Source organism: Psychromonas sp. 14N.309.X.WAT.B.A12 (genome assembly GCF_030397575.1).
In the GTDB taxonomy this organism is placed as follows: Bacteria; Pseudomonadota; Gammaproteobacteria; order Enterobacterales; family Psychromonadaceae; genus Psychromonas.
Map to the genome: position 1 here is coordinate 35,501 of NZ_JAPNXS010000010.1, position 115,343 is coordinate 150,843.

The window sequence follows — 115,343 nt, forward strand, 5'->3', positions numbered from 1 at the left end:
CTAAAAAACACAAAAACCAAAATACTGCAGGCTAAAGCCAGCGCCCCTTAAAAGATGTGTCGTAACTTTCGTAAATATCGATAAAGCATAAAGCCAATGTGCGCGTCATCGCATGCGGATATTAATGGCTTTAGAGTTAACGAAGCGACAAGTATTTACAGAATCAAAATACTAAAAAACACAAAAGCAAAACACTGCAGGCTAAAGCCAGCGCCCCTTAAAAGATGTATCGTAACTTTCGTAAATATCGATAAAACATAAAACATAAAACCAAAATACTGCAGGCAAAAGCCCACATATCTTAAAAAATGTGTCGTAACTTTTTAAATATCGATAAAAGTATTAAGTCAAAATAGCTTTCGTATTATCCACCTACAAACGTAAACAAGTCGTATTAGACTGAACGAAGTGGCAAATATTCACAACATTAAAAGCAATACACAAACAAACCTAAAAAAACCAACAGGCATAAAAAAAGAGCTAATTAGCTCTTCTTTTCAACATCATGTTTATTACTGTTAATAGCGGCTATTAGCCTCTATACAAAAAATTAACAACTAACAAGTTAACTTGCGGTTGCGTTCTTTTCTGCTTGAATACGCATGTAGATCTCTTCACGATGTACAGATACATCTTTTGGCGCATTAACACCAACGCGTACTTGGTTACCTTTAACGCCTAATACAGTCACAGTCACGTTGTCACCGATCATTAGTGTTTCGCCAACACGGCGGGTCAAAATTAGCATATTTAAGCTCCTAAATTATTCGATTGAATATAATGATTAATCAGTATGGCTCATAACACAGTAAAAACGCTATTTATTTACTGTGTTATCGCATAGTTTTATTTTTCTTGCTTTGGTTCACTCTCAAGCTCAAATGCTTTGTGTAAAGCACGTACAGCCAATTCTAAGTATTTACTATCTACTAATACTGAGATTTTAATTTCAGAAGTAGCAATTTGATGCATATTGATTCCTTCAGCACCCAATGTTTCAAACATTTTTTGTGCTACACCAGGGTGGTTCCACATACCCACACCAACAATAGACACTTTGGCAATCTCGTTATTACCTTGTACTGAATCGGCACTTAACTTAGTACAAACTTCATTTAATAGCTTAGTTGCTTCAGCATAATCATCACGATGTACAGTAAAAGTAAAATCAGTTTTACCATCACCTAATGTATTTTGCACAATCATATCGATATCGATATTAGCAGCACCAATAGGTGAAAGGATTTGAGCAGCAATGGTTGGTTGATCAGGCACACCAGATAAAGTTAAACGCGCTTCATCACGGTTGAATGCGATGCCAGAGATAACAGGAGATTCCATTTTATTTTCCTCATAACTAATTAACGTACCACCACCATCTTTAAAACTAGAAAGTACACGTAGTGGCACGTTGTATTTTCCTGCAAATTCTACAGAACGAATCTGTAATACCTTAGCACCTAGACTCGCCATTTCTAACATCTCTTCGAAAGTGATGCTATCAAGACGACGTGCATTTGGCTCAACACGAGGGTCAGTAGTATATACACCATCAACATCAGTATAGATCTGACATTCATCGGCTTTTAATGCTGCTGCAATTGCCACGGCTGAAGTATCACTACCCCCACGACCTAATGTTGTGATGTTGTTATCTTCACTACGGCCTTGGAAACCAGCAACCACAACCACCCTACCCGCTTTTAAATGCTTCTGAAGGTTCTCAGTTTCAACATTTAAAATACGTGCTTTAGAGTGACTCGCATCAGTTTTCATGCGAATTTGGTCGCCCGTCATCGACACTGCTTCAACATCTAGGTTATGCAACGCCATTGACAATAATGCAATCGTCGTTTGCTCACCTGTTGTTAATAGCACGTCCATTTCGCGTGCACTTGGTTTCTCAATAAACTCTTTTGCTAAGGCAATTAAACGGTTTGTTTCACCTGACATTGCAGATAAAACAACCACTACATCATGACCCGCTTCTCTTGTTGCTTTGACTTTATCTGCAACCACTTTAATACGCTCAACAGTACCAACTGAAGTACCGCCATATTTTTGAACTATCAGTGCCATCTCATTTCCTTGCTATACTCTCGGGTATAGACCCTTAATTCTTACAAACGTTCGGTTAACCAAGGGTTAACTAACGCTAATGCATCTTTTAAAGCAGCTGGGTTATTTCCGCCAGCCATCGCCATATCAGGACGACCGCCACCTTTACCACCAACAGGAACAGCAACAACATTAACTAATTCACCTGCTTTTACTTTACCAATTAGGTCTTTAGTCACACCAACCACTAGACTAACTTTATCGTCGCCTACGGTGGTAGCTAGGACAACAACACCCGATTGTAACTTGTTCTTCATCTCATCTACGCTAGTGCGTAATGATTTAGGGTCCACCCCTTCCATATGAGCAACAACGACTTTTACACCGTTAACTTCAACAGCTTGGTCTGTTAAATTAGAACCAGCTTCACTAGCAATTTTTGCTTTTAATTGTGCTAACTCTTTTTCTAGTGCTTTATTACGATCTAAAGTGCCCATGATTTTTTCACCTAGCGTGAAACTATCACCTTTTACTAGGTCACATGCTTTGGAGAATTGCTCGCGAAGGTTTTGTAGCACAACACTCGCCGCTTCACCGACAGCGGCTTCAATACGACGTACACCAGCAGCAGTGCCCGCTTCAGATGTGATTAAGAATAACCCCATATCACCGGTACGTTTAGCATGCGTACCGCCACAAAGTTCAACTGAAAAGTCGCCCATTGTCACTACGCGTACCATGTCATCGTACTTTTCACCAAACAGTGCCATTGCCCCGCTTTCTTTCGCTTGCTCAATGTCCATCAATTGCGTCACAACTTCAAAGTTGTTACGAATTGCTTGGTTAACTAAATAAGTGACTTTATTTAATGTGTCATTAGACAAGGCTTCAAAGTGCGAGAAATCAAAACGTAACTTTTCAGCATCACATAATGAACCTTTTTGCGTAACATGATCACCCAAAGTTTCACGTAAGGCTGCGTGTAATAGATGCGTTGCAGAGTGGTGTAAGGCAATTGCTTTACGACGATCTGCTTCTACTTCTGCTTTTACTGTATCGCCAACTGTTAATGTACCAGCGCTTAAGTAACCGACATGTAGGAATGCATCACCTGATTTTTTAGTATCGGTTACAACAAACTTCACTTCGCCGAATGTTAGTACACCAGCATCACCTACTTGACCGCCAGATTCAGCGTAGAATGGTGTTTGCGATAAAATAACTTGAGCGTTATCACCTTCACCTAAGGTTTGTACAAACTCACCTTGTTTAATTAACGAAACCACAGTGCCTTCAGCTTCTAAAGTTTGATAACCCAGGAATTCTGTTTTATCTTCAACTTTTAAAACATCGTTATAATCTTTCCCGAAGTTGTTAGCTTGTTGAGCGCGAGTACGTTGCTCAGTCATCGCTGCATCAAAGCCATCTTGGTCGATAGTTAATTCACGCTCACGTGCAATATCAGCGGTTAAATCAGCAGGGAAACCGTAAGTATCATAAAGCTTAAACACGATATCACCAGGGATCACAGAGCCAGTTAATGCTTCTAACTCATTATCTAAAATTTGTAGGCCTCGCTCCAGTGTTTTACCGAATTGCTCTTCTTCTAAGCGTAATATCTTTTCTACAAATTCACGTTGTTTTTCAAGCTCTGGGTAAGCTTTGCCCATTTGATTAATCAACTCTTCGTACACTTTGTAGAAGAATACACCTTGAGCGCCTAGCTTATGTCCATGGCGAACAGCACGACGAATAATACGACGTAATACATAACCACGACCTTCGTTAGAAGGCATAACACCGTCACAGATTAAGAAACCACATGAACGAATATGATCAGCAACTACGCGTAAAGATTTATCTTCAAGATCTTTTGCACCCGTCACTTCCGCTACTTTCTTGATTAGACCTTGGAAAAGATCGATATCGTAGTTTGAATGGCCGTTTTGAATAATCGCAGAAATACGCTCAAGGCCCATACCTGTATCAACAGACTGCTTTGGCAAGTTTTCCATCGTACCATCGGCAAGACGGTTGTATTGCATGAATACTAGGTTCCAAATTTCAATGAAACGGTCGCCATCTTCTTCAGGTGAACCTGGAGGACCACCCCAAATATGTTCACCATGATCATAAAAAATCTCTGAACAAGGACCACAAGGACCAGTATCCCCCATTGACCAGAAATTATCTGATTCAAATTTTTTCTCAGGAGATTTATCACCGATACGAATAATTTTTTCTTCTGGTACGCCAATTTTATTGGCCCATAATGAAAATGCTTCATCGTCGCTTTCATAAACCGTCACAAGTAATTTTTCTTTTGGAATATTTAAAACTTCAGTAAGGTATTCCCATGAAAATGCGATGGCTTCTTCTTTAAAATAATCACCAAAACTAAAATTACCCAACATTTCAAAGAAAGTATGATGGCGAGCTGTGTAACCCACGTTATCTAAATCGTTATGTTTACCACCAGCACGTACACAGCGTTGGCTTGACGTAGCACGCGTATAAGCTCTTGTTTCAGAACCTAAAAAAGTATCTTTAAATTGGTTCATCCCTGCATTTGTAAATAGCAGTGTCGGGTCATTATCAGGAACAAGCGAGCTACTGCTCACTGTCTGATGCCCTTTTTTACCAAAGAAGTCCATAAATCCTTGGCGAATATCAGATGTCGATTTAGTCATGATATATTCCGTGTAAAAGTGTCGATTTAGGCTTTCTTAAAACAAGGAGGATTTAAGCCCTAAACAGATCAAAAATAAATGGAGGCTAATATATCACGGCACTGAGTGAGGTGAAAGTAGCTATAAATGCAGAGATAACAATAATTTTTTAATCAACTGGGAGTTTTTGAATAAATGAGGAAATGGCTAAGTCGCTTATCCCATTATCAAGAGGCAAAGAGTCTGTATAAACGGAATAACTAAACTGTATTACGAGTAATAATTAAAAGCATAATCTAACCTCAACAGTATAAGGCTAGATTATTGATTATATTAATATTATTCTGCGACTAAAGTCTCTACCCGATAATGACCTTGAGCATCAAGGCCTAAGGTTTCAGCTAAGAAAGGCAAACTTTGTTGCATCTCTCTTAAAAGAGTCCAAGGAGGATTAATCACAATCATACCGCTAGCCGTCATGCCATGCTCTTCAGAATCTGCTGTAATACCCAATTCAAATAATTGAATATTTTTAATTCCAGAAGCTTTTAGCGCACGTTCCATTTTATTGATAACGGCACGTTTTACTACTGGGTACCACAAGGCATAAGTGCCAGTAGCAAAACGACGATGTGCAGCAATTAAGCTTTCAACCACTTCTTCATATTCAGTTTTAATTTCATAAGAGGGATCAATCAACACCAAACCACGGCGCTCTTTAGGCGGCATATTAGCGATTAAACCTTGTAAACCATCAGTATTAGCCATTTTTATACGACGATCACCAGAGAAATTACCACGCATATTAGTAAATTCATTAGGGTGTAATTCAAATAAGAACATACGGTCATCATCGCGACGCATTTGGTTACAGATCATTGGCGATCCAGGGTATGAATTTAATTTATCCATACCATTAAATGCAATTACTTGTTCCATATAACGAGACAAAGGAGCAGGCAGATTTTTTTGTCCCCATAACTTAGCAATCCCATCTTTAAACTCACCTGTTTTTAATGACTGTTCCGAGTTTAATTGATAAGCACCACATCCAGAGTGGGTATCTAGATAACAAAATGGCTTATCTTTTTGTAATAGGTAATCAAGGATAGAAACGACTACAGTATGTTTTAGCACATCTGCATAATTCCCTGCATGGTATGAATGACGATAACTGAGCACAAAAAACTCCAAAATATAAATAAAATAACCCAGCTAGTATAAATAGTTTACCTAGTGATTGCGCTAAAAACATGTACTGAAAGAGAATAAACGCAATGGATTACTTAGCACCTTAATTAACTCACTCAACAAAGTGATTAAATAGTGTCAGAATCAATCTGCTAATTTAGTTTATATACTCTCAGCAAGGTATTATTTGTCATTCTGCTTAAGGGCATTTTATTGTTTGTATTGATCACACTAGGTGGCTCAAGCCCTATAGCTAAGTTTTATGGGGCACTTCACCTTTTAGGTGAATTTTCGGTAGTATTACAGGGGCTTTTTCCTATAAACTAGACGCTAGTAGTAGCTTGTTTTTTATGCCTAGCAGAATTGATACTAATTATGGTTTTTATTTTCTCTTGGTATCTACAACCGCAGTGAACTGACTATTTTCGCTTTTTAATAATGATAAAAAAGTGAAATAAAAAACAGCAGAACATTTGAATTAAATCATCGCTCTTTTCGAACCTTCGAACCAGCGTTAAGTCAGAAATAAAGCTGTTAATAGCCAGGGAAACGCACAGGTTTTTGAACAGCAATGAGCACAACCAATTATAGCGCTTCATGGTATTCATTAAGCGCTAACAATATTTTAAGTAAAGTCGAAATAGCGGAGCAAAAACATGTTTAACCGTAGTGTAAACAAAGTAGTCCTAGTGGGAAACCTAGGTAAAGATCCTGAAATGCGTTATACCCAAAACGGTGGCGCAGTAGCTAACTTTTCAATTGCAACCACTGAAAGTTGGAAAAATAAACAAACAGGTGAATACGAAAATAAATCTGAGTGGCACAACATTGTTGTTTTCGGTAAATTCGGCGAAATGGTAGGTCAGTACCTTAAAAAAGGTGCAAAAGTATATGTTGAAGGTAAATTACAGACTAACAAATGGCAAGGTCAAGATGGCCAAGATCGCTACAAAACAGAGATCATTGCTAACGATATCCAAATGTTAGACGCACGTAATCAAGCACCAGGTCAAGGTCAACCTTATCAAGGTGGTCAACAAGCAGGCGGTTACTCAAACCAAGCGCCACAACAAGCTGCACCTCAACAAGCTTGGGGTAATCAACCTCAACAGCCACCAGCGCAGTCTGCTCCACCACAAATGGCCCCTGCTTACCAACCGCAACAGCCACCTCAACCGACGCCACCACCAGCACCTCGTCCTGCTGCTCCGGCACCGGCGGCAAAACCAGCACCCACTGCTCCAGCAAGTTTTAACGAACCATCAATGGACTTTGACGACGATATTCCGTTTTAGGGTTGAGCCTAGAGTTAACCTCTTAACTTCAAACGCCCTTAAAACAAAAAGGGGACTGCTAAGCAGTCCCCTTTTTATTGCAATACTTTTATGCTTATAAACTTATAAAGCGGTTTCTAAAATTGTACGTGAACGTGCCAAATCAATTGTGCCGTTTTCGCCTAGTTTAGTCATCCCGTGAGCTTCTAAACTTTCCATCGCGGTGTCGACATCAGTTTGCGTTAAGTCGATTTCACTTAAAGAGACAGGTGTATTCATTGCAGAGAAGAATGCTTTTGTTTTCTCAATCGCAGCATCAATACGAGCATCATCAGTACCTTCAGTGATATTCCAGATACGCTCAGCATATTGTAGTAATTTTGCTTTTTTCTCTTCACGGCAAACTTGCATAATAGCAGGCAGAACAATGGTTAAACTACGGCCATGATCAACACCAAAATTACCAGTTAACTCATGACCTATCATATGTGTAGCCCAATCTTGAGGAACACCTACCCCAATTAAACCACTTAATGCTTGAGTCGCGGCCCACATGACATTAGTACGCGCTTCCATATCTTGTAAATCAACAATTAGTTTTGGCCCTTCTTCAACTAGTGTTAACAGAATACCTTCTGCAAAACGATCTTGAATTTTGGCATTAACTGGATACGTTAGATATTGCTCCATAACATGAACAAAAGCATCAACTACACCATTTGATGTTTGACGCTCAGAAAGGCTTAACGTAGTTTGAGGATCAAGAATTGCAAATTGCGGACGCACTAGTGGATTTTGGAATGCTAACTTATTTTTACCACGAGTCACTACAGCACCAACATTCGTTTCAGAACCTGTTGCTGGTAAGGTTAAAATACAGCCCAATGGTAATGCACTCTCTATTTTCCCTTGTTTTGCAAGGATATCCCAAGCTTCTTCACCTTTAAAATCAACAGCTGCAGCAATAAATTTAGTTCCGTCAACAACAGAACCACCGCCTACTGCTAATAAATAATCAAAGCCTTCTGCACGAATGCGTTCAACAGCCTTCATAAGCGTGTCGTACTGTGGATTTGGCTCAATACCTGAAAACTCATCCCAATTATGTTCAGCAAGTGCAGCAACAACTTGATCATAAACACCATTACCCTTGATAGAACCACCACCATAAGTTACTAATATTTTTTTATCTTTAGGAATACTATTAGTAATTGCTGCGATTTGACCTTGACCAAAATGAATCTCTGTGGTGTTTTGGTAACTGAAATTGTTCATCTATCACTCCTATTTAACAACTTAAAACAAAGTTATTTTTAATTACATTTATTCAGATTTAATCGATTACTTTTGTGTTGCACACATTAACCGTAACAATTAACAGGACAAGCAATACGACCAATATTTTAATTACGATCACCTTCATTAAAAATAAATTGCGCGCAACCTAATTGCCAGCAATTATATCTCGCATTAAAACTATAACGCAAGTATATTGTGCACAATCTAATTAACACCACTATTTAAAGGATTGAATATGTCTAATAATAAAATTGATCAGGAAGTAGATAATCAAACCTCCGATCTAGTAATAGAAAAGCAAGTTTGCTTCTCATTATATAGTGCCGCTAACGCCATTATTAGAGCTTATCGACCTATGCTAAAAGCCTTAGATCTCACCTACCCGCAATACCTAGTAATGATTGTGCTTTGGAATGATGATGGGATTAACGTTAAGGAATTAGGCCATAAACTGCATTTAGATTCAGGTACCTTGACACCATTATTAAAGCGCCTTGAAGGTAAGGAGTTATTAACTCGACAACGTGGTTTAGAAGACGAACGAGTACGTGAAATTTTTTTAACAGAGCAAGGAATTCAGTTAAAAAACTTAGCAGAAACGATACCAAATCAAATGTTATGCAAATCAAAATTACCCGTAGAAGAGCTGTTAACATTAAAAGAAAGCTGCGACAAAATGTGTGACAACTTACAAGATGAGTAACCATTTTAAACAAAATGAACAACAAGGAATATAAGATGATTAAACTTCACCACCTAAATAAATCTCGCTCCAAACGTATTATTTGGTTACTTGAAGAACTGGGCGTTGACTACAGTATTATTGCTTATCAAAGAGACAGCCAAACCTTCCTTGCACCACCAGAATTAAAGGCCATTCATCCATTAGGGAAATCACCAGTAATTGAAGATGCAGGTGTAGTGATTACTGAATCAGGCGCAATTACAGAATATCTCATTAATAAATATTCTAATGGGCGTCTAGCACCGAAAAAAGATACAACAGATGACATAGAGTACAGCCAATGGATTCATTTTGCCGAAAGCTCTGCTATTTTACCTTTATTATTAAAGATGTTTGTTAACAAGGATGGCTGTGAAACAAACTTTCTAGGTGACTATGCTGATACAGAAACCTTCAAAGTGCTCAGTTACTTTAATAATTCACTAGCTGGTAAGCGTTATTTAGTGGCAGATAAGTTAACTGGAGCCGATATCATGATGTCTTTTATCGTGGAATTAGTGGCAAATAGCGGTCAACTCGCTAACTTTCCACATATTCAAACCTACGCGAAGCAACTGGCAACTCACAGTGCATTTCATAAAGCAGAAAACATTGAATTAAATCATTAATTAATTGTGTAACTGAGTAATTGAAATACATAAAGATGTAAAGCGCGTAAACCACGTTTTACATCTCGCCTTCTCGAAAGGCTATCCTACAGCGTGATCCCCTATTCCATACACGTATGGTTAATTTAAATTAACAATGACTAAAGCGCCATCGTTGAAGCCACTTCCAAAATTTTTGAATTATTCATCAAATAAAAACCAATCATTTAACAACTAAGTTGTCACATTAACACCATACACTGTTAATTTTAAAATAAGGATAGTTTAATGAAAGGTTCTATTTCTCGCCGTGATTTCCTAATATTAACCGCTAGAGGAGCAGGTGCAGCAGTTGTTTCATACGGTTTAATGGGGTGTGCAACAGATGAAGATGAAGAAGTAGTTAGCAGCGTTAGTTTTAATCATGGTATTGCCAGTGGTGACCCCTTAGCTAATTCAATTATTCTATGGACACGCATCACCCCAGACACTGACGCAGAGCTAACTGTTTCATGGGAAGTATCAAAAGATCAAACTTTTACAGAGCTAGTTAGTACAGGTAATAGCACCACCAGTACCTCAAAAGATTATACAATAAAAGTAGATGTAGTCGGTTTAGAGGCAGATACCACATATTATTATCGCTTTATTAGTCATGGTGTTACTTCAACTATTGGAACGACTAAAACCATAAGTAATGGCTCACCCAATTCAGTTAAATTAGCTGTAATGTCTTGTGCTAACTACCCAGCAGGATATTTTAATGTCTATAACTTAGCAGCCCAACAAGAAGACTTAGATGCGGTATTACACCTAGGCGATTATATCTATGAATATGCACGAGATGAATACGCAAGTGAAAATGCTGAAGCACTCGATCGTGAAGTATTACCTGCCACAGAGCTATTTAGTCTAAGTGATTATCGTACTCGATACGCTCAATATCATAGTGATCCTGACTTACAATTATTACACAGTAAAGTGCCTTTCATTACTGTCTGGGATGATCATGAAATTGCAGATGATACTTGGCAAGATGGCGCAGGAAATCATAACGATGGAGAAGGCAGCTTCGAAGAACGAAAACTAGCAGCCTTACAAGCGTATTTTGAATGGCTTCCGATTCGTCCATGGAGCGAAGGCAATAATGAGGAAATTTATCGCCACTTTGCTTTTGGTGATCTAGTGGATCTTTATATGCTAGACACCCGTGTATTAGCTCGTGATCAACAGCTAGATTATGCTGATTATTTTGATGGTAGCATCTTCTTTGATGAAGAGACATTTAATCAAGATTTATATGAAACTGAACGGAACATGCTAGGAACAGAGCAATTACAATGGCTTGAAGATAGTGTCACAGTCAATACTGGACGATGGCAACTCCTGGGTCAACAGGTCTTAATGGGAGAGATGAAACTACCTGGTGCAATTGCATTAAATACTATGAGTACCAGTGATTATGAAGAGCTAGGTGGATTAGCACTACTTGCCGCTCGCATCGAAGCTAACGACCCTAGCTTAACAACCGCAGAGCAAACTTATTATGCAGAAAATGCAGATAAATTAACAACAGAAGTGTTAAGTCAACTCTCTTTCCCAACACTTCCCTACAATTTAGATGCTTGGGATGGTTATGCAACAGAGCGCGATAAAGTATTAGATATTTTTAATAACAATAATAAAAACTTAGTCGTGGTGGCAGGCGACACACATAATGCTTGGGCGAATAATTTGTCTAATGCAGATGGCACTATCGTAGGTGTAGAGTTCGCAGTATCATCAATTTCATCTCCAGGCCTTGAGTATTATCTAGGCATTAATGATACCGTTGTTGAAGCAACTGAAGATGGCTTTGTTTCACTGGTTGACGGGCTAGAGTACGTTAACGTTAAGGATCGTGGTTTCTTAACACTTACCTTTACTCAAGATAAGGTAGAAAGTGAATGGCACTTTGTTGATACCATTTTATCAGACCAATACCAAGAACTAACGGATCGCTCAACCGTGGCAAGTAGTTTAGCTAATAACCCAACATTGGTTTTAGCAACAGAGTAAGCTCTATAAAACAAGGCCTCATTAATTAGATAATCAATGAGGCCTTTCTCACAACCTTTTATCAAGTTGAAGTCGTTAACTCACCACGTAGGTCTGTAGTTAATAACTCTTTTACCACTTTATGGCTCAGATCTTGGCTTAATAAATAATGCAATTTAGCAATAACCGCCTCAGTAGTCATATCAATACCGCCAATCACGCCTGCTTCGCTCAACGCGTGCCCCGTTGCATAACCGTCCATGTTCACACTGCCTTTTAAGCATTGGCTACAGTTAACAATCAAAATACCGCGCTCGCTTGCTTCTTTTAATGTCTTTAGCAACTCAGGATCTTGCTGTGCATTACCTACGCCATAGGTTAATAATACTAACGCTTGCAATGGACTTTTTAATAAATTATCCAAAACTTGCCAATCTAAACCAGGAAATAGATGCAATATAGCAATCGATTGTTTCTCAATCTGGCCAATCGTTAAGCGCGTATTAACGGTGCGTTGTTTTTTACCTGCGATATTCTTAATATCAATACCCGCTTCCAATAAAACAGGGTAATTCGGTGACACAAATGCGCTAAAACCATCTGCATGTTGTTTAGTCGTTCTGTTACCTCGAAACAATTGATTATTAAAAAATAAACACACTTCATTAATCGGGTGATGTGCAGCAATATATAATGAGTTCAGTAAATTAGCTCGCGCATCTGAACGTAACTGAGATAATGGAATTTGTGAACCAGTAATGATCACAGGTTTACTTAAACTTTCAAAAATAAATGATAGTGCAGATGCCGTGTAAGACATAGTGTCGGTGCCATGCAAAATAATAAACCCATCAAAATCATGGTACTTCTGCTGGATATCATTGGCCAGTATTTGCCATGCTTGCGGGGATATATCGGCAGAATCAATTAATGGATCGTATTCGTGAATTTCAAAGTCTGGCATATCCTCATGGAAAAATTCAGGCATATTTTTAATCGTTTCCGATAAATAACCAGCCACTGGAATATAGCCATTTTTTGATGGTTTCATACCGATCGTGCCACCAGTGTAAGCAATGTAAATACGTTTTTTCTCAGCCATTAACTTCTCATTTTTGTTTCATAAAAAATAACCATCCAATAATACCTACTAACAATCAATACTAAGGATGAATTCAACACCTGAGTAGCATACTACTTATTTTTAACCTCATTATATACGCGATAACGACACAGTTAATAACACCGGAATTTACTCATAAACTCAACAGAATTAATCAGTGACCTGATAATAAAAATAAAAATAGATAAAGGAATAGCACTCAGGGCTACAAGATACACATATTTTGTCAAACACCCCAGCCTTTGCAATAGGTTAACCGAAAAATAGTACGACTAATTACCCTGCTACCCAACACTGACTTAAAATATATTTAGAAACTTACTTAACTAATGTAAAAGCTATTAGCGATGAAAAAAGAAATAACAGGTCAAATTTTAGTCAATATTATGAAAGGTTTTAAAAATTGTTGAATTACAAAAAACTAACAAAAAGTGATCAATAAGGCTTTTTTCAATGAGTTTGAAGTAAAAATTATTCACAATTGTTAATGGGATATTTCCAGACTTGTTAATACTTATTTACATGATAAAAATTCAACATTTTCAAGCATTTTGAATGCATTGACCAAGATCACATTTAGTATTAATTTGTTTATAGAATGACTTTTAACCTACTGAGAGAGATGCCATGTCAAACTTTGAATTGCTACACCAAAAGCCTAGTAAATTGTCTGAATCTATCGCTTACAAAATAACTCAGATATTGAAATTCACACTTAACCTTTTTTACGGCACTAAATATGCAAAAAGAGCCGTTATATTAGAAACGATTGCCGCAGTACCGGGTATGGTAGCAGGCATGTTTAATCACTTAAAAGCACTTCGTCGTATGCGCGATGATCAAGGCTGGGTTCGAGAGTTATTAGACGAAGCTGAGAATGAACGTATGCATTTAATGATTTTTTTAGATATTGCCAAACCTACTTGGATTGAGCGTACCTTGGTCTTATTAGGGCAAGGGGCTTTCTTATTTGTGTACACCTTCTTATACCTTTTATCCTCTAAAACAGCTCATAGAGTAGTGGGCTACTTTGAGGAAGAAGCATGCAAAAGCTATACAGAGTTTTTAGAGAAAATAGACGAAGGTGTTGTTGAAAATGTACCTGCACCTCGCATCGCTAAAGATTATTATAATTTACCAGAAGAAGCGTTATTACGTGACGTAGTACTGTGTATACGCGATGATGAAGCAAAACATCGCGACCGTAACCATGAGTTTGCTGATTCATTTGAAAACAACAATTTACCATCACATCAACGATAATCTATTAATCATAATATAAAATGAGAAGGGGCGGTAACTCCCCCCTTTTCATATCAATATTTTACTCAAAGTAGCACACACCTAACCTTCCTCTATTCTAGCGCTTCACTTATTTACGTATAATACCTCCCCCGTTAATTAAATGATCTATTTAAGTATAGATAAAATGGATGAAAGCAAGGCATTGATTACAGTAACCAGTAACTCTAATTGCAAAATCAATAACCAAACTAATATTCATTTTAACAAGTATAAATGAGTAGATAATTAGCGGAATTGGTATAATCATAACTCAATCATTAAAGAGCCAATTATGCGTATCCATGCTATTCACAAATTATACGACTTTCGATTAAGCCAAAGTACACGCCCTTTTCTTGCAAGAGGAGGAAGTATTAATCGCTGCAAACATTGCATGTTATTGCCCTATCTTTGCCTTTGCAGTATTAAACAACCAGTACTTAGCAACAGTGGCTTTTTGCTATTAATGTACGATGATGAAATATTAAAGCCTAGTAACACAGGCCGACTAATTGCTGATCTAATTATTGATACTCATGCCTATATTTGGTCTCGCACAGAACCAAACTCAGCAATGTTAAAGGTATTACAAGACACTCGTTGGTACCCTATTGTTGTATTCCCATCGGAATATGCACAAGTGGAAAGAGAAGTAATAAAGCAACATACTTTACCAAACCTCATACAAGACAAGCGCCCTCTCTTTATTTTATTAGACGGGACTTGGGCACAAGCGAAGAAAATGTTTCGTAAAAGCCCTTACTTGAATAATTTCCCAGTATTATCTTTTGCACCAGAAAAACTGTCTGAATATTTAGTACGCAAAGCAACGAAAGATAATCAATTAGCCACAGCTGAAGTAGCAGGGTTGGTCTTGGAAAGCCTAGGTGAAACTAATAACGCTAAAATCATGCACCTGTTATTTAATGCGTTTAAAGAAAACTATTTATTAGGGAAAAGCCGCCAACCACTTCCAGAGAATAATCAGCAGACACTCTTGTCATTAGCATTAAATGAATTAACATAACCACCACTTGCGTCTAGTGAGGTGTTTTTTACCCCTTAACCCTCTCATTCTATTATCTCTTTATACCCAACAAGAAAGGATTCTATGAACTACTTACATGAATTTTTAATGTTAACGCTCATTCATTTTCTCGCTGTAATCAGCCCAGGGCCTGATTTTGCTATTGTACTGAGACAAAGTATTAGCTTTGGCAGAAAAACCGCTGTTATTACAAGTTTAGGGATAGGGGCCGGTATTGCAATTCATGTTATTTACACTTTATTAGGCATAGGTTTACTCATATCACAATCAACCTATTTAATGTTATCAGCCAAAGTACTAGGAGCACTCTACCTAACCTACCTAGGTATTAACCTGTTAAGTAGTAAAGCAGCAACAAACCAATCCAGCTTAGTCGAAGCAGACAACAATAAAGAAGATCAAAAGAAAGCATTTATGATTGGGTTCATGACCAATGTATTTAATCCTAAAGCAACATTATTTTTCCTGGCTATTTTCAGCACGATAGTTAACCCTCACACGCCAATTGCTATTCAATCAATATATGGAGTATGGATTGTAGTAACAACAGCAGCGTGGTTTAGCTTAGTTTCTTTTCTATTTTCTAAAGAGAGCGTCCGTCAACGCTTCGTAAAGCAAGGACATTGGTTTGAGAGAGCAATGGGAGGGATTTTATTAATCTTTGCAGGAAAGTTATTCCTAAGCCTCATATAAAGAATATGTCGTTAGCAATTTACTCAGTAAAGCCATCTACACTTAACTTTACTGAGTATAAATAAACCACTTAACAATTAAGGAACAGGTTGCCCTTTAGACGCCACTAAAATACGGTACCATTGTTCAGTATTCATATTTAGTCTTAAGGCAGCCACAGGATCTTGTACTCGCTTAATTTTTCCTGAACCAATTAAAGCAACGGGTTTAGAAGGATGTTTTAAAATCCAAGCAAAAATAACCTGAGTAATAGAAGTTGCACCAATCTCCTTCGCAACTTCTTCTAAGGTAGTTCGTAAGCGGGCAATACGCACATTAGTTTTATTAAATACAGCACCGCCAGCTAAACATGACCAAGCCATAGGTCTAACCCTATCTTTTTGCAATTGCTCCAATACACCATTCTCAAGGCTATCAAGATTGATTGGATTGAGCTCAACTTGATTAGTAATTAAAGGGCGACTCAAACGAGATTGCAATAAATCAAATTGCATAGGTGTGAAATTTGAAACACCAAAATGAGCTACTTTTCCAGAATTTTCAAGCTCAGTAAAAGCTGCTTGAACTTGGTCGGCCACCATTAAAAAATCAGGTCTATGTATTAACAATGCATCTAATTGCTCCACGCCTAATTGACGTAAAGAATTATCAACAGAAGTCAGTATTGCAGACTTACTAGAATCATAATGTGAAACACGCTTTTCAGACGGAGAGTCAGGGATACTATTAATGCCAAATTTAGAAATTATCTGAATTTTATCTCGTATTCCTGGATCTAACTTGAGAGCCTCACCAAGCAACGTTTCACTATTTTTATATATAGCTGCCGTATCTATTGTAGTAATACCAAGCTCAACATGTTGCTTCATAAACGTTAAACGAGCTTGTTTTGACATTCCCCAACTGTCTAAACGCCAATATCCTTGTATTAACTTAGAAAAAGAAGGTCCTTCCGGTGCCATCACTACCTTTTCTACGAAACTCATAAAATACTCCGTTACTAATATGGTTGAATCCCTTTAAAGGGATATCCGATCAAATTGATCTATCCAAGGTTTTTAAAATGAAAAAGTGAGAACTACAAAATAAGCATTTAATTATCATATTTTAATAAAAATATTTATATCACGTTCTTCAAAGTATATCTAATTGAGTAGGGAGCTAAATGTTAAAAGTGAGGGCTTTATACACATAAAAAGAAAAGAAGGGGTAATCATCTTTTCTAGTATTAACCAAAGAATATTAATTCTTTACTAGTTGTTCTTTTTACAAAATTTACAATGAAAAAGTAAGCTATTTTAACAAATACATAGACCAGTTAATTAATATTGCTAATGCTAGCTTAAAGCTGAATCCAATAATGGGTTGTTGGTATTTATATAATCATAAGGCATAAAAAAACTGCTTACCTGTTTTCACAAATAAGCAGTTTTATTGTTTATTAAAATACCAGTATTAATTTTGTCTATAACAAAAAGAGGACTGTATTTAATAAAGCTAAATTAGAATGTTACAGCCATACCAGCACCGTAACCTAATTCTGAATCGTCAGAATCATCGCCACCAAGTTCAGCGTAAACAGTTACATTGCTGTTAAATGCGTATGCAGCATTTACAAAGTATGTATTTAATTTATCTTCATCACCGTCAACATCTAGAAGAGAATAACCACCAGAGTATGTTACTTTGTCAACTGTGTATGCAGCAGCTAAACCGAATGCAGTGCTGTCTTCAGCAGAAGTGTACCCATCAAGGCTACTTACAGATGCTGCAAGTGCTAAATCATCCATTGTGTAACGTGCTTCTAAAAGAACAGAAGTAGCGCTTGCATCAGCATCATCAGCTTTACCTAAGTAAGCAGTTAAGTCTAATTCGTCAATACGTACGCCTAATCGAGCATCAATAGACTCTACATCATCAGAAGCTGCATTCTCATTTAATAGGTAAGAAATACCAAAGTAGTAATTACCGTTATCAACAACGTATTTCACTACTTGCTTACCATCTGTTGCAACACCAGCGTAACCGCTGTTGATACCAAATGCGTAATCGTTAGCAATACCGATATCATCAGCAATAGTGTATTGTTGACCGATAGTTACTGTACCAAACTGTGTAAAGCTTAAACCAACAAACGCTTCATCAAGATCGATGTTGTTTGTAGATCCAGTTTCATCTTCACCAGTTACAGAGATTTTAGCAATCGCAGATAAACTATCGCTAAGTACGTAACCAGCTTGAACACCGAAATCTGCATCATCAAGATGAATCATTTTAGGTGCGTCATCTTCAGTACCTTTGTTAGCCTGAATTTCTACATCACCAAAAAGATCTAAAGTTACGCCGTCAGCTTCATAAACTGTTGCACTGTGTGCTGCTGTTGCTGCGAATAGAGAAGTCAGCATTGTTGCTAAGATTGTTTTTTTCATTTTCCATCACCTTGTGGCTATTAATTTAATTGAGTCCTTTGAATACTTAAGTCGTGTAATGTTAACAACGTATTACAGTTCTTTAAGCGCAAAATAAAATTACCACACAATTCTCAAGGCTGAAATAGCAAACACACTTATATGACGAGACGTCACAAATAAATTGATAAAAAAGAAAGTTAATGTGATGAAGATCTCATAAATTTACAAAATTGAAATGCTAAATAAGTGTTAAATCCTTCATTTTTCCGTTTTTTACAAAAAAAAACAGATTAAATATTGAACTTTTTAAGATTTTTAATATCTCTGTTTTTTAAATCAAAGCAAATAAGTAAAACTTAACTCAGCTTTTCACCTAATCAGCGCTCAATCATAAATAATATTAAAAGTATTCACAGGGTTAAGTAAAACCAAATCGCACCTCGAGTTTATTCGTTTAGACTAATTTAGTATTAACCTTGTGTTGGTATTGAACCGTCAAAACAAGAATAAATCGACGACACAATCTTTGGCAGTAGTAAAATTTTCTAATTAATCAAACGTACTTACTAAGTATTATCCTCTTTTTATTTAGCAGGTGGGAGTAAAGGGAGTGGTCGATTTAAAAATGAAGATGGAATTATAAAAATGAAACTATACAGTGAAGGGTTATCGGGAAAAGAAATATCTATTATCTAATCCCAATTTATACAATAAATATTTAATAATAATTAAAAACCGTAGCGCACGCCTAAAGCGACATCGACACCAAATTCAAAATCGTCATCGTTATTATGTTTATCTTGAAAAGCGAGGTCAGGTGCAACTTGACCATAAACATCCCAATTTTTTGCAAAAGGAATTGATGCACCTAGCGGCACTCGAACAGCATAAGAGTTGTCATAATCATGATGATGATCATCCCAGTTAATGGCACCACCGACACCAACATACCAATTAACAGGAACATCGGAGTTAAATGTTCCTTGCTTCAAGAGATAATCTGCAGACACCCCATCATTACCTATGAAGGCATTAATTGTGTTATTAAATTGCGCCGTCACACCGAAACCTTGATCAAAAGCGACACCAGCTTTGATACTTCCAGGGGCCGCTAATGCAGGGCTAAATAAAGTTGCAATTAACAGGGAACCGGCGAACGTTTTAGCTGTTTTATTCATTTTTTTACCTTAATTATTTCTTATATTGATCAATTTTTTTAAAAGTAATATCTCAATGAATGAATACTAATTTAGCATTTCCTTCATTTACATCTATCAAGACTTATATAGATACCTTCTAATCAAAATAGTTCATTGAAAATAAAAGCTAAAACGTTTGTGATGGAAGAAAGACTAAGTAAAGTGGCTTAAAATCTAGCGCGTTTGAAATTATCTTGCCTATTAAATATTTATCCAATATGACGAACTTTCTAATATGGTTGGTAATAGATGGAGCAGCAAAAAAGCGAGGCTTTATGCCTGAGCAGTCTGTTTGCCGGCAGCTTAGTGTCAGAGCGATCCTTTAAGGTCAAACCATTGATAGAAACCTTATATCCCTAAAATGCAAAAAGCCTGTAACACAATCAAGTATTACAGGCTTTTCTAATGTGGTCGGCGATAGAGGAGCGAACAAGCGACAGCTTGGGGACTGAGCGATCGTTTAAGGTCAAACCATTGATAGAAACCTTATATCCCTAAAATGCAAAAAGCCTGTAACACAATCATGTATTACAGGCTTTTCTAATGTGGTCGGCGATAGAGGAGCGAACAAGCGGCAGCTTGGGGACTGAGCGATCGTTTAAGGTCAAACCATTGATAGAAACCTTATATCCCTAAAATGCAAAAAGCCTGTAACACAATCAAGTATTACAGGCTTTTCTAGTGTGGTCGGTGATAGAGGATTCGAACCTCTGACCCTCTGGTCCCAAACCAGATGCGCTACCAAGCTGCGCTAATCACCGAGTATCTGTTTTACATCAAGAAAAGATGGGGCGAATGACGGGGTTTGAACCCGCGACAACCGGAATCACAATCCGGGGCTCTACCAACTGAGCTACATCCGCCACTAATAACCTAAAGACTTTATTTACTTCCGAGCTTTCTTTTAAAACAATTGCTCTCGAAGTAATGGCGCACCCGACAGGAGTCGAACCTGTGGCCTTTGCCTCCGGAGGGCAACGCTCTATCCAGCTGAGCTACGGATGCTCACGTCTTTAGCGTGGCGCGGATAATACTGAACCCAACAAAAGCTGTCTAGTCTTTTTTATAGTTTTTTTAATAAAATAGGTTTACTTGCTCAATAGATGTACAATTCGTTTGAAAAACAAAAAAATCAGCCTTTTCTTCATTAATTCAAAGCTTTTATCAATTTTCAGATATACTTTCACTAATTGCCTTACAAAGAGTTTCATATATGACATTAGACCCAAATTTAGATCGCGAATCACAAACTTACGAACATCCCGTACCTAGCCGTGAATTCATTTTACAATTTATCGAAAAACATGGAAAACCAATCACACGTGATGCTTTATTCAAAGCATTCTCATTATCAAGTGATGAAGAAGCGGAAGGATTACGTCGCCGCTTAAAAGCAATGGAACGAGATGGCCAGTTAGTTTGGTGTCGAAATGCGACCTATGGGTTACCGGACAAATTAGACCTGTCAACAGGAGTCGTTATTGGCCATAAAGATGGCTTCGGTTTTCTAAAAACCGCAGATGACGGCAAAGACCTGTTTTTACCTAATCACCAAATGCGTTTTTTATTCCACGGAGATACTATTTTAGCGCAGCCTGTCAAAGTAGATTCACGTGGCCGCACTGAAGCACGCTTTGTACGTTTACTAGAAGCTCGCAAAGAAACTATCGTTGGCCGCTATTTTGTTGAAGATGGTATGGGGTCAGTGGTACCTGACGATTCTCGTATTAATCAAGAGATCTTAATCAGCAAAGAAAACAATGGCGGAGCAAGACACGGGCAAATAGTTGTTGTTGAAATAGTACAACGCCCTAAAGCTCGCTTTTTAGCAACAGGTAAAATCACTGAAGTACTTGGTCAAGATATGGAACCAGGGATGGAAGTTGAAATTGCACTACGCACTCATGATATTCCACACGAATGGCCAGCTGGGTTAGATAAAGAAATTGCTCACTATGGTGAATTTGTCCCTGAAGAAGCTAAGAAAGGACGTGTAGACTTACGAGATTTACCTTTAGTCACCATTGATGGTGAAGATGCTCGCGACTTCGATGATGCTGTATTTTGTCAAAAAGAGCCTAATGGCGGCTGGCGCTTATGGGTTGCAATTGCCGATGTAAGTTATTACGTTCGTAAAGACACTATATTAGATAAAGAAGCGGTTAATCGTGGTAACTCAGTTTACTTCCCAGACCAAGTGATCCCAATGTTACCGGAAGTATTGTCTAACGGCTTATGTTCCCTAAACCCAAAAGTAGATCGCCTGTGTATGGTCAGTGAAATGGTTATCTCTAAAGATGGGCATTTAACAGACTATAAATTCTATGAAGCAGTGATGAATTCACATGCACGTTTCACCTATACTAAAGTCGCTTCTATTTTAGAAGGTGATCAAGACTTACGTGAGCAGTACAAACCATTAGTGCCACACTTAGAAGAGCTTGAGAACCTATATAAAGCCTTTAAAAAAGCGCGCCATATACGTGGTGGTATGGAGTTTGAAACATTAGAAGTACGCTTTTTATTCAACGAAGCGCGTAAAATTGATTCAATTGTACCGTTAGTCCGTAACGATGCACATAAAATCATTGAAGAATGTATGATTCAAGCTAACGTTGCTTCAGCTCGTTTCATTGGTTCTGCCGATGCTGCTGCTTTATTCCGTGTTCATGAAACACCAAGCGAAGAAAAGCTAGCTAACTTTCGTTCATTTTTAGGTGAATTAGGCTTAACCTTACAAGGCGGTGAAAAACCTGCTCCACGTGATTATGCCAACTTAGCAGAGAGCTTTGCCGAGCGTGATGATAAAGAATTACTGCAGACGATGTTACTTCGTTCAATGAAACAAGCTGTCTACCAAGGCGATAATTTAGGGCACTTTGGTTTAGCATTAGAAGAGTACGCGCATTTCACCTCTCCTATTCGTCGTTACCCTGACCTTATCCTACACCGTGCGATCAAATACTTAGTGGCACACCAAGAAAATAATCAATTAAAAGCAAAATGGACTGAAACCGGTGGTTACAACTATCAATATGATGAAGTAAGCCAACTAGGTGAACATTGTTCGATGACAGAACGTCGCGCTGATGATGCAACACGTGATGTAGCCGACGCATTGAAATGTGAATACATGCAAGACCATATTGGCGATAAGATGGTAGGTACCATTGCCGCCGTTACTAACTTTGGTTTCTTTGTTCGCTTAAATGATATCCACATTGACGGACTAGTACATGTCACAGGGTTAATTTCCGATTACTACCAATTTGATGCAGGCAAACAAACCTTAACCGGTGAACGTACCGGCAGAGTCTACCGTATCGGTGATGTATTAGAAGTTAAAGTATTATCAGTTAACCTTGATGATAAAAAGATTGATTTTGAACTAGCCGATGAAGCGTTAGCGGGCCAACGTACGCGTGGACGTAAACCTTCAACAAAAAAATCATCAGACCGCCCTATTGATAAAAGAGCGCGCAGCAAAGCAGCACCTTCTAGTGGTAAGAAAACACCGCCACTTAGTGAACGTGAAAAGCTACAAGAGGGAGCGATAGACACTAAGAAACCTGCCGCTAAAAAAACAACGCCTAAAAAGAAACGCCCTGTGAAGCAAGGTGTAAAAAATACGTTATCTTCTAAAAAGAAAAAAACGACTAGCACTAAAAAAAGTCGCCCTGGTCGCGCAGAACGTGCACGTAACAAAGCTAAAAAATCCGATTAGACTTTTAAGACCTAATCCGTGATCAAACATATTAAATATTAGAGAAAGCAAATGAGTAAAAGTGAAATTATTTACGGTATGCATGCCGTTGATGCCTTATTAGAAAAGCAACCAGAGCGTGTTATTGAGATTTACGCATTAAAAGGACGTGATGATGAACGTTTAAATGATGTACTTAATAAAGCGAAAGAGTGGGGAGTGTCTGTTCAATTCATGCAACGTAAAGCATTAGATGAAAAATCTGATGGAGAGCAACACCAAGGTATCATGGCTAGAGTAAAAGCGATGAAAGTGCTAACAGATAACGATTTAGAGCCTATTTTAGCGAACTTGGATGTGCCACCATTTCTATTAATTTTAGATGGTGTCACCGACCCTCATAATCTAGGTGCTTGTTTACGAAGTGCAGAAGCCGCTGGTGTGCATGCCGTAATAATACCTAAAGATAACTCAGCCAGCTTAACGCCTGTTGTACGTAAAGTCGCTTGTGGTGCAGCAGAATCAATCCCATTAATCCACGTAACTAACCTAGCCCGTGCAATGCGTAACTTGCAAGATAAAGGTATTTGGATCTATGGGACGGCTGGTGAAGCTGAGCAAAGCCTTTACGATTGCAAATTAGAAAGTGGAATGGCCTTAGCAATGGGTGCAGAAGGTAAAGGCTTACGCCGTCTAACTCGTGAACATTGTGATGAGTTAATAAAACTACCCATGGCAGGTGCTGTATCGAGCCTAAACGTATCGGTAGCGACAGGCATCTGTTTATTTGAAGTGGTCCGTCAACGCCGCTAATCATCTGCATTGAAATAAACTAAAAAGGCCTAGTAATATTGTTACTTGATATTACTAGGCCTTTTTTATTACAGCCTCTTAGAACGCATATTGTAAGTTAAAACCGGTGGATAACTCGTCATTTTCAGTATCATCGGGTACGTTTTGATTATATTTATAGTTAATATCAAAGATTAAATACAATTCCTGATAGATTCTATTTTGTACTTTAAACTCACTTTCATACACACTATTTTTATGGCCTAGCTCAAAGGTCCCTTCTAAGGTTACTTGTAAGTTTTCAGTGACGATCCTTTCATAATTTAATTTAGTTCGGACAATGAATTCATTATAAGAGACTGCATCTTCACCGTCGTTTGGCTCGGCCTGCTTGTAACCAGGACCAATCTCTGTGTTAAATTTATGATTATTTTCATTAAAGAAAACATGACCATGGCCAACTGTAAAAGTATCCTCTTTTTGATAAGAAGCAGATTGACTACGCTGAATATCACTACGTAAGAACAAAGAATTAACCGGATCTAAACTATAGTTTCCTTGTAGCTGCCAACGCCAATCGTTATCAGTATCTTCATCTTCTTCATCTTCGAACTCAAATTGAATATCATTATTGATGTTGTAATCATCAGTCACGTTATAATCTAAAATTAATCGCCCTTCCGCACTTTTAGTGACATCGTTCTCTTGTTCATAATTGAAACCAAACTCCACCGCACCACTAAAACGTTTTTCCTCTTCAGTCTCAGGTTCATTACCATCAACAACATCGGTTTTAATTTTATTGGTTTGTATCGCTACATCAATATATTCGGCATCGGATATCGCATCTTTACCATTAGCCATCTTTTTAGTTTTTAATAGATCAGGCTGTTGATCAATTGAAGTTTTAATATTATCAATAGGTGAACTGGTAATACTGGCTTTCTGCAATAACTGTTTTTGTAATTGATCATTTAAACGCTGCTCTCGTTTTAAACTTTCAGCAAGATGAGATTCTTGAATGTTAACTTGATTGTCTAAGGTAGAGATTTTATCAAACAGACGCTCATTTTCAGATTGTAGATAACTTAGTTTATTTTGTTGAATTTGTTGTGCTTCTAACGCCTGTTGATTTTTTAATTTTTCAGCTTGTAATTGAGCTTTTAATGCATCAATCTCCTTTTTAGCTTGCGCTTGCGCAGCGGTTAATAATAAAGATTCAGGCTCACTTGGGGGAAGGGGCGTTTGTTGTAACACAACCACCTCAGGCTCAGCAGAAACAGGCTGTTTTTCTACTAGCTCTTCGGTATTGGGCTCGGTGTCATCTTCTTGTTCCGAGTCCAATGAAAACCACGCATCGGCACTTACTGCCATTAAGCTAGCGATTAATATGTAAATAGGTAGAGAATTCAAATAAATCGACTCTTTGATAAGTATAGAAGTTGTTATTTTAGCTTGCTTAGCTATAGATACAAACGAATACGAAAAGTTCAGCGATAAAGATTAAAATATATTAGCTTTATTGCTTGCGCAGTTTGATTGCAGAATGTACAATTTGCCGCCTTAAATCAGCCACCCTTTTTGTTCCTTGCTTCTATTTGGTACGGCTGAGCCAACTTATGAAGCTACTAACCCGTAAGGAGCGATTTTTATATGCGTCATTATGAAATCGTATTTATGGTTCACCCAGATCAGAGTGAACAAGTTAATGGTATGATCGAGCGTTACACTACTTCTATCACAGAAGCAGCTGGTACTGTTCATCGTCTAGAAGACTGGGGCCGTCGTCAACTGGCTTACCCAATCAACAAACTACACAAAGCACACTACGTTCTTATGAACATTGAAGCTGAGCAAAAAGTAATCGACGATTTGGAAACTGCTTTCCGTTTCAACGATGCTGTGATCCGCAACATGATCATGCGTACTAAAACTGCTGTAACTGAAGCATCTGTAGTAGCAAAAGCAAAAGAAGAACGTGTTGAACGTGCTCCTCGTGCTCCGCGCCCAGAAGCAGAAGCTGCACCAGCTGAAGCTGAAGCATAAGAAACTGAGTGACTGATAACTTTTTGCAACTTACAGGTATTGTGACCGAAAGTCCGATACACAAAACAAGCCCAAGTGGCGTGGAACACTGTAATCTGACGATAGAACATCGTTCAGTGCAAGAAGAAGCTGGATTGCCACGAAATGCAATGTGCTATATGCCGATTGTCACAAGTGGACCATTAGCAAGTCAGTTGAAAAATAAATTATCGAAAGGCATGAAAATTAAAGTAAGTGGTTTTATTACTTACCACCAAAACAAGAGCAATCTTGGTAAATTGGTATTACATGCTCAGTACATAGAACAAATTTAAGGAACTACCATGGCTCGTTACTTCCGCCGTCGTAAATTCTGTCGATTCACAGCAGAAAATGTTGTTGAGATTGATTACAAAGACGTTGTTACATTAAAAAACTACATCACTGAAAGTGGTAAAATCGTACCTAGCCGTATTACTGGCACAAGTGCAAAATACCAACGCCAATTAGCGCGCGCAATCAAACGTGCACGTTACTTGTCACTTTTACCATACACAGATTTACACAAGTAAATAGGAGCTATAGATTATGGAAATTATCCTACAAGATACAGTTGCTAACCTTGGTAAACTTGGCGATAAAGTAAATGTTAAAGCAGGTTACGCACGTAACTTCCTTTTCCCACAGCAAAAAGCTGTACCAGCAAACAAAGCTAACTTAGAAGCTTTTGAAGCACGTCGTGCTGATCTAGAAGCTAAGCAAGCTGCTAACCTAGCTGCTGCTCAAGCACGTGGTGAAGCACTTACTGCATTAGAAGCGGTTGTTATCACTTCTAAAGCTGGTGATGCTGGTAAACTGTTCGGTTCAATCGGTACACGTGATATTGCTGATGCAATCACTGCTGCTGGTGTAGAAGTTGCTAAAAGTGAAGTTCGTCTTCCTGAAGGCGCTTTACGTTTAACTGGTTCTTACGAGATTACTGTTACAGTACACTCTGACGTAACTGCAGTTATCAACCTTGAAGTTGTTGAAGCTGAGTAATCAGTAAAAACACTTTAATGTTATAAAAATACCCGCCTTCGTGCGGGTATTTTTTTATCTTATGATATTTATAATTAGTTAATATCAATTCAGGTTAACGCATAAACCTGTATAAATAGCGGTGTCGGCTCGCTTTTCTTGCCTGTTAGTCAGGTAAAACTAAACGGTACCCTGCTCCATACACCGACTGAATCAAATCCTCACCCAGAGTAATATCAATCAACTTCTTTCTTAATTTCTTAATATGGCTATCGATTGTACGGTTATTTACAATACGATCATCTGAATACATATTCTGCATTAACTGCTCACGAGTAAAAATGCGATTCGGTTTATTTGCCAAACGTTTAATTAATTGAAATTCAACAGAGGTTAACGACGTTTCTATGCCATTAAAAACAGCAACAAGACGGTTTTCATCAAGAGAGAAGCCAGGAGAAGCAAGCGTATGATGACTTTGTACTCTTCTCATGACCGTTTTAACTCGAGCCACTACTTCCCTTGGACTGAAAGGCTTACAGATATAATCATCGGCACCTAACTCTAAACCGAGCAGTCGATCCAATTCATCCACTTTCGCCGTCACCATTAAAATTGGCACATCAGAGAAAGCTCTGATCGCTTTACATAGTGTGATTCCGTCTGTTCCGGGTAACATAAGATCTAATAAGATAACGCTAGGCTGATGGGCTTTGACCCACTCAACAACTTGATTACCATCGTGAATAAGATGTGGTACATACTCAGTCAATTTAAAGTAGTCACCGAGTAAATTAGCTAACTTTATTTCATCTTCCACAATCAAAATTGAACTTGCCACTGGTAACTCCTTTAAATAACCTCAATCTAATATAACCCTAACTCTAAGTAAGTAAAATTAGGGTTAAATAAGTAGAAATAGATATCAAATAATACAAGATTAACCTGAGTGCCAAACAAGTATTCTTCCTCTTATATTATTCCAAGGGCAACTCGATAATAACAGCCAAACCACCTAGTTTTGCTTTAGCGGCCTTAATTCTCCCCTGATGTGCACTAACAATATGCGCACAAATCGATAAACCTAATCCAGATCCACCCGTTTGTCGGTTTCTCGAATTTTCAACACGGTATAAAGATTCAAAAAGATGCATTAAGTGATGTTCAGCTACACCAACACCATTATCTTCGACTTTGATACGCATATGATTTTGTTGTTCATCAGTTATCACCTCCCATGATAACCTGACTAAACTAGCCATCGAGTACTTAATACAATTGCACATGATATTTTCAAACAGTTGGCATAAACGAGTGGTATCCACAAACGCTAAGTACTCTCCAGACTGTTTCTCGACTTCTAGTTTAATATTGGCATCTGCAAGATAACTGGTATATTTAGGCACTTCAGATTCTAACCAAAGACCAATATCGAGGCTTTGTTTACGGTAATGCATACCGCCGATGTCAGCGCTGGTTAACAGGTGTAGGTCATCAATCAAATGCTGTAAGTGTTTTACCTCATCATTTGCTGATTCTATATTTTGTTTTTCTAACGCTCTCACCCCATCTAAGATCGCTTCTAACTCACCTCTTAAAATAGCAACAGGTGTGCGTAATTCATGTGAAATATTTGCTAGCCAACGCTTACGAGCACTTTCATTTTCATAAAGTGTGAGTGCTAGTTCATTAAAATCTCGGCCCAGTTCACCTAGCTCATCTTTTCTTTTGACATCGATATTCTGCTGATAATTACCTTGGGTAAGTTTATGCATACCTAAAATAATTTTTTTGATAGGCTCAGCTAAATGCCTCGCTAATGGCTGCGTAATCAAAATAACCAATACCATGGTAATTAATGCAATCAACCATAAATAACTTTGCTGTTGCTCGAAAAAGTCTAATTCGAAGCCATCAGTTAGCTGTTTACGTTTAGGGATCATTAACCAACCAATATTAACCTGGTCAACAACAATAGCCATTCGATTGTAATCTATGCCTTCAATATAGTGCCCAACAATAATAACGTCATTAGCATCGAACAGTGCATAACCTTCATTCAAATCGACTGGAGGGGGACGCCTTCTTTCTGAAGGAGACACAAACTTATCTGCTCTTGGTAATCTGGTATTGTTTTTTGGTTCATAAAGAGGAGGTTGAATTTGTGGCTCTAGCCCTTGAGAATATAAAAATAATAGATGTCCAAAATATCTATTTCTGCCCTGTATGCCATTCCAATTATTATTTTTTTGATATTCATTTTGAAGCTCAGTAATCAAGGGCTTTAATGACTCAACCTCCTTGCTATTAACATACTCAACAATCCCCTTACCAATACTCCATTGTATTAATAAAACTAACGCAGTTACCAGCACAAGACTAAAGCCGAAAAAAACGAGGAATAATTTATTATGTATTTTCATGGAGGTATCTCATGCTTGTGTAACAGGTATTAAATTCATTGCGTTAATAACAAATAGGACCAATATTTTAATAACATACAGAATGATAGAGCAGAGGGCGAGAGAAACTAGAGTCGATGTTACCTATTGTACAAAAAACTAAACCCGTTAGCTTATTGATACACTAACGGGTTTATAGAATGATTTATACTACCTGTATCAAAATAATATAGATCAAATTACCCACTTTAAATCCCATTTATATAAGCTAATATAAATATTTACGACTAGCTTACTTTACATGACGAGGATCTTATGTCCCTTGGCCACATAAATGGGTTATTATTATTATTGCTTTCCGTTAAGGTCGAAATGGAAAGTACCTTTATTCCTAAGCTTAGAAAAATCTATGTTTAGAAAAACTGTTGCTGAGATAACGAATCGATATGCACTAACGTCATAAATAGAATGCTCGCTATATCATTTATTTTAAGCTTACTGACGAGGTGGTTTAAAACTAGTAAACTCATTTTCACTCACTACGCCGTTACCATCTGAATCCATGTCATCAAATACAGTTTGGTGATCACCATGGGGAATTTCTTGAGCAGAAAACTCTTCAAAAGTAAGCTCACCATCACCATTAGTATCAACAGAAGAAAATTGTGGCGGACCACCTTGAGGACCGCCTTCAGGTCGACCTTGATCAGAATCGGCAGCGTAACTTTGACTCATAACACCCACAGACATTACTAAAGCCAGTAATATGTTTGAACTATTTTTCATTTCAAAAAATCCTATAAGGTTTAAATTTCGTCAGAACAATAACAACAGAATGTGCAAATACTGTGCAAAAAATAAAATAATTTAAAAAAACAGTAAATTCTCTTAACTATCTATTTTATTTAAGAGAATAAAGCCTGATACTGAGTAAATAATCTCAACCGATATAGCAGGTATAAATGAAAACATTAGCTGATTACCATTCATTAACAAAACAAGCCGTTGCGCTAATTGAAGATGAAAAAGATCTGATCGCCAATCTATCTAATTTAAGTGCGCTACTGAACAGCAGCTTAGACAATATTAACTGGGTAGGGTTTTACCTCTACAAAGAGCAACAACTCGTACTAGGCCCTTTTCAGGGGAATGTAGCTTGTGTACGTATTGAATTAGATAAAGGAGTTTGTGGTAAAGCATTCAGCACTAATACCACACAGCGCATAGCAGATGTGCATGAATTTCCAGGGCATATTGCCTGTGACGCAGCAAGCCAATCTGAAATTGTAGTGCCGATTAACAACCAAGGTAAAACAATCGCTGTATTAGACATTGATAGCCCTGTAACAGACCGTTTTAACGAAGTCGATGAAGCAGGGTTAATTCATTTTGTAGAGCAAATACAAGATAAACTTATATTTTAAGAAAATTAACAGACACGAGCATGAAGGCATCACTTTATGCTCTTTTTAATGGAAGGTATTTATCCCTCTTTATACTCTAATAGCGTATTTAATTGTGCTACCCACTGCTCAACTGTAATAGTAAATGAACCTGTTACATCTAACTCACGGTCTTCCAATACATCAACATCAGGATTGTTTACTTGCCTTAATGCAATGACTTTATCTCTGTGTCTTAATAACGCCACAATATAAGGCCTGAATAATACAAACATAGCCGTTAACCATTGGTTCACCACCAAGTTAGGGTAAGCATGATCAATATAAAACCGATCTAATAGCGCAATCGTATCTTCAGCTGAATACCATGTTTGTGCACAGACCCAACGGTTGATAGCAAATAAACCTATTGGTAAACCTTCATCATCCATTGAAATACAAACAAAATGAGCAAGCGCATTCTCACCCGATGGCCAAGGCTCAGATTGCATCAACCCACTCATTGGTTTTATCGACTCAGGAATACCAGGAGAGCGTATAAAGGTATGAAAATGACCGTGTTCCCCTTCTACGCCTCTATGATTATGATAATAATACTGACAATGAGATTCATCATCATAAACATCTTGTTCAGGGTAGTGATTTAACTGATAAAAAGTGCCCTGCCCTTTAAGTAATTCACTTACTACATTAATGCCTGCTTTATCTAATAAACGCTGGCACTCTTTTATGGTTTGAGCAGCATTGAGCATCTCATCTACATTATCAATATGCTCAAGTAAAGGCATCTCAAGTGGGATATCTGCTTCACAGGTAAAACAACTTAGCGTATTTGACATATAGGCCTCACCTTATAAATAAAAATATAATGGTGTAAAAGTAATACACCATTATTTAATACCGCTTACCAATCGTTACAACGCATAACGCTTATTTTGCTGCACATGGATTTTTCGCTGCGCAAGGGTTAGTTGCGGCACACGGGTTTTTCGCTGTGCAAGGATTAGCTGCGGCACACGGGTTTTTCGCTGCGCAAGGATTAGCTGCGGCACATGGGTTAACGACTTTTGTGGATTTAGCTTTACATGGAGAGCAAAACACATCACAAGAAGCACCGCATGAAGCTACAGCAGGGTTAATAGATAAAACAGCGCCTACAATACCAGCAGCGATAACAGCAGGTTTATTTTTTAGTATCTTTTTCATTTTTAATATCCTTAGAGTTAATTTAAAAATTATTCACAATAACTGCCGCACCTTGCTGGTATGCGTTATTGTCCTCTAAAAGACCTATGGCTATATTTAAAAATTTCAGAAAAAGTCATCACAAATTCAAACTTATCAAGTTGTTATCAAATACTTTAGATATCACATACAAAAAACAAATGTAGTTGATTTATAAACAATATTACTAATATTTTTCATTTGAGCTTTTCAACTTCATTAAATCAATACAATAGCGCTAGACTAACTACATAAATATCAATAAATGATCATAGTAAAAAGTTAAAGTAATTGATGAGCCATAAATATAGTGACTTAGGTCACAACTAATTTTCATTGCAAATAAATAGACATTATTTTTAACTTTATTGCGAATAATGGCCATCTGATATAAATCAGTTATGGTGGGGAGAAAACAGGGGAGCTTGTATTGATAAATAAGTATTAATAGATAGCCCAATCGCTAATAGCCAAAAGGAAACTCAGACAACGCTAAAATAATACCAACTCCGTGAATTAGATGAGTAGATAATTAACAGAACTGATATAACAATCGATACGTAACTAATACAATTATCATAGGCACAAAAAAGCCCCGTATCAACGAGGCTTAAATACTCAATAAAAGCGATTAACGCTTATATTATTTAGCTTGTGGACGCATATGTGGGAATAGCAATACATCACGGATGGTATGGCTATCTGTAAACAGCATCACTAAACGGTCGATACCAATACCTTCACCCGCTGTTGGTGGTAAACCATGCTCTAGAGCAGTAATGTAATCAGCATCGTAGAACATCGCTTCATCATCACCTGATTCTTTTTGTGCAACTTGATCCATGAAACGCTGTGCTTGATCTTGTGCATCATTTAGCTCAGAGAAACCATTTGCTAGTTCACGACCGCCGACGAAAAATTCAAAGCGGTCTGTTACATCTGGGTTATCATCGTTACGACGTGCTAACGGTGAAACCTCTGCAGGGTAAGCAGTAATGAAAGTAGGCTGCATTAATTTGTGCTCAGCCGTCTCTTCAAAGATCTCTGTTAAGACTTTACCTTCGCCCCAGCTATCTTTGATATGAATATCTAAGCGTTTCGCTAATGCTTTTAAGCCTTCCATGCTATCTAACTCAGCAGCTTCAATCCCTTCGTTATATTCTAAGATTGACTCTTTCATGGTTAAACGTACAAATGGCTTGCCAAAATCAAACTCTTCTTCACCGTATTTAACGATACTTGAACCTAATACGTTTTCAGTAATAGTACGTAACATATCTTCAGTTAAGTTCATTAGGTCAATGTAATCAGCGTATGCTTGGTAGAACTCGATCATTGTGAATTCTGGATTATGACGTGTTGAAACACCTTCATTACGGAAGCTACGATTAATTTCAAATACACGCTCAAAACCACCAACCACTAAACGCTTAAGATTTAATTCTGGTGCAATACGTAAGTACATAGGTAAGTCTAACGCATTGTGGAATGTTTCAAATGGACGTGCCGTTGCTCCACCAGGAATCGCTTGTAGCATAGGTGTTTCTACTTCCATAAACTGACGGTCGTTTAGGTAAGTACGAATCGCATTAACTATCTTATTACGTAAAATAAATGTTTTACGAGATTCTTCATTAGCAATTAAGTCAAGGTAACGCTGACGGTAACACGCTTCAGTATCTGACAAACCGTGGAACTTGTCTGGTAGTGGACGTAACGCTTTAGTTAGGATACGAATTTCAGACACTTTAATACTTAATTCATCTGTTTGTGTTTTAAATAAAACACCTTTCGCACCCACGATATCGCCTAAATCCCATTTTTTGAATTCAGTATTGTAAAAACCTTCTGCCAAGTTATCACGTGCAACATAAACTTGTACTTGACCGCCCATATCTTGGATAGTCGCAAAACTTGCTTTACCCATAATACGACGTGTCATCATACGTCCAGCAACACTTACTTCAACTGCTAGCTCTTCTAACTCTTCTTTACTTTTTGCATCATATAGCTTATGTAGATCGTCAGAGATATTTTCACGACGGAAATCATTTGGGAAAGCTTGTCCCTTTTCACGCATTGCATCTAATTTAGTTAGACGTTGCGCAAGAATTTCGCTTAACTCGACCTGTGGTGCTTCTGCTTTGTTTTGCTCTGACATGATAGTTCCTATCTTTTACTTCAATTTTTAAAATGATTGTTATTGCAAACCTGACTTAAAATCACAAACCTGATTTTAAGCTGGCTTCAATAAATTTATTTAAATCACCGTCTAACACCACTTGCGTATTACGGTTTTCAACACCAGTACGTAAATCTTTGATACGAGAATCATCTAATACGTAAGAACGAATTTGACTTCCCCATCCGATATCTGACTTACCATCTTCGTTAATCTGTTTTTCTGCGTTCTGCAACTGCAACTCATGCTCATAGAGTTTAGCGCGAAGCTGCTTCATCGCTTGATCTTTATTTTTATGTTGTGAGCGGTCATTTTGACATTGTACAACAATATTCGTTGGCGTATGGGTAATACGCACCGCTGATTCTGTTGTATTAACGTGCTGACCACCCGCTCCCGACGCTCGATATACATCAATACGTAGATCTGCTGGGTTAATCTGAATATCAATATTATCGTCAATTTCAGGGTAGATAAAAGCAGAAGCAAATGAAGTATGACGTTTGCCAGATGAATCAAAAGGTGATTTTCGTACTAAACGATGAACGCCGGTTTCAGTACGTAACCAACCATATGCATATTCACCGCTAAAACGGATCGTCGCACCTTTAATACCAGCAACATCACCAGGCGTAGCTTCCATTAACTCAGTTTTATACCCGTTAGCTTCGCCCCAACGTAAATACATACGCAGTAACATGTTTGCCCAATCCTGTGCTTCTGTACCGCCAGAGCCTGATTGAATATCAAGGTAACAAGAGCACGCATCCTGCTTGCCAGAGAACATACGACGAAACTCAAGTACTTCTAATTGCTTTTCTAGGTCGTTTGCTTCTTTAATTGCTTCATCAAAAGTATCTTGATCATTTTCCTCAACAGCCATCTCAACTAACATTTCAATGTCGTCAGTGCCGGCAGTTAAGGCATCAATGGTTTTAACCACTAACTCAAGACTACTACGCTCTTTACCTAAAGCTTGAGCATAATCTGGATCATTCCATACTTCAGATGATTCTAACTCGCGACTTACTTCTTCTAAACGCTCTAGTTTAGCGTCGTAGTCAAAGGTACCCCCTAAGCATTTCAGCACGCTCAGTTAGGTCTTTAAGTTGATTAAGAATTGGGTTTACTTCAAACATCAATACTCGCTATTTGTTTTATTAATAAAAAGAGCCGAATTTTAACCAATTATTACGTAAATAAATAGAGAACAATGAGAATTTGTAAGGAGTTCACGACAACAATTTTTATTAACAACCAATAAAGCCAATATAAAGCCTTAGTCTGTTGCAGTAATACGCTTAAAACAGTGAATTAGATTACAAAAAAACATCAACCTAGCAAAACAATCAGTAAGCGAAAAATATATCAATCCTAAAATTTATTAATAAAAACTGGATAGACCACAAATAAGTCAATAAAAAAGGCTAATAAATAGCAATTATAGGATGCATTTTAATTTGATTAACGTAAAGTTAGAGCTTCATTAACGTCACGTTAGTGATTCATTTACACAAGGTTCGCTTCTACCCGATACAGGTAGAAAACGACGCAATTAACCGATTGTATAAGGATACAACTCATGGAAATGCTCTCAGGCGCAGAAATGGTAGTGCGCTCTTTACAGGATGAAGGTATAGAACATATCTTTGGCTACCCTGGCGGTTCAGTATTAGATATATACGACGCAATCTTTCAATCTGATGAAATCGAACACTTTTTAGTACGTCATGAACAAGCTGCTGTACACATGGCAGATGCTTATTCACGCTCAACTGGTAAAGTTGGCTGTGTATTAGTAACAGCAGGACCAGGCGCTACAAACTGTATTACCGGTATTGCAACCGCTTATATGGACTCTATTCCATTAGTTGTTTTATCAGGTCAAGTACCGACTTTTTGGATTGGTGATGATGCCTTCCAAGAAACAGATATGATTGGTGTTTCTCGCCCAGTTGTAAAACACAGTTTCTCTTGTCGTACTGCGGAAGATATTCCAAAGGCGATCAAAAAAGCGTTTTATATTGCATCGACAGGCCGACCTGGCCCGGTAGTTATTGACCTACCAAAAGATGTACAAAACCCACTTAACAAATTCCCTTATGAATATCCTGAAAGTGTTAGCTTACGCTCATACAACCCAACACTAAGCGGCCATAAAGGACAAATCAAACGTGCTGTTGCAGCATTAGTAAGTGCTAAAAAACCTGTTTTATACGTAGGTGGTGGTGCAATCATTGCCAATGCCTCAAAACAAGTATTACAACTTGCTGAAAAACTAAACTTACCAGTTACCAATACCCTAATGGGCCTTGGCGCATTCCCTGGTGAGCACGAGCAATTTATCGGTATGTTAGGTATGCACGGTACTTATGAAGCGAACCGTTCAATGCATAATGCAGATTTAATCTTTGCATGTGGTGCACGCTTTGATGACCGAGTAACTAATAACGTAGATAAATTCTGTCCAAACGCAAAGATCATGCACATTGATATCGACCCAACATCTATTTCAAAAAATATCCATGCTGACTTACCGATTGTAGGTAGTGTTGAAGTGGTATTACAACAGATGTTAGATCTGATTGATGAAACTAAAGCATCTAATGACAGCAAAGACATTGCAGCTTGGTGGGATCAAATCAATGAATGGCGCGCTAAAGACTGCCTTGCTTACCAAACGTCAGATACACATATCAAACCACAACAAGTGATTGAATGTTTATACAAGGTAACAAAAGGTGATGCCATTGTGACATCGGATGTTGGTCAACATCAAATGGTTGCAGCACAATATTACCCATTCAAAGAACCTCGCCAATGGATCAACTCTGGTGGTGCAGGCACAATGGGTTTCGGTTTACCAGCAGCAATGGGTTGTAAAATTGCATTCCCAGATCGTCCGGTAGTTTGTGTTACAGGCGATGGCTCTATTCAAATGAATATTCAAGAGTTATCTACTTGTATGCAATACAATATTCCAGTTGTTATCTTATTATTAAATAACCGTTCATTAGGTATGGTAAAACAGTGGCAAAAAATGTTTTACGGTGGCCGTCAATCTCACTCTTACATGGATAGTGTGCCTGATTTCGTTAAATTATCAGAAGCTTATAACCATATTGGTATTAAAGTAGATACCATTGATGAGCTTGAGCCTGCACTCACACGTGCATTTGAATTGAAAGATCGTGTGGTGTTTGTCGATGTTGCAATTGACCCTGAAGAGCACGTTTATCCAATGCAAGTTAAATTCGGCAGCATGGAAGACATGTACCTAAGCAAAACGGAGCAAACTGATGCGTAGAATTATTTCTGTATTAATTGAGAATGAATCAGGCTCACTTGCACGTGTTGTAGGTTTATTCGCACAACGTGGTTATAACATTGAGTCATTAACCGTATCCCCAACCAACGATAATACTTTGTCACGTATGACTATCACCACTGATGTGGTTGATAACGCAACGCTTGAGCAAATGATGAAACAATTACACAAATTAGTTGATGTATTACGCGTTTCAGAGTTGACACAAACACCGCATGTTGAACGTGAATTGTTACTACTTAAAGTACGTACCCTTGGTAGTGAAGCGCGTGAAGAAGTGAAACGCACAAGTGATATTTATCGTGGTCAAATAGTTGATATTACACAAAACTTATACACGATTCAGTTAACTGGTGCAGGTGCAAAACTAGATGCATTTGTAGCAACAATGGATGAATCAAGCGAAATAGTTGAAATGGTTCGTTCAGGTGTGTGTGGTATTGCTCGTGGCGATAAGTCTTTACGAGCTTAATACAACAGATTAGCTTAGATAAACTCGCTAAGTAATTTAAGTTAATATCAGTATAATTAATGCAAAGTACAGTCACTGTACTTTGCATTTTTTGTATATGCCGAGCTAAATCAATCAACAGCAATATATGAAATGGTCTATTCACTATTATAGGAGATTCAAATGTTTGAGCTTTTTGCACTACTCATGTCCGCATTTGTACTTTTTATGTTTGGCATATCTGTACTAAGCTTAGCCGTCATTGCGGTTATTATGATTGCCTGCTTTATATTAGTTGGCGCACTTTCTTTCTTATTTAAATTTGGTATTTGGATACTACTCGGCTATCTTATTTATTATTACTTCTTTAAACATGACAAGGAAAAACCATGAGTCGTTTCGTTTTAGTTGCTTGCTCACTCTTGTTTTCACTAAATAGCTTTGCAGCAGCGTTAATGGTAAGTGAGCAATATGTTAGAGCGACTCCACCACATGTTAAAAATAGCGCCGCTTTTCTTACAATAGAAAACCAAAGCGAAGAAACTGTTAAATTAGTCTCTGTCAGTAGTGATATAGCAGATCGTGTTGAGCTACATACACACATTAGTGAAGATGGTTTGATGAAAATGCGCCAAGTTGAGTCTATACTCATAAAGGGGCATAATAGCGTACAGTTACAACCTGGTGGTTACCATGTCATGTTTTTAGGTTTAAAGAATGATTTGGTTGCCGGTGACAGTGTTGATATTACACTCTATTTTGATAATGGAGATGTAATCGAAACCACTTCACCAATACAAAAAATTACAATGTCTCACAAAAAATCAGATACTAAGCACCAATAATAATTGAGATCACAAAGGAATTTCCTATTATGAAAAAACAAATTTTAGCCGCTGCGGTAGCAGCTACAATGAGCATGCCAGCAATGGCTGATTTCTTAGGTGTTTATGCAGGTATTGATTACAATACTAACGAAACAACATACCAAGGCCAATCGGACCGTTCAAATAACATCTCTGGTTACATTGCATTTGAACATTTCATTCCACTTATCCCAAACGGTAAAATTAAGTTTTCTGATTTACAAAACGATGACTTTACCACTGAAGATAGCCAAGCAAAAAATGCGATCTTATACTACGAAATTTTAGATAATGACCTAGTAGAAGTTGACTTAGGTGTCGCTTACACAGATGCAGATGGTTTTAATGAAAGCGCTTCAATTGCACAAGCTTACGGTGCTGCTAAATTACACGTACCAGGTGTCAGCATGCATGCCTTTGCTGAAGTAATTGCAGGCTCAGTAACTAGCGATGATTACTTAGATACTGAAATTGGCTTGGCTTATACATTTAACCCAAACTCACCATTTATTAATGTATCAGCACGTGCCGGTTACAAACTACAAGAGTTAGACCTTAACCACACTAACAGTACACAAGAGGTAAAAGGTTTATTTGCAGGTGTAGAAATACACTTCTAATGACTCGCTTACACTACTCTATTTAGGTTTTGTTAAAGCCACTAACTGTTTCTTTTAGTGGCTTTTTAATTATCTCTACAAAGCGAGACCTAAACTCTCCCCTTCTTAACTTACTCCCTTAATTATATTATTCCCGCTTAAAAAAGCCTTTAAATGATAATGATTATTAACCCTACACTTTAAATGCCATTTAGTTATAAAAGAGTAACTTTTATTCTTTTGTCCTCTCAATAACCTCGCGTAAACTCCGCTTATCTTAATGTAATAGTGGAAATTACTTCATGGCACTTAACAATTTATCGGCTTTAACATCGCCTTTATCTGAGTCACAATTGACTCAGTTGCAACAAGCAACAGCAGGCTTAGATGCAGTACAAACTGCATGGGTTAGTGGTTACCTAGCAGGCGTAAGCCAAGGTCCAGTAACTGCTTCAGCTCCTACACAAAGTGCAGGTCAAACGCTAACTATCCTTTACGCATCACAAACGGGTAATGCGAAAGGTGTAGCGAGTCAACTTGCTGAAAGCGCAAAAGCAGCGGGCCTTACTGTGGTCCTTAAAAACACTGCTGACTACAAAGCAAAAGCATTAAAAAATGAAACTCATTTATTAATTGTTGCTAGTACTAATGGTGAAGGTGAAGCGCCAGATGATGCGATTGAGTTCCACGAATTCTTATTAGGTAAAAAAGCACCTAAATTACCTGAACTAAAATACAGCGTATTAGCATTGGGTGACAGCAGTTACGAATTTTTCTGTCAAACAGGTAAAGACTTTGATGAACGCTTAAAAGCGTTAGGCGCTAGTCAATTAGCACCTCGTGTTGACTGTGATGTCGATTATGAGAGCGAAAGTGAAGCTTGGATCTCAAATGTCGTGACAACCTTAAAAGGTGAAATGGCACAAGTAACAACAGCGGTACCAGTTACAGGTATTGCAACAGCAAGCACAGTGAGTCAGTACTCTAAACAGAACCCATATGCTGCGGAATTTGCGTTAAGCCAAAAAATTACCGGCCGCGATTCAGCAAAAGACGTTCGCCACATAGAGATTGATTTAGGTGAGTCTGGTTTAACTTATCAAACAGGTGATGCTTTAGGTGTCTGGTTTGAAAACGATGAAGCACTGGTTGACGAGCTAATTACTGAATTAGGTTACAGCGCTGATGACAAAGTAAGTTTAACCATTTCTGGTGAGGATACAGAGTTTAGCGTAAAAGAAGCGCTATTAACGCAACTAGAAATCACCCAAACAGCACCTTCATTTATTGAGTTTTGGGCCGAGAAGTCTGGTGACGACAAACTAAAAGCTATCGCAAATGATAAAAACGCTGCGCGTGAGTTTTCAGGTAACCATCAAATTATCGATGTTGTGAATCAAGCTAAAGCAGATGTTGATGCACAAACTTTCGTTGACGCATTACGTAAAATCACACCTCGTCTATACTCTATCGCTTCTGCACAAGCTGAAGTAGAAGAAGAAGTTCACTTAACTGTAGGTGTGGTGAGCTATGATGCTAACGATAAAACACGTACAGGTGGCGCTTCTGGTTTCTTAGCGAATCGCTTAGAAGAAGGCCAAAAAGTACGCGTTTTTGTTGAGCATAACGATAACTTCCGCCTACCTGCATCAGATGATACTCCTGTTATTATGATCGGCCCAGGTACAGGTGTTGCGCCATTTAGAGCGTTCATGCAAGAGCGTGAAGCACGTGATGCAACAGGTGATAACTGGATGTTCTTTGGTGATCAAACCTTCACACAAGACTTCTTATATCAAGTTGAATGGCAGAATTACTTAAAATCGGGTTTGTTAACGAAAATGGACGTTGCTTTCTCTCGCGACCAAGCTGAAAAAATTTACGTACAAGACCGTTTAAAAGAAAACGCTAGCGAAGTATTCGCATGGTTAGAACGCGGCGCACACTTATACATATGTGGCGATGCTAACCGCATGGCAAAAGATGTTCACCAAACCTTGTTAGACATCATTGCAGAGCACGGCCAATTAAGCATTGAACAAGCAGAAGATTACTTAAAATCACTTAGATCTAACAAGCGTTACCAGAAGGATGTTTACTAATGAGCAACGATTTACCAAAAGTTGAAAACCCTGTACTGATTGTTGAAGGTAAACACGCCGACAATGAACGTTTAAAAGCTGAGAGTGATTTTCTTCGCGGTACTATCTTAGAAGATCTTCAAGATCGCATGACCGGTGGTTTTACTCCAGATAATTTCCAATTGATACGTACCCACGGTATGTATCAACAAGATGATCGCGATATTCGTGCTGAGCGTCAAAAGCAAAAACTTGAGCCATTACACAACGTAATGCTTAGAGCACGTTTACCTGGCGGTATTATTAATACTGAGCAATGGTTAGCCATTGATAAATTTGCTGATGATTATACATCTTACGGCAGCATTCGTTTAACGACGCGTCAAACGTTTCAATTTCACGGCGTACTAAAGCCAAACATTAAATTAATGCACCAAACACTTAATAGTGTAGGTCTTGATTCAATTGCAACGGCTGGCGATGTTAACCGTAACGTACTTTGTACCTCTAACCCAGTTGAGTCTGAGCTACATCAAGAAGCTTACGAGTGGGCGACTAAACTGAGTGAACATTTGCTACCAAAGACTCGTGCTTACGCTGAAATTTGGTTAGATGAAGAACGCGTTGAAACAACAGAAGATGACGTTATTGAGCCAATTTTAGGTAGTAATTACTTACCACGTAAATTTAAAACAACGGTTGTTATTCCACCTAATAACGACATCGATGTTCATGCAAATGACTTAAACTTTGTTGCAATTAGTGAAGACGGTAAATTAATTGGCTTTAACGTGCTTGTGGGTGGTGGCTTAGCCATGACACATGGCGACAACTCAACATACCCTCGTTGTGCTGATGATTTTGGATTTATTCCAAAAGAAAAAGCATTAGATATTGCTGCCGCTGTTGTAACCACACAACGTGACTGGGGTAACCGTGTTAACCGTAAAAATGCTAAAACTAAATACACATTAGACCGTGTAGGAGCGCATGCATTCCGAGAAGAAGTTGAAGCGCGTGCAGGTATTAAATTTGAAGATTCTCGTCCGTATAAATTTACACACCGTGGTGATAGCTTTGGTTGGGTAAAAGGGATTGATGGTAAAGAACACTTAACTTTATTTATCGAAAACGGCCGTATTCTTGACTTCCCAGCAGATCAATTTGAAGGTAAGCAGTTAAAAACAGGTATGCGAGAAATCGCTAAAATTCACGAAGGTGATTTCCGTTTAACAGCAAACCAAAACTTAATTATTGCTGGCGTTGATCCTAAGAACAAAGCGAAGATAGAAAAAATCGCACGTGAACATGGTTTAATCAGCGATAAAGTATCAAACCAACGTATGAGCTCAATGGCTTGTGTTGCTTTTCCTACTTGCCCATTAGCAATGGCTGAAGCAGAGCGTTACTTACCTGGTCTTGTTGATGATGTTGAAGCGATTCTAGAAAAGAACAACTTAGCAGGCGAAAGCATCATCCTACGTGTTACTGGTTGTCCAAACGGTTGTGGTCGTGCAATGCTTGCTGAAATCGGTTTAGTCGGTAAAGGTCCGGGTAAATACAACATGTACCTAGGTGCAGATTTAGCAGGTACTCGAGTGCCTAAAATCTATAAAGAAAATGTTGATGAAGCAACAATATTAGCTGAAATAGATGCATTAAGTGCTCGTTGGTCTGCAGAGCGCAACGAAGGTGAAGCTTTCGGTGATTTTGTTATCCGCGCAGGTATTGTCGCTGAAGTCGTCATTTCAGCTAGGGATTTCCATGCCTAATACGTTAGATCTTGCCCATCTACTAACATTATCTAAAGCCGAGCAGACCACTGCTCTGGCTGAAGTTAATCAGTTATTAGAAAAACAGACCGCTCAACAGCGCGTTCAATGGGCGATCGACAATTTAGAAAGTGAATTTGTTTTATCATCAAGCTTTGGTATACAAGCAGCCGTCTGTTTACACATGGTAACCAGCGTAAAAGCCGACACACCAATTATATTGACTGATACAGGCTACTTATTTCCTGAAACTTATCGATTTATTGATGATTTAACAGAAAAGCTAAACTTAAATTTAAAGATATATAAAGCTGAGCATGGTCCAGCGTGGCAAGAAGCACGTTATGGAAAACTTTGGGATCAAGGTATTGATGGGTTAACCAAATACAACCAGATCAACAAAGTAGAACCAATGAAGCGGGCCTTGAAAGAGCTCAACGCTAAAACTTGGTTCTCAGGCTTACGTCGCTCACAATCTTCAAGCCGCGAAGATTTAGCAGTACTAAGCATTCAGAATAATTGCTTTAAGTTTTTACCGATTATCGATTGGACAAATAAAGAGGTTCATTATTATCTACAAGAGAATAACCTAAGCTACCACCCGTTATGGGAACAAGGTTATGTATCAGTAGGTGACGTACAAACATCTCGTCCACTAGAACTAGGCATGACAGAAGAAGAAACACGCTTCTTTGGCCTAAAACGAGAATGTGGATTACACGAAGATCCTATCGAAGAACAAGGCAGTGGGATTTAACTCCCCTCTTTCTATCTTTACTCTAAAAAACCTCTACTTAGCTTAGAGGTTTTTTTATGCTACAGAAAAAATAAAACCTGCCGATAAGTTAATATTCACGTTGATAATTTACTTGGTATAAATATTTTATGATAAAAACAGTCGCAAGGTCGTTACTCATATTCAGCTTATTTTCTAGCCACCTTTCCAGTGCGCAAGACTATGAGGTGATTCAAGTTTATACACAAGATGAATTAAATGCCTTAGTCAGAGAAAATAAACACCTGCAACGGGTCAAAGCTGACGATTGCCAATTAGTGCAGGATATTGAAGCTCACGCCTTAAAAATACAAGAACCATCATACGTATACCTATGGGGCGATATGCTCGCCTGGGGCGTCTGTGTTGACCGTGATGCCATATTAGGCATGTACTATATACATGAAGCAGCCAATAAAGGCTTACTAGCCGCGATTGAACAATTAGGCCGTTACTACAACAATGGTACCTTAGTTATCCAAGACAAAGAGAAAGCTATCCGTTACTTCAGAGAGGCAGCCTTACTGGGCCACCTAAACGCAAAAATAAACTACATCAAATTACTCAACCAAGGTTACGGCAGCCCATACGATTACGAAGAAGCCTACCATGCGCTATATAACACAGTATTCGAAAACAAAAAGGTCAAAGCAGATGCCAAGCAACAACTGGCAAAACTAGCCACAAAAATGCCAGAATATGCCATCAAAAGCGCCCAACGCAGTGAACAGTTTTAACCGGCTATTCGCTAAAATAAAACAAATAAAAGATACAGGTTAATATTCAAAAAATACTAGTCAATGGCAACAGCCATTAGACGAATCTTGGTATCAGGGAGCGCTGAGCGAAGCGAACTAATACGCCATTCACATAAAACCCAAATATGCTCATACTATTCATAAATAAAACCTAATTAGTAGCGACAGCTATCAAGCAAAGCTTGATATTCGGGGCGCAGGCTTCAGCTTGCAGATATTTGTGTTTGGATAAACGAATGCTATCAAGCGAAGTCTAATATTCGGGGTGCATGCATCAGCCTGCAGATATTTTTATCTCAATTTTAAAGTTTTTTGTATCGTTTTTCTTACAAAATAGTAAATCAAAGCATAACCCGAGAACACCTTAACTCTTATCCTTAGGTGTCTAATTCTCATATCTATCAAAGACCAAAGTCAACACACAAAACACTGCAGGCTAAAGCCAGCGCCCCGTACAAGATGTGCCGTAACTTGCATTGATAACCGTAAAGCATCAAAAGATGTACCGTAATATTCATTGATAACATAAATCACAAAGCCAAGAATGCTTCGTTATATCCACAAAAAAAACCAAGCGACTAGCAGCAGCTATCAAGCGAAGCTTGATATTCGCGGCGCAGGCATCAGCTTGCAGATATTTGTGTGTTGGATAAACGAATGCTATCAAGCGAAGTCTAATATTAGGGGCGCTGGCTTTAGCTTGCAGATCTTTGTGTGTTGGATAAACGAAAGCTTATCAAGCGAAGCTTGATATTCGGGGCGCAGGCTTTCGCTTGCAGATATTTTTATCTCAATTTTAAAGTTTTTTGTATCGTTTTTCTTACAAAATAGTAAATCAAAGCATAACCCGAGAACACCTTAACTCTTATCCTTAGGTGTCTAATTCTCATATCTATCAAAGACCAAAGTCAACACACAAAACACTGCAGGCTAAAGCCAGCGCCCCGTACAAGATGTGCCGTAACTTGCATTGATAACCGTAAAACATCAAAAGATGTATCGTAATATTCATTGATAACATAAATCACAAAGCCAAGAATGCTTCGTTATATCCACAAAAAAAACCAAGCGACTAGCAGCAGCTATCAAGCAAAGCTTGATATTCGGGGCGCAGGCTTCAGCCTGCAGATCTTTGTGTGTTGGATAAACGAAAGCTTATCAAGCGAAGTCTAATATTAGGTGCGCAGGCTTCTGCCTGCAGATCTTTGTGTGTTGGATAAACGAATTCTATCAAGCGAAGTCTAATATTAGGGGCGCATGCTTTAGCCTGCAGATCTTTGTATCTCAATTTTAAAGTTTTTATATCGCTTTTCTTACAAAATAGTAAATCAAAGCATAATCCGAGAACACCTTAACTCTTATCCTTAGGTGTCTAATTCGCATATCTATCAAAGACCAAAGTCAACACACAAAACACTGCAGGCTAAAGCCAGCGCCCCGTACAAGATGTGCCGTAACTTGCATTGATAACCGTAAAACATCAAAAGATGTATCGTAATATTCATTGATAACATAAATCACAAAGCCAAGAATGCTTCGTTATATCCACAAACAAAACCAAGCGACTAGCAGCAGCTATCAAGCAAAGCTTGATATTCGGGGCGCAGGCTTCAGCCTGCAGATCTTTGTGTGTTGGATAAACGAATGCTATCAAGCGATAGTCTAATATTAGGGGCGCTGGCTTTAGCCTGCAGATCTTTTTGTGTCGATTTTAAAGTTTCTATATCGCTTTTTTTACAAAGCAGTAAATAAAAACATACCGCAGAACGCCTTAACACTGCCACTTAGAAACCTAATTCACCTATCTATCAAAGACCAAACTCAACACACAAACCCCTGCAGGCTAAAGCCAGCGCCCCTTAAAAGATGTATCACAACTTTGGTAGAGCTTCGATAATTATAAAATGAAAAAATGTGTCGTTATTAACGATAAAGTACGGAACATTCTGTAGTTTTCTCTATCTTTTAGCATCGTACAAATATTTTCTTTCGCGTATAAAAAAAGAGAGCCTAAGCTCTCTTTTTTAAATGTAGTTTAAAAACTATAAAGAGTAATTATTACTCGATGATTATAGAAACAAGCACCTACGTCTTTACAGGTATAGCGCCACTTTCACGTATAGCGAAACATGATACGTAAAAGATTTTAATAAATAACACTTTATTTAACCCATAAAAAAAGAGAGCCTAAGCTCTCTTTTTTAAATGTAGTTTAAAAACTATAAAGAGTAATTATTACTCGATGATTATAGAAACAAGCACCTACGTCTTTACAGGTATAGCGCCACTTTCACGTATAGCGAAACATGATACCTAAAAGATTTTAATAAATAACACTTTCTTTAACCCATAAAAAAAGAGAGCCTAAGCTCTCTTTTTTAAATGTAGTTTAAAAACTATAAAGAGTAATTATTACTCGATGATAGTAGAAACAACACCAGCACCTACAGTACGGCCACCTTCACGGATAGCGAAACGTAGACCTTCATCCATAGCGATTGGACCAATTAGTTCAACAACGAACTTAAGGTTATCACCAGGCATTACCATTTCTACACCTTCTGGAAGCTCAACAGCACCAGTGATGTCAGTTGTACGGAAGTAGAACTGTGGACGGTAACCTTTGAAGAATGGAGTGTGACGACCACCTTCATCTTTACTTAGTACGTATACTTCAGATTCGAACTTAGTGTGTGGCTTGATAGAACCAGGCTTAGCTAGTACTTGACCACGTTCAACGTCTTCACGCTTAGTACCACGTAGAAGAACACCAACGTTCTCACCAGCACGACCTTCGTCAAGAAGTTTACGGAACATCTCAACACCAGTACATGTAGTAGTAACAGTATCTTTAAGACCAACGATTTCTACAGACTCACCAACTTTGATGATACCGCGCTCAACACGACCAGTAACAACAGTACCACGACCAGCGATTGAGAATACATCTTCAATAGGAAGGATGAATGGCTTATCGATGTCACGCTCTGGCTCAGGGATGTAAGAATCTAGTGCGTCAGCAAGTTCAACGATCTTGTCTTCCCACTCAGCTTCACCTTCAAGAGCTTTAAGAGCAGAACCAAGGATAACTGGTAGGTCATCACCTGGGAAGTCGTATTCAGAAAGAAGTTCACGAACTTCCATTTCTACTAATTCTAGTAGCTCTTCATCATCAACCATGTCACATTTGTTTAAGAAAACAACTAAGTGTGGAACACCAACTTGACGAGAAAGTAGGATGTGCTCACGAGTTTGTGGCATAGGACCATCTGTAGCAGCAACAACTAAGATACCACCATCCATTTGAGCAGCACCAGTGATCATGTTTTTAACGTAATCGGCGTGTCCAGGACAGTCTACGTGTGCGTAGTGACGAGTTTCTGTATCGTATTCGATGTGAGAAGTATTGATTGTAATACCACGTTCACGCTCTTCTGGAGCATTATCGATAGAAGAGAAATCTTTAGTGTCGCCACCAAATTTCTTAGTTAATACAGCAGAGATTGCAGCTGTTAAAGTAGTTTTACCATGGTCAACGTGGCCGATTGTACCTACGTTTACATGTGGTTTATTACGTTCAAATTTTTCTTTAGACACAGTGTGTACCTTCTTTATCAGTAAATACCTCTCCACATGCCATCACATGGAAAGGCGTTAGTTTAATTTATTTTTTATTTCGCTTCAATAATTGCGTTAGCAATTTTTTTAGGCGCATCGGCATATTCTAAAAATTCCATCGAATAAGATGCACGACCCTGCGTTGCTGAGCGAACTGCGGTAGCATAACCGAACATTTCAGACAGCGGTACCTTAGCATGAACGATTTTAACGCCACCAGGGCCATCGTCCATTCCTTCAATAATACCTCGACGACCATTAAGATCCCCGACTACAGTGCCCATCCATTCTTCTGGAGTAGTTACTTCCACTTTCATCAGAGGCTCAAGGATTGTAGCATCAGCTTTTAATGCCCCATCTCTGAAACCCATCATGGCAGCAATTTTAAAGGCCATTTCGCTAGAGTCAACCTCATGGTAAGAACCATTTAATAAAGTTACTCGAACGTCAAGCATTGGGAAGCCAGCAAGTACACCTTGGTTCATTTGTTCTTCACAGCCTTTGCTCACTGCTGGAATGTATTCTTTAGGAATTACATTGTCAGCCATTTTGTTCACAAATTCAAAACCAGCACCACTATCAAGTGGTTCTAATTTTAATTGGACGTGGCCATAGTGGCTCGGTCCTTCGCCTTGACGAATAAATTTACCTTCGATTTCAACCGATTTACGGATGGTTTCACGGTAAGCTACTTGTGGGTTACCCACGTTACAGTTCACGGAGAACTCGCGACGCATACGGTCAACAATGATATCAAGGTGAAGCTCACCCATACCAGAGATCAGTATTTGTCCAGACTCTTCATTCGTTTCAACACGGAATGAAGGATCCTCAGCAGAAAGTTTATCTAATGCTAGCGTTAATTTATCTTGGTCAGCCTTAGTTTTAGGCTCAACCGCAATTTGAATCACCGGTTCAGGGAAATCCATACGCTCAAGTATAATATTCTGTCCAGCAACACAAAGCGTGTCTCCCGTAGTGACGTCTTTAAGGCCAACCGCAGCGGCGATATCACCAGCGCGAACCTCTTTGACTTCCTTACGTTCGTTAGCGTGCATCTGTACGATACGCCCTAAACGCTCTTTCTTGCCTTTAATAGGATTATAAACTTGGTCACCAGACTTAACTACGCCTGAGTACACACGCATAAACGTTAACGTTCCCACAAATGGGTCTGTTGCAATTTTAAATGCGAGTGCGGCAAATGGTGCGTCATCAGAAGCAGGACATTCAATCTCTTTATCATTGTGGGCATTGATAGCTTTAATCGCTTCAACTTCCACTGGAGAAGGTAAATAATCAACAACCGCATCAAGTACTGCTTGAACACCTTTATTTTTAAAGGCGCTGCCACAAGTCGCTAATACAATTTCATTATTTAACGTACGAATACGTAAACCTGCTTTGATTTCTTCTTCTGAAAGCTCACCTTCTTCAAGGTATTTTTCCATCAGTTCATCATTTGCTTCTGCAGCTGTATCTACTAGCTCTTCGTGCAAAGCTTGCGCGTGCTCTAGTAGATCAGCAGGGATATCATTATATTCAAATGTCATCCCTTGATCTGCATCGTTCCAATTAATTGCTTTCATTTTAATGAGGTCAATAACCCCTTCGAACTCTTCTTCTGCACCAATATTCAAATGAATAGGTACACAAGTAGCGCCAAGGCGATTACGAATTTGCTCAAGCACAGCCTCAAAGTCAGCCCCTGTTCTGTCCATCTTGTTAACAAATACAACACGTGGAACGTGGTATTTATTAGCTTGACGCCAAACAGTCTCTGATTGTGGTTCTACACCTGATGTGCCACAGAATACAACTACAGCGCCATCTAACACACGTAAAGAACGTTCAACTTCAATAGTGAAGTCAACATGCCCAGGTGTATCGATGATATTAATGCGGTGCTGTTCATACTGGTTTTGCATGCCCTGCCAGAAAGTAGTAGTGGCAGCAGATGTGATAGTGATACCACGCTCCTGCTCTTGCTCCATCCAGTCCATTGTTGCTGCACCGTCGTGAACTTCACCAATACGGTGAGATACGCCAGTGTAGAACAATACACGCTCTGTAGTAGTAGTTTTACCTGCATCAACATGAGCTACAATACCGATATTACGGTAACGCTCAATTGGAGTAGTACGTGACAATGCAATGTCCTTTTTAAATAAAGCTTTGTGCAAATAGAAACGAAAAAGCACAGGCTAAAGCCTGTGCTAAATACTTTCTACCAACGGTAGTGAGCAAACGCTTTGTTTGCATCAGCCATACGGTGAACGTCTTCACGTTTCTTAACCGCAGAACCTTTGTTATCTGCTGCATCTACTAGCTCACCAGCTAGACGTAATGCCATTGATTTTTCACCACGCTTACGAGAAGCTTCAACTAACCAACGCATTGCAAGAGCATTACGACGAGAAGGACGAACTTCTACAGGAACTTGGTATGTTGAACCACCAACACGACGAGATTTAACCTCTACGCTTGGGCGGATGTTTTCTAGAGCTACTTCAAAAAGTTCCATTGGATCTTTGCTGCTTTTTTCAGCTGCAGTTTCCAATGCACCGTAAACGATTTTTTCTGAAATAGATTTTTTTCCGTCAACCATTACTACGTTAACGAATTTTGTTAGGATTTCTGATCCAAACTTAGGATCTGGTAGTACTTTACGAGTAGCTACGACGCGTCTTCTTGGCATCTTATTATCTCCGTGCGCTTCAGGATTTTACCCAAAACATATTAAAATTAAATAGTGTTTGTTTGGCCTTACTTACGGAAAGTATTAAGATTTAGGCTTTTTAGCACCGTATTTAGAACGACCGTTACGACGTGCTGCAACACCTGAAGTATCAAGTGCACCACGAATTGTATGGTAACGAACACCCGGTAAATCTTTTACACGACCGCCGCGGATCAAGATTACACTATGCTCTTGCAAGTTATGGCCTTCACCACCGATGTACGAAGTTACTTCGAAACCGTTAGTTAGACGTACACGAGCAACTTTACGCATTGCCGAGTTAGGTTTTTTTGGTGTAGTAGTATATACACGAGTACATACACCACGTTTTTGTGGACACGCTTCTAGCGCAGGAACGTTAGTTTTTTGAACTTTGTCCTTACGCGGTTTGCGTACCAATTGTGAAATTGTTGCCATTGTTAAATAGCTCCTAAGTGTGTGTGAAAAATCAAGCCCTATAAATTAGGGTCGCAAGAGTTTACGCTGAATAGAATGGCGAGTCAATAATTAGGCAATTGTGTTTTTGCTCACACAATAAAAAAATAAGAAGGTATAAAAGAAAAAATCTATAATTAGCGAATAAAGCATTAGTAAATCAACAAGATAACTAAGGTTTTAGGTAAATTCAAGACCAACTTAATTGGCTTTTACATTGCACCGTTAATGCAACAAATTCACTGTAATCGATTAGTTTACCGCATTTTGCTTCAATAGCACGCGCATCGACATCAGGCTTTAACAAAAATAAACGTTTACTTTCATGCAGTTGTAACAATTCACCCTGTATATCTGTATTGGCAGCACTCGCAATCACCGCATCGTTAAGCAGCAACACAAGGTCATCATCTCCTAACTGCTTAACACAGTCAGATAATGCAAAAGAACTGAAGGGTGAACGACTAACCGTATGTAATATCATTTAAAAACTCATTAATTGATCTTGTTCAGCGAGATGCTGCTTAATCTCATCAGTACTTAGCAACTCAGTTTTAATAACCAATTGTTCTACTGAAATATTACGTAGAGCAAGCGAACTAGCACAAACATAAACCTGTTCAATATCGTATAGGTCAAACATCTTCAACATAGGCTGAAAATCTTTTTGTAAAATACTGTCTGCTTGATGCTTTTTTAATAACTGATAAACCCCATCACCTATAAAAAAAACACTAAGCGACTCATTATAGGCCGATAATGCTAAGGTTAAATCCAACGCTTCACGGGCATCGCTGCGGCCATGTGGTGCTTGTCGATTAACAATACCAATTTTCTTTTCCATGAAACTCCCCTTAAAACTGTATTAATCGGTCACAACGAGCAGATAATTCGGCCAACTGCCCTAATCCACTCAATACAAACGGTGTTTTAAGGTTGTAATGCTGTAAATCTAAATGCTTCGCTTCTATTTCATTAACGATACCACGACGTAAAGACGCAGAGACACAAACCTCTAAAGGAAAGTGATGTTGAATTGCTAAAGCAGCCCAGCGATCAGGTAAATTCACCTCATCGCTGGCAGGACTAATTAAATGACTTGCTGTTAACACACCATCAAGATAGAAAAACACACCTGAGATGTGATGTCCGGCAGCCAAAGCCGCCTCGCAAAACTGTAACGCCGTCGATGCACTTTGATCGCTCGCCGGATTACCCGTTACCAACAAAGAAAATTTAATCACCTGAGAATCAGACATAATTAGCCTTTAAGCCGTGTAAGCAACAGCTTCAACTTCAACTAATACATCTTTTGGTAAACGTGCTACTTCAACACATGAACGAGCAGGCGCTAATTCAGCAAAGTATTTAGCGTACACTTCATTAAATGCAACAAAGTCATTCATATCTTTAATGAAACAAGTCGTTTTAACAACAGTACTTGCAGAAGCACCAGCTTCTTCCAATACAGCCATTAAGTTTTGCATTACTTGCTCAGCTTGCTCAGCAACACCACCAGCAACCACTTCCATTGAAACAGGATCTAATGGGATTTGACCAGAAGTGAAGACTAAATTACCTAATTGATTAGCTTGTGAATAAGGACCAATTGCTGCAGGCGCTTTTTCAGTATTAATAATTGTTTTAGTTGTCATGGGATACTTCCTTTATGAATGAAATTTCGTGCCAGTATATTGAAGTAGAAGCACAATAAAAACAAGACAAAAGGACCGCTATTTATCATCATTCTAATGCCAATTAGAGAAATCAATTAACACCTACATATAAAACCAAAAGAAGCAGGCTGAAGCCAGCGCCCCAAGGTCAAAACATGCTTCGTAACTTTTATAGATAATATAAATAATAAAACTACAATTGTTTCGTTAAATTAAGAAACAAACACAAATGAGAAGCGACAGCGATTAGACGAAGCTTGATATGAGGGGCGCATGCTTCAGCTTGCAGATCTTTTGTGTTAATGATTAAAGTTTCTATACCGGTTTCTTACAAACCAATAAACCAAATCAACACACAAACACCGCAGGCTGAAGCCAGCGCCCCTTAAAAGATGTGTCGTAGCTTTCATTGATGTCGATAAAAAGCCAGAAGGTGTTGCGTATGATTCATAGATAAACGCTAATTAGTAGCGTTTATCTATCAAGCGAAGCCTGATATTAGGGGCGCATGCTTTAGCCTGCCAGTATGCGAGTTATCGCATACAACTATTAGCCACGTTGAGCGAAGCGAACTAATGCACAATTCAAAACGCTAAAATTCAACACACAAAACACTGCAGGCTAAAGCCAGCGCCCCGAAAAGATGTATCGTAGTTTTCATAGAGTTAATAACAAAGCCAAAATATATTTTGTCATATCTACAAAAAACACAAATGAGAAGCGGCAGCTATCAGACAAAGTCTGATATTAGGGGCGCATGCTTCAGCTTGCAGATCTTTATGTGTTGGATAAACGAAAAAAGTAGCGATAACTATCAAGCGAAGCTTGATATTAGGGGCGCTGGCTTTCATTAATAACGATAAAACCAAAACACTGCAGGCTAAAAAAAGGAATCGCAGAGCTCTTCCGCTCATAATACTAGGCTGTCACCTAACTCGCCCAGCGCCCCTTAAAAGATGTGTCGTAGCTTTCATTAATCACGATAAAACCAAAGCTTTACAACCCCTCGTATACTGTAATAGCTTCTTGCAGATTATCATAAAAAACCAGTTCGCCTTGATGTAAAATAATGGCGCTATCGCAGAACTCTTCTATCTCTTTGAGATCGTGGCTAACCATAATCACATTGGCGGTTTTACGTTTATCTAACAACGCTTGGCGGGCTTTTTTACGGAATTTTTGATCGCCTACAGAAGTAGCTTCATCGATAAGATACACTTCAAAGTCAATGGCAATACAACAACCAAAAGCTAAACGAGAACGCATACCGCTTGAATAACTTTTCACAGGTAAATCGTATTTAATACCTAACTCAGCGAACTGTTTTACCTTCTCTTCATATTCATCTAAATTCTCAACACCATTTACACGGCCAATAAAACGAGTATTTTCACGTCCTGTCATTTGAGGATGAATACCAGATGCTAACGCCACCGGCCATGAAATAGCCTTATCAGTTACCACCTTGCCTTTATTAGGATACTCACTCCCCGCTAGAATGCGGAACAGAGTTGACTTACCCGCACCATTCGACCCTAAGATCCCAATATTGTGACCATCAGGAATAGTAAAATTAATATTCTTAAAAATATATTGAGGGCCTAAATCGGAAGGATAATACTTAGTGAGGTTGTGTAATTTAATCATAGGTTGGCATAAAACTTTGTTATAAAGTGGATGGTTAGCTTATCGTTATTAACAAACAGGGGCAAGATAACGATAAGCAAAACACAACAATCATATTAAAAGCATGCACTAAACCAGCGCACCACGCTAACCAACAAGTCTAACGTTCAAACACGAATTTAGAGACATTCTCTTGCAGTTTTTTAGCAATAGTAATTTGCGAAATAGCCTCATGTTTCGCAGATTCCGCTTTACTGTTCGTCTCATTCGCTAACATTGCAATCTTATTAATATTTTTATCTAACTCGGCGACAGTCACTGCTTGCTCTTCAGTTGCAGTAGAGATTAAATAACTCAAATCCTGTACTTCAGACATTTTACTTTCAAAGCTAGCAATAATTTCATCAGCTAATTTAGCTTGCTTAAGACTCTCATTAACCAGTCCTTCACTCTTAGTAGTCGCTTCAACGGTTAACTTAGAATCTAAAGTCATTGCTGATATTTTTTGTTGAATCTCTAAAGTCGACACCTGAGTACGTGTTGCTAACGTACGCACCTCATCCGCCACGACAGAGAAACCTCTACCCTGCTCTCCGGCACGCGCAGCTTCAATTGCTGCATTCAAAGCTAACAAGTTAGTTTGATCGGCAATTTCAGTAATAGTATCAACAATATCTTCAATGCTTTTTACGCCATTGTGCAAATCATTAATCGCAGATAACGTCACTTTAGTTTGCGAAGCAACTTGCTCAATACTCTTATGGTTATCTAATACACGTTGACGACCACTCTTAGATAACTCAACCGCATTAATAACCGCTTCGTGCGTTTTCTCAGTATGCTGAGCTACTTCATTGGCAGTTGAACTCATCTCTACCAGCGCCGTCGCGACCATGTTTAATTCATCTTTTTGCTGATTAACAATTTCTAAAGTGCCCGTTGAACTATCAACAACAGAATCAACAGAGGCTTCCACTTGTTTAGAAGAATCTTCAATATTCAACACAGTTTGTTTTAAGTTATTAATCACCTTACTCAAATAATTATTAAGCTGTCCAAATTCATCATTAGATTTAGACGGAGGGATATTGCGTAATACACCTTGTGATAACGCATCAAGTTCGCCCATGAACTGTTTAATTGATTGGCGAATCAAACGTGTCATCGCAATAGATAACAAAACAATACCGATTAAAATGGAAATCCCCACAATAATACTTAAGTTGTTTTGGCTTTCCGTACTGCTGTTAATCTCACTCGCTAACTTACGGTTTTGAGCAAAAGACTTATCTAACAATAAGCCCGTTAATATACTGGCATTATTTGTTTCTGCCTGTAACGTCGCAAAATCTGCTTGCTGCTGTTTTATCAAAGCAAGTCGTTGCTCTTGAATAGCTAACAACCCAGTATCACCTTCAATGGCATCCAATAAAGACAGCGTTAACTCAGATAATTGGCGAACAAAGCTTTGATAAAAAGCATCATTTGACGCAAAAATCAGAGAAGGTAGTAGCGTTGAATGTTGATTCTGCCAGCCGACAAACTGTCCTCGGCTAACCGTTAAATCTTCTAATGAGGTCGCATTGGCAGTTTTTTCAATAATCAAGATCCCAGCAATCACCGACCCATTAACTTCATTCACAATAGAAATCGTCGCTTCATCTTCAAGCTCAATTAACGTATCTGATAAAAGGGGAGCGATTTTCTCTAACAATGCATCAAGCGTCATCGTTATATCATGAGCCTTTTCAATGGCATCAACTACTTTGGCTTGTTTATCAATGAGTAAAGTAGATTGCGTATTAACGGTTTGCATATTGCTATTAAGTTGCGACAAGGCATCGTCAACAATGCCAGAAAATTCACTGCTTAATTGCAGCTCACCAAACTCTTTAAGCGTTGTTGCAATCAACTGATTATTTGCACTTAGCTGACTAGCCGTTTCTTTATATTCATTTGGCGTATGGCTAGATAGTAACTTGAGGATCAATGGTTCAGTCGCATTCACTAACTCATTGGTCTTTGAGGAGTAATTAATAACAGGAGCAGATTCGTTGTTAATCAGGGTTAAACCTGCGATAACTTGCTTACCATTAATAAAGCTAAACAACACCATACCAATAAAAAGCACACCAATTAATGTAAAGCTTAAAATGATTTTAGTGGAGAGGTTAATATTAAAAATTTTCATAAATCCGTTTCACCTGCTAGTAGTATCCATTTCCATTATAGACACTTTTTAATGATACTATTGGACTACATTTTTTACATTTTGTAAATTCAAACATCACAAAACTATAACCAATTGATTAGTATATGTAATCGTGGGTATTATACTAAAACTCTGAATAAGAAGCTGTGAATAAACACACGTTGCGCTATTTTTAAGCTTTGAATTTACAATAGCAGTGCTATTATTTTGTTAATTGAACAAACTATCCACCTTAGTTTGTGCATAACACTTCCAGGATGGAAACATAATGAAAAAAACCTCTACCTTTATACTTAGCCTTTTAGCCATGGGGTTCAGTGCCAATGTATTATCAGTCGACCTAAATATCGCTACGGTAAATAACGCCCATATGATGGAGATGAAAGCCCTCACTCCAGAGTTTGAAAAAAATAACCCAGACATCAAACTAAAATGGCATATCTACAATGAAGGTAGTTTACGCATGCGTGCCATTGCCGATATCGCGTCGGCTGGCGGCCATTATGATGTAGTAACTATCGGTCTATACGAAGCACCCATTTGGGCACAACGTAACTGGTTAATTCCGCTAAAACCAGAAGCAAGTTACGATGAGAACGATCTACTACCTGCAATCAAATCTGGCCTATCTTATCAAGGCGAACTTTACGCAGCCCCGTTCTACGGCGAAAGCTCAATGTTGATGTACCGTAAAGACATTCTGAAAAAAGCGAATATTGAATTTAAAAGCAGACCAAATTGGACTGACATTGAAAAAGCAGCCAAAGCCGTACACGATCCAGATAACGACATGTATGGAATCTGTTTACGAGGTAAACCAGGATGGGGCGATAATATGGCCTTAGTCTCGACCATCGCTAATAGTTTTGGTGGACGTTGGTTTGACATGGATTGGCAACCAGAAATTAACAGCCCAGCGTGGAACAGAGCAGTGAGCTTCTATGTTGATTTACTTAACAACTACGGGCCACCGAATCCAGATCAAAATAGCTTTACTGAAATACTCTCATTATCTCGCGATGGTAAATGTGCCATGTGGGTAGATGCATCAATTGCAGCCTCTTTTTTAATGGACGAAAAACAAAGTAAATACTCTGAGTTATGGTCTTATACCGAAGCGCCATACCAAGTGACTACTCGTGGAGCTAGCTGGTTATGGTCTTGGTCATTAGCAATCCCTAAAGCCTCTAACAACGTTGATGCCGCGAAGAAGTTTATTAGCTGGGCAACTTCTAAAGAATATATTAAGAAAGTTGCAGATAAAAATGGCTGGGCAAACATCCCAACTGGCACCCGTTCTTCAACCTACAAGAACTCAAGTTACATTAACGCCGTTGGCGATTTTGCTAAAGCCGAGTTAGCCGCATTAAACGGCATCGACCCGAACAACAACACCCTCTACCCATCACCATACTCAAGCGTACAATTTGTACCTATCCCTGAGTTTGTATCGATAGCAGGTTTCGCCGGACAAAAAATCACCGAAGCACTACAAGGCAAAATCAGCGTAGAACAAGCTCTAGACAGCAGCCAAAAAATCGCCCTACGCGAAATGCGCCGAGCCGGCTACTAACCACCAGCAACAATCAGAAAGCATGGCGTCAAATACAACACCATGCTTTTCACACAACCACACTTGAAAACAACTAAACTATTAGTAAAAACACTTCGTAATACCCACAAATAAACACAAGCAAGCAGCGACAGCTATTAGACGATGTCTGATATTAGCGGCGCTGGCTTTAGCCTGCCAGTATGCGAGTCATCGCATACAACGATTAAGCACAATGAGCAAAGCGAACCAACATGCATTTCACAACATAAAACATTAAAATCAAAACAAGCAGGCTAAAGCCAGCGCCCCAGGGTCAATACATGTTTAGTCACTTTTATAGATAACATAAATAATAAAACTACAATTGTTTCGTTGAATTAAGAAATAAACACAAATGAGAAGCGATAGCTATCATACGAAGTCTGATATCCGGGCCGCTGGCTTTAGCCTGCCAGTATGCGAGTCATCGCATACAACGATTAAGCACAATGAGCAAAGCGAACCAACATGCATTTCACAACATAAAACATTAAAGTCAAAACAAGCAGGCTAAAGCCAGCGCCCCAGGGTCAATACATGTTTAGTCACTTTTATAGATAACATAAATAATAAAGCTACAATTGTTTCGTTGAATTAAAAAACAAACACAAATGAGAAGCGGCAGCTATCAAGCAAAGCTTGATTTCGGGGCGCTGGCTTTAGCCTGCAGATCTTTTTGTGTTGGTTTTTAGGTTTTTTCTATCTTTTCAATTACAAAGCAATAACCCCAAATTCAACACACGCAAAATAAAACACTGCAGACTAAAGTCAGCGCCCCGAAAAGATGTGTCGTAGTTTTCATTGATATCGATAGTCCTCAAAAGATGTCCCGCAATAACCACAAAAAACACAGGAAAGTAGCTATAGCTATCGTACGAAGTCTGATATCCGGGCCGGTGGCTTTAGCCTGCCATATGCGAGTCATCGCATACAACGATTAAGCACAATGAGCAAAGCCAACCAACATGCATTTCACAACATAAAACATTAAAATCAAAACACTGCAGGCTAAAGCCAGCGCCCCAGGGTCAATACATGTTTAGTCACTTTTATAGATAACATAAATAATAAAGCTACAATTGTTTCGTTGAATTAAGAAATAAACACAAATGAGAAGCGGCAGCTATCAAGCAAAGCTTGATTTCGGGGCGCTGGCTTCAGCCTGCAGATCTTTTTGTGTTAATGGTTAAAGTTTCTATATCGCTTTCCTATAAAACAATAAACCAAGATCAACACACAAAATAAAACACTGCAGACTAAAATCAGCGCCCCAGGGTCAATACATGTTTAGTCACTTTTATAGATAACATAAATAATAAAGCTACAATTGTTTCGTTGAATTAAAAAACAAACACAAATGAGAAGCGGCAGCTATCAAGCAAAACTTGATTTCGGGGCGCATGCTTTAGCTTGCAGATCTTTTGTGTTAATGGTTAAAGTTTCTATATCGCTTTCCTATAAAACAATAAACCAAGATCAACACACAAAATAAAACACTGCAGACTAAAGTCAGCGCCCCAGGGTCAAAACCAACACACACAAAACACTGCAGACTAAAGTCACCACTCCAGGGTCAAAACCAACACACACAAAACACTGCAGACTAAAGTCAGCGCCCCGAAAGATGCATAGCCCCCCCCATCACGGAATAACCACAACCATCTCATCATCTAACTCATGCAACTTGGCTTTCAATGCCTGCTTTGCTTCATCATCACCATGCACTATTACTACTTTTGCAGGGCCTTTACGTATACGTTTAATGAAATTAACAAGGTTAGATTGATCTGCGTGTGCTGAATAGCCTGATATCGTATGCACGCCTGCTTTTATATCTCGCTTATCGCCATCAATAAACGCATAACCACCTCTTGGTCCGTATTGCTGAATCTGACGCCCTAACGTTCCTTGTGCTTGATACCCTACAAACAACACATCGGCGGTTGGCTCACCAATAAAGCGTTTCAAATAATTTACCACCCTGCCACCGCTACACATACCACTAGCCGCAATCACTATTGCTGGTTTATTACGATTTGCCAAATACTCAACCACTTGCATATGCTCTTGGTGCGAATCCACCGTATACAAAGCATCAAAATTAAGCGGTTGCCTTCCCTGCTTCACTCGTCTTTTCGCTTCTGCATCCCACAACGTTTGAAAAGCTTTATAATGCTCAGTGAACCTAGCTGCCATCGGCGAATCCACGATCACCTCAATATCCGCTAGCTTCTTAAACTTAGCCCTAGCCGTAATCTGCTCTAATTCATAAAGCAACTCTTGAGTACGACCAATACTAAAAGCAGGAATAATCACCACTCCATTATCACTAATCGCCTTAATTAACACCTTCTCTAAACTCTTAGCACGATCTCGACGCCCTTGATGATTTTTATCACCATAAGTACTTTCAATCACCACAAGATCCGCTTTATAAGGACTTCTAGGAGACGCTAACAAAGGCGAATAAGTTGCCCCTAAATCTCCAGAAAAAACAACACGACTAGATACTTCAGCGACAGGTTTAACATCCACTTCGATATAAGCAGAGCCAAGAATATGCCCCGCAGGTTGAAACTTTACTTTAGCCCGAGAATCCCCTTGCAACCCCAACACAAACCACTGTTTATAAGGCACTGCAACCAACTGAGCTTGCAAACGCGACAAACAAGCCTTAATGATCGATTGATTACGCGTCACACCTACTTTCAATGCATCTTCAATCACCATAGGCAACAACGCAGCCGTCGCTTCCGTGGCAACAATAGGCCCACTAAAACCAGCCGCTAGCAAATAAGGCAAACGTCCAACATGGTCAATATGGCAATGCGTCACCAACAAAGCTTGCACCGTACTAATATCAAACTCAATAGATAAAAGGTCATCGTCACCTCGCCCGGAGGTTTCAGCACCTTGGAACAAACCACAATCCACCAACACACTATTACGTTCGTCAATCATCAACTGATGACAAGACCCCGTTACACTATTTACCGCACCATGATGACGTATCTGCATATCCCTTCCTCACTTAGCTAGTCCAGCTAAAAAGTATGGTCGAAGACAACATAAAGACAAAAAAAGAGGTAATAAAATGAGAAGTTAAACAAAGGAGGTCAACAACCAGCCCCATAAAGGTAAGGCTGATTGTTAAAATAGACGGTTAAAATAGATTGTGAAAATAAAGCCAGATAATAAAGAAGCTACTTTTTAATCACCAAAGGCTTAAAGGTCAATTGCTGACCAGTTTCCTTGGCAAACACCTCAACCTTATCGCCTTTTTTACAATGCTTAGCTAGAGAACGACGTATACCTATATAACGTTCCCGCGGGAAGTTTACTTTAGCAAAGGCATCATAAAACCTATCAGCAACAATAGTTTCAATCACTTCACCATTAAGCATAACTTCGATCTCAACAGGTTTTTCAGAGTGACTATAATAAGCACAGCCGATTAACACATTATTAGGGTTAACCTTAAAGTGACTATACACCCACTGTTTATTTTCTTGAGTTAAAGCAATACGTTGTTTATGTAGAAAATTAACCTCTTTCACACACTCAATATCTTGTTTATTCTGCTCAATAATCTGCTTTTTCAAAGAGGCTGATATGCCCTCTTTCTTAATCGTTTTTTTGCGATTAACGTTAACGCTTTTAATATCAAGATCAATGCAATAATAACCATTGATCAAAGCAAGACTCTCATCATAACGATCTGTTAAACCGACATAACCAATCAAGCTAATCGGTATTGGTTTTAAATTATTACGCTGAAAGTTAGAAGCAGATGGACGTTTTAAAAATTGTTCTATGGTTCCTTTAAAACCATGATGTGTAACTGCGTGATTAAAATGTGAAATGACCTGCTCAACAGGCTCTCGAACAAAAGTAACAATATGACGAACAGAGACTAAATCCGAATACTTTATAGAGCCAACATGCCCTGATATCCAAGTATTCTGTATCGACTTCATTTGCTTTTTCAATGCTAAAGGCGACTTCTCTTGATAAATCACCTGTTTTATCAGTGATGCCGTATGCTTAGTATTTTCACCATAATCACCAAGTACAGTAAACTTGTCTTCCAATGCTTTTCTAAAACTAGTGCCTGCCGTTTTAGGAATATGAATGAAGAAAAAATTTTTATTTAACTCTACATCGCTAAAGTCTCGTGCTTGTGATATTGAAAATCGATTAAGCTTTTTCCCCTTAAAAACACTATTAATAGCATCAATAAAAGGCGCTTTATCTTGCTCAGTTTGCCATGGATAGATATAACCTTGCTTAGATTTTAAAGATTTTTTAAGCGCCTGATTACGCTGGATATCATCTTCACTTTTATGTGTAGGTGCATCTTCTGAAAGTAAACCAATATTGATACAAGGAAAACTAGCATCGTTATGTGTTAAACCATTAAATCCTTGAGCAATAAAGCGTTGAGTCCACTCTACATGGCCACACCCATAACCTTGAAAAATAGGATTTAAATACCCTACCTTTTTAAAAGCTTCTAAGCTCGTCGCAGTACACTGCCCAGTAACCGCCTTAGAGATAAAAGGAGAATAGATTTCCCCCCGCCCTTTAATCAATTTAGACGTATCAATAACCCGTTTATGAGCAAAATTAACATGTCCCCAAGCCAAGGCTGTTAACGCCCACTTAGCATCCCAATATTGCTCAATGGGTCTACAATCATCTTCCAGTAAAATACTCACATCACACTGTTCAATTTCATGTAGGTAATACAAGGCACGATTTTTATTAGCGACAACCCCTGCGTTATCATGACTAATACAAGCAACTGAATTTTCATCACACCAATCTTTAGTGCCGTCTTGGCTACCATCATCAGCAACCACTACTAAAGTGTTTTTATTAGAAAAAGCGTGAATATTCTTAATATTACCTTGCAGCCGTTTGAGACGATTATAAGTAATAACCGCCACACCAATTTTAACACTAGCTAACACCGATTCTTCTAATGCAGATAGGTCAATAAAATCAATAGATGTAGAAGGCTGAAAATAACGATATAAAGTAAACAATTGATAAGCTTGTACAGGGTAATTAGACTCAATAGCCTGTACTAAAGCTTGCAGATACTCTGCTTGCTCAGTGGTTAAGTCAGAACAGCGTCTAAACCAGACTAAATTTTCTTTCACACTTTCCAATGATATTTTGTCTGAATCAATATACCCCTTGGTTTGATAATCACTAAACACCTTAGGCGTACTAATCCCTTGTACACTGCTCTGTATTTTATCTACAATTTTTCTTAACATGATTGATTATCACCAAAAATAAATTTAATTTTTCTAGTCCAATATTTCACTATAGAAGTCTTCTTATTTAACTCTGATTTAGCATAAACATTAGTAGGATCAATTTTTAACGCCGCTAATAACAAAGATTCGCAGACACTACTCTCATCATTTTTAAAATACCAGGCAGCATCTAGTATGTGACTTAAATGCTCCTTTGTTTTAGGTAATTTTTTACTCGGCGATTTATGTACATGGGGTAGGCTTAACTTAGTTAATGGAACACCCGACTTTTGTAAAAAAAGGCCTAACTCATCAGGCTGAGAAGTTGCTAAATCTAAATGAATAAAATGTGCATCAGGATGCTCTGAAAAATAACTCAGCACATTAGCGACATGTTCCTGGTATTGCTTACGCCAAACTTCAATAATATCTGCTTTAGGTTTATCTAAAATACAACGATAGCGATCTAAATAACTCCCTCCGCCGTGCATTAATCGACTGTTTATCCAAACATCAACAGGGCGAGTATTTAAAATAAAAATAGCATCAGGATAAGAGCGATGTAATGCTTTGAACAGATCATTAGCAACATATTGAAAACCATCGGCAGTTAATGACTCCATATCAGAAAAAGCATCGTACTCATCTAATCCCGTTAATAAGTCACATCCATTTTCATGGTTCTCAAAAATAATATTAGCTAACTCGCCCTTTAGATAGTGCACAGAGCGAATACCATTTTCTACTAAAAAGTCATGGATACTTAATGTGCCACACTTATTAAAACCAATTTGGAAAATTTTAATACTCATCTTAAACTGAAATCTTCTCTATCTAAAGTTAGCCATTCACTATAACACGGGTCATTTAATAACTGTTTTCCCCATGTCTTTTGCATATAGTGAACCTCACTAGCAAAGCGAGCTTTTTTCTCAGGTGTATCTTCAGCACCACGGCTAATCGACTCATGATGAACCATTTCAATATGGGGCGACCATAGATTTCTGTAACCAGCTTTTTGTACTTTTAAGCAAAAATCTACATCATTAAAAGCAATGGTTAAATCCTGCTCATTTAAGCCACCGACTTGTTCAAATACGGCTTTGCGTACCGCTAAACAGGCAGCTGTCACAGCTGATAAATTTTGCGTCACTTGTAAACGCTTAAAATACCCAGAATCTTCTTTATAAAAATGCTTATGAGAATGCCCTGCTACGCCACCTAACCCGGTAATAACGCCAGCATGTTGTATTCTCCCATTAGGGTAATATAACTTAGCGCCTACACAACCAATATCAGGTCGACTGACATTAGCAACCATATCCGTTAGCCAAGACTCAGACAAAATCTCAATGTCATTATTCATGAACACCAAAAAATCACCCTTTGCTTGTGTTACCGCATAATTGTTAATTGCTGAATAGTTAAAAGGCGCATCATAGGTGATCACCCTAACTTTTCCTGCTGCTTCAAGCTGCTTAAAATAATCAATAGCATCAGATTCATCAGATTGATTATCCACCAGCAAAATCTCAAAATGTGAATAACTGGTTTTCTTATAAATTGAATCAATACACTGCTTAACGAGCTGCTTAGCATTTTTGGTAGGAATAATAATAGAAACTAGAGGAGCAGATTCAGGAACAGGCCAATTTACTTTATAAGTATTAGGTAACTTACCAAGCTCAACCTTACAATCAACCAAATGCTCCTGTAACGCTGCTAAGCCCGCTTCCAAAGAATAACCTTTCTCAGATTCAGCTAAAGCAGTAGAGCCTCTTATTGCACGCCAATGGTATAACACATAAGGTATATGGATAATTTGAGCATCACTACATTGCTCAACACAACGCAACAACAAATCGTAATCTTGACTACCTTCAACCCCTAACTTAAAACCACCAATAGTATCAACCGTCGACTTTTTATAAACCCCTAAATGAGAGATATAATTCATCGAATAAAGTAAATCTCTGTTCCATTGAGGTTTAAAGTGTGGCGCGGCACGTTCACCTTTCGCAGTAAGCTTATCTTCATCACTATATAAAATAGTCGCATCAGGGTTCTTTTCAATATAATGAGCAACGGTTTTCAATGCTTCTTTATGCAATAGATCATCATGATCCAACAAGACAATATAGTTACCATTAGCAACCGCTAATCCAAGGTTTGATGCAGCAGAAATATGAACATTATCTTTACTCCTAACTACAGTTACTCTCGTATCTAGCGCCGCTAACCCAGACAAATAAACAGACAGAGCCTGATCCTCAGATGCATCATCAACCAGAATCAACTGCCAATGTGAGTAAGTTTGCGTTAATACAGAAGAAACCATCCCTTTAAATAATTCAAGATCAGGTTTATAGACAGGCACTAAGATAGAAAAAGACACTAAATTTGAACGTACTTTTAACTTTGAAAGTAGCTTCCCTTGCACTTTAGCCACTTCAGTATAGTCAGCATCAACAGGAAAGGTCATAAAATAACGACGATACACACTCGTTAACACTTTACTTTTTTTAGCTTGATTACGAAGTTTTGTGAAAAACAGTTTTAACATCAGTGACCTTAAAAATAATAAGAAGCTGGATATTCATAATTACTTAGTTAACAATCAATTTAAATCTGCTTCATAAGCATTTTCAATATCCATTGATAGACCACAAAATGTCAAAACTTAAAGTTACGAATATACAAAAAGTTATTCCTGCTTTAATTTACCTTGGTAAGCTGAAACCTTGTGTTTAATATACAAACCATTAGGTCTAAATTGTAAAGCCAACTGCATTAACTCTAAAGAAATTAACATATTATACGACTCTAACATGAGCGCAGTATCCCTTAATTTATCGATAGAGGCCTTCTTTAAAGTAGTTATTTTCATACTTGTGATCCTATTATGCAAAGTAGGAAAAACAGAAGTACCTTTAAGTACCTTATAGTAAACATCTACATCTTTTAAAAGATCTTCATCACTAATATTAAGTATTTCTTGGGAGTTACTTACTATCTCATTTCTTATACCTGTAAGGGTATCTGTCAATGCACAATTCACTATAAAATTATCGAGGCTTCTATAATAAGCATCTAAATCTTCAGTATTTACTTCGAGTGCAAACAACTTAGTTCTCTGAATAATGCCATCTCTATTATCTTTCACTCTTAATGTCGAACTAGGTCTTTTCCTTAACAGTAATGCTAAATACTCCGTTTCTGAACGAATCATTCTATGCAGAATAAAAGCCTTTTGATCTTTATTGAAGTTAGACTCAGAAATTTCTCTATGTTTGCCTTTTTTAAATATATTACCGCTTGCATCGATATGCCGTGATTTATCACTTATCTTCAATAAAGGTACATGAAGTGTAAATTTTCTAAGGTTATCAAAAGCCTCTCTAGACATTATTGTTTTAACTTGAGGGGTCGTATAATATTTCTTATTCTCAAAAGGGGCTGAAAAAGCACGTCCATCAACTTCTTGGCAAGCCCAGTGAATTGAAAGCCTGCTGTTGTAGGGCATAGAGTTAATAAAGTGAGAAACATCCTGCTTGAAGTCGGTTGGATAAAAAAACTCATCAGCATCAACACTCAAACAATGAGAAACATTCGGATCCCTAAAAGCCTCATTAGCAAGAAAACTAAAAGATAATCTCTGCATACTAGGGTTAATACCGCTTTTATCCGCATCCTTATCAATCCAATCCATCACAAAGTATTTTACATTACTATATTGAGAACAGATTAAATCCAAAACCTCGGTCGTTCTATCAGTCGTTCTATTAATGCCTAAATAAATATGCTTAAAACCAAAATAAAGGTAATGATGGATCCATTCATGTATATAAGCTGATTCATCTTTAATCACTGCAATAACAGCAACATCTTGGCATGAATTAGACTGAAGAGCGTTACTAACCATACTTACACCTTCACTTAACTTCTTACTTATCATAAATCACTCACTTCTTTAATAAGACTTTAAGGATTGTAGTAATAGCATGATTAGCTAATTCCTCAGTCCATTCATCAGAAGAATTTTCTTGATAGACACTAAAGTCATTAGCAAATATATCTTCATTTTCATCACTAATATTGAATCGTCGGTTAAGCGCTATATTGGAGTCTTTAAATTTAGAATAAAAGTTAACGGCCTCTTGACGAGAAGGCAACATAACGTGTGACTCACCTAACTCCTTTATAATCTCTTGAAAGACTGGGTCATGTCGCTTTATCCCCATATCTCGGAGAATATGTGCCACTTTAACATTTAACAAACCAAGGCTAGTATTTGCATCTTTAACATTTACATTTTTCTTCGTAAAAGGAACAGCTAAGAAGTCCAGAAAATCACTAACGGCACAGTTATTTTTAAGTAACGCTCTATCAAACACCTTAAAAGTAACACTATCATCGCCGAACACATCACCCCACATAGCAAAGTGATTATAATAATCCAAATATGACTGAGCATTATTATCTAACGTAGGAAAAGACTTGTTATCACCACTAAAATACAAACCTTCAGCTTCCCAACTTTTTGCTCGCTGTTGATAGTGAGACAAAGCTTGACGATCTTGTCGGCGAATATAAATAAGAATTTTAATACTTGAGAAATGTGGTTGTAGCGCCGCCTTTAGCTTAACTAACTCATCACTATCATGAATCCATGAAAAACATTCAGAAGACATAACAACATGCTTGTCATTGCATTTCTTTAAATTAACTGCAAGGTTTGGGTCAATAGTAACAATACCTTGTTTAATTTTTGAATGATTAAAATAATAGGTTTGATTCACTTGAACTGTGTTTTTACCATTTTCAATAAAAAATGGAGTTACGCCATTCTTTTTAAGAAAATGTCTGTGGTTGTACATCCAATTTTGAATAGTAGATGTACCCGTTTTATGCGCGCCTATATGTAGCGTTAATTCCCGCATTGTATTTTCTCCAAAACCTTTCATCCCAAAGGACTTAAATAATAAATTCAAAACTTTACAAAATAGCAGCTAAGCGTTTATTCAAATTATCAATGGATACTTTCCACTCAATTGAATTACTTTTTTGAACTATATTATTAGCAGAAGTGTTGTAACCGAAGGTTTGATGACCACAAATTAAATCAGTATTAACCTGGTGATTAATACCAGGATTAATCTTCATTATTGGCAAACAAGTTATACCTAATGTCTTGGCAGGGTTAGGAATAAAAAATGAGTTTTGCAAACCAGAACCAGGGTTTCCAGCAATAAAGTTAGTAGTAGAAAGCACTTTTTGCATTTCAACTTGAGAGAGATCCTCTGGTACAACAATATCAAAACCAGATGAACGGAAGTACGCCTCAACTTCTTCTTCATTAAGTAATACACGTCCTTGAATAGGAGCTTTAACAGCACGTCTACTTAAATAAATACGTTTATCATTAACCAAATCGTTTTTATTATCATAACCCGCCATAAGTTTATTTAAATGTAACCAAACTTGACGAGATTCATCAGCAAAATAACAATTTCCATCACTAATAGAGATAACAGATTCAGGCACAATAAGATGCTCAAAAGTGGTTGGTTTTTTCACAAATACAATATTGTTTTTGGTAATACCCAATACCGCAAGATATTCCATCATATTAGAGTTTAAGAATTTATTTTCCTGCTCTTTATTAAAATTCTCAAACACATGGTAAACAAACTTAGTTTTTTTATTAATTAAGTTCGGTTTGTTTAATGCCAACCAAAAACGTGTTACACCTTCTTGAATAAAGTGCCCGTAATGAGGATTTAACATCCCCATATAATAATACTCACCCTTCATATACTCAGCAGGTAAGTTTGCTCGGAACGGATAAACAGGTAACTCAGAATGGTCTCTGTACCCTTTTAATACCGGTTTATAATGATCAGCAATTAAAATTGGATTTAAATGTTTATCATAGGCCCAATGTTCAAAGAAATAGCTTTTAGGAATGTGATGCGTTTCTTTATAAGGTAAAAGCAGTGCGCCATCTTCAATACAATAAGTTGGCTTGAACTTGGTAAACTCTGAACGATATAAACGAGTATCTGAAATATTAGATCCACATATAAATTTAATATGTTTCTTTAATGGCAAGCTATATTCCATACGCTCGTTAATACGTTTTTTAACAGGATCCCAATAAGAGTTATTCTTCATACATTAAATCCATGTGTATCTAGCTGAAAGGCGCTCTTTGTCATGCGTAAAAGCATTGCGTACTATTTTATTATCTATTCGCTGCTTAACATTTTTTGAATGTTGCTCTTTATAATCAAGCGAATTTAAGAATTTAATAAAATCAGGGCGCTGCTGCTTGTTTGAAGTGACGCGGTCAAAGTGACGCAACATAGGGGCTATTTCAAGTCTGATTGATTCATTGACCTTATTCTCTTTCTTATCGCCAGAATCAACGTCTAGATCAATAGTTTTGAAAAACAGATTAACAAAGCCTTTTTTATCTTTATCGTAATCCATTAAAAAGACATTCTCATCACCGATGTGCTTAGCCCAATAATCCACTAAAAGAGGCATTCTCACTTGTGCTAATTCTCTTTCACAAAACATAAAAATATTTTCGTTATCAGGAATCCCCCAATTTACTTTTACGGCTTGTAAAAAAGCAGAAATAAGGTAATCAGTATAATTCCTAACAGCAACAATCACCTTTACATTAAGCCCTTTCTCTTTAGCTTGTGTCAGCATCAAAGCAATATGTTTAGGATTATCTCGAATTAAAAATTCACTCGAAATCACAGTGCTACTTTCTCTGCTGGCCGCAAAAGTTAACAGCGCATCCCATTGCTCTGTGAACTTCGTCATTGAAAACTCAGGGTGGTTTGATGCAAAGTAGTTACTTGCACCACCAAAAAAACCGTAAGGTGAAAAGCAAGCTTCTTCACTTTTATTTGAAGGCAGTTTAAAACCAATATTTTGAATAGCGCTGGTAGCCGTTTTACCGATACCAGGATGAAATATAAGAGTTTTAGGTTGATTTAAATTAATATCCATACTGTTTAATTACTCGCCTAAGAATGGGAAACGACCGAATTTACTGATCAATGGCCCCCATTTTAAAATGTGTTGTTCGTTTAATTCATTGCCACCTGCAAATGGGTTATCCCATCCTGCGGCTTGCCATTTATCCATTGGGTTTAAAATATGCAAGTTAGCTAAGCCAAAATCGCCAGGGATTTGAGCATCGGCAACAGCGTTGTCTCCAACATGCACAAACGATCCCTTATCCGCTAAATGCTCTTTCATAAAGGCCCACATAGTACCACTATCTTTACGCAAGCCTAACTCAGAGGAAACAAATAATTGATAGCCATTTGTCACACCAGCTTTTCTTAACATCAATACAATTTGATGCTCAGAATAGTAAGTATCGGAAATAATATAAACCGTCTTTCTTTGACCAATTAAAGCATTCAGAATATCAACGACTTCATCTTTGCTTTCGATCATATCGAGATCATAAGCAAACTCCATATCAGCATAATGAAGCGACTTGGCTTGATCCCATCCTAACTCCTTCCCTAACTGTTGGTAACTCTCAACTAAGCTAACATCTCCTTTAAATTGCTTCTGCTTACGCACAGTAAATTCTGCATTATTTCTTAACTTAACAAAATCATGTGCATCCTTTACTTCACCTTGCTCAACCAAATATTGCCCTAATTTAAGCTTGGCATAATCAGGGACAAAATGAGTACGACGCACTAAAGTATCAAATACATCAAAGGAGATAATATCGAAGGGTTGAATTTTATGAAGCAACTGCTCTTGGCTACTCACATAATTTGCAAAGATATGACTTTTATCTTGAGTAAAACGTCCTAATTCAGGGTAATAAAATAGCTGCTTATAACCATTACGTTCAGCTAATAGTCCAATACATCGCTCTAAAGCATGTAACTCAGAGCCATCATTAGGTAAAGGCTCTGCAGGAAAGTCTTCATATTTATACTCTTTATCAAGCAACTGCTTTAATGCCGCTGGTTTAGCCCAAAACATACCGCCAACAGGATAAGCAATAAAGTCAGAGTGGTCTGTGATATTCCACTCATCAAAAAACTTGCTTTTAAAGGGTTTGTTCTTCAACCAATGGTTTACCCAGTCCGGCATCATCATAAACGAAGTGGGGTAATACACGCCGCATTCATCATCTTTAGCCATGTGCGTAATCGCTTTCGCAATCACATTGGCATCATTCAATAAAAACTCGCCAAGGTAATCAGCCCATTGTGTTTGCGGACGACCTGAATATAAAGACTTCTTAGAATGCAGGTGGCAGAACAAATCATAATCTAATAATTTTTGACCATACTCCACTAACATAGGCCCAAAGTTTCGACCGCGATTAGGGACAGCAACCACTTCAATATTATTCACGGTACTCAAATCGCCTAATTTCTCAATGGCCACGGCTTTTAAAGCAACATCACTTACCGATACAAACACATCTACATTCACAGGGAAGTGCTCTAAACATTGACGGTAATAATCTAAAAAATCCGCATAAAACACATGTAAACAAACCGCCACTTTCTGTGTTTTATTCAATGCTTCATCAATGTCAGTGGCTAATTTATCACTTGGTTCCCAGCGCGGTGCAAAAGGGGTATTAATACGGCCTTCTTTAATACCTGCTGAAATATAATGCTCAAGAGGACTTTGCCCAAAGTGGTAAACATCTAAATTATTTTTATGGTAGTTCCAGTTATTAAATGCAGGACTTGGGCTAACACTTGAGAAGCGACTTTTCATTAGGTAATCGTTAAACGCAGAGGTTTCTGAATCGAATGATTTATCTTGTACATCACAATACCAAGTAAAATCAAACAAACCATGCTGCTTCGCTTCTGCTAGTAAAGCAGGATTATGCCCTATAGCCGCGGGAACACTAACCCTATGACGAGGATCAGTTCTTCTCAATAATTTACCTTCGATACGTATAGCTGCTTGCATCAATTTAGGATTATTTCTAATAATACTGTTTATGATAGGAATACGTTTAACAATGGCTCTGTAATTCATATTTTTAATCCAAAAAAGTCTAATCCGTTCACTGTACCTTCGCTAGCAATATCATCATCAATAGTAAATAGCGGCCAGCTATGCGTTGGTAACATGCCTTTCTTTGTGACATACGTGGTATAAAGCGTTTCCACCTCTTCAGCAGAAAAGCTCACACCAGCTTTAATATATTGATTCATTTGTTTCAATGCACCTTGGCATACCTGCGCTAACAAATGGAACTGATGCTGAGAAGTGACTTTACGACCATAATAAGTATCAAATGTTTCATCTGGCAATGGACTTAGTCGAATATCTTGGAATTGGCCAACCGGTGCGGTTAATAAAGACTCTAAAAACATCGAACGATCTAACGGCGTATAACCGCCGCCCATTTTCACGCCTCCTTTTAAATAACCCACCATTTCCATTGTCTGCTTCTCAACCCTTTTCTTGCCTGGGTTTGAAGCGATCAAATAATGCCCTTTTGTGTCTTTCTTAAACAAAATAGTTAACAGCGTTTGAATCGTACCGCTATAACCAAGATCAACCAGGTTGACTGTTTCTACATCAAAGAAACCAATAGAAGTTAAATATTGATGATAAGCAGAGCTTGACGGTTCGATGATAGGTTTTAATTTTGCTTGTTTTTGAACTAGGAGGGAGGAAACGGTTTTAAGGTCATCCGGCAATGAAAAGGTTTGCTGAAGTTGCTTATCACTAAACACCTTTTTTAAACTAGTATCGCTTAACATAAAGCGAGAACACATCAATTCATATAAGCTCCCTTCAAACTTAAAGTTTAAGGAAAGTGGAAAGGTGTTAGATTCAGTTAAACCAATTTTGAAAAGAAACGCCCTAGAAACCAACATATACTGGCTATTATCAACACGACCAACCGTCTCACAATATTCAGAATAAGCACGGCTCAACCAGTACCCTTCTCTTGCTAAGAAAAAGATCCCTTCTTTTTCATTCACATTTTTAACTAACGTTTGATTGTAAAAGGTGAACATGGGCGAAATAAGCGTCGCCCCTAATTGCTGCAAAGATGTAATGGACATTTGACTACTCTTTAATAAATAGATGATATTAATAATAAAAATAGTTTTATAAAAAATACAGAATATACATTATATTTCGCATTATAAATTATATTGTTATAGACACACTAAATAAGAAATCGTTTGATTTAGCTTAAACATAAATCATTATTAGTGGTATTTTATATTCTGTTACATAACTTTTTTATAATATCCTTGATTCATTTAATATTTTTAAGAAAAACATTACAAAGGCTGAAAGTTAATTAATAATATCTATCTGGACAATACCTTAACCCGATAAACTAATCAAAAAAGTATAAAATATGAAAATTATTATTGTTGGAACATCAAATTCTGTAATGGGAAATAAAGGTTTTATTGAGTCTTTGAGGATTGATAATGAAGTCATACAATTATCATCAGGAAGGACGCCATTTCTATGCACATTAAAAACAATCATGCTTAATCAAAAACTTATTGAAAGTAGTGATATATTAATAATAGACCATTACATCAATGATATTAACTTTTACGTTTTAGAAAAGGGTCCTGATTATATAAAAATGGTAAAAGATTTTTACATATATCTTTCTTCGCTGAACGTTAATGTTTTAAATTTAATGTTTCCGATATTAGGGCTAAAATCCAGAAAAGCCTATAATTTTATGAAAAAATTGTTGAATACTCAAACCAATTTAATATATCCCTATTGGATTTAAACAAAGAAGAAATTCCTCGTAATTTTTTTAAAGACCACATTCATTTAAATCATAATGTATCGTATGCTCTAGGGTTATCATTAAGAAAAGCTTTATCAGAAATCAATTGGGAAAAACCCTACGGGGGTACTTGTAACTCAAATCCATTTTCCATATTAACAGCAAAAGATATAGCAAATACTGATAATGGGCTATCAAATTTCAGCAATTCATTGATTTCATTAACTTTTTTAAAGTTTCAAAAAACGATAACTTTACAAAGAAACGAAAATGACTCATTAATTTGTATTGGATATTTGTCAGATAAACGAATCAGCGGTCGTTCAGGTGTTACAATTAATGAATATGAATATGCTTTTAGCGGACCAGGCTATTATATGGAAACTATTGATAATGAGATAAAGGGAAACGTTACACTATCTCCTATATCTGGCCATAAAACTGTACCGAACCTTATGGGTAGAGGCATATCTAAAGGTAATTTTAATTATTGCTATATCTCGGAATTAGTTTTTTATAATCATAATACAAACATCGATGTAACACCTTCAATTAAAAAAGAGAATAGAAAGATACAAGTAAATGATTTTATAAGCATTGCAAGAAGAATAAATACTAAGGATCACAATTCAAATATAGACATGCAAATATCCCCTAAATCCTTAGATAAGCTAATTGATATCGCTGTTTCATTTGAGAAGGAGGATTTAAAGTTAGCAAAAAACTTGATGTATATGGCTAATTTATTACGACCAAATGGAACAGTAATCAAGAAAAAGCTTTTACAGTATGAAAATAATGACAAACCTTAACTCTCTGAGTTTACGCAAAACAAAAGAAATCTATGAACAATAATAATAGATTTCTTTTCCGAGGCTAATTAAAAAACTCACATTACAATTATAAAAATCAGTCACTTAGGAGTTATTTTTTTAATTTCTCTTTGATATTGATTAACTTTACTCTTAATTACAACTCCATCAGGCCTATGCTTTGCAGCTAACTGCATTAAATCTAATGCAAAATATATATCACTTCCTTCATGTGATATTGCAGTCTCTCGTAGCTTATCGATCACTTCATGCTTAGAAAGTTTTCTACCCAACTCACTGCTAACACTTCGTTTCCACTCATATTGAAGGTTTAACTCAAATAAGTTTAAATCGATGTTTAAATGCTTAAAAATAAAATCAAAGTTAATTATCATAGAACTATCTAATACTGAAGTAATTAAACTATGTTTAGTTTCCATTACTTCATCTATTTTTAGATAATTTCCATTTAAACCTAAAGAGTTTCTAGAAAAAATAGTAACATCTATACAGACATCAGAGCATAAAATTATTGTATGGAAAGCTGAACCTTCTATACCAGCAATTTTTTTAGCCGATGCAAACATTTCTGCTTGCTCCTGAATAGACAATAAGGTTGGGTCTATTATTAACCACCCATGATTCTTTAGAGTACATTCTATAAGCCATTCATTAGAAAAAGTTTTAAAGCCAGCTCTAGAGATCCAAATTTTTTTATTAAAAAACGGTGATTCTACATTCTTCTTCACTACTCTTAGGAATTTTGAATGTTCTTTGAGGAAAGTATCCCATATGATGTAACCACGTTCGATAACTTCTAAATCAGTAAAAGTAGTATCGCTATTCAAAAATATATGTTTTTTTTCTAGCAAGCCAAAAATACTTAGAATTTCTTTTTGGTATTGAGTAAATTGAGGCCCCCCTCCTAACCAAACTATGGGTTTATCTCCCTTATATTTATAAAGCCTAGATAAACTTTCTAACAAAAAATGCCCAAAATGGTCATACTTGACTCCTGCATAAAAACAAGGCTCACTTATAGACTTTACTTCACCAGTCATTCGAGACTGAATTGCTTTAATGTCTTTTTCAATAAAGTCTTCTTTACCATCCCTTATTCTGGTATAAGAAGGAGGCATTAACTCACCATTTTTATAAATATCACAAGAGTTATTAATAAAATATTTACTCATATAAAACCTTTAAATTGATTCAGTGTATAGAGAAAAATCTTCAGCATATAAGGTTTTAATTAATAAGTGCTGAGAGGGCGTGACAAATTGACTGTAATCTAATAATTCGTCATTGACTTCTAAAGGTGTTTTTTCTGATAACTCACCAACATAAGTAGCCTCGTTGTATGTTAGTCCAACTGATGAATTTTCTTTCTTTGGCTTTTTAGCGAATAACAACTCTTTTCCCATTAAAAAGGATGCGACATTTTCTTGCTTAACTTTAAAATCTAAATCGACACCACGAAGAAAATCAATTTGAGGTCTCCAATGTTCGTTTGAAGAGAAATGAGGGTTATTAGTTATATAATTTAAGAACTCAGAAAAGCTTACAGATCTTTTTTGATAATCCCCTTTTATATCAAAATAACAGTAAATGTTCTTTATTATGTTGAGAATATAAGGTTCGTAATCCTTATCATTAACACACGGTAGATAAAACTTATCTATGTAGCAACTAACTAACCTATCTATAGGGTTCCTTAAGACTGCAAATTTCAAATTTGAACTTTTTGCAGAATCAATATATTGAGACATATTCATCCCATATGAATCCTGTATCGTTTCATGAAACTTATTTTTATCATAACTAAATATTTCTTGTTCATTCAGTGACGCAAAATTCTTTTTAAGGAATGTACAAGCATTTTTAGGAATCCAATGGTAATCAATCCCTATTGAATTAAATCTACACAGATATGATATAGGATTAACGCTACGACCATAAAAGCCCAACCCTCCTAACTCGTCCACTTTTAATAAATAAGACTTCAAACCATCCTTATATTTATCTCTAATAATCGAGTTAATAGAGGTGTTACTAATATCTCTTAACATTGATAAGAAGTAATCAATTCTTGGTATCAAAACACCCAGTGGCATACCTAAATCCTTCAGATTTCGAGGCTCTTCTTGTGCTAAAAACTTAATTGTATTTATTTCTAATTCATTCATTTGTATAGGCCTTTTAATTCTAATACCTGCTCACATACCATACGTATATTAACTTGCTCTACTTTAGCTTTAAACTTTTTTGGAGTGTTATCGATTACTCTAATCGCTTGAGAAAGATTTAATACATTAGGCTCTATTATTAAGCCTGTTTTATCATCAACGACATCCTCTCCTATACCACCTAGATTACTTGCAACCACCCAACAACCACAAGCAGCAGCTTCTCTAGTCACTAGACCATAACTTTCTGGCCACATAGATGGTGCAAACAAGACATCTAACTGTTGGTAAAGCGAGGTAACCCCTATTTGACTAACACGTCCGATAAAAGTAACTGGTACTTTACCCCAATAGGTTTTATTTTCGTAACCTTCGGGCTTTGAATGATCAACAATCAGCATTTCAATGTTTTTAGGTTGCTCTTTTTCGATCGCCTCTTTGAGCAAGAAGTAACCTTTATGATTTGCCATACCACCAATATGCGCACATACAATTTTATCAGTAAAGTCTGTGTTCTTAGGTAACCATTCTACTGTTGAGCTGATACCGTTTTTGTTCACTTGAATATCTGGGTAACCATTTTTACTGTAAATATCAGCAAAACTTTGTGATACAGTAAGAAGCTCTTTCGCTCCATATAAAAGCGATTGATAATAATTAATACGTTCAATAGAATCGCTCAAGGATACGTTGTTAGGCAGCACCCTAGGAGCAAACATATCAGGATGTCCATCAGGATATACCGTATCATTTTGATCAATAAGAAACTGATGATCCGAAATCCACCACGCATCATGTGCGGTAATAATATAAGGTACGTTATTGTCTTTTGTTGCTTCAACGATGGAGGCCGTTAAACGTTGCACACAATGAAAGTGCACTAAATCAGGTTTTTCAAGATCTAAAAACTGCTTAAACAGGTCGTACATATTGTCATCTTTAGGATGCCAATCCATATTCTCTCTAAACAGAATAGTAGAGCGGTAAACCGTCACTCCTTGATGTTGATATGTCTCTAACTTATAAGGTGTAGTACAACGTTCATCAGAAGTGAATACCACTAACTCATAGTCATCACCGTATTTCTTTTGCAGGACATCAAAGTTATCAGACACAACACGAGTTGCACCGCCAATTGACTGTGGAGGAAAAAACACATTAACAATGGCAATTTTTTTCTTTATTTTTTGAGTTTCATTTTCAACAGGTTTAACCACTTGTTGAATATCATCCACTAATTTTTTGCCAAGCGTTTCTAAACTATATTCTGTTTTTACCCGTTGTAATGCCTTATCTGAAATTTTATGACGCAACGCAGCATCGTCGACTAATGAGCTGAGTGCCGCAGTCCATTCGCTTGGAGTTGAAGCTAAAAGAGCATCTTCGCCATCATTAATAACATCTCTATAATTGGCTGTGCTACTCAATACAGAAGGTACATTCAAACAAGCCGCTTCAAACCATTTTAATTCACTCTTACAGCCATTAGTTTCATCATCAACTAAAATAGCTAAGTTAATATCAGCTTGCTCAAGAAGGTTCCAATAAGCTCTCACGCTTTTTACCGGTGGCATCATAGATAGCTGAGAAGCAAACATGGTTTTAAAGTGATTAGGAAGCTCTAGATAACCGGCGATAATTAAGCGCGTGTTTGAATATTTACTTAATACTTTTTCAAGAGCAGGCAATGCTAACTCAATAAAGTCGCTATTATGGGCTTGTGTACCACTGCCGTAAAATATATCAATGGTTGGCTTGTCTATTTTTTTGTTACCTGAGAAGTAATTTAAGCTATCTAATCCATTTCGATGTAATAAACAAATACTCGATTTTACTAATTTTGCTAACTTATCTCGTAACAATTCTGTTGATGCGATACCGAAACGACATTTTTTGGCTAATGCAGAGAAGTTACCCGGTGCTTTGCGAAGTTCAATATGTGTATTGATATCAACATAACCTCCAAAGCTTTCAATTGGCGCTGGATAAGACTCTTCAAACAGTAAATCATCAATTTCAAAGAACGAGGCTTTACCATTTGCATTAACTTGCGCTAACGCTTTGATAACCGTTGGCACTGAAGGGACTCGGTAGAAAATAACAATATCATGTAACGAAATTTCATTTGAGTGTAGAGTTAATTCAGTCCAGTCCACTGTTTTAACAGTTTTGCCTTGTGACTCTAATTGCTCTACTTTTTGGTCAATACGGTAACGAATACATTGAGGAATATGGTAATCACCAACAATCAATACTTTTTCTGTATTTAAGTTTGATTTAAGTGTTGTTGTATTATCTGTTGAATAATATTGATAATAAGCGTTATAAATATTATCTGTGTATCTTTCCGCACAAGCTATCAATTCTTTCCGTTTATCTAGGTTACTTAATACTTGTATCTCACCTAGGTTATCTTCATATAGTTTTTGACTAAAATGATCTATCGACTCTAAAACAATAGTTTGCTCTGGATTATCTCTATTGTATTGCGTTAATAGTGTTAAGGCTCCTGTAATGTCAGCGAGTTTTTCGTAACACTGCAATAAAGACCCCAGTGCACCAAAGCTAATTTTATTATTAAGTTTATAACCATTTTCATAGGCCTTTTGGGCCGTTCTAAAATCACTTTGTTCAAAAAAAGTACCCGCAATAATTTCCATTATTTCATTTGAAGGTAGGAAATAACAAGAAATGCGCCATGCACTTCTCGCATTATGAAGCTTGGCATGATCGTTTGAGCTTTTAAATTGATTATATAATCCTAGCCCTAGCCCACGATAGAAACGCGCATTACTTTCTTTAGTACTTCCAACCTTAATAGGTTTACTCATTGACCCTTGCGCTAAATCTAAATAATCTTGAAGTGTTACCGATAATTCAACATTTCTTTCTAAAACATCGACAAAACCATAATCTAAAGGGTTAAATAGAAGGCCTGTGTGAATTTGTTTTTCCACCCAGTCTTCTAATTGCTTAATACGACCTTCCTGCTTACCATGAGCATACCAATGAAACTTAGCATCTATTTCATTATCTATACCCGCAATTAATAAGTCTGGATAGAAATGTTGATAAAATACATAATCAAAGTCAAACTGCATTTCTAAGGATTTAGCCACGAACGCAGCTTTGTTTTGGTAACGATTTTCTTCTTTGCCATTGTTTAACCAATGCTGTTTTAATTGCTCTGATGTTAATTTCGCTAAGTCAGGGTAATGGCTTTTATAAAACTCAATATCTAACTGAGTATCAATATCTTTATAAACAACAGCCTCTTTTAACTGCTCAATATTCACATCAAACGTTGCTGATTCTATTAACTTCTTGTCATCAGAGAAGAAATTAATTTTGATGCTTAACAGAGGTAATTCTAACCACTCTTTTTTAATATCTTTCTTACTTAGAGCGTAAGAGAAACTTGCATTAGGGTTAGTTAAAATTGTGCTGAGATCGGCTCTATATTCTTTACATGAGATTTCTACAATTTTGTTGGCTTCAATGAATATAACAACTGTATCGGCTTGTTTTGCCCACCCCTGAATAGAGTCTCCGACTAAACCATCAATAAAGGTATCTGGAATTTTTACAGACGTTTGAATAGATGCTGGGTTCATTACATTGTTATTAGCTTCAGATGTATTATCTGGCACAATTCCTTTTTCTGACGCAGTCATTTTTTTTGTTACTGCTGCATTTTCCATTTTATTTTTAGCCATTATTACTTCCCTTCCAACAAAGGAGTCCACCAATCTTCTTTTCCTAAGTACCATTCAACCGTTTTTTTAATCCCTGTTTCAAAGGACTCAACTGGCTTGTAACCTAATTCATTATTGGTTTTCGTTGCATCAATCGCATAACGCCAATCATGACCAGCGCGATCTTCTACAAAGGTGATAAGTGAAGCGGCTTCGCCTACTAGCACGGCTTTCGCCTTCGGGAAGCGAGATGTGAGATCCGGATCATTAGCAAAAAACTCATCCATAAGCTTACAAACTAATTTTACAATATCGATATTCGCCCATTCGTTATGCCCGCCGATATTGTAGTTTTCACCTAAACGGCCCTTGTTTAATACTAGCTCGATACCACGCGCGTGATCTTCTACGTATAACCAATCACGAATTTGCTGACCATCACCGTAAACAGGTAGTGGTTTATCATGTAAAATATTGGTAATGATTAACGGGATCAGTTTTTCTGGGAAGTGATACGGGCCATAGTTATTTGAACAGTTTGAAGTAGTCACTTCTAACCCATAAGTATGGTGGTAAGCGCGTACTAAGTGGTCACTTGCTGCTTTTGATGCTGAGTAAGGTGAGTTTGGTGCGTACGCAGTGTCTTCAGTGAAGGCTGGATCATGAGGACCTAATTCACCGTATACTTCATCGGTTGATACATGATGGAAACGGTGTTTAAGTGGAGCTTCGCCTTTCGCTTTAGGTTCATCAATCCATACTTTTTTGGCTGCTTTTAATAGGCTGTATGTACCAATAATATTAGTTTCAATAAACGCATCTGGCCCAGTGATTGAACGGTCAACGTGAGACTCTGCTGCAAAGTGAACTAAAGTATCAATGCTATGTTCTTTTAGTAAGCTTTCCACTAACGCAGTATCGCAAATATCACCATGAGCAAATACAAAATTTGGATTATCTTCAACAGAGGCTAAGCTCTCACGATTTCCCGCGTAGGTTAAGGCATCTAACACCACTACTTTATCTTGAGGGTTGTTTGCTAACCAATATAAAACGTAGTTTGCGCCAATAAAACCGGCGCCGCCTGTTACTAATAAGTTTCGTTTTTCCATATATTGTTACTACCTTTTAAACTTAAAATTATGTTCTTTGTGTGAAGGCTAAGGGGGCAGCCTTAAGGGACAAGAGGAAAGGCTCAAGGAGCAAGATGAAAGCCTCAGAGGCAAGATAAACTGTTCTTGCCTTGAAGCGAATCACCCTTGTAGCTCTAATCTTGTACCTTAAAGCAAAGCACCCTTTTAGCTTGTACCTTTAACCTTGTTCCTTGAAGCAAAGCGCTCTGTCGCTTTAACCTCGTACCTTGAAGCAAAGCACCCTTGCCGCTTTAACCTTGTTCCTTGTACCTTTAACCTTTAACCTGAACCTTTTACCTTCACATCCCTTTTCTTACTGCCATTAAACTAGCTATCATTCTTGATATTTCTTCTGCTTCTTTTACCCAAAGCATACCTGTTTCTTTTTCTATATAGTTAATTTCAATGCCAATATAAATTTGAGTTCTTAGCTCACCGCATGAACCTTTGGCATACGACAGAAAGTTAATAAACTCTTTATTACTTTTTCTCTCATAGCCCTCTGCAACATTAGATGGAACTGAAAGTGAGGAGCGTGTAATTTGATCTTTAAAGCCAAAGTCTCTTGAAGTTTGGAAGTATTTATATATTTCAGCAGATAACCTTGCAGAACGTTTCCACACATCTAAATCTTCAAATCGCATAAGCCCTCCTGTACCTTGCCCCTTTACCCTCGCACCTCTAACCTTGCACCTTTAACCTTGTCCTTTGAATCTTTAACCTTGAGCCTTGAACCTCGCTCCTTAAACCTTCTACCTCTCGCCTTCGGCGAGTTCATCCATCATTGCCGATAATTGTTTACGCCAATGAATAGTTTCAACACCGCTTGCTTGTTCAGCAGTGCTTTTATCAATCACACTAAAGCTGGGTCTTGTCGCTGGTGTTGGGTAAGCGCTCGCAGGAATTGGACGTACTGGGATTGCCTTTTCTAACATCCCTTTCTCAATTGCTAATTCTTGAATGGCTACCGCGAAGTCATACCATGAACACACGCCGGCATCAGTCCAATGTAATTTTAGTGCATCACCTATTGGTGGGTTTTGGTCGCTGGCGATTAACGCCCAAATCATTTCTGCTAAACCTTTTGCCCAGGTTGGCGTGCCTACTTGGTCATAAACGATACCTAACTGATCTTTTTCAGCCATTAAGCGTAGCATGGTTTTTACGAAGTTATTGCCATTGACGGAATAGACCCAAGCGGTGCGAATGATGGTGGCTTGCTCGCGAAGAATCTCGTTGATTTTTATATCGCCAGCTAGCTTTGATGCACCATAAACATTGATAGGATTAGTAATATCATTAGTTTGATAAGGAGTGGTTTTGGTACCATCGAACACAAAATCGGTAGAAACGTGGATCAGCTTTGCCGACACTTTTTTACAAGCGTTAGCGATATATTCGCTACCTAAATCATTAACTGCGTAAGCGGTTTCTGTATCACTTTCAGCTTTATCGACGGCTGTATAAGCAGCAGCATTAATAACAACGTCAGGTTGAAATTGCGTGATGGTTTGATCCACTTGCTCTGCATTGGTGATATCGAGCTCTTCTACTGAGCAACTAAGTAATTGTATGCCTTGTGGCGCGAGCTTTTCTAATTCCCACGCGAGCTGACCGCCCTTCCCTGTAATTAATACTTTCATAGCAACCTTACTTGTTTTCAATTGTTTGTTTTTGTTACGTTTGTTTTTTACTATCCAAAAGTGATACTAAAAGCGCTACTTTACCGAAAAAATGAGATCGAGTCACTTTCCCTTTACAAAAATAAGACATTTTTTTGCACAAAGTCGCGTCATTGAGACTACTTAAAATAGCGAGGGTTTCATTCTCACTTAATTTATTTTTTTGTTCGAACTGTTTAAAGGCAATAGCTTGATTAATAATGCCTTGTTGGCTTTTTTTAAATTGGCGTAAATGGTGAGTAAATTTAAAAAACAAAGAGCACACACTACGTTCACGTGCACCAATGGTGTTGTGATGGTGTTGACGATATTGGATCAATGCTTTGTCTATAAACACTATCTCTCCACAACGATGCGCCACCAGTGCTAACCACCAATCGTGCATGTAAGCTTGCTCTGGTATTGGTAAGGCTTTTTCCATTAATGCGCGATTAAATAAGGTGGTGCAGCCAGAGACTACGTTCTGTTGGCATAGTTGTTTAAATGTGCGATGCCAATCTTTGCTGATGTTCTTTAAGCTAAAGTAGCTATGGCAAATGAGTTGCAGCTCTTCATCTACAATTTGTTTATCGCTGAAGACTAATATTGGCGTTTGAGGTGAGAACCTACTTTCTGCTTGTTTTAAGTGCTGTATCGAAAGGCTGATTTTTTCAGGGAACCAAATATCATCTTGGTCGCACAGCATGAGGTAGTTCGCCGAGGTTTTAGTTAACCCGTAAGCAAAATTATGACTCGGCCCGTGTAAACCACTTTCGTTGAGGTGTAGCTCTATTCGATGATCTTGTTTAGCAAGGTCTTGAATAAGACAAATGGTATTATCCGTTGAGCCATCATCCACAATAATTAAACGAGAGACTAAAGCATGATAGTCGACACAGGCTTGAATTGATCGCACCTGCTCTTCTAAAAATCGCTCACCGTTGTAGGTCGCTAATACAATATCAATCATTTTTTATATCTGTTTTGATATTCAAGACGCGAAGTTAATGCGGTTTCTTGTTTTTTAGAGAAGGAGTATTTGAAAACGCTTTGTACATGCCAAAAGAAATACTTGCTCATAAATTGTTTGCTAGCACAGCGTCTAAAATGCACGGCTTTAACTTGCTCTAAGTATTGTAATGGATAACCTGCTTTATTGGCTCTGAAGCTAAAGTCGATATCTTCACAATACATGTAATAACGTTCGTCTAAGCCGTTGAGTTGATTGTAAACATCTGCTTTTACCACTAGAAAGGCACAGCTTGCCCAATACTGTTTATTCTTAGCTAACCCTTTACGACGATTCACCATGGTTGACCGGTCGTTAAGTAAATAGGTTTTAACGAAGCTAGAGAATTTAGGATAAAGGCGAATGTTGTCGTCATGCACCATCTCTTCTCTATCTAAGTACAGGTTCGCAACACCTAGGTTAATATCACCATGCTTTAAGGCAGCGATTAACTGCAGTATGTTTCGTTTGGTAATGAAGACATCTGGGTTGAGTAGTAGAAAATAATCATCTTCTGTCATGCCTAGCTCAAACTTACAATACATGTAATTAGCATTGTTGTTAGCAGAGAAGCCTTGTTCATGACCATTGGCTAAGTAATGAGCATTGTATTTATCACAGTACCTTTTTAGCTTGCCAACGGGATCATTGTCTCGACATACGACGGTTATTTCATCGTATTTCGAGAGAGCTTTAATAGTGCCTAGGTTAATGATCACATCATGATGGCGGTGAGACACTATTGAGATGAAAATGCGCATTAATTAAAACTTTGGTGCATCAGTAAAACTTAAACCTGCTTCATCTTTGGCAGAGAGTAATGGTTTTTTATCTGCCGCGATTGGCCAATCAATGTTAAGTGATGGATCGTCCCATTTTAGGGAGACTTCTGCATTTGGGTTGTAAATATCCGTGCATTTGTAAACGAATTCAGCTTCGTCAGTTGTGACGTAAAACCCGTGTGCAAAGCCTTCTGGCACCCACAGTTGACGTTTGTTTTCAGCTGAGAGTAATACACCAGCCCATTGGCCGAATGTTGGAGAGTCTTTACGCATATCAACGGCAACATCAAATACTTCACCTTTGGTGACACGCACTAACTTACCTTGAGTGTTTTCAGTTTGGTAATGCAAACCACGTAGGATACCGTGACTAGATTTGCTGTGGTTTTCTTGTACAAACTCACGCTCAGCACAGTGTTCGTTAAATAATGATGTACGGAATGTTTCCATAAAGAAACCACGTTCATCACCAAATACTTGTGGTTCAATAATTTTCACATCAGGAATATTCGTTTCAATAAATTTCATAAATACACTCAGTTATAAGTTGAAAGTTACAAGTTATAAGTTATAAGTTATAAGTTATAAGTTACAAGTTAAAAGGCTAAAGTTAAAAGTTAACAGTCAAAATCAACACACTAAGATCAAAGTCAACACACAAAAAACACTGCAGGCTGAAGCCAGCGCCCCTTAAAGATGTTTCGTAACTTACTATATTATTCGTCAATTTTATTGCATCAAAGCTCAACACTTTCGCTCATCGCATAACAGTGCGATAGCTATCAAGCAAAACTTGATACTTGGGGCGCTGGCTTTAGCCTGCAGATCTTTTGTGTTGGCTTTTGAAGTTTTTATATCGTTTTATTACAAAGTACTAAATCAAAATCAACACACTAAGGTCACAGTCAACACACAAAAAAAAACACTGCAGGCTGAAGCCAGCGCCCCTGAAGATGTTTCGTCACTTACGTCACATCAACACACTAAAACCAAAGTCAAAGTCAACACACAAAAAAACACTGCAGGCTGAAGCCAGCGCCCCTAAAGATGTTTCGTCACTTACGTCACATCAACACACTAAGGTCAAAGTCAACACACAAAAAACAAAACACTGCAGGCTGAAGCCAGCACCCCTGAAGATGTTTCGTAACTTACGTCACATCAACACACTAAAACCAAAGTCAAAAGGCTAAGATCAAAGTCAACACACTAAAACCAAAGCCTGAAAAAAGGAATCGCAGAGCTCTTCCGCTCAGCGGCCTTAAAGATGTTACGTGCTTGGCAGTATTCTTACTTCTAGTAGGCTTAGTAAATATTCACCGTAACCTGACTTCTTTAATGGCGCGGCTAGTTCTTTGATGCCGTCTGCGTCTATGTATCCCATGCGGAATGCTATTTCGCCTGGGCAGCATACTTTTAAGCCTTGACGCTTTTCGATGGCACGGATGTATAGTGCTGCATCTAGTAAGTCATCTAATGTGCCTGTATCTAACCATGCGGTACCGCGGCCCATTACTTCTACTTTTAATGTTTTATTATCAAGGTATTGTGAAATAACATCTGTTATTTCTAACTCGCCACGCGGTGACGGTTTAACATTTTTTGCGAATTCAACAACGTCTGCATCGAAGAAATATAACCCAGGGACCGCGTAAGATGATTTCGGTTTTTCTGGTTTTTCTTCAATTGAAATTGCTTGGCCTGCTTCATCAAATTCAACTACGCCGTAAGAAGTTGGGTTTGCAACGTAGTAACCGAAAACTGTTGCCCCTTTCTCTTGTTTGTTAGCTTTTTGCAGCGATTTAGCTAAATCATGTCCGTAGAATAGGTTATCACCCAGGATCAATGCAGCTGGAGAGCCATCTAAAAATTCTTCTGCTAGTAGGAAGGCCTGTGCTAAACCATCTGGACTAGGTTGCACTACATATTCAATACTCACGCCCCATTGTGAACCATCTTTTAACAATTCTTGAAAACGTGGTAGTTCTAATGGCGTAGAGATGATTAATATTTCAGTAATCCCAGCCATAAATAAGTTTGATAACGGATAGTAGATCATTGGTTTATCATAAACAGGCATTAGTTGTTTACTCACCACTTTAGTCAGTGGGTAAAGTCGTGTACCTGAACCACCAGCTAAGATAATCCCTTTGCGGTTTAATGGGTTATTATTCATTTTCATTCCTTTCCGTTTGTTTGAGAATTGAAATAATAAAAACTATTTCAATTCTTTAATTGTGCTAATAATTATTTTACCGATACCAAATGCAAGGCTTAACAACAGTAAAAACAATGAGATATTATAAATCACATCAGGATATTTACTGTCCTCACTCAAAGTTGCTTTTTCAACGGTAATTAAGTATTTCAATTGGCGATAAGCCTCTATGCGAGACTTCTCTAATGAAATTTGCGATGACGTATAAGCTTGCAACGCTAAATCCATTTTGATTTTATAGTCAGTGAATCGAGAGAGAAGTTCACTGACTGGCACTTCATCTAACCCAGTTTGTGACAACTTATCTCTTTCTACTTCTAACTGTGCATTTAATGCGGATAATTCATTTTTTAAGCCTTGCACTTGTGGTGAGCTGTCGCTCATGATCGCTTTTAGGGTTTTTATCTCGGTTTGCTTAGTGGCGATTTGGCTTTCAATGGTATTGGTAATAGTTTGTTTTGCTGTGCCTTCTGCCGTTGGATCGAGTAGATTATATTTTTGCTGAAAAACCAGTAAGTCTTTCTGTGCAGCAGTAAAGCGCTCTTCAATGCGTTTATGTTCACCTTGCATAAAGCTAAGCTGTGCATTGGCGAGTTGATGCCCTATAGAGTTGATAAACCATTCTGCTCTTTCTACTATGGTGTTGGTGAGTAACTGTGCGTATTCACTATCGAAGCCTTGTGCAGCAATGGTAATGACTCCAGAAGCATCATCTAAGACAACATCAACATGCTCTTGGTAGTATTGATTTAATGTTTCTTTAGAGTCATCGCCGTGAATACGGCTAAAGAAGTCTATGTTAGATTGCGAGTAATGCTCTCTTAAGGCTATTTTGTTATTTAAATACTCAATCATGTCGTTAGAGTAGATATAGGCTTTGACTAGTTCCGCGTCATTACCGCCACTTGATCCCGTTAAGCCGGTTAACAACGCCATACTTGAATCCATTGTTGAGGCACTGTCAGGCTGTTGGACGATCACTTTGGCTTGGCTTTCGTAACGTTCTGTAGCCCAAAGTAGTTGATATGCGGCAAAAATGAGTGTTGGTAACACCACAAAAACAAGAAAAGGCGAACGCTTTAGTTTATCTCGTTTTGATTGGGGTTTAGCAGTGACTTTCATTTTTTGAACAGGAGCATTCTGTTTTGACTTCTCTTGCTTTTTAACCTGTGATTTTAACTTTTTCACACGAATTAAAATACGATCTGATAATTCAGGATCTGTTGCTTTTAATGACTCAGCTTTTTTTTGTAAAAATTCAATGTTATTAAACTCTGCTGGTTTGATTGAATCTTTAAACTCATTAAATCGTTTTTCTAACATAAATAACTATAAAGGCTATAGGTGATAACACCTAAAGGCTTGAAAATTAATAAAAGCTTTAAATTTAATCCTTAAAGCCTGAAAAATGAGCCGTTATCTGTTTATTATTAGATTAACGGCTTATCGCTTGTTTCCAACCTACGTGGTAACAGGCTAACGCAAAAAACACACTGATTAACACACACATGTCTAAAAAGAAATAACTCACCCCTTCATGGCCATAGCTTGGATAAGCCGCATAACGGGTTAGCTCTACGGCATGTAATAAGGGGTTCCAATCTAGGTAGTGCCAATATTCTCTTGGGATATCTTGCAAACTAAAAAAGATACCAGAGATAAAAAATAGTGGGCGGGTGAGTAACTGTTGTACTTTTTTAAGTTCCGGAATAAAGCAATATGATAAGCCAAAGACGGTGCCTAGACTTATCGCCATTAACCAAACTTTAAAGAAGTTGGTAATCACTGAAATAGCATCGTGTACGACAATATCTATATGTAAAACAAAGCAAAGTAATACAATGACAAATACAACGGCTATTTTGATTAGCAACTCAAAAACACCAATAGCGATAATTGAGCTAATGGGTTGCACTTGTCTAAAAGCATATAAAGGTTTGTTTTTTTGGACTGCACCACTGGCTTTACTTAGCACACTTAAAAAGAACTGAATCAAAATCATGCCGTAAACCATAAAAAACATAGTTGGCATGCCATGCGTATCACCACCGCCAGACAGTAAAGTACGCATTGCAGTCATACCTGCAATCATGATCAAAGGAGACACGACAGTCCAAATCAAACCGATTTTATCGGTCGATTGGCTTTTAATTTCACGTAAAAAAATCGCAAATATAACGTCACCCCAAATTTTTAGGGTTGAACGTTTTTGAACTAAAGCCATTAGCTTAGCCCTATCTGTGCTGTGAATATTGGCGTATTAAAGCGGTACATTAGTTAATAGCCACATTCGCTGCAACAGCAATTTGATAGATGATTTGCGTGATGTCTTTCACCGCTTGTACGACTTTGGTATCTACTTTCGGTAAGACTAGAATTTGGTCACCGCGTTGGATTTTTGCGTCTTTTGCAAAAACTACCATGCCATTAGCGCGGACAATCGATACACGTTCGTCGTCAGCTCTATCGGTAAACCCACCAGCCCACGCTACGTAATCGTCTAGTGTTGCCTCGGGGTTAAATACTATCGCTTGTGGGATCAATACTTCGCCACCCACATTGATTAAATCGGTGTAGTTAGGAATAACAATTTGGTCGCCCTGCTCTAATAAGATGTTGGCGGTTATACCGTTATCAGATACAACAACTTTACCGAGTGGTTTAACTTGTCGTGCTTTTTCAACAAACTGCATCACTAGCTCGGCTTCTTTTGCACGAATTGATGCTTCACCGTCGGATGAGGCTGGTGCTGTAAATACGCTTCGCTCAAGTTTATCTAATGAGTCATCTAATATTTGCTTTTGACGTTCGGCAACGCTCTTTCTTAGAATATAGATAGATTGGTTGTCTGTTAGTTCAGGCACAATTGGAATCGCATTCAGTACGTCATGTAGATGGGTGCTTTTCTTCACGGCAAAATAAGATGGGCCTAGGTAGCTGCCTGATACTTGTACATCAATAACTTGTGCGTGATTATCGTCGTTAAATACTAAACTATCGCCATCTTGCAGTGTGTAGTTTAAGAAGTCTTTGTAAGTCAAGTAAACAGAGAACGGCCCACTTGCACGTGTACCAAATACTCCAACATGACTTATTTTCACGAGTGGTTTCGCGTATTCAGCTAGTTCACTGCCTTTAGTTTGTTTTTTCTTTAGCTCGAAGCGGAATGGGTTTTTAACACCACCAGAAACATTCACTGCGGATTTTTGTGGTTTAACTAATATGACATCTTTATCTTTAAAGGTGATGCTTGGTAATTGACCAGTTTGCACGAAGTAATACAGGTCGACCTCTTGTAAAATTTTATTATCTCGAATAATTTGGATGCTGCGGTAACTACCACGTTCTGTGTCTATTCCACCTGCTCGTTTCAAGTAATACAAGACGCTGTCTGAAGCCATACCTGCATATTGCCCTGGTCGAACAATCGCACCAGAAAGGTAAATACTCACAGGGGTTGCCGTTAACAAGTTAACGTAGACTTCAACGTTATTGGTATAAGTTTCTTTGATTTTTGATTGTACTAGTTGGTTAACATCACTGGCTGGTACGTCTAATACATTGATTGGCCCGATATTAGGTATGAAGATGTTACCTTGGTTGTCGACGGTTACTACACTGCTATAGGAAACTGCGCCCCATATCCAGATATTAATTTGGTCGCCTGCTGCTATCAAATAGTTTTCATTTAAGCCATCAACACGTTCTGTTTCATAACCACCGGCAAATAAGTTAGCGCCATAGGGTGGTGGATTGTCTTCGCCCGATGAAGGTAATAGCTCACGTACATCAACTTCACCCGGGAGCAAGATACCTGAACGAGCTTGGCTTTGATAAGAGCCAATACTGTTGCTTGCTGCATCGTCATTGGCTTCTACTTGTGGAATACCTGAACTTGTGCTGTTTTGTAGATCAATAGAACTTGGCTCAAAGGCTGCATAGGCGTTTGGCATGATCAACGCACTGCTAAGTAACCAAACTGTGATTTTTTTAAGAATATTCATATTAGGCTCAACGTCATTAATAAGTGTTTCATGCTATAAGTCGATATTATTATCAGCTTCGGTAATTGCGTGCTCTAAAAACCAAGATTTCATCAGCTTATCGTTCTCTTTGTAAGGGATTTCGCAGGCGATCCTTGTTTTCGATGCTTGGTTTGATTCGTTAAATATCATTTGACGGCATGAGTAACTTAATGCTGAAACATAAGTTGGGGCGATGGTAATGCTGTATTGTTTGTAAGTTAATGCGGTTGAAGCAGGGTTATTTAGCGCAGAAACAAAAGTAGGTGGTAGTGCTTGTTTGTTTGGTTTTACATCACTAGCGGTTACTAACGGAATAGTCGCGTAAACTTCTCTTGGTTTGCTGGTACAAGCAGCGAGTGTTAGCACCATTGGGACCAGTAGAAACCGACTGTGTTGTAAAGATAAAAAATTAATCATAGCACCTACTTTAGGTAAATCTAACCAAAGAAATTTTTGATAAAAAAACTAAGTTACAATAGCAAAAACAAAAATTTAGAGCAATCTATAAGCTATTGATTTATACATCAACTTTTTCATAATCAAATTCATATCAAGTAACTTTATAACAAAAGCAACATTTATGCTCGTCTATTATAACGATTAATGTTTGTAAATACCTACTTCGCACATAAGCGCTTAACATTAAACTCTGTGACAGGCTGAGGCCATTACTATAAAATAAGTTTTAGTATTAACAGGTTTTGCTAAGAAAATGTTAGCAAACACTATAAAATGCTTATTTTGTCATTTCTATTCACTTTCAAAAAGCTAACTTTCTATGATTAAACGCACTTTTACTTCCCCTTGGGATGACTATGAATTAATCGATGCTGGTAATAACCAAAAACTCGAACGCTGGGGAGATGTTTATACTATTCGCCCAGAGATGAATGCTTACTTTGAACCCGTTTTATCTAAAAAAGAGTGGTTAGCTAAAGCTCACTTCGAATTTATTGAAAGCAGCAGTAATGCCGGAGAATGGCGTTCGCTACAAGGTGATTTGGAGCATGATTGGCAAATAAAGTTCAATAACATCACTATTAATTTGCACCTGACTAAGTTTAAGCATGTTGGGTTATTTCCTGAACAGCGTGCAAATTGGGATTTTATTGCTGATAACCTGAAAGCAGGCGATCGCTTTCTTAATTTATTTGCTTATACAGGGGTTGCGTCATTAGTTGCACGCGCTCAGGGTGCTGAGGTATTGCATTGTGATTCAGTGAAGCAAATCATCAAATGGGGCAAAGACAATATGGAGTCTTCTGGCCTAACCGATGTGCACTGGGTATTAGAAGATGCATTGAAATTTGCTCAACGTGAGATTAAACGCGGCAAGCAATATCAGGGGCTGATTATGGATCCCCCTGCTTTTGGTATTGGCGCAAAGAAAGAACGTTGGAAGATTGAAAATAAGTTTCCAGAGTTGATTGAAGCAGCATTAGCTCTGCGCGCCAAAGGTGGCTTTATCATCGCGAATACTTACTCACCACGTTTAGATGCAGAACGCATCCGCCAAATAACCAGCGAACTATGCACTAACGAGAAAGTACAAGTCACCACGCTAAGTGTAAAAACCCGCACCGGAAAGATTTTGGACTATGGACTGAGAACGGTTATTACTGGGTAGTTTTATTATTGATACCTAAAATCACCAAAACCTACGAAGCATTTTTTGACTTTGGGGCGCTGGGCGAATTAGCCGACAGGCTATAGCTATAAGCGGAAGAGCTCTGCGATTCCTTTTTTAGCTTGTAGTGTTTTGATCTTGGGGCGCTGACTTTAGTCTGCAGTGGGTTTATGTGTTGATTTTGGTTTACTACTTTTTAAGAAAACGATAAAAACTTTAAAAAAACACAAAAAAGATCTGCAAGCTGAAGCATGCGCCCCGAACATTAGACTTCGTCTAATCGCCGTCGCTGCTCAAATTTGTTTATAACCATAATATTACGAAACATCTTTTGACCTTGGGCGCTGACTTTAGTCTGCAGTGGGTTTATGTGTCGATTTTACTTATGTACTAATAATTTCATTATTTACTAACTAAAACTATGACATATCTTCAATGAGACACTGACTTTAGCCACTAATCATTCACTTTCATACATCCCATAAAACCGTTTACTTGCATCTTTTATATTTGCTTTGTATGCATTATTTTTAATGTATTGATAAGTCATTTGAAACTGCTTTTCACTACGAATAACTTTATCGTAATAGCTTTTCTCCCATAACCTTTTGGGGTCGGCTCGATATTTATTAATAATAAACGCACTACCTCCTTTAAGGTTCTGCATGATAGTACTTAATGGCTGCAACTGTTGAAAAAGTAAATGAACATGATTAGGCATAATGGATACAGCAAATAAATGATAGTAAATTCCATTTTTAGACTTAAACAATGAAATCAATAATGAAATAATTTCATTATTCAATACCGCACCAGCTCTATTCACATCTAAAAACTGATCTAATTCATATTGTTGTTTGGGCTTATTTTCGATTACTTCCTTGTTATGTTTTTTGAGGTAATAAGCAACACTTTCATATGTTCGGAATGTAACGAATTGAACAGCATTTTTTTGATTGATATGAAATAAATTAGTTCCCATTTTCACCTCTTAATCACAACAGCGCTTAACTTTAGAATTTGAAGTTTAGTTTGCAATCAAATTTTTGTGTAAATGAAGAGTAATTAAATTTATGTATTTAAAGATCAACACAGAAAAGATCTGCAAGCTGAAGCATGCGCCCCTCATATCAAAAGCTACGACACATCTTTCTGGGGCGCTGGCTTTAGCCTGCCTTTTTTGATTTTAGTGCTTTAAAAGATTGAATTGCTTATTGGTTCGCTACGCTCATCGAGGCTAATACTCGCATGCGATGACTCGCATACTGGCAGGCTGAAGCCAGCGCCCCTAATATCAAGCTTTGCTTGATAGCTGTTGCTACACAATTATGTTTATCATCGTAATATTACGACACATCTTTTTAGATACCCCTTTTCAAGGAACTAGTAAAATTACGAAACATGTTTTGACCTTGGGGCGCTGACTTTAGTCTGCAGTGGGGTTGTGTGTTGACTTTGGTAGGCTTTGACTTTGATTTACTGCTTTGTAAAAAAAACAATAAAAACTAACACAAAAAAATCTGCAAGCTGAAGCATGCTCCCCGAATATTAGACTTCGTCTAATCGCTGTCGCTACTCAATAATTTTTTGCCATCGTGATATTACAAAACATCTTTTTGATTTTGCCCCTGGGGCGCTGACTTTAGTCTGCAGTGGGGTTGTATGTTGACTTTGGTTAGGTGTTTATTTACTAACGAAAACTATGAAATATTTTCGAAGAAGTATTTACTTCAAGGCCTAATCATTCACTTTCATAAAGACCGTAAAACCGTTTACTTGCATCTTTTAAATTTGCTTTGTATGCATTATTTTTAATGTATTGATAAGTCATTTGAAACTGCTTTTCACTACGAATAACTTTATCATAATAACTTTTTTCCCATAGACTTTTGGAATCAGATCTATATTTATTAATTATAAATGCACTGCCCCCTTTAAGGCTTTGCATAATGATACTTAATGGCTGCAATTGTTGAAAAAGTAGATGAACATGGTTAGGCATAATAGATACTGCGTATAAATGGTAATAAGTTTTATCTTTAGACTTAATGAATGAAATCAATAATGAAATAATTTCACTATTTAATACCGAACCTGCCCTGCTTACATCTAAAAATTGATCTAATTCATGCTGTTGCTGAGGCTTGCTTTCGATTATTTGCTTATTATGTTTTTTAAGATAATAAGCAACACTTTCATGTGTTCGGAATGTAACGAATTGAACAGCATTTTTTTGATTGATATGAAATAAATTAGTTCCCATTTTCACCTCTTAATCACAACAGCGCTTAACTTTAGAAGTTGAAGTTTAGTTTGCAATCAAATTTTTGTGTAAATGAAGAGTAATTAAATTTATGTATTTAAAAACCAACACACAAAAGATCTGCAGGCTGAAGCCAGCGCCCCGAATATTAGACTTCGTCTAATCGCTGTCGCAGCTCAATTTTTTTATTATTGATATCAAAAATCACCAAAAGTGACGACACATATTTCGACCTTGGGGCGCGGACTTCAGTCTGCAGTGGGGTTATGTGTTGACTTTGGTAGGCTTTGACTTTGATTTACTACTTTGTAAAAACAATAAAACTAACACAAAAAAATCTGCAAGCTGAAAACAGGGTGCGCAGAGCTTACCGCTCATGAGACCAACCTGTCGGTTGATTCGCCATGCGCCCGAGTATCAAGCTATCGCTGTTCACTACAATTAAGTAGACTTCTCGCTATTAAAAACTATCTCTTAACATGATGAAGAGTTGTGTTGCGCTGATGCCCATGAAGATGAAGGCTAGCCATTGCCAGAATTTTACTGGGTCTCTTTCTAGGAGCGACTTTTTCGGGGCTTTGGCTATTTGTCTTTGTTGTACTTTGGTGAGATCGCCGACGAATTCGCTCATGCTGCTGTAGCGTTGACTTGGTTTTGCGTTGAGTGCTTTTTGTAACACCTTGTCTAAGCGAGATGATAGCTCAGGTCGTAAAGGCGAAATAGGTGCATATTCCCAGGTGTATTGCCTTGCTCTGTCTAATGATTGTGCTTGGTTATCAGGGTACGGTAACTGTCCTGTTAACATTTCATAGGTGATCACAGCGATGGAGAATAGATCAGACAACACGCTGCTTTCACCTTCGTTTAGGTATTCTGGTGCAATATAGTCGACTGCGCCTAAAGGCTCTTCTTGCTGCTCTTTTACTATTTCTTCAAACCCGTTAACTCTAACAGTTCCGAAGTCTAATATTTTTATGTTTCCACCTGGGGTAAGCATGATATTTTCTGGTTTCAGGTCTCTGTGCACCATACCCGCGCGCTGTAAGACTCTTACTGCATTAACGACTTTGTTGATGATGCTATTAACTTGTTGTAGTTCAGGATGAGGATTGTCTAGCATCCATTGTCGCAGCGAGATGCCTTCTACGTACTCACAAATATGATATAAAAATACTGAGTTTTTAATATTATTAGCTATCGACATAATACTTGGGTTATTAATCGATTGCCCTACCCACTGCTCTTTGTAAAAACCCAGCAGATAGTTTAAGTCTTCTTCAAAGTTCAAGGATGGCATTTTTAATACCACTTTGTTTTGGTTGCTTTTGTCTGTGGCAAGATAAACATGGCTTCTTGCACCTTCATGTAAGACTTTTTCTATTCTAAAACAATCAATTTCATTGCCTGCTTGTAATGCAGGTGGAATGACTAATGTACTTAAATGCGTAAATAACTCAGATAGATCAGCTTTAGGCAGGCTATTAATTTTAACGATTAAACAACTGATGTTATCACTACTTCCCTGAGCTAGTGCTTGATCACAAATTGCTTTAGCGACTTGCTCGTATTGCTGTGTTGTTGCTTTTTCAGTTAGCGTCTGTAAATGCTCGGTGATTTCGGTTTTATCTAGGTAATCATGCACGCCATCACTGGTTAACATGAACAGATCATCCATTTGCAGTGAAACGGTCTGATAATCAATATCGAGATGACAATCCATACCTAATGCACGTGTTAATACTGAGTTTTTAGTGTGCGTTGTACGACTGTGATCATGGGAAAGTTGCGTTAATGTTTGTTCGCGGTAACGATAGATACGACTGTCACCGATGTGTATAAGATGCGCTGTAGTAGATTTAAAAATAACACTACTAAAGGTCGTGATTAGACCATTATGTCGTAGGTCGTTTTGGTTATGTTGATATAACCAAGTATTAAGGGAGTTTAATACTTTGCTTGCGGATTGCTTAACGTCCCAACTGTTGTTAGTACTGTAATAATCTGCAATGAATTGAGTGACACTAGTATGACTGGCTTGTTGCCCATTATCACTGCAGCTTACGCCATCAGCAACACAGGCAACGATACCTTTAATACGTTTTTCTGAATCTGAATAAGGGTCCTTTAGCGCAAAAGCATCTTGGTTAACTTCTCGATTACCCGCTGTGGAGTAACCACCCATTGATACTGTTAGCTTAGCTTTAGGACGCTTATCCATTCAGTTTACTACCTTCTATTAGTGGCTACTTACGTCAATCATAGTCACACTACCATCTTCATTTACTTCGGCGATTTTACCTTTTGGTTCAGCCATAAATAATAGCGTGATTAAGCCAACAAAGGCTGTACAAGCAATCACATAGAAGAAGGTTTGGTAACTTACAAACGATAACACAGTTAAGTAAACTACTGCACCAACATTACCATAAGCACCTGTCATACCTGCAATTTGACCTGTCATACGACGTTTGATTAATGGTACTGTCGCAAATACTGCACCTTCACCCGCTTGCACGAAGAAAGAACATAACATTGCTGCTGCAACGGCAATCCATAGTGTCCAGCTAGATTCAATTTGTGCCATTAGTAAGTAACCTAATGCTAACCCTGCTGTTAAGATAATCAACGTAGATTTACGACCAAATTTATCAGACAACCAACCGCCACCTGGACGTGATGCTAAATTCATAAAGGCGTAAGCCGACGCAACCATACCAGCGATAACCGGCGTTAATTCAAAGGTTTCTAGGAAGAATAACGGCAGCATTGATACTACCGCTAACTCTGAACCAAAAGTTGCAAAGTAAAGAATGTTTAATACTGCCACTTGCTTAAATTTGTACTGATGAATTTCAGGTACGGGTGTTGTGAAGATTGATTTATTCACTTTCCAGACTTGTGACCATTCGTATAAGTATAAAGCAAATAGGAATGCATAAATCGCATAACAAACACCATCGGAAATCATACCAACATTATCTGGCGATAGTTTCCATGCTAACAAGGCTAATGCCGCATACATTGGCACTTTCATTATTAATAGTAAGAAGAAATCACCTTTTGATGTGACTTCCATCGCTGTTAGGTTTTTCGGCTTAAAATAAGTCGCGCCTTTTGGTGTATCTGTAATGTTTGTGTAGAAGATAAAACCAAAGACTAAACTCAGTAGACCCGTTACTACCATAGCGTAGCGCCAGCCATCATCTCCACCGAACATCAGTGCTACTGTTGGTAAAGTGAATGCCGCTGCAGCACTACCAAAGTTACCCCAACCGCCGTAAATACCTTCGGCTGTTCCTAGTTCATTATGCGGGAACCATTCAGATACCAAACGAATACCGATAACAAAACCAGCACCAATGAAACCTAGTGCAAAACGCGAAATAGCCGCTTGCATAAAGTTATCTGAAAAAGCAAACGTGAAACAAGGAATTGAACATAGGACCAATAGTGCAGAGTAAACTAATCGCGGGCCATATTTGTCTGTTAGCGAGCCGATAATGACACGTGCAGGAATGGTAATGGCAACATTTAGAATTAATAGGGTTTTAACTTCTTCGGTCGTTAAGCCTAGAGTTTCTTTTACTGATTGTAATAATGGCGCAAAGTTAAACCACACAGCAAAGGTAATAAAAAATGCCATCCAGCTTAGGTGTAATGTTTTCATTTTTCCTTGGAAGGAAAATATATTAAATGAACTGTTACTCATAGATATCCTGTCTATTAATTTTGGGAGTTAATGCCAATTTCACTGTTTAAAATGTAGATTCACTTTCAGAGTCATAGGCTAAACCAACCCGTTATTTTTATGAGAAGCTAAACGCTTCATTAAAATAACGGGTTAGGTATAGGTTGATTTAATGATCTAATTAAGATGCTTCTTTTAACTGAACTTGATCATTTTCAATGCGTACGTTGAAGGTTTTCAATTTATGCTCTGCTGAATCTAAACACTCACCAGTTGATAAATTAAAACGCTGCTTGTACAGAGGAGAGGCAACGTAGGTAATATCTTGTGTAGAGCCAATAATACCGCGTGACAATACATTTGCTTTTCCGAATGGGTCGTAATTAGCAATTGCGTAAACGCTGTTACTTTGTTTGCATAAGAAAATAGCAACTTGTTGCTCATTGTATAGTGCACAAATACCTGCATTAGGTGTTAAGTCGCTTGCTGGACAGATATCTGTCCAAGTTGTGTTAGCCGTTGTGTTCATTTTGTATCCCTATTAAACTAATTCTGTTATTTCAATTTCTTTTGCTAAAGGGAAGCGTTGTCCCCTTACCACTTTGAAGGCAAGACCAGAATCTTCTTCTTTACTATTAATAAAGTGGTTGAAGCGTTTCAGTTTTTCAGGATTTTCAATGGTTGTTTTCCATTCACATTGATAATTTGCAATATTATTTTCCATTTCTGATTCTAACTCTGCATTAATATTCAGCGAGTCGTCTATTACTACTTTACGTAAGTACTCAATACCACCTTCTAAATTCTCTAACCACACTGATGTACGTTGTAAACGATCTGCAGTGCGGATATAAAACATGTAAATACGGTCAATATAAGTACGCACTTGTTCATCAGTTAAATCAGAAGCAAATAAATCACCATGGCGAGGACGCATACCACCATTGCCACCAAAGTATAAATTCCATCCACCATCTGTCGCGATTAAGCCAAAGTCTTTACCTTGTGCTTCTGCACATTCACGCGTACATCCAGATACACCAAATTTCACTTTATGTGGTGAACGTAAACCTTTGTAACGGTTCTCAAGCTCTATTGCGAAACCAATACTGTTTTTAACCCCGTAACGGCACCAAGTATCACCAACACAAGATTTAACGGTACGCAGTGATTTTCCGTAGGCGTGTCCCGTTTCAAAGCCAGCATCAACTAGCTTTTTCCAAATCGCCGGTAGTTGATGTAACTGTGCACCAAAAAGATCCACACGAGCTCCGCCCGTTACCTTGGTATAAAGGTTAAATTCTTTAGCTACTTGACCGATAACAATTAAACCATCAGGAGTAACTTCACCACCAGGCATACGAGGAACCACTGAATAAGTACCATCTTTTTGCATGTTGCCTAGGTAATTGTCATTGGTGTCTTGTAGCCCAACATGCTCATCTTCTAGTACATATTCGTTCCAGTAAGCAGCAAGAATATTAGCAACGGCTGGCTTACAAATTTCACAACCTAAACCCGAACCACATTCACTTAGTAATGCAGAAAACGTTTTAATTTTCTTCACTCGAACGATATCTGCTAGCTCTTGACGAGAGTAAGCAAAATGTTCACAAATATCTGTGTTTACTTCAAAACCAAGACTTGCTAATTCACTGTCTAATACTTGTTTTGCTAATGCAGAACAACCACCACAACCGGTTGCGGCTTTAGTCGACTCTTTAAGGTCTCCCATGCTACAACAACCTGCAGCAACAGCTTCCTTGATATCACCTTTTGATACATCAAAACATGAACAAATAGCAGCAGTATCAGGTAAGGCATCCACGCCCATTCCGGCCGCTTCTTCACCATCAGCAGATGGTAGAATTAATACACTTGGATTCGCAGGTAAATCCATATCGTTTAATTTTAATTGCAGTAATGTACCGTAAGCTTCTACATCACCAACGAGTACTGCACCGACCATTTTTTTGCCATCAGCCGATACGATTAAACGTTTATAAACTTGTTCAATTTCATCATGGTAAGTGTAAGATTGCGCACCTGGAGTTTGCCCGTGAACTTCTCCAATACTCGCTACATCTACACCCAGTAGTTTCAACTTAGTACTCATATCAGCACCAGTAAACTCTGTTTCTTTATCACCTTGCATATGTGCCGCTGCGACTTTCGCCATTTGATAACCAGGAGCAACTAAACCAAAGATGAAGTTTTCCCACAATGCACATTCACCAATCGCATAAACGTCATCAATGTTAGTTTGACAGTGGTTATTAATGACAATACCGCCACGCTCACCAATCGCGATACCACTGGTACGTGCTAATTCATCTTGAGGACGAATACCTGCAGAGAAGATGATCATATCGGTTTCTAAGAATGAGCCATCTGCAAAGTTCATGCGGTAACGACATTGCTCACCCGCCACTATTTCAGTGGTTGCTTTTTGTGTGTGTACTTGCACACCTAGTTCTTCTATTTTACGTTTTAGTAACGCACCGCCGCCATCATCTAACTGCACAGCCATTAAGCGTGGAGCGAACTCGACAATATGCGTTTCTACTCCTAAATTAACCAGCGCATTACCTGCCTCTAGGCCTAATAAACCACCACCGATCACGACACCGACTTTACTTGATTTGCCTGATTCTGTGATTTTTTCTAGATCGTCAATGGTACGGTAAACATGGCAATGTTCTTGGTCGTTACCTGGAATTGGGGGAACAAAAGGGAAAGAGCCCGTTGCAAGCACCAGTTTGTCGTAGCTTTCTACGCGGCCGCTTGCAGTAATAACGTTTTTGTTTGGGAAATCTAAATCAACTACTTTGTCATTTAAAACAAATTTAATTCCATTTTCTTCGTAATACGCAGCATCTGTTAATGCGAGATCATCTGCTGTTTTACCTGAAAAGAAGTAACTTAATTGTACTCGATCGTAAGCTAGGCGGGATTCTTCAGAGAAAGTGATCACCTCAAAGTTATGGTTATCACTACCAATAATAGTATCGATAAACTTATGTCCTACCATGCCGTTACCGACGACAATAACACGTTGCTTGCTCATAGCTTTTTACATCCTTTTAACATTATATTGTTACTTTCGCTTATTTGCCCGAATAAGCGCCTTAAAAATAACGTTGCAAAGAAAACGCCAAAAAAACATTAAAACACAACAAAAATAATAACTTATAATATTCAACACTTTAGAGCTGACCACTTGAACAGGACTAATATCAAGATGCACACCTCTGCATTATTTTGTTAAATAAATGTAAAATAGAGGTGCACTAGGCACCAATATGGTGCGATATTTCTTTTATTATTAATTCATTTAATTTTTCTCTTCTTTATGTAGCTGTTTTAAGTTGAAGTTTAGCTATTGATTTTAAAAGATATTTTAGATTCTTTTTCAATATAAGCAAAAACCCTCACTATTTGGTCTGCTCTTTGCTGTAAAAGTACTGTAACTATTTTAAATAGCTATTAACTGGACATTCATAACAATTGAATTCGTGTGTAATTGTTATCAAAGAGAGACAAAATGACTCAAAGTAAAGATTTATGGACTAAATCAACCTGTGCGTATTGTGGAGTAGGATGTGGTATTGAAGCGCAATTACAAGCTTCAGGAGAATTAACAATACGTGGGGATAAATCTCACCCCGCCAATTACGGTGACCTATGCTCTAAAGGATTAGCATTAGGTGAAACGGTTACCCATGAAGGACGTTTGCTGCACCCTTCCATCGATGGAGCCGAAAGCGATTGGCCAACCGCTTTACAACATGTCGCCGATCAGTTTTCACAAACTATTGCCGAACATGGGCCAGATTCAGTAGCATTTTATGTATCAGGACAGTTGTTAACAGAAGATTATTACGTGGCAAATAAGCTGATGAAGGGCTTTATCGGTAGCGGTAATATTGATACTAATTCACGCTTATGCATGTCTTCTACCGTAGCGGGACACAAACGTGGTTTTGGTAGTGATACGGTACCAGGTTGTTATGAAGATCTTGATACTGCAGAGTTAGTGGTAATTACAGGCTCTAACTTAGCTTGGTGTCATCCAGTTTTATTTCAACGTTTGAAAAAACAGAAAGCACAGCGCGATAACCTGTTTATTGTGGTGATTGACCCTCGTGAGACAGATACTTGTTCCATTGCAGATTTACATTTAGCAATTCAGCCAGAGACAGATGTTGCATTATTTAATGGGCTACTCTCTTATCTAGTTACTCATAATAAAATAGATAAAGAGTATATTGATAATTACAGTGAGGGTTTTGAGGCTGCATTAAGTAGTGCTCAGCAAGATGCACAATGCATCCAAGTATTAGCTGAAACATTAGAAGTTAATGAGCAACATATTTCGCTATTTTTTGAGCAATTTGCAAACACAGAAAAAGCGATCACTATCTTTTCACAGGGTGTAAATCAATCAACACAAGGCAGTAATAAGGTAAACAGTATTATTAATTGCCATATTGCAACTGGCCGTATTGGTAAGCCTGGCATGGGCCCTTTCTCTGTCACTGGACAACCGAATGCTATGGGTGGACGTGAAGTCGGTGGTTTATCCAATACACTTGCTGCGCATATGGAATTTGGTGACGATCATGCTAATCAGATGATTAGTAACTTCTGGCAAACTGATACCCTAGCGACACAACCTGGTTTAAAAGCCGTTGATCTATTTGATGCGATGCACCAAGGCAAGATTAAAGCAGTTTGGATCATGGCAACTAACCCTGTAGTGAGTATTCCTAATAGTAATAAAGTGAGAGAGGCCTTAGAGAAGTGTCCTTTTGTGGTGGTTTCTGACTGTATTGCGGACACCGCAACTACTGAATATGCTGATGTGCTTTTACCGGCGCAAGGCTGGAGCGAAAAATCAGGTACTGTGACCAACTCAGAACGACGTATCTCAAGACAAAGACGTTTATTATCTAGCCCTGGTGTCGCGAAGCCAGATTGGTGGATCATGAGCGAAGTCGCAAAGCGTATGGGATTTACTGAGGCCTTTAACTTTTTACATGAAGGTGAAGTGTTTGCTGAATTTGCAAAAATGACCACTTTAGATAATGAAGATGGCCGTACCCGAGATTTAAACTTGATTGGCTTAACACAACTTGATGCTAAAGGTTACAGCCAGTTAACACCGCAGCAATGGCCGGTTACAGAGCTACAAACAGAGATTGTTCAACAGCGCTTATTTGCAGATAAACAGTTCTTTACGGCCTCTAAAAAAGCGCAGTTTATTGCTGTTTCATCAAAACCTAAACTTGCGACTACAACCCAATCATTGATTAAATACCCGTTAATTGTGAATAGTGGGCGTATTCGTGACCAGTGGCATACCATGACGCGAACAGGATTATCGAGTCGATTAGCTGCGCATATTACTGAGCCTTTTGTTGCAATCCACCCTGACGATGCAGCTCCCTTATCTATTGAAGATAATAATTTAGTGGCGATAAATAGTCCGCAAGGTGCGATGTTAGTTAGAGCATTAATAACTAAGCAACAGAAAGTTGGTCAAATTTTCACGCCGATCCACTGGAATAGACAAACGGCTAAAACAGCTAATGTTTGTAACTTAGTTAATGATGATACCGACCCAGTTTCTGGTCAGCCTGCTTTGAAATCAACACAGGCAAATATTAAACATTGGCAATATCAAAGTGAAGCGATGTTACTGACTCGTACACAGCTTGATTTGGACCAGTTTGATTATTGGGTGAAGCAAAAAGTTGAGCAAGGTTATTTATATCGTATTGCAGATGAATGTATCCCTTCTGAACTGGCTGCCTCACTTGAAGCATTATTATGTAATGAATCAGGTAAAACCTTGCAGTTTGCTAGTACAGATAGCACACAGCAGATGTTATACCGCTATGCTTTCATTCAAGGGAATCAATTAAACAATGCTTACATAGTGTCAGATAAGCTAACTAACCACTCTTTAGATTGGTTACAGAGCGTATTAGATATGCCTTTAGATGGCAGTATCGAACAAACGCTTATTTCTGGTGTGGTTGAAGGTAAACTCGCTCAAGGTAAGATTATTTGCGCCTGTAAACAAGTGGGCATCAATACCATTACTGATGCGATTGTCGAGCAAGGTTGTTTGACCCTGGATAGTATCAAAGAATGCACCAGCGCCGGCACCGGCTGTGGCAGCTGTTTACCGGAAGTACAAAGCATTTTGGATGAGAAACAAGAAACCATTACACAACGTATTGATATAGAAGAGTTTGTGGCATAAGGTTTTGGTGAGCTTAATCACTGACGCTATTCATCACCATTAAGCAATGATATGCAGTAAAACATGACGTAGCTTTATCTATCGAAGCTACGTCATGTTTTGACTTTGTTATCACGAAGAATCTATTAAAGTTCGAAATATCTTTTGACCTCGCTATAACGAATAATCTATTAAAGTTGCAAAGCATCTTTTATGGGGCGCTGACTTTAGTCTGCAGTGGGGTAATGTGTTGGATTTGGTTTATTGTTTTGTAAAAGCAGTATAGAAACTTAAAAATCAACACAAAAAAGCCCTGCAAGCTGAAAAAAGGGTGCACAGAGCTTACCCGCTCATGAGACCAACCTGACGGTTGATTCGCCATGCGCCCCTAATATCAAGCTATACTTACCACCTACCGCAACGTAATTGTATTTATCTACAAAATAATACACACCATCACCAATCGAAGCTAACACTCGTATGCGATGGCTCGCATACTGGCAGGCTAAAGCCAACGCCCCTAATATCAAGCTACGCTTGACAGCTATCGCTACTTGCTTATGGTTATTTATTGGTTTTACGAAGCATCTTCTGACTTCGTTCCTTATGTTATCTATCAATATTACGAAACATTGTTTGACCTTGGGGCGCTGGCTTCAGCCTGCTTCTTTTGACCTTGAATTTTAGTGTTTTGATGTTGTGAGTTAGTTCGCTTCGCTCATCGAAGATAACACTCGTATGCGATGACTCGCATACTGGCAGGCTAAAGCCAGCGCCCCTTAAATTAGACTTCGTCTAATCGCTGTCGCTACTTGCTTATGGTTATTTATTGGTTTTACGAAGCATCTTCTGACTTCGTTCCTTATGTTATCTATGAATATTACGAAACATGTCTTAACCTTGGGGCGCTGGCTTCAGCCTGCTTCTTTTGACCTTGAATTTTAGTGTTTTGATGTTGTGAGTTAGTTCGCTTCGCTCATCGAAGATAACACTCGTATGCGATGGCTCGCATACTGGCAGGCTAAAGCTTGCGCCCCTAATATCAAGCTACGCTTGACAGCTGTCGCTACTTGCTTATTGTTATTTATTGGTTTTACGAAGCATTTTCTGACTTCGTTACTTATGTTATCTATGAATATTACGAAACATGTCTTGACCTTGGGGCGCTGAGCGAATTAGCCGACAGGCTAGGGTATTGAGCGGATGAGCTCTGCGATTCCTTTTTTAGTCTGCAGGGTTTTGACTTATATGTGTTGCGTTTTCTACTCAAATTTTAGGCATAAAAAAAGGTGCCGAAGCACCTTTTTTAAACAATATAATAAATTATATTGACTGATTACTCACCAAAATCAACGGCGTTTAGTAAGTCAGCTAAGTTTTGCTCAGCTGCTTCAACATCAATGATTGGCTCTTCTACTACTGGCTCAAGCTCTTTCGCTTTAGCAGCAGCACGAGTACGGTGATGTGCAAAACCAGTACCAGCTGGAATCAAGCGACCTACGATTACATTCTCTTTCAAGCCATGTAATTGGTCACATTTACCTGCAACAGCAGCTTCCGTAAGAACACGTGTTGTTTCTTGGAAAGATGCAGCTGAAATAAATGATTCAGTTGCTAGTGATGCTTTAGTAATACCTAGTAACTGGTATTCAAACTTAGCAACGATTTTACCTTCAGCTTCAAGTTTACGGTTTTCAATGATAACGCGTGCAACTTCCGCTTGCTCACCCACTAGGAACTGAGTGTCACCAGCATCGGTGATGATACATTTACGTAGCATTTGGTTAACGATAACTTCGATGTGCTTATCATTAATTTTTACGCCTTGTAAACGGTATACTTCTTGTACTTCGTTTGTGATGTAGTTAGCCACTGGGCTAATACCACGTAGACGAAGAATGTCATGAGGAGACTCAGGACCATCAGAAATAACCTCACCTTTTTCAATCTTCTCACCTTCGAAGATGTTTAGGTGACGCCATTTAGGGATCATCTCTTCGTATACATCACCGTCAGGTTTAGTAATCACTAAACGACGTTTACCTTTGGTTTCTTTACCAAATGATAATGTACCAGATACTTCCGCTAAGATAGCAGCATCTTTAGGCGTACGTGCTTCGAATAAATCGGCTACGCGAGGTAGACCACCCGTGATATCACGAGTTTTCGAGCTTTCTTGTGGGATACGTGCAACCGCGTCACCAACTCGTACTTTAGCACCATCTTCTAGACTAACGATCGCTTTTGCAGGTAATGCGTATTGCGCAGCAACATCAGTACCAGGAATGAATAAATCATTACCTTTAGCATCAACAAGTTTAGTCATTGGACGCATTTCTTTACCAGCACTTGGACGTTGTGCAGGGTCAATAACAACAATACTAGATAGACCAGTTAGTTCATCTGTTTGTTTGTCAATTGTTACGCCTTCAATGAAGTCTAGGAACTCGATAGTACCTTCCACCTCAGTGATGATTGGATGCGTATGCGGGTCCCAGTTAGCGATGATTTCGCCAGCTGTGATAGCTTCGCCATCTGCTTTTTCAAGTACAGCACCGTAAGGAAGACGATGGTTTTCTTTCGTACGACCTAGTTCATCGATTACTGTTAATTCAGTAGAACGAGATGTGATAACGACTTTGTTATCTGAGTTAGTTACAAACTTAGCGTTATGTAATTTAACTTTACCTGTGTTCTTAACTTGAATACTGTTTTCAGATGCAGCTCGAGATGCGGCACCACCGATATGGAACGTACGCATCGTTAACTGTGTACCCGGTTCACCGATTGATTGTGCAGCCATAACACCAACAGCTTCACCTTGACCAACCATGTGTCCACGAGCCAAGTCACGGCCATAACATTGTGCACAAGCACCGAAGTCAGTGTTACAAGTAATTACTGAGCGAACCCATACTTGGTCAACAGATGCTTCTTCGATTAAGTCACAGTATTTTTCGTCTAGTAATACGTTACGTGCGATTAATACTTCGTTATCTGTACCTGGTTTGATGATGTCACGAGCAACAACACGACCTAGTACACGTTCACGAAGTGGTTCAACAACGTCACCACCTTGGATTAACGGCGTTACTAATAGACCTTCTTCACTACCACAATCTTCTTCTGTGATAACTAAATCTTGTGCAATATCAACAAGACGACGAGTTAGGTAACCCGAGTTTGCTGTTTTAAGTGCGGTATCGGCTAGACCTTTACGTGCACCATGCGTCGAGATAAAGTACTGAAGTACGTTTAGACCTTCACGGAAGTTAGCTACGATAGGTGTTTCGATGATTGAACCATCCGGTTTAGCCATCAGACCACGCATACCAGCTAGCTGACGAATCTGAGCGGCACTACCACGTGCGCCCGAGTCGGCCATCATATAAACGCTGTTAAACGAATCTTGCTGAACTTCTTCACCTTTCGCTGTTAAGACTGTGTCTTTAGAAAGGTTTTCCATCATCGCTTTAGCAACTTGCTCATTAGCACTTGCCCAGATATCGATAACTTTGTTGTAACGCTCACCCGCAGTAACAAGACCAGCTTGGAATTGCTCTTGGATTTCTAGTACTTCCGCTTCAGCTTCTTCAACTAATGTTTTCTTAGCGTCTGGAATAACCATATCGTTGATACCAACAGAGGCACCAGATAGTGTTGCGTACTCAAAACCTGTGTACATTAATTGGTCTGCAAAGATAACTGTATCTTTAATACCTAGTAGACGGTAACAAGCATTCAATACGTTAGAGATTGCTTTTTTGCCCATGTTCAAATCAACATGCTCGAATGGTAAACCTTCAGGCATGATTAACGATAAGATGGCACGACCAATCGTTGTTTCAACTAAACCAGTAGTTGATGTACGAGATTTGTCTTCAGCAATGTGTACTTGCGTCATACGAACTTTAACAATTGCTTGTAAGTCTACAACACCAGCACGGTATGCTTTTTCAGCTTCTTTTGCGTTTTGGAAGTACATACCTTCACCACGTGCATTAATGCGCGTACGAGTCATGTAGTACAAACCAAGTACAACGTCTTGAGAAGGTACGATAATCGGCTCACCATTTGCAGGTGATAGGATGTTATTCGTAGACATCATCAAGGTACGAGCTTCAAGCTGCGCTTCAATTGTTAACGGTACGTGTACCGCCATTTGGTCACCATCGAAGTCGGCGTTGTATGCCGCACAAACTAATGGGTGTAATTGAATTGCTTTACCTTCAATTAATACAGGTTCAAACGCTTGGATACCTAGTCTGTGAAGTGTTGGTGCACGGTTAAGTAGCACTGGATGTTCACGGATAACACCTTCTAGGATGTCCCAAACTTCACCACCTTCACGGTCAACTAATTTCTTAGCCGCTTTGATAGTAGTAGCAAGACCTAATGCTTCTAACTTACCGTATACGAATGGTTTGAATAGCTCTAATGCCATCTTCTTCGGAAGACCACATTGGTGTAAACGTAGAGATGGACCAACTGTGATTACAGAACGGCCAGAGTAATCTACACGTTTACCTAGTAAGTTTTGACGGAAACGACCTTGCTTACCTTTGATCATATCTGCAAGCGATTTTAGAGGACGTTTGTTAGAGCCAGTGATAGCTCGGCCACGACGACCATTATCTAATAACGCATCAACAGATTCTTGTAACATACGTTTTTCGTTACGTACGATGATATCCGGTGCAGCTAGTTCTAAAAGACGTTTTAGACGGTTATTACGGTTAATAACACGACGGTATAGGTCATTTAGATCAGAAGTAGCGAAACGTCCGCCATCTAGTGGTACTAGAGGACGTAAATCAGGTGGAAGTACTGGAAGTACTGTTAAGATCATCCACTCTGGTTTGTTTGAAGACTGGTGGAAAGATTCAACCAATTTCAGACGTTTAGTCAGTTTCTTACGACGTGTTTCTGAATTAGTCGATTCTAATTCTTCACGCATACCTTTGATTTCATGCTCAAGGTCAAGGTCTTTAAGTAGTGCAAATACGGCTTCAGCGCCCATCATTGCGTCAAACTCATCGCCCCATTGCTCTAGGTTATCTAGGTATTCTTCTTCAAGCAGGATTTGACCACGCTCAAGATCAGTCATACCTGGTTCAACAACCACGAATGATTCAAAATATAAGATACGTTCGATATCACGTAACGTCATATCTAGCATTAAGCCGATACGAGACGGAAGTGATTTAAGGAACCAAATGTGTGCAACAGGTGATGCTAATTCGATGTGTCCCATACGGTCACGACGAACTTTAGCTTGAGTAACCTCAACACCACATTTTTCACAAATAACACCACGATGTTTAAGGCGTTTGTATTTACCACATAAACATTCGTAATCTTTGATTGGACCAAAGATACGCGCACAGAATAAACCTTCACGTTCTGGTTTAAAGGTACGGTAGTTAATTGTTTCAGGTTTTTTAACTTCACCAAAAGACCATGAACGGATCATTTCTGGTGATGCTAAACCGATTTTAATACCATCGAATTCTTTGGTTTTATTTTGTTGCTTTAAAAACTTGAGTAAGTCTTTCACGCTACTCTCCCATTAGGAGTTAAAACTAGGTGCCTCAACAAACAAGGCACCACATATGTACTTCAGCCGACTGCTAATGCTTAGCCGTTTTCTTCATCTAACTCGATGTTGATGCTTAATGAACGGATCTCTTTCAACAATACGTTGAATGACTCAGGCATGCCTGGTTCCATTCTATGGTCACCGTCAACGATGTTTTTATACATCTTAGTACGACCATTCACATCATCCGATTTAACCGTTAGCATTTCTTGAAGAGTGTAAGCAGCACCGTAAGCTTCTAGTGCCCATACTTCCATCTCACCGAAACGCTGGCCACCGAACTGAGCTTTACCACCAAGTGGCTGCTGAGTAACCAAGCTGTAAGAACCTGTTGAACGTGCATGCATTTTATCATCAACCAAGTGGTTAAGTTTTAACATGTACATGTAACCAACGGTTACTGGACGCTCAAATGGGATCCCCGTACGGCCATCAGTTAGTTGTAATTGACCAGATTCTGGTAAATCAGCTAAACGTAATAGTTCACGGATTTCACTCTCATGTGCGCCATCAAATGCAGGTGTTGCTACTGGTAAACCTTTGTATAGGTTTTTAGCAAGACGTAATACTGCATCATCATCGAAGTCATTTAAGTCTACGTGACAAGGTGCATCGCCAAATGAGTATAGTTTTTGTACGTATTCACGTACTTTACCGATCTCAACTTCACGCTGATCTTTGATCATACGCTCTAGTTTCTCACCCACACCTTTACAAGCTAGACCAAGATGCGTTTCAAGAATCTGACCGATGTTCATTCGTGATGGTACACCCAATGGGTTAAGTACGATATCAACTGGAACACCAAACTCATCGTGAGGCATATCTTCAACAGGAACGATGTTTGAGATAACACCTTTGTTACCGTGACGACCAGCCATTTTATCACCTGGTTGTAGGCGACGACGTACCGCAAGGTAAACCTTAACAATTTTTTGTACACCCGGTGCTAAATCATCACCTTGTGTAATTTTACGACGTTTCAGATCAAACTCTTTATCGTAGTCTGCTTTCACTTCGTCGTATTGTGCATTGATTTGGTCTAAGTGCGTTTGCTTTTCGTTGTCAGAAAGCACGATGTCGAACCACTGTGCCTTAGGCATTTGTAGTAGACGCGCTTCTTCTTGTCCAGCAGACACTAATAGTTTCAATGCTTTTTCGTGGATTGCGTTTTCTAAGATCTTAAACTTCTCAGTTAAGTCTTTCTTCGCAGCACGTAATTGCATCTCTTCGATTTCTAATGCACGCTTATCTTTCTCAACGCCGTCACGAGTAAAGACTTGAACGTCAATTACTGTTGCGTATGTAGAGTTAGATACACGTAGTGAGCTGTCTTTAACGTCAGACGCTTTCTCACCGAAGATTGCACGTAATAGTTTCTCTTCTGGCGTAAGCTGTGTTTCACCTTTAGGTGTTACTTTACCTACTAAGATATCACCTGGTTTAACTTCAGCACCAACATAAACAATACCAGATTCATCTAGTTTGCTTAATGCAGATTCACCAACGTTAGGGATATCCGCAGTGATCTCTTCAGTACCCAATTTAGTTTCACGTGCAATACATGAGAACTCTTGGATATGGATCGTTGTGAAACGATCTTCTTGAGATACACGCTCAGAAATAAGGATTGAATCCTCAAAGTTGTAACCGTTCCAAGGCATGAAGGCAATCTTCATGTTTTGGCCAAGTGCTAAATCACCCATATCAGTCGATGGACCATCGGCTAATACGTCACCGCGAACAATCGGCTCGCCAGGTTTACACGTTGGTTTTTGGTTAATACAAGTATTCTGATTCGAACGAGTGTATTTAGTTAAGTTGTAGATATCGATACCTGCTTCACCAGCTAGTAACTCATCATCTGCAACTTTAACAACGATACGAGATGCATCAACGTAATCGATTACACCACCGCGCTTAGCGATGATAGTAACACCAGAGTCGATAGCAAGACGACGTTCGATACCTGTACCTACTAATGGCTTATCAGCACGTAGTGTTGGTACAGCTTGACGTTGCATGTTCGCACCCATTAAGGCACGGTTAGCATCATCATGTTCTAAGAACGGGATAAGTGACGCAGCAACAGAGATGATCTGTTGTGGTGACACATCCATATAATCGATGTCATTCGGTCCCATGAAGGTAGTTTCACCTTTATGACGACACGGAATCATCTCTTCATCTAGTAAGCCATTTTCATTAACGTTAGCAGATGCCTGTGCGATAACGAAAGTACCCTCTTCGATAGCTGATAAATATTCAACTTGATCAGAAGGTTTTCCATCAACTACTTTACGGTAAGGTGTTTCTAAGAAACCGTAGCTGTTAGTACGTGAGAACGTAGCTAACGAGTTGATAAGACCGATGTTTGGTCCCTCTGGCGTTTCGATTGGACATAAACGACCGTAGTGAGTTGCGTGAACGTCACGTACTTCAAAACCAGCACGTTCACGTGTTAGACCACCAGGACCTAATGCAGAGATACGACGCTTATGTGTTACTTCTGATAACGGGTTATTTTGGTCCATGAACTGAGACAGTTGTGAAGAACCAAAGAACTCTTTAACAGCAGCTGAAATAGGTTTTGCATTGATCAGATCTTGCGGCATAGTTGCATCAAGGTCGCCTAAAGATAGACGCTCTTTAACAGCACGTTCAACACGTACTAAACCAACACGGAATTGGTTTTCTGCCATTTCACCTACACAACGAATACGACGGTTACCAAGGTGATCGATATCATCCACTTCGCCATTACCGTTACGGATATCGATCAGTGTTTTCATTACACTTAAGATATCTTCGTTAGATAGGATACCAGGACCTTCATCGCCTTCGATACCAACACGACGGTTGAACTTCATACGACCTACTTTAGATAAGTCATAACGTTCTTCAGCAAAGAATAAGTTTTGGAATAGGCCTTCAGCAGCATCTTTTGTTGGTGGCTCACCAGGACGCATCATACGGTAGATTTCTACTAACGCTTCTAAACGGTTAGTTGAAGAATCAACACGTAAAGTGTCAGAGATGAAAGCACCACAATCTAATTCATTAGTGTAGATAGCTTCGAAGTTTTTGATACCTGATTGAGCAAGTTCAGCTAATAGCTCTAGGGTGAATACATCATTTGCATTAACGATGATTTCGCCAGTTTCGCTGCTGATGTAATCTTTAGCAGATACTTTGCCTTCTAGATGTTCAAACGGTACTTCGATGTGTTTAACGCCATCTTTTTCAAGCTGACGAATATGACGAGCTGTAATACGCTTGCCACCTTCAACGTACGTTGTGCCGTTGCTCACGATGTCAAATGTAAACTGTTCACCACGTAAACGGTCTGCAATTAGTGCCATTGTGATTACACCATCTTTAATTGCAAACTCTGTTGTATCAAAGAAGATGTCTAGGATTTGTTCTGTTG

87 protein-coding genes and 3 tRNA genes (1 of these 90 cut by a window edge) are annotated in these 115,343 nt (G+C 38.2%); 28 read left to right on the top strand and 62 right to left on the bottom strand.

All coding sequences use genetic code 11. The features are described 5' to 3' along the window. Positions 1-565 precede the first annotated feature (565 nt). The 4 genes from csrA to rlmJ form a co-directional block, all read right to left on the bottom strand. Positions 566-748, bottom strand: a complete 183-nt coding sequence (csrA, locus tag OW492_RS13160; RefSeq protein ID WP_113818314.1) for a carbon storage regulator CsrA — start codon at positions 746-748, stop codon at positions 566-568. 98 nt (positions 749-846) lie between these two features. After that, a complete protein-coding gene (locus OW492_RS13165) occupies positions 847-2,079 on the bottom strand; it encodes an aspartate kinase (RefSeq protein WP_290040598.1) in 1,233 nt (410 codons plus the stop codon). Between the two features lie 41 nt (positions 2,080-2,120). Continuing rightward, positions 2,121-4,748, bottom strand: coding sequence for an alanine--tRNA ligase (gene alaS / locus OW492_RS13170; protein WP_290040599.1), 2,628 nt, complete (start codon positions 4,746-4,748; stop codon positions 2,121-2,123). Between the two features lie 318 nt (positions 4,749-5,066). Then, positions 5,067-5,909, bottom strand: a complete 843-nt coding sequence (gene rlmJ / locus OW492_RS13175) for a 23S rRNA (adenine(2030)-N(6))-methyltransferase RlmJ (RefSeq protein ID WP_290040600.1) — start codon at positions 5,907-5,909, stop codon at positions 5,067-5,069. Positions 5,910-6,574: 665 nt separating this feature from the next. Here rlmJ and ssb point away from each other — a divergent pair. Next, positions 6,575-7,213 (top strand): single-stranded DNA-binding protein, encoded by a 639-nt coding sequence (gene ssb / locus OW492_RS13180; protein WP_290040601.1) that lies wholly within the window; start codon positions 6,575-6,577, stop codon positions 7,211-7,213. A 102-nt stretch (positions 7,214-7,315) separates the two neighbouring features. Here the strand turns inward: ssb and OW492_RS13185 are convergent, their stop codons facing one another. After that, positions 7,316-8,467, bottom strand: a complete 1,152-nt coding sequence (locus OW492_RS13185) for an iron-containing alcohol dehydrogenase (protein ID WP_290040602.1) — start codon at positions 8,465-8,467, stop codon at positions 7,316-7,318. Positions 8,468-8,726: 259 nt separating this feature from the next. On the opposite strand from OW492_RS13185, the gene OW492_RS13190 reads away from it, so the two are divergent. The 3 genes from OW492_RS13190 to OW492_RS13200 all read left to right on the top strand — a co-directional run bounded on the left by OW492_RS13190 (position 8,727) and on the right by OW492_RS13200 (position 11,881). Continuing rightward, the gene (locus OW492_RS13190) at positions 8,727-9,194 is read left to right on the top strand and encodes a MarR family transcriptional regulator (protein WP_290040604.1); all 468 of its coding nucleotides are present in this window, start codon (positions 8,727-8,729) and stop codon (positions 9,192-9,194) included. A gap of 35 nt (positions 9,195-9,229) precedes the next feature. Next, complete coding sequence (locus OW492_RS13195; protein WP_290040605.1) at positions 9,230-9,844, top strand: glutathione S-transferase; 615 nt, start codon at positions 9,230-9,232, stop codon at positions 9,842-9,844. 267 nt (positions 9,845-10,111) lie between these two features. Then, a complete protein-coding gene (locus tag OW492_RS13200) occupies positions 10,112-11,881 on the top strand; it encodes an alkaline phosphatase D family protein (protein WP_290040606.1) in 1,770 nt (589 codons plus the stop codon). Positions 11,882-11,942: 61 nt separating this feature from the next. On the opposite strand, the gene ansA is transcribed toward OW492_RS13200, so the two are convergent. Next, positions 11,943-12,962, bottom strand: a complete 1,020-nt coding sequence (gene ansA, locus OW492_RS13205; RefSeq protein WP_290040608.1) for an asparaginase — start codon at positions 12,960-12,962, stop codon at positions 11,943-11,945. A gap of 648 nt (positions 12,963-13,610) precedes the next feature. On the opposite strand from ansA, the gene OW492_RS13210 reads away from it, so the two are divergent. The 3 genes from OW492_RS13210 (at position 13,611) to OW492_RS13220 (ending at position 16,008) form a co-directional block, all read left to right on the top strand. Beyond that, on the top strand, positions 13,611-14,246 hold the full coding sequence (locus OW492_RS13210) for an alternative oxidase (protein WP_290040609.1): 636 nt from the start codon (positions 13,611-13,613) through the stop codon (positions 14,244-14,246). 313 nt (positions 14,247-14,559) lie between these two features. Next, complete coding sequence (locus tag OW492_RS13215) at positions 14,560-15,294, top strand: tRNA-uridine aminocarboxypropyltransferase (protein WP_290040611.1); 735 nt, start codon at positions 14,560-14,562, stop codon at positions 15,292-15,294. 84 nt (positions 15,295-15,378) lie between these two features. Then, on the top strand, positions 15,379-16,008 hold the full coding sequence (locus tag OW492_RS13220; protein ID WP_290040613.1) for a LysE family transporter: 630 nt from the start codon (positions 15,379-15,381) through the stop codon (positions 16,006-16,008). A 77-nt stretch (positions 16,009-16,085) separates the two neighbouring features. On the opposite strand, the gene OW492_RS13225 is transcribed toward OW492_RS13220, so the two are convergent. From OW492_RS13225 to OW492_RS13250, 6 genes are all read right to left on the bottom strand, one after another. Next, complete coding sequence (locus tag OW492_RS13225) at positions 16,086-16,994, bottom strand: aldo/keto reductase (RefSeq protein WP_290040616.1); 909 nt, start codon at positions 16,992-16,994, stop codon at positions 16,086-16,088. Positions 16,995-17,510: 516 nt separating this feature from the next. Continuing rightward, the gene (locus tag OW492_RS13230; RefSeq protein ID WP_290040618.1) at positions 17,511-18,437 is read right to left on the bottom strand and encodes a porin; all 927 of its coding nucleotides are present in this window, start codon (positions 18,435-18,437) and stop codon (positions 17,511-17,513) included. Positions 18,438-19,147: 710 nt separating this feature from the next. Continuing rightward, positions 19,148-19,597: an outer membrane beta-barrel protein gene (locus tag OW492_RS13235; protein ID WP_290040619.1), complete on the bottom strand. Its 450-nt coding sequence runs from the start codon at positions 19,595-19,597 to the stop codon at positions 19,148-19,150. 705 nt (positions 19,598-20,302) lie between these two features. Then, a tRNA-Pro gene (locus OW492_RS13240) sits at positions 20,303-20,379 on the bottom strand. A 26-nt stretch (positions 20,380-20,405) separates the two neighbouring features. Further along, positions 20,406-20,481, bottom strand: a tRNA-His gene (locus OW492_RS13245). A 65-nt stretch (positions 20,482-20,546) separates the two neighbouring features. After that, positions 20,547-20,623, bottom strand: a tRNA-Arg gene (locus OW492_RS13250). A 208-nt stretch (positions 20,624-20,831) separates the two neighbouring features. Here OW492_RS13250 and rnr point away from each other — a divergent pair. Further along, positions 20,832-23,342, top strand: coding sequence for a ribonuclease R (gene rnr, locus OW492_RS13255; RefSeq protein WP_290040620.1), 2,511 nt, complete (start codon positions 20,832-20,834; stop codon positions 23,340-23,342). Between the two features lie 51 nt (positions 23,343-23,393). Further along, entirely contained in the window at positions 23,394-24,134 is a 741-nt protein-coding gene (gene rlmB / locus OW492_RS13260; RefSeq protein ID WP_290040621.1) for a 23S rRNA (guanosine(2251)-2'-O)-methyltransferase RlmB, read from the top strand. Positions 24,135-24,212: 78 nt separating this feature from the next. Here the strand turns inward: rlmB and OW492_RS13265 are convergent, their stop codons facing one another. Continuing rightward, positions 24,213-25,526 carry a DUF481 domain-containing protein gene (locus OW492_RS13265; RefSeq protein WP_290040622.1) on the bottom strand — a complete coding sequence of 438 codons (1,314 nt, stop codon included), beginning with the start codon at positions 25,524-25,526 and terminating at the stop codon, positions 24,213-24,215. Between the two features lie 240 nt (positions 25,527-25,766). On the opposite strand from OW492_RS13265, the gene rpsF reads away from it, so the two are divergent. From rpsF to rplI, 4 genes are read left to right on the top strand one after another with little or no spacing between them, the layout of a single operon-like run. After that, entirely contained in the window at positions 25,767-26,159 is a 393-nt protein-coding gene (gene rpsF / locus OW492_RS13270) for a 30S ribosomal protein S6 (protein WP_290040624.1), read from the top strand. Between the two features lie 8 nt (positions 26,160-26,167). Beyond that, a complete protein-coding gene (gene priB / locus OW492_RS13275; protein WP_290040626.1) occupies positions 26,168-26,473 on the top strand; it encodes a primosomal replication protein N in 306 nt (101 codons plus the stop codon). 9 nt (positions 26,474-26,482) lie between these two features. Then, on the top strand, positions 26,483-26,710 hold the full coding sequence (gene rpsR / locus OW492_RS13280) for a 30S ribosomal protein S18 (RefSeq protein ID WP_113820525.1): 228 nt from the start codon (positions 26,483-26,485) through the stop codon (positions 26,708-26,710). Positions 26,711-26,726: 16 nt separating this feature from the next. Further along, on the top strand, positions 26,727-27,179 hold the full coding sequence (gene rplI, locus OW492_RS13285; RefSeq protein WP_113820526.1) for a 50S ribosomal protein L9: 453 nt from the start codon (positions 26,727-26,729) through the stop codon (positions 27,177-27,179). 145 nt (positions 27,180-27,324) lie between these two features. Here the strand turns inward: rplI and OW492_RS13290 are convergent, their stop codons facing one another. The 3 genes from OW492_RS13290 to OW492_RS13300 form a co-directional block, all read right to left on the bottom strand. Beyond that, a complete protein-coding gene (locus OW492_RS13290; RefSeq protein ID WP_290040628.1) occupies positions 27,325-27,999 on the bottom strand; it encodes a response regulator in 675 nt (224 codons plus the stop codon). Between the two features lie 136 nt (positions 28,000-28,135). Next, positions 28,136-29,581: an ATP-binding protein gene (locus OW492_RS13295; protein ID WP_290040630.1), complete on the bottom strand. Its 1,446-nt coding sequence runs from the start codon at positions 29,579-29,581 to the stop codon at positions 28,136-28,138. Positions 29,582-30,055: 474 nt separating this feature from the next. Continuing rightward, the gene (locus OW492_RS13300) at positions 30,056-30,346 is read right to left on the bottom strand and encodes an EF-hand domain-containing protein (RefSeq protein WP_290040632.1); all 291 of its coding nucleotides are present in this window, start codon (positions 30,344-30,346) and stop codon (positions 30,056-30,058) included. A gap of 176 nt (positions 30,347-30,522) precedes the next feature. Here OW492_RS13300 and OW492_RS13305 point away from each other — a divergent pair, with 176 nt between their 5' ends. Then, a complete protein-coding gene (locus tag OW492_RS13305; protein WP_290040633.1) occupies positions 30,523-30,984 on the top strand; it encodes a GAF domain-containing protein in 462 nt (153 codons plus the stop codon). A gap of 59 nt (positions 30,985-31,043) precedes the next feature. Here OW492_RS13305 and OW492_RS13310 read toward each other — a convergent pair whose 3' ends face one another. From OW492_RS13310 to prfB, 4 genes are all read right to left on the bottom strand, one after another. Further along, a complete protein-coding gene (locus OW492_RS13310) occupies positions 31,044-31,802 on the bottom strand; it encodes a hypothetical protein (protein WP_290040634.1) in 759 nt (252 codons plus the stop codon). 91 nt (positions 31,803-31,893) lie between these two features. Then, complete coding sequence (locus tag OW492_RS13315) at positions 31,894-32,169, bottom strand: hypothetical protein (RefSeq protein ID WP_290040636.1); 276 nt, start codon at positions 32,167-32,169, stop codon at positions 31,894-31,896. Positions 32,170-32,830: 661 nt separating this feature from the next. Next, entirely contained in the window at positions 32,831-34,348 is a 1,518-nt protein-coding gene (gene lysS, locus OW492_RS13320; protein ID WP_290040637.1) for a lysine--tRNA ligase, read from the bottom strand. Between the two features lie 61 nt (positions 34,349-34,409). After that, positions 34,410-35,508 (bottom strand): peptide chain release factor 2 gene (gene prfB / locus OW492_RS13325; RefSeq protein ID WP_181817787.1). Its coding sequence is split into 2 segments (ribosomal slippage): positions 34,410-35,432 and positions 35,434-35,508, totalling 1,098 coding nucleotides; the frame shifts between segments, so codons are not numbered across the junction. A gap of 443 nt (positions 35,509-35,951) precedes the next feature. Here prfB and OW492_RS13330 point away from each other — a divergent pair. The 9 genes from OW492_RS13330 (at position 35,952) to OW492_RS13370 (ending at position 44,978) form a co-directional block, all read left to right on the top strand. Continuing rightward, a complete protein-coding gene (locus tag OW492_RS13330) occupies positions 35,952-37,676 on the top strand; it encodes an acetolactate synthase 3 large subunit (RefSeq protein ID WP_290040640.1) in 1,725 nt (574 codons plus the stop codon). Further along, entirely contained in the window at positions 37,669-38,169 is a 501-nt protein-coding gene (gene ilvN / locus OW492_RS13335; protein ID WP_290040641.1) for an acetolactate synthase small subunit, read from the top strand. Before OW492_RS13330 ends, ilvN begins: the two co-directional genes overlap by 8 nt. A 162-nt stretch (positions 38,170-38,331) precedes the next feature. Next, positions 38,332-38,541 (top strand): hypothetical protein, encoded by a 210-nt coding sequence (locus OW492_RS13340; protein ID WP_290040643.1) that lies wholly within the window; start codon positions 38,332-38,334, stop codon positions 38,539-38,541. Continuing rightward, entirely contained in the window at positions 38,538-38,993 is a 456-nt protein-coding gene (locus OW492_RS13345; RefSeq protein WP_290040645.1) for a copper chaperone PCu(A)C, read from the top strand. The genes OW492_RS13340 and OW492_RS13345 overlap by 4 nt, the downstream gene beginning before the upstream one ends. Positions 38,994-39,022: 29 nt before the next feature. Beyond that, a complete protein-coding gene (locus tag OW492_RS13350) occupies positions 39,023-39,634 on the top strand; it encodes a TIGR04219 family outer membrane beta-barrel protein (protein WP_290040648.1) in 612 nt (203 codons plus the stop codon). A gap of 281 nt (positions 39,635-39,915) precedes the next feature. Further along, complete coding sequence (locus OW492_RS13355) at positions 39,916-41,715, top strand: assimilatory sulfite reductase (NADPH) flavoprotein subunit (protein WP_290040650.1); 1,800 nt, start codon at positions 39,916-39,918, stop codon at positions 41,713-41,715. Further along, a complete protein-coding gene (cysI, locus tag OW492_RS13360) occupies positions 41,715-43,466 on the top strand; it encodes an assimilatory sulfite reductase (NADPH) hemoprotein subunit (RefSeq protein WP_290040651.1) in 1,752 nt (583 codons plus the stop codon). Before OW492_RS13355 ends, cysI begins: the two co-directional genes overlap by 1 nt. After that, positions 43,459-44,223 carry a phosphoadenylyl-sulfate reductase gene (locus OW492_RS13365; RefSeq protein ID WP_290040652.1) on the top strand — a complete coding sequence of 255 codons (765 nt, stop codon included), beginning with the start codon at positions 43,459-43,461 and terminating at the stop codon, positions 44,221-44,223. The genes cysI and OW492_RS13365 overlap by 8 nt, the downstream gene beginning before the upstream one ends. Before the next feature lie 128 nt (positions 44,224-44,351). Beyond that, positions 44,352-44,978, top strand: a complete 627-nt coding sequence (locus OW492_RS13370) for a flagellar protein MotX (RefSeq protein ID WP_290040654.1) — start codon at positions 44,352-44,354, stop codon at positions 44,976-44,978. A 2,433-nt stretch (positions 44,979-47,411) separates the two neighbouring features. On the opposite strand, the gene tuf is transcribed toward OW492_RS13370, so the two are convergent. From tuf to OW492_RS13420, 10 genes are all read right to left on the bottom strand, one after another. After that, the gene (tuf, locus tag OW492_RS13375; RefSeq protein WP_290040656.1) at positions 47,412-48,596 is read right to left on the bottom strand and encodes an elongation factor Tu; all 1,185 of its coding nucleotides are present in this window, start codon (positions 48,594-48,596) and stop codon (positions 47,412-47,414) included. Positions 48,597-48,670: 74 nt separating this feature from the next. Further along, on the bottom strand, positions 48,671-50,767 hold the full coding sequence (gene fusA, locus OW492_RS13380; protein WP_290040658.1) for an elongation factor G: 2,097 nt from the start codon (positions 50,765-50,767) through the stop codon (positions 48,671-48,673). 77 nt (positions 50,768-50,844) lie between these two features. Beyond that, positions 50,845-51,315: a 30S ribosomal protein S7 gene (gene rpsG, locus OW492_RS13385; protein ID WP_113820545.1), complete on the bottom strand. Its 471-nt coding sequence runs from the start codon at positions 51,313-51,315 to the stop codon at positions 50,845-50,847. Positions 51,316-51,399: 84 nt separating this feature from the next. Further along, positions 51,400-51,774, bottom strand: coding sequence for a 30S ribosomal protein S12 (gene rpsL, locus OW492_RS13390; protein WP_025565709.1), 375 nt, complete (start codon positions 51,772-51,774; stop codon positions 51,400-51,402). A 208-nt stretch (positions 51,775-51,982) separates the two neighbouring features. Further along, a complete protein-coding gene (tusB, locus tag OW492_RS13395; protein ID WP_290040661.1) occupies positions 51,983-52,276 on the bottom strand; it encodes a sulfurtransferase complex subunit TusB in 294 nt (97 codons plus the stop codon). Then, positions 52,277-52,636 (bottom strand): sulfurtransferase complex subunit TusC, encoded by a 360-nt coding sequence (gene tusC, locus OW492_RS13400; RefSeq protein WP_290040662.1) that lies wholly within the window; start codon positions 52,634-52,636, stop codon positions 52,277-52,279. Between the two features lie 10 nt (positions 52,637-52,646). Next, positions 52,647-53,051: a sulfurtransferase complex subunit TusD gene (gene tusD, locus OW492_RS13405; protein WP_290040664.1), complete on the bottom strand. Its 405-nt coding sequence runs from the start codon at positions 53,049-53,051 to the stop codon at positions 52,647-52,649. Between the two features lie 9 nt (positions 53,052-53,060). Beyond that, positions 53,061-53,447, bottom strand: coding sequence for a RidA family protein (locus OW492_RS13410; RefSeq protein WP_290040666.1), 387 nt, complete (start codon positions 53,445-53,447; stop codon positions 53,061-53,063). 1,017 nt (positions 53,448-54,464) lie between these two features. Beyond that, entirely contained in the window at positions 54,465-55,115 is a 651-nt protein-coding gene (locus tag OW492_RS13415) for an ABC transporter ATP-binding protein (protein ID WP_290040667.1), read from the bottom strand. A gap of 139 nt (positions 55,116-55,254) precedes the next feature. Continuing rightward, positions 55,255-57,285: a methyl-accepting chemotaxis protein gene (locus tag OW492_RS13420; protein WP_290040669.1), complete on the bottom strand. Its 2,031-nt coding sequence runs from the start codon at positions 57,283-57,285 to the stop codon at positions 55,255-55,257. Between the two features lie 289 nt (positions 57,286-57,574). On the opposite strand from OW492_RS13420, the gene OW492_RS13425 reads away from it, so the two are divergent. Then, positions 57,575-58,879 carry a sugar ABC transporter substrate-binding protein gene (locus OW492_RS13425; RefSeq protein WP_290040671.1) on the top strand — a complete coding sequence of 435 codons (1,305 nt, stop codon included), beginning with the start codon at positions 57,575-57,577 and terminating at the stop codon, positions 58,877-58,879. 1,662 nt (positions 58,880-60,541) lie between these two features. Here OW492_RS13425 and OW492_RS13430 read toward each other — a convergent pair. The 10 genes from OW492_RS13430 to OW492_RS13475 form a co-directional block, all read right to left on the bottom strand. Further along, entirely contained in the window at positions 60,542-61,918 is a 1,377-nt protein-coding gene (locus tag OW492_RS13430) for an MBL fold metallo-hydrolase (RefSeq protein WP_290040673.1), read from the bottom strand. A gap of 185 nt (positions 61,919-62,103) precedes the next feature. Beyond that, positions 62,104-64,185 carry a glycosyltransferase gene (locus OW492_RS13435; RefSeq protein WP_290040675.1) on the bottom strand — a complete coding sequence of 694 codons (2,082 nt, stop codon included), beginning with the start codon at positions 64,183-64,185 and terminating at the stop codon, positions 62,104-62,106. Continuing rightward, a complete protein-coding gene (locus OW492_RS13440; protein ID WP_290040677.1) occupies positions 64,179-64,979 on the bottom strand; it encodes a sulfotransferase in 801 nt (266 codons plus the stop codon). Before OW492_RS13440 ends, OW492_RS13435 begins: the two co-directional genes overlap by 7 nt. Next, a complete protein-coding gene (locus OW492_RS13445; RefSeq protein WP_290040678.1) occupies positions 64,976-66,730 on the bottom strand; it encodes a glycosyltransferase family 2 protein in 1,755 nt (584 codons plus the stop codon). Before OW492_RS13445 ends, OW492_RS13440 begins: the two co-directional genes overlap by 4 nt. 141 nt (positions 66,731-66,871) lie before the next feature. Further along, a complete protein-coding gene (locus tag OW492_RS13450; protein ID WP_290040679.1) occupies positions 66,872-68,089 on the bottom strand; it encodes a glycosyltransferase family 2 protein in 1,218 nt (405 codons plus the stop codon). Positions 68,090-68,129: 40 nt separating this feature from the next. Further along, a complete protein-coding gene (locus OW492_RS13455) occupies positions 68,130-69,131 on the bottom strand; it encodes a hypothetical protein (protein ID WP_290040681.1) in 1,002 nt (333 codons plus the stop codon). Between the two features lie 31 nt (positions 69,132-69,162). Beyond that, on the bottom strand, positions 69,163-70,341 hold the full coding sequence (locus OW492_RS13460; protein ID WP_290040683.1) for a glycosyltransferase family 61 protein: 1,179 nt from the start codon (positions 70,339-70,341) through the stop codon (positions 69,163-69,165). Positions 70,342-70,344: 3 nt separating this feature from the next. Further along, a complete protein-coding gene (locus OW492_RS13465) occupies positions 70,345-71,193 on the bottom strand; it encodes a hypothetical protein (protein WP_290040685.1) in 849 nt (282 codons plus the stop codon). A 9-nt stretch (positions 71,194-71,202) separates the two neighbouring features. Further along, positions 71,203-73,221, bottom strand: coding sequence for a rhamnan synthesis F family protein (locus tag OW492_RS13470; RefSeq protein WP_290040686.1), 2,019 nt, complete (start codon positions 73,219-73,221; stop codon positions 71,203-71,205). Beyond that, the gene (locus OW492_RS13475) at positions 73,218-74,264 is read right to left on the bottom strand and encodes an HAD family hydrolase (RefSeq protein ID WP_290040687.1); all 1,047 of its coding nucleotides are present in this window, start codon (positions 74,262-74,264) and stop codon (positions 73,218-73,220) included. The genes OW492_RS13470 and OW492_RS13475 overlap by 4 nt, the downstream gene beginning before the upstream one ends. Positions 74,265-74,569: 305 nt before the next feature. Between OW492_RS13475 and OW492_RS13480 the strand changes: the two genes are divergently transcribed. Together OW492_RS13480 and OW492_RS13485 are read left to right on the top strand one after the other, a co-directional pair. Then, positions 74,570-74,965, top strand: coding sequence for a hypothetical protein (locus OW492_RS13480; RefSeq protein WP_290040689.1), 396 nt, complete (start codon positions 74,570-74,572; stop codon positions 74,963-74,965). Then, positions 74,956-75,777 carry a hypothetical protein gene (locus OW492_RS13485; RefSeq protein ID WP_290040691.1) on the top strand — a complete coding sequence of 274 codons (822 nt, stop codon included), beginning with the start codon at positions 74,956-74,958 and terminating at the stop codon, positions 75,775-75,777. The genes OW492_RS13480 and OW492_RS13485 overlap by 10 nt, the downstream gene beginning before the upstream one ends. A 101-nt stretch (positions 75,778-75,878) precedes the next feature. Here OW492_RS13485 and OW492_RS13490 read toward each other — a convergent pair whose 3' ends face one another. From OW492_RS13490 to OW492_RS13555, 14 genes are all read right to left on the bottom strand, one after another. Then, complete coding sequence (locus OW492_RS13490; RefSeq protein WP_290040692.1) at positions 75,879-76,970, bottom strand: glycosyltransferase 61 family protein; 1,092 nt, start codon at positions 76,968-76,970, stop codon at positions 75,879-75,881. A 9-nt stretch (positions 76,971-76,979) separates the two neighbouring features. Further along, complete coding sequence (locus tag OW492_RS13495) at positions 76,980-77,963, bottom strand: sulfotransferase family 2 domain-containing protein (protein WP_290040693.1); 984 nt, start codon at positions 77,961-77,963, stop codon at positions 76,980-76,982. Next, on the bottom strand, positions 77,960-81,679 hold the full coding sequence (locus OW492_RS13500; protein WP_290040695.1) for a glycosyltransferase: 3,720 nt from the start codon (positions 81,677-81,679) through the stop codon (positions 77,960-77,962). The genes OW492_RS13495 and OW492_RS13500 overlap by 4 nt, the downstream gene beginning before the upstream one ends. Positions 81,680-81,681: 2 nt before the next feature. Then, positions 81,682-82,770 carry a dTDP-glucose 4,6-dehydratase gene (rfbB, locus tag OW492_RS13505; protein WP_290040697.1) on the bottom strand — a complete coding sequence of 363 codons (1,089 nt, stop codon included), beginning with the start codon at positions 82,768-82,770 and terminating at the stop codon, positions 81,682-81,684. A gap of 320 nt (positions 82,771-83,090) precedes the next feature. Continuing rightward, entirely contained in the window at positions 83,091-83,435 is a 345-nt protein-coding gene (locus OW492_RS13510) for a four helix bundle protein (RefSeq protein WP_290040699.1), read from the bottom strand. A 108-nt stretch (positions 83,436-83,543) separates the two neighbouring features. Beyond that, positions 83,544-84,434: a dTDP-4-dehydrorhamnose reductase gene (gene rfbD / locus OW492_RS13515; protein ID WP_290040700.1), complete on the bottom strand. Its 891-nt coding sequence runs from the start codon at positions 84,432-84,434 to the stop codon at positions 83,544-83,546. Positions 84,435-84,468: 34 nt separating this feature from the next. Then, positions 84,469-85,422 (bottom strand): glycosyltransferase family 2 protein, encoded by a 954-nt coding sequence (locus tag OW492_RS13520; RefSeq protein ID WP_290040702.1) that lies wholly within the window; start codon positions 85,420-85,422, stop codon positions 84,469-84,471. Continuing rightward, the gene (locus OW492_RS13525; RefSeq protein WP_290040703.1) at positions 85,419-86,222 is read right to left on the bottom strand and encodes a hypothetical protein; all 804 of its coding nucleotides are present in this window, start codon (positions 86,220-86,222) and stop codon (positions 85,419-85,421) included. The genes OW492_RS13520 and OW492_RS13525 overlap by 4 nt, the downstream gene beginning before the upstream one ends. Positions 86,223-86,225: 3 nt before the next feature. Continuing rightward, positions 86,226-86,771 carry a dTDP-4-dehydrorhamnose 3,5-epimerase gene (gene rfbC, locus OW492_RS13530; RefSeq protein ID WP_290040704.1) on the bottom strand — a complete coding sequence of 182 codons (546 nt, stop codon included), beginning with the start codon at positions 86,769-86,771 and terminating at the stop codon, positions 86,226-86,228. 742 nt (positions 86,772-87,513) lie between these two features. After that, entirely contained in the window at positions 87,514-88,419 is a 906-nt protein-coding gene (rfbA, locus tag OW492_RS13535; RefSeq protein WP_290040706.1) for a glucose-1-phosphate thymidylyltransferase RfbA, read from the bottom strand. A 42-nt stretch (positions 88,420-88,461) separates the two neighbouring features. Next, complete coding sequence (locus tag OW492_RS13540; protein WP_290040707.1) at positions 88,462-89,784, bottom strand: lipopolysaccharide biosynthesis protein; 1,323 nt, start codon at positions 89,782-89,784, stop codon at positions 88,462-88,464. A gap of 112 nt (positions 89,785-89,896) precedes the next feature. Next, positions 89,897-90,685: an ABC transporter permease gene (locus OW492_RS13545; protein ID WP_290040708.1), complete on the bottom strand. Its 789-nt coding sequence runs from the start codon at positions 90,683-90,685 to the stop codon at positions 89,897-89,899. Between the two features lie 49 nt (positions 90,686-90,734). Beyond that, complete coding sequence (locus OW492_RS13550) at positions 90,735-92,465, bottom strand: polysaccharide biosynthesis/export family protein (protein ID WP_290040709.1); 1,731 nt, start codon at positions 92,463-92,465, stop codon at positions 90,735-90,737. Positions 92,466-92,498: 33 nt separating this feature from the next. After that, on the bottom strand, positions 92,499-92,903 hold the full coding sequence (locus OW492_RS13555) for a hypothetical protein (protein ID WP_290040711.1): 405 nt from the start codon (positions 92,901-92,903) through the stop codon (positions 92,499-92,501). 361 nt (positions 92,904-93,264) lie between these two features. Between OW492_RS13555 and OW492_RS13560 the strand changes: the two genes are divergently transcribed. Next, entirely contained in the window at positions 93,265-94,113 is an 849-nt protein-coding gene (locus tag OW492_RS13560) for a class I SAM-dependent methyltransferase (RefSeq protein WP_290040713.1), read from the top strand. Positions 94,114-94,573: 460 nt separating this feature from the next. Here the strand turns inward: OW492_RS13560 and OW492_RS13565 are convergent, their stop codons facing one another. The 6 genes from OW492_RS13565 to nirB form a co-directional block, all read right to left on the bottom strand. Then, a complete protein-coding gene (locus OW492_RS13565) occupies positions 94,574-95,095 on the bottom strand; it encodes a transposase (protein WP_290040715.1) in 522 nt (173 codons plus the stop codon). A 759-nt stretch (positions 95,096-95,854) separates the two neighbouring features. Further along, positions 95,855-96,376, bottom strand: a complete 522-nt coding sequence (locus tag OW492_RS13570; protein ID WP_290040717.1) for a transposase — start codon at positions 96,374-96,376, stop codon at positions 95,855-95,857. Positions 96,377-96,836: 460 nt separating this feature from the next. After that, on the bottom strand, positions 96,837-98,594 hold the full coding sequence (locus OW492_RS13575) for a bifunctional protein-serine/threonine kinase/phosphatase (RefSeq protein WP_290040719.1): 1,758 nt from the start codon (positions 98,592-98,594) through the stop codon (positions 96,837-96,839). 18 nt (positions 98,595-98,612) lie between these two features. After that, positions 98,613-100,085 carry a NarK family nitrate/nitrite MFS transporter gene (locus OW492_RS13580; RefSeq protein ID WP_290040721.1) on the bottom strand — a complete coding sequence of 491 codons (1,473 nt, stop codon included), beginning with the start codon at positions 100,083-100,085 and terminating at the stop codon, positions 98,613-98,615. A gap of 160 nt (positions 100,086-100,245) precedes the next feature. Beyond that, on the bottom strand, positions 100,246-100,593 hold the full coding sequence (nirD, locus tag OW492_RS13585) for a nitrite reductase small subunit NirD (RefSeq protein WP_290040722.1): 348 nt from the start codon (positions 100,591-100,593) through the stop codon (positions 100,246-100,248). Between the two features lie 12 nt (positions 100,594-100,605). Continuing rightward, on the bottom strand, positions 100,606-103,131 hold the full coding sequence (gene nirB, locus OW492_RS13590; protein ID WP_290040724.1) for a nitrite reductase large subunit NirB: 2,526 nt from the start codon (positions 103,129-103,131) through the stop codon (positions 100,606-100,608). A gap of 477 nt (positions 103,132-103,608) precedes the next feature. On the opposite strand from nirB, the gene OW492_RS13595 reads away from it, so the two are divergent. Further along, complete coding sequence (locus OW492_RS13595) at positions 103,609-106,335, top strand: nitrate reductase (protein ID WP_290040725.1); 2,727 nt, start codon at positions 103,609-103,611, stop codon at positions 106,333-106,335. Positions 106,336-107,650: 1,315 nt separating this feature from the next. Here the strand turns inward: OW492_RS13595 and rpoC are convergent. Further along, a complete protein-coding gene (rpoC, locus tag OW492_RS13600) occupies positions 107,651-111,871 on the bottom strand; it encodes a DNA-directed RNA polymerase subunit beta' (protein WP_290040727.1) in 4,221 nt (1,406 codons plus the stop codon). An 80-nt stretch (positions 111,872-111,951) separates the two neighbouring features. Continuing rightward, positions 111,952-115,343, bottom strand: the 3' portion of a protein-coding gene (rpoB, locus tag OW492_RS13605; protein WP_290040728.1) for a DNA-directed RNA polymerase subunit beta. It continues 646 nt past the right edge of the window; only the last 3,392 of its 4,038 coding nucleotides appear in the window; its start codon lies off the right edge, out of view; the stop codon is at positions 111,952-111,954.

Excerpts from the sequence above, each read along its gene's own strand:
- OW492_RS13465 (WP_290040685.1), bottom strand. The coding sequence starts at position 71,193 with ATGGATATTAATTTAAATCAACCTAAAACTCTTATATTTCATCCTGGT.
- OW492_RS13565 (WP_290040715.1), bottom strand. The coding sequence starts at position 95,095 with ATGGGAACTAATTTATTTCATATCAATCAAAAAAATGCTGTTCAATTC.
- OW492_RS13420 (WP_290040669.1), bottom strand. The coding sequence starts at position 57,285 with ATGAAAATTTTTAATATTAACCTCTCCACTAAAATCATTTTAAGCTTT.
- ilvN (WP_290040641.1), top strand. The coding sequence starts at position 37,669 with ATGCGTAGAATTATTTCTGTATTAATTGAGAATGAATCAGGCTCACTT.
- OW492_RS13310 (WP_290040634.1), bottom strand. The coding sequence starts at position 31,802 with ATGTCAAATACGCTAAGTTGTTTTACCTGTGAAGCAGATATCCCACTT.
- lysS (WP_290040637.1), bottom strand. The coding sequence starts at position 34,348 with ATGTCAGAGCAAAACAAAGCAGAAGCACCACAGGTCGAGTTAAGCGAA.
- ansA (WP_290040608.1), bottom strand. The coding sequence starts at position 12,962 with ATGGCTGAGAAAAAACGTATTTACATTGCTTACACTGGTGGCACGATC.
- cysI (WP_290040651.1), top strand. The coding sequence starts at position 41,715 with ATGAGCAACGATTTACCAAAAGTTGAAAACCCTGTACTGATTGTTGAA.
- OW492_RS13480 (WP_290040689.1), top strand. The coding sequence starts at position 74,570 with ATGAAAATTATTATTGTTGGAACATCAAATTCTGTAATGGGAAATAAA.
- OW492_RS13455 (WP_290040681.1), bottom strand. The coding sequence starts at position 69,131 with ATGAAAGGTTTTGGAGAAAATACAATGCGGGAATTAACGCTACATATA.
- OW492_RS13370 (WP_290040654.1), top strand. The coding sequence starts at position 44,352 with ATGATAAAAACAGTCGCAAGGTCGTTACTCATATTCAGCTTATTTTCT.
- OW492_RS13430 (WP_290040673.1), bottom strand. The coding sequence starts at position 61,918 with ATGCAGATACGTCATCATGGTGCGGTAAATAGTGTAACGGGGTCTTGT.
- OW492_RS13415 (WP_290040667.1), bottom strand. The coding sequence starts at position 55,115 with ATGATTAAATTACACAACCTCACTAAGTATTATCCTTCCGATTTAGGC.
- OW492_RS13510 (WP_290040699.1), bottom strand. The coding sequence starts at position 83,435 with ATGCGATTTGAAGATTTAGATGTGTGGAAACGTTCTGCAAGGTTATCT.
- OW492_RS13435 (WP_290040675.1), bottom strand. The coding sequence starts at position 64,185 with ATGTTAAGAAAAATTGTAGATAAAATACAGAGCAGTGTACAAGGGATT.
- OW492_RS13235 (WP_290040619.1), bottom strand. The coding sequence starts at position 19,597 with ATGAATAAAACAGCTAAAACGTTCGCCGGTTCCCTGTTAATTGCAACT.
- ssb (WP_290040601.1), top strand. The coding sequence starts at position 6,575 with ATGTTTAACCGTAGTGTAAACAAAGTAGTCCTAGTGGGAAACCTAGGT.
- OW492_RS13550 (WP_290040709.1), bottom strand. The coding sequence starts at position 92,465 with ATGAATATTCTTAAAAAAATCACAGTTTGGTTACTTAGCAGTGCGTTG.
- OW492_RS13500 (WP_290040695.1), bottom strand. The coding sequence starts at position 81,679 with ATGGCTAAAAATAAAATGGAAAATGCAGCAGTAACAAAAAAAATGACT.
- OW492_RS13190 (WP_290040604.1), top strand. The coding sequence starts at position 8,727 with ATGTCTAATAATAAAATTGATCAGGAAGTAGATAATCAAACCTCCGAT.
- OW492_RS13315 (WP_290040636.1), bottom strand. The coding sequence starts at position 32,169 with ATGAAAAAGATACTAAAAAATAAACCTGCTGTTATCGCTGCTGGTATT.
- OW492_RS13440 (WP_290040677.1), bottom strand. The coding sequence starts at position 64,979 with ATGAGTATTAAAATTTTCCAAATTGGTTTTAATAAGTGTGGCACATTA.
- tusB (WP_290040661.1), bottom strand. The coding sequence starts at position 52,276 with ATGATATTACATACGGTTAGTCGTTCACCCTTCAGTTCTTTTGCATTA.
- OW492_RS13345 (WP_290040645.1), top strand. The coding sequence starts at position 38,538 with ATGAGTCGTTTCGTTTTAGTTGCTTGCTCACTCTTGTTTTCACTAAAT.
- nirB (WP_290040724.1), bottom strand. The coding sequence starts at position 103,131 with ATGAGCAAGCAACGTGTTATTGTCGTCGGTAACGGCATGGTAGGACAT.
- rpsR (WP_113820525.1), top strand. The coding sequence starts at position 26,483 with ATGGCTCGTTACTTCCGCCGTCGTAAATTCTGTCGATTCACAGCAGAA.
- OW492_RS13210 (WP_290040609.1), top strand. The coding sequence starts at position 13,611 with ATGTCAAACTTTGAATTGCTACACCAAAAGCCTAGTAAATTGTCTGAA.
- OW492_RS13195 (WP_290040605.1), top strand. The coding sequence starts at position 9,230 with ATGATTAAACTTCACCACCTAAATAAATCTCGCTCCAAACGTATTATT.
- OW492_RS13410 (WP_290040666.1), bottom strand. The coding sequence starts at position 53,447 with ATGACAACTAAAACAATTATTAATACTGAAAAAGCGCCTGCAGCAATT.
- rpsG (WP_113820545.1), bottom strand. The coding sequence starts at position 51,315 with ATGCCAAGAAGACGCGTCGTAGCTACTCGTAAAGTACTACCAGATCCT.
- OW492_RS13495 (WP_290040693.1), bottom strand. The coding sequence starts at position 77,963 with ATGAATGAATTAGAAATAAATACAATTAAGTTTTTAGCACAAGAAGAG.
- rpsF (WP_290040624.1), top strand. The coding sequence starts at position 25,767 with ATGCGTCATTATGAAATCGTATTTATGGTTCACCCAGATCAGAGTGAA.
- OW492_RS13365 (WP_290040652.1), top strand. The coding sequence starts at position 43,459 with ATGCCTAATACGTTAGATCTTGCCCATCTACTAACATTATCTAAAGCC.
- OW492_RS13545 (WP_290040708.1), bottom strand. The coding sequence starts at position 90,685 with ATGGCTTTAGTTCAAAAACGTTCAACCCTAAAAATTTGGGGTGACGTT.
- rlmB (WP_290040621.1), top strand. The coding sequence starts at position 23,394 with ATGAGTAAAAGTGAAATTATTTACGGTATGCATGCCGTTGATGCCTTA.
- OW492_RS13185 (WP_290040602.1), bottom strand. The coding sequence starts at position 8,467 with ATGAACAATTTCAGTTACCAAAACACCACAGAGATTCATTTTGGTCAA.
- OW492_RS13595 (WP_290040725.1), top strand. The coding sequence starts at position 103,609 with ATGACTCAAAGTAAAGATTTATGGACTAAATCAACCTGTGCGTATTGT.
- rpsL (WP_025565709.1), bottom strand. The coding sequence starts at position 51,774 with ATGGCAACAATTTCACAATTGGTACGCAAACCGCGTAAGGACAAAGTT.
- OW492_RS13445 (WP_290040678.1), bottom strand. The coding sequence starts at position 66,730 with ATGTTAAAACTGTTTTTCACAAAACTTCGTAATCAAGCTAAAAAAAGT.
- alaS (WP_290040599.1), bottom strand. The coding sequence starts at position 4,748 with ATGACTAAATCGACATCTGATATTCGCCAAGGATTTATGGACTTCTTT.
- rfbA (WP_290040706.1), bottom strand. The coding sequence starts at position 88,419 with ATGAATAATAACCCATTAAACCGCAAAGGGATTATCTTAGCTGGTGGT.
- OW492_RS13220 (WP_290040613.1), top strand. The coding sequence starts at position 15,379 with ATGAACTACTTACATGAATTTTTAATGTTAACGCTCATTCATTTTCTC.
- OW492_RS13295 (WP_290040630.1), bottom strand. The coding sequence starts at position 29,581 with ATGAAAATACATAATAAATTATTCCTCGTTTTTTTCGGCTTTAGTCTT.
- OW492_RS13575 (WP_290040719.1), bottom strand. The coding sequence starts at position 98,594 with ATGGATAAGCGTCCTAAAGCTAAGCTAACAGTATCAATGGGTGGTTAC.
- OW492_RS13230 (WP_290040618.1), bottom strand. The coding sequence starts at position 18,437 with ATGAAAAAAACAATCTTAGCAACAATGCTGACTTCTCTATTCGCAGCA.
- OW492_RS13425 (WP_290040671.1), top strand. The coding sequence starts at position 57,575 with ATGAAAAAAACCTCTACCTTTATACTTAGCCTTTTAGCCATGGGGTTC.
- tusC (WP_290040662.1), bottom strand. The coding sequence starts at position 52,636 with ATGGAAAAGAAAATTGGTATTGTTAATCGACAAGCACCACATGGCCGC.
- rnr (WP_290040620.1), top strand. The coding sequence starts at position 20,832 with ATGACATTAGACCCAAATTTAGATCGCGAATCACAAACTTACGAACAT.
- OW492_RS13470 (WP_290040686.1), bottom strand. The coding sequence starts at position 73,221 with ATGAATTACAGAGCCATTGTTAAACGTATTCCTATCATAAACAGTATT.
- OW492_RS13570 (WP_290040717.1), bottom strand. The coding sequence starts at position 96,376 with ATGGGAACTAATTTATTTCATATCAATCAAAAAAATGCTGTTCAATTC.
- OW492_RS13475 (WP_290040687.1), bottom strand. The coding sequence starts at position 74,264 with ATGTCCATTACATCTTTGCAGCAATTAGGGGCGACGCTTATTTCGCCC.
- OW492_RS13350 (WP_290040648.1), top strand. The coding sequence starts at position 39,023 with ATGAAAAAACAAATTTTAGCCGCTGCGGTAGCAGCTACAATGAGCATG.
- OW492_RS13200 (WP_290040606.1), top strand. The coding sequence starts at position 10,112 with ATGAAAGGTTCTATTTCTCGCCGTGATTTCCTAATATTAACCGCTAGA.
- OW492_RS13460 (WP_290040683.1), bottom strand. The coding sequence starts at position 70,341 with ATGAAGAATAACTCTTATTGGGATCCTGTTAAAAAACGTATTAACGAG.
- OW492_RS13355 (WP_290040650.1), top strand. The coding sequence starts at position 39,916 with ATGGCACTTAACAATTTATCGGCTTTAACATCGCCTTTATCTGAGTCA.
- OW492_RS13450 (WP_290040679.1), bottom strand. The coding sequence starts at position 68,089 with ATGGTTAGTAACGCTCTTCAGTCTAATTCATGCCAAGATGTTGCTGTT.
- OW492_RS13300 (WP_290040632.1), bottom strand. The coding sequence starts at position 30,346 with ATGAAAAATAGTTCAAACATATTACTGGCTTTAGTAATGTCTGTGGGT.
- OW492_RS13555 (WP_290040711.1), bottom strand. The coding sequence starts at position 92,903 with ATGATTAATTTTTTATCTTTACAACACAGTCGGTTTCTACTGGTCCCA.
- OW492_RS13165 (WP_290040598.1), bottom strand. The coding sequence starts at position 2,079 with ATGGCACTGATAGTTCAAAAATATGGCGGTACTTCAGTTGGTACTGTT.
- OW492_RS13305 (WP_290040633.1), top strand. The coding sequence starts at position 30,523 with ATGAAAACATTAGCTGATTACCATTCATTAACAAAACAAGCCGTTGCG.
- rfbC (WP_290040704.1), bottom strand. The coding sequence starts at position 86,771 with ATGAAATTTATTGAAACGAATATTCCTGATGTGAAAATTATTGAACCA.
- csrA (WP_113818314.1), bottom strand. The coding sequence starts at position 748 with ATGCTAATTTTGACCCGCCGTGTTGGCGAAACACTAATGATCGGTGAC.
- OW492_RS13225 (WP_290040616.1), bottom strand. The coding sequence starts at position 16,994 with ATGAGTTTCGTAGAAAAGGTAGTGATGGCACCGGAAGGACCTTCTTTT.
- rfbB (WP_290040697.1), bottom strand. The coding sequence starts at position 82,770 with ATGGAAAAACGAAACTTATTAGTAACAGGCGGCGCCGGTTTTATTGGC.
- OW492_RS13490 (WP_290040692.1), bottom strand. The coding sequence starts at position 76,970 with ATGAGTAAATATTTTATTAATAACTCTTGTGATATTTATAAAAATGGT.
- tusD (WP_290040664.1), bottom strand. The coding sequence starts at position 53,051 with ATGTCTGATTCTCAGGTGATTAAATTTTCTTTGTTGGTAACGGGTAAT.
- OW492_RS13560 (WP_290040713.1), top strand. The coding sequence starts at position 93,265 with ATGATTAAACGCACTTTTACTTCCCCTTGGGATGACTATGAATTAATC.
- OW492_RS13340 (WP_290040643.1), top strand. The coding sequence starts at position 38,332 with ATGTTTGAGCTTTTTGCACTACTCATGTCCGCATTTGTACTTTTTATG.
- OW492_RS13525 (WP_290040703.1), bottom strand. The coding sequence starts at position 86,222 with ATGCGCATTTTCATCTCAATAGTGTCTCACCGCCATCATGATGTGATC.
- rfbD (WP_290040700.1), bottom strand. The coding sequence starts at position 84,434 with ATGAAAGTATTAATTACAGGGAAGGGCGGTCAGCTCGCGTGGGAATTA.
- OW492_RS13540 (WP_290040707.1), bottom strand. The coding sequence starts at position 89,784 with ATGTTAGAAAAACGATTTAATGAGTTTAAAGATTCAATCAAACCAGCA.
- nirD (WP_290040722.1), bottom strand. The coding sequence starts at position 100,593 with ATGAACACAACGGCTAACACAACTTGGACAGATATCTGTCCAGCAAGC.
- OW492_RS13520 (WP_290040702.1), bottom strand. The coding sequence starts at position 85,422 with ATGATTGATATTGTATTAGCGACCTACAACGGTGAGCGATTTTTAGAA.
- OW492_RS13330 (WP_290040640.1), top strand. The coding sequence starts at position 35,952 with ATGGAAATGCTCTCAGGCGCAGAAATGGTAGTGCGCTCTTTACAGGAT.
- rplI (WP_113820526.1), top strand. The coding sequence starts at position 26,727 with ATGGAAATTATCCTACAAGATACAGTTGCTAACCTTGGTAAACTTGGC.
- OW492_RS13215 (WP_290040611.1), top strand. The coding sequence starts at position 14,560 with ATGCGTATCCATGCTATTCACAAATTATACGACTTTCGATTAAGCCAA.
- OW492_RS13580 (WP_290040721.1), bottom strand. The coding sequence starts at position 100,085 with ATGAGTAACAGTTCATTTAATATATTTTCCTTCCAAGGAAAAATGAAA.